The organism is Mesorhizobium sp. P3_A2 (genome assembly GCF_056403115.1).
Genome location: NZ_JBFUGC010000012.1, coordinates 54,769 through 170,111 on the forward strand (window position 1 = coordinate 54,769; position 115,343 = coordinate 170,111).

Sequence of the window (115,343 nt, forward strand, 5' to 3'; positions counted from 1 at the left end):
ATGGCGCCGCTCGGCAATTTCTATTCGGCCGCCTTTCCGGCCGGCACGCGCGCCGGCGTGGTCGAGATCGCGCCGCACCTCATCGGCCAGGATCCACGCGGCCTCGCCGGTATCGGCCGGCTGATGGACACGGTGTTCAAGGGCCATCCCTACATCAAATCGGCGCTCGACATGGCGTGCTGGGACCTGGCAGCGCGCGCCGCCGACGTACCGCTGGTGACCATGCTTGGTGGCCGCGAGAGCGAGATGGCGGAGACCTACCGCGTCGTCACCCATGGCACGCTCGATCGGATGGCGGCACTGGCCAAGAGGATCATTGCCGAGGGCTGTCGCCGCCTCCAGGTCAAAGTAGGCGGCGATGTGCACGACGACATCGAGCGGGTGACGGCCGTCGCTTCGGCCGTGCCGAAAGGCACGGTGATTTTCTGCGACGCCAATGCCGGCTGGACCCCCTACCAGGCGCGGCAGTTCGCCGATGCCACGCGCGGCATCGACTACACGTTCGAGCAGCCCTGCACGACGATCGAGGAGAACATGTCGGTGCGCCGGATGCTCGACAAGCCGATGGTGCTGGATGAATCCGTAGTCTCGCTCGAGGCGATGCTGGAAATTCACCGCCTGGGTGCAGCCGACGGGCTGACGCTGAAGATCTCGCGGCTGGGCGGCGTGACCAGGACCCGCCAGATCCGCGACGTCGCCGTCGATCTCGGATTCATGATCACGGTCGAGGATACGGGCGGCGCCGAGATCGATACCGCGGCCATGGCGCATCTGTCGCTGTCGACGCCGGAAGAACGCCGGCTGCACGCCATTGCCTTCCACGAATGGGTGACGGTGCGCACAGCAAAAAACGCCCCGCCGGTGACCGGCAGTCATATAGGCATTCCCGACGGACCCGGCCTCGGCATCGATGTCGATCCGAGCCTGCTTGGCAAACCCTTCTTCGAGATCGGCTGAGATGAAGATCAAGCGCGTCAAGGCGACGCCGATCAATTACCGGCTCGAAGCCCCTTATGTCTGGGTGTTCGGCGAACTCGACGGTTTCTCGCCGACCATCGTCGAGGTCGAGACCGAGGATGGATTGGTCGGCCTCGGCGAGGCGCCGACGCCGGCCGCCGCGGCCGTCATCAACGATGTGCTGGCGCCACGACTTGTCGGCCGCGACGCCTTCAATATTGCCGGGGCTGAGGAAGTCTGTCTGCCCTTCTGGAGCGGCGTGCAATCGATCAATGACCGCACCCGAATCATGGCCTTCGGCGCCATCGAGGTGGCGCTGTGGGACCTGCGCGGCAAAGCCTGGAAGCAGCCGCTGTACCAGCTGCTCGGCGGCGCCGTGCGCAAGGACATCCCTTTCACCGACTATTTTTCGCTGCGCGGTGATGGCGCTGATGTGAAGGGTGAGAAGACGCCGGAAGAAGTCGCCGACTATTGCGTCGAACTCAACGAGCGCTTCGGCACCACCTTCTTCGAAGGCAAGTTCTCGACGCACGATCCGAAGATATCGCTTCGAATGGTCGAGCTGATCCGCAAAAAGCTCGGCGACGACGTGATGATCCGCATCGATTCCAACCAGGCCTATTCGCTGGCCACCGCCAGACAACTGGCACGGCCGCTGGAAGAGCTTGGCGTGCGCAACTGGGAGGATCCGGTGGCGAGCATCGAAGAGATGCGCGAATTGCGCCGTCACTGCTCCATCCCGTTCTCGACCCACAACATCGACATTGCGCGCGCCATGGAGGTGAAGGTGCCGGACGCCTTTGTCGGCAACCCGACGGCGCATGGCGGCATCGGCCGCATGCAGCGCTTCGTCGGCGCCTGCGAGCACGCCGGCATCGACTACTGGTGCTACAGCGGCGACACCGGCCTCGGCAGCGCCTGCTACCTGCATCTGTGCGCCGCACTCGGCTGGATCCGGGAGCCCAACCAGTCGCTGTTTCGCATGCAGTCGATGGACATAATCGAGGAAGGACCGTTTTCGCCCAGGAACAATGTCGTGCCGGTGCCGGAGGGCCACGGCCTGGGCGTCACGCTGTCTCAGGACAGGCTTGCCGCCTGCCATCGCGACTTCGTCGAAAACGGGCCGTGCAACAAATACCACGACCCGGAAAAGCCCGGCACCTATCGCCGGCTGCCTTTGAACTAGGCGGCTTTCCGCTCGCAATTGCGTCAAAACAACGAGGAGTGATCACACAAGCCGACAAGAGACAAATACAACAAGAGAAGCCTGCAGCTGGGACAAGCGCGCGGGACGAACGGGCGGAAAGCAGATGCCTCGCAAAATCCGGTCCCTCCTCATAACGGACCAGATGGACCGCGGAAAATCGCGTGCTACAGTCCGGTCGAGAGACTTCGTTGACGGCCGGGACAAGGAGAACTCCACGGAATTTCGTCAGCCACAAACACACCAACCAACGACAAAAACACAGGGGAAAGGGTAGAACCCATGATCAAGAATTACCGCCTTCTCGACCTTATCCGGCGCCAGCGCACGCCGCTCGAAAACCACCTGATCGACGGACTGGTTGACGGCCGCGTCAGCCGCCGCGAATTCATTCGCCACGGCAGCCTGCTCGGCCTGTCGCTGCCGCTGCTCGGCGGCATCACCACGGCTGCCGGCTTTGGCGGCATGCCTTCGCTTGCCCGCGCCCAAGGCGCACCGGGCGCCACCATTCGCGTGGCCAGCAGCGTGCCGGCCGCGGCGATCGACCCGGTGACCATTGCAGACGCCGGCGGCCTGCTGGTGATGCAGCAGGTGGCCGAATTCCTCTGCATCGACGGCCCCGATCTGGTGCTGCAGCCCGCACTTGCCGAAAGCTGGAAGCCCAACGCCGACGGCACGGTGTGGACCTTCACGCTGCGCAAGGGCGTAAAATTCCATTCGGGCGGCGAGATGAAGGCCGACGACGTGGTGGCCAGCATCGACCGCCTCGCCGATCCGGCGAATTCCTCCAACGCGCTGTCGGTGTTCAACGGCATCCTGCAGAAGGGCGCCTCGAAGAAGGTCGACGACTACACCGTCGAATTCCATCTCGACGCGCCGAACGGCAACTTCCCCTACATGCTGTCGTCGGACAACTACAACGCCGTCATCGTGCCGGCGAGCTACAAGGGCGACTACGAAAAGAGCTTTGACGGCACCGGGCCGTTCAAGATCGAAAAATACACGCCGAAGGTCGGCGCCTCCTTCGTCCGCAACGAGGATTATTGGGGGCCGAAGGCACTGCCGGAGCGCACCGAGTTCACCTTCTTCACCGATGTGCAGCCGATGATCCTGGCGCTGCAGGGCGGACAGGTCGACATCATCAACCAGATGCCGGTGCTGTCGGGCGTGGCGCTGCTCAACGATCCGAGCGTCGACATCATCAGCCTGAAGTCGTCCGCGCATCAGCAGCTGCATATGCGCTGCGATGACGGCCCGCTGAAGGATGCGCGCGTGCGCCGCGCCATTGCGCTCTGCCTCGATCGCGACAAGCTGGTCGCCGGCCTGATGAAGGGACGCTCGGCGCTCGGCAATGACAGCCCGTTCGCTGCAGTCTACCCATCGACCGACACGACCGTGCCGCAGCGCAAGCAGGACATAGCGCAGGCCAAGCAACTGATGGAAGCTGCCGGCGTCGCCCAGGGCTTCAAGGTGACGCTGACCACCGAGCGCTACCTCGAAATCCCCGAATACGCGCAGCTGATCCAGAACTGGGTCAAGGAGATCGGCGTCGAGCTCGAGCTCAACATCCTCGACCAGGGCGGCTATTACGGCGATGCCGTGTTCGGCAAATCGAACTGGCTGGATTCGGTGATGGGCATCACCGATTACGGCCATCGTGGCGTGCCGAACGTCTACCTCGCGGCGCCGCTGAAGAGCGAAGGCACCTGGAACGCAGCGCACTTCAAGAACAAGGACTACGATGCGCTGGCGACCAGCTACATCGCGGCCCTCGACCTCGAAGCGCAGAAGGCCGACGCCGGCAAGATCCAGAAGCTGCTGCTCGAGGAAACGCCTGTCATTTTCGGCTATTTCTACGACTATCTGACGGCGACGGCGAAGGGCGTGACCGGCGTGCAGCCGACGGCCATGTCGCAGCTGTTCCTCGAAAAGGCATCGAAGGCCTGAGCTGACTCATTGTTGGAGCATGATCTTTTCCGAAAACCGGTTCCCACTTTTCGGGATCATGCTCAGAAGAGAAAGCCAATCCTCTAACAGCCAGCTCCCACGCGGGAGCTGGCTCAGCAAGGAGTCATAGCCATTCTCTCCTTCCTCGTCCGGCGTGTGTCGCTGTCGCTCGTCACGCTGTTCCTGCTGTCGATCATGGTGTTTCTGGGCGGCCAAGTGCTGCCCGGAAATGTCGGACGCGCCATATTGGGGCCGTTCGCCGACCAGCGCGCCGTCGATGCGCTCAACCACACGCTCGGCGTCGACCGCCCGCTGCTCACCCAATATGGCAGCTGGATCTGGAACTTCATCCAGGGCGACATGGGCACGTCCTACATCTTCCGCTCATCGGTGGCGCCCTTCGTGCTGGACGCACTCGTCAACTCGATGAAGCTCGCCGCCGTCGCTTTCGTGCTGGTGGTGCCGATCGGCATTCTCGGCGGCGTGATTGCCGCGCTCAACCTCAACCGGCCGCTCGACCGCATCATCAGCCTTGGCGGCCTGTCGGTGACGGTGCTGCCGGAGTTCGTCACCGGCATCATCCTGATTCTGATCTTCGGCGTCTGGTTGCGCTGGCTGCCGATCTCGGCGGCATGGCCGAAGGATGCCGGCTTCTTCACCCAGCTCTACTATTTGATCCTGCCGTCGCTGCCGCTGTTCCTGGTGCTGTTCGGCTACATCGCCCGCATGGCACGCTCCGGCATGATCGAGGCGCTCGATTCCGATTATACGCGCACCGCCGTGCTCAAGGGTCTGCCGTGGCGCACGGTGATCTGGCGGCATGTGCTGCGCAACGCGCTGCTGCCGACCATCACGGTGATCGCGACGCAGACCGGCTATCTCATCGGCGGCCTCGTCGTCATCGAGACGCTGTTTCGCTACCAGGGCATCGGCTCGCTGATCTTCACCGCCGCGCGCGGCAAGGATTTCCCGATCCTCGAAGCCGGCATCCTGACCATCGGCATCGTCTATGCGGTGGCGACCCTTGCCGCCGACTTTCTCTATTCCGTGCTCAATCCACGCATTCGTCTGGGGCCAGATCAATGAGCGCCACCGAAACCATCCCGGCGCCCGACACTGCCGCCCGGCGCGGCCCCTGGGCAGAAATGTTCTTCTCGCTGCTGCGGTCGCCGACTTTTCTGGTCGGCCTCGCTATCGTCCTGTTCTGGGTCGCCTGCGCCCTGTTCGGCGAGCATTTCGCGCCCTACGACCCGCTTGCCGACGACATCATCAACGCGCTGGCGCCGCCTTCGGGCGAGCACTGGTTCGGCACCGACCAGATCGGCCGTGACGTCTTCTCGCGCGTCATCGTCGGCTCGCGCGATATCCTGACGGTCGCGCCGCTGGCAACGTTGCTGGCGACCGTGGCAGGCACCGCGCTCGGCCTTTTCACCGGCTATTTCCGGGGCATTGTCGACGACATCGTCAGCCGCATTCTCGAAGCCTTCATGGCGATCCCGGTGGTGATCGTGGCCCTGCTCGCTATCGTTGCGCTCGGCACCTCCAAGGCAACGGTGATTGTCGTCATCGGCCTCAGCTTCGCGCCGATCATCGCACGCACCGTGCGTTCGGCGGTGCTTGCCGAGCGCGAACTCGACTATGTCGCCGCCGCCCAACTGAGGCACGAAAGCGCTGTTTATACGATGTTCGTCGAGATCCTGCCCAACGTCATTCCGCCGATCCTGGTCGAGACCACCGTGCGGCTCGGCTATGCGATTTTTGCCGTCGCCACGCTCTCCTTCATGGGCTTCGGCATCCAGCCGCCCTCGCCCGACTGGGGCCTGTCGATCTCCTCGAATTACGGCATGATCGGCGGCGGTTTCTGGTGGACGGTGCTGTTCGACGCGCTCGCCATCGCCTCGCTGGTGATCGGGGTCAATCTGGTGGCTGATGGTGTTCAGGGAGCGCTCAATGACTGAGACCAACGCGCTCGAACTCCACGACCTCTCCGTCGCTTACCGCGTCAACGGCAGCAACCGCGCGGTGCTGCGCAATCTCAGCCTCACAATCGGCCGGGGCGAGGCCTATGGGCTGGTCGGTGAATCCGGCTGCGGCAAGTCCACCGTGGCGCTCACCGTGGTGCGCTATCTCCCGCGCAACGGCTCGATCACCGGTGGCGCAATTTCGCTCGACGGCCAGGATGTGATGAAGCTCGACGCCGAGGCGCTCAGGCGTGCCCGCGCCGACAGCGTGTCGATGGTCTATCAGGACCCCGGCAAGGCGCTGAACCCGTCGCTGCGCATCGGCCGCCAGCTGACCGAGATTTTCGAGCTCGGTGGCGTGACCGGACAAGCGGCAGAAGACCGCGCCATCGCCATGCTGAACCGGGTGCGCATTTCCGATCCGAAGAGTGTCATGCAGCGCTACCCGCACCAGCTTTCGGGCGGCATGCAGCAGCGCGTGGCGATTGCCATGGCGCTGGCCAACGATCCGACGATGCTGATCCTCGACGAGCCGACGACCGGCCTCGATGCGACGGTGGAAGCCGAGGTGCTCGACCTGATCGCGCAGCTTCGCCAGGAACTGTCGGCCTCGATCCTGTTCATCAGCCACAACCTCGCCGTCGTCTCCAACATGTGCGACCGCGTCGGCGTTCTCTATGCCGGCATGCTGGTCGAGGAAGGGCCGACGGATCGCGTGTTCAGCGATCCGCGCCATCCCTATACGGTGGCGTTGCTGCGCTGCCTGCCGCGCGGCGGCCAGCGCAAGGACCATGGCCGGCTCGACACCATTCCGGGCTTCCTGCCCGGCATCGGCGCCACCATCAAAGGCTGCGCCTTCGCCGACCGCTGCGCGCTGGCGACGGACCGCTGCCGCACCGAATTGCCGCCGCTCTACGAGGTTGACGATGGCCATGGGGGTGTCCGGCTGTCGCGCTGCCACTATCACGAGCAGGCGCAGGCGCTGCCGCGGGCTACGCCAAGCGATGTCGCCGCCCCTGCCCGCAGGCAAGCCCCGGCGGTGCTGCGCGTCGATGGATTGAACAAGACTTATGCCAGCCACGGCCATGCGCTGCGGGCAGTAAAGGATGTCTCGGTCAGCCTGCGGCCTGGCGAGACGCTGGGCCTGGTCGGCGAATCCGGCAGCGGCAAGACGACCTTCGCCAGGCTGCTGCTCGGCCTCGTACCGCCGGACGAAGGCGGCACGATCGAGCTCGAAGGCAAGACGCTGGCGCCACGGCTGCAGAACCGTAGCGACGACCAGATCAAGGCGATGCAGATCGTCTTCCAGAATCCGGATTCGGCCCTCAATCGTTCGCATTCGATCCGCCATCTGATCAGCCGCGCGCTGAAGCGGCTGGCCAGCCTGAAGGGCACTGCATTGCAGGCGCGGCTGGAAGAACTCGTGCGTTCGGTGCGGCTGACCGACCGGCACCTCACCGTCAAGCCGCGCCAGCTGTCGGGCGGTCTGAAGCAGCGCGTCGCCATTGCGCGCGCCTTTGCCGGCGAGCCGCGCATCGTTGTCTGCGACGAGCCGACCTCGGCGCTCGACGTCTCGGTGCAGGCGGCGATCCTCAATCTGCTCGCCGACCTGCAGTCGAAGGAAGATGTCAGCTACATCTTCATCTCGCACGACCTTGGCGTGGTGCGCTACCTCTCCGACAACATCGCCGTTCTCTATCTCGGCCGCATCATGGAGCTCGGGCCGTCCGAGAACGTCTTTGCCGGCCCGCATCACCCCTATACGGAAGCGCTGCTGTCGGCGGTGCCCAAGCTCGACCAGACCGAGACGGCGCGCATCCGGCTCGATGGCGAGATTCCCAGCGCCACCAACCCGCCTTCGGGCTGCGTGTTCCACACGCGCTGCCCGCGCAAGATCGGCGTCATCTGCGAAACGCAGGAACCGCCGCTGGCCGAAGCCCAGCCCGGCCACACGATCCGCTGCCACATTCCCTATGCGGAGCTGGCAAGGCTGCAGGCACCGAAGCAGCCAGTGCCTGCCTGAAGTTGGTCAGCCCCGATACGTATCGGCCATGCTGAAGACCCGGTCGCCCTCGGCAAAGCCCTGGCCCGGCGTCCAGTCGCTGGCCAGCGCGTGCAATCCGTCGAGCGCGACATTGAGTGTGTCCGACGAGATCGGGTTGGCGGGATAGGCGAGATAGATCGGCCGCTGGAACACCGGCGCATCCTCGATGCGGCGCATCTCGCCGCGCTCGATATGACCGCTGACGGCGCTGAGCGGCAGATAGGCCGCCGCCTGCTGTGACAGCACATGCAGGAGGCCGATGAACACCAGTCCGGCTGATATGGCCGGCTTGACCATGCCGGCAAAGGCGCGGTCGTGCTCGATGCGGAACTCCAGGCCCCAGTCCATGAAAATGTAATTCTCGGTCCATGGCCCGGTCTGCGCGGCATGCTGGACCAGCACGACCTGATCGACGGCCAGCGTCTCGTAGACGACCCCGGGATGCGGCCGCGGCAGATAGAGGATGCAGATGTCGAGCAGGCCTTCCGCCAGCTGGTCGATCGCCTGGTCCGGGAAACTGCCTTCCAGCCTCAGCGCCACATTCGGCCGCCTTTCGCGCATCCAGGCAATCCAGGACGAGGTGATGCGGTCCCACAGATAGGCGGGCGCGGTGAGCCGCAGCAGCGTCTCATAGCCATCGGGAACTGCGATGTCCTGCCGCGACTGCTCCCAGGTGCGGGTGATCGTGGAGGCGTGCGGCAGGAACTGCCGGCCGGCCGGTGTCAGCGTGACGCCATCGCGGTCACGCACGAAAAGCCGGCGCCCCAGCTGTTCTTCCAGACCGCGTATCCGTGCGCTCACGGTGGACTGGGCGAGGTTCAGCCGGCTGGCGGCGACGGTGAAGCTGCCGTGCGTGGCAACCTCGAGAAAGCTGCGCAGATTCTCAGTGTCCATGGGTCGGCTCCGCCATCGAAAATTTCGATGGCCGCCATCAAAAAATATCGCTTTCCGGCTGGGGTCAACAGTGAACTATTTGGTGCAGCCCCCAGAGAAAACAGGAATGCCGCCCATGCCGAAGCATTTCCAGACCATCGATGCCGCCCGCAAGACCTTAAGCGCCATCGAAAATTCCGCTGTTGACGAATTGCTGGCCGGCCGCATCGGCCGGCGCGACTTCTTGCGCCACGGCAGTATGCTTGGCCTGTCGCTGCCATTCCTAGGCAGCATCGTGGCGGCCGCCGGCTTTGGCACCCAGCCGGCGCGCGCCGAAGGCAAGCCGGGCGGCACGGTGCGCGCCGGCATAGCCACGCCGGGCGGCGCCATCGATCCCGTCACCTATTATGACAGCGGCAGCTACCAGCTGGTGTTCCAGACCGCCGAGTTTCTTTGCGTCACCCAGCCGGACCTCACGTTGAAGCCGGTGCTGGCCGAAAGCTGGGCGCCGAACGAGGACGGTAGCGTCTGGACCTTCAAGCTGCGCAAGGGCGTGAAATTCCACAATGGCGAAGAGTTCAAGGCGGACGACGTCGTCGCCACCTTCGACCGGCTTGCCGATCCCGCCGGCGCCTCCAACGCGCTGTCGGTGTTCAAGGGCTTGCTGTCGAAAGGCGGCACGCAGAAGGTCGACGACCACATCGTCGCCTTCCATCTCGACGCGCCCAACGGCAGCTTTCCCTATTCGGTGTCGATCGACAATTACAACGCCGTCATCCTGCCGGCGAGCTACAAGGGCGATTACGAAAAGACTTTCGAAGGCACCGGCCCGTTCCGGCTAGAGAGCTACACGCCGAAGGTCGGCGCCACCTTCATCCGCAACCCCGACTATTGGGGCGAGAAGGCGCTGCCCGACCGGCTCGAATTCAAGTTCTACGGCGACGTGCAACCGCGCATCCTGGCGCTGCAGGCGGGCGAAGTCGACCTGCTCGATGCCGTGCCGCTCGATGTCAGCCAGGTGGTGCTGAACAGCCCCGACATTACCGTGCTGCGCGTCGCCTCGACCGCGCATCGCCAGCTGCACATGCGCTGCGACATGGCGCCGTTCACCGACAAGCGCGTGCGCCAGGCGCTGGCGCTCAGCATCGACCGCTCCAAGCTGGTCGACGGGCTCTGCCGCGGCATGGCGGCGACCGGCAATGACAGCCCGTTCGCGCCGGCCTTCCCTGCCACCGACAAGTCGATCCCGCAGCGCGCGCAGGACATCGCCAAGGCCAAGCAGCTGATGGAAGCCGCGGGGCTTGGCGGCGGCTTCGACATCACGCTGACGACGCTGCGCTATTCCGACATTCCGGGCTATGCACAATTGTTCCAGAATTTCGCCAAGGAGATCGGCGCCCGCGTCGCGCTCAACATCGAGGACCAGGACAAATATTACGGCAAGGCGGTGTTCGGCCAGTCGGACTGGCTGGACAGCCCGCTCGGCATCACCGACTACGCCCATCGCAGCGTGCCGAATGTCTTCCTGAAGAGCCCGCTGGTCAGCGACGGGCCTTGGAATGCGGCGCACTTCAAGAACCCCGCCTATGACGGCATGGTCACTTCCTACCTGAAGGCGCTCGATATCGGCGCTCAGCGCAGTGCGGCCTCCGACATCCAGAAACTGCTGCTCGACGAGACGCCGGTCATCTTCAGCTATTTTCCCGACCTTCTGGTGCCGGTGCGCAAGAATGTCAGCGGCCTGCCGCCGATTGCCGCCGGGCTGCTGCTCGATCGCGTATCCCTGGGGTAGAGGATCCCGGACCGAAGGCGCGTGGCGAGAAGCAAAACCCGTTGCCGCGTGGACCTTCAGTCCGGAAAGCCCCGATCCAACCTAGGCTCAGGCCATGCGCCAACGTCCTGATACAAAAGACAAGAAACGGGAGACCACCATTCGCAAGCCCCATCTGCGCGGTCGCGGACCGCATTTCCCTGTGCTCGATCAGATCGTCCAGTACGAGTTCGAGCCCGGCTATGTCGCCTTCACCATGCCGTCGCTGAAAAGGATAAGGGTGCAGGTGGGTTCGATGACCGTCGCCGACACCAGCAGGGCGCTGGTGTTCTACGAATCCGACCATCTGCCGGTCTATTATTTTCCGATCGAGGATGTGCGCGAGGAGTTCCTGCTGCCCTCAAAGACCACGACCGAGGACCCCTACAAGGGCACCGCCACCTTCTACTCGCTCAACACCGGCATCACGCTGGTTGAGGATGGCGCATGGCGCTATCTGGATCCGGCCAAGGGCTGCCCGCCGATTGCGGGCTACATGTCGTTCGTGTGGAGCAAGATGGGCCACTGGTTCGAGGAGGATGAGGAGATCTTCGTCCACGCCCGCGATCCGTTCCGCCGGGTCGACTGCCTGCCCTCGTCGCGGCGGGTGCAGGTCATCCTCGACGGCGAACAGGTGGCGGATTCGCGCCGCGGCGTGTTCCTGTTCGAGACCGGCCACCCGGTGCGCCACTATTTGCCGATCTCCGACACCAGGCTCGATATGTTCGCGCCCAGCCGCTACATCTCGCGCTGCCCCTACAAGGGCATCTCCAACTATTACCACGTGACGACCGCCACCAAGCGGCACGAGAACATGGTCTGGTATTATCCCGAACCGGTGCACGAGGCCGAGCGCATCAAGGGTCTGGTCTGCTTCCACCACGAGCTGGTCGACAAGATTTTGGTCGATGGGGTGGAGATTCCCAAGGAGGCCACGGCGGCTTCGGACGGGTATTTCTGATCGGTCCTCCGTCGACGGCTAGCGCCAATCACCGAGATTGGCTGGAGCGAAGCTCCGTCGCGTAGACCCTGGGATCCATTCCGTGACACCCAGCCAAAGAATGCAGCGGTGCATATCTATCTTGCGCCGTCGCGTTCGTCGGCTGATGTCGCGGCATGGATCCTCGGGTCAAGCCCGAGGATGACGATCGCAGGGGTTGAAATATTTTTCAAATGGAAATAGGAATGTTCAAAATGATGATTTGACGCTGCGGCGCGTCATGACTGGAGGAAGCGATATGGCCCATCCGCAATTTGCAGCGGAACTTCTGCAGCGCGCTGAAGCCCAAGGGCCAATCACCATCGGTCTCGCCGGCGCCGGGCAGATGGGCACCGACATCGTCGTCCAGGTGGCATTGATGCCGGGCATGCGGATCGGTGCCATTTCCGAGGTGCGGCCGCAAGCGGCGATCGATGCCGCGCTGCTTGCCGGCCATGACCGTTCCGATATCGTGCAGGCCGCCAATGCCTCGGCCATCGACCGCGCCATCGAGGCCGGCAAGATTGCTGTCACCGAGGATTTGCATTCGCTGGCCGCCGCCGGCCGCATCGACGTCATCATCGACGCCACCGGCAATCCCAACATCGGCACGCTGTTTGCACTCGAAGTGATGAAAAACGGCAAGCACATCGTCATGCTCAATGTCGAGGCCGACATCACCATCGGCCGCTTCCTCAAGGAAGAAGCGCGCAAGGCCGGCGTCGTCTACACGGGCGCGGCCGGCGACGAGCCCGCCTGCACGCTGGAGATCATCGGCTTTGCCCGCAGTCTCGGCTTCAACATCATCGCCGCCGGCAAGGGCAAGAACAACCCGCTGAAGTTCGACGCCATGCCCGCCGACTACGCCAAGGAAGCGGCCGAGCGCAACATGAATGCGCGCATGCTGGTCGAGTTCGTCGACGGCTCCAAGACGGCGATCGAGATGGTGGCGATCGCCAACGCCACTGGGCTGGTGCCCGACGTGCCGGGCATGCACGGCCCGACGGCAACGCTGGAGGAACTCGCCAGCGTGCTTTGCCCGCGCGAGGATGGCGGCGTGCTGCACCGCAAGGGCGTGGTCGACTATTCCATCGGCAAGGGCGTGGCGCCCGGCGTGTTCTGCGTCATCGAGACCAGGCATCCGCGCGTCATGGAGCGGATGATCGACCTCAAGGTCGGCAAGGGCCCCTATTTCACGATCTTCCGCCCCTACCACCTGACCAGCCTGGAAGTGCCGCTGTCGGCGGCACGCGCCGTGGTCTACAAGCGCGCCGACATGGAGCCGCTCGATCATCCGGTGGCCGAGGCGGTGGCGGTGGCCAAGAGCGACCTCGGCGCCGGGCAATCGCTCGGCATGATCGGCGAGACGGACTATCGCGGCTTTGCCATGACCTGGGAGGACGCGCGCGCCAAGGGCGCGCTGCCGCTCGGGCTTGCCGAACGCGCCAAGGTGGTCAAGCCGATCAAGACCGGCGACTTCCTCACCTATGAAAATTGTGTACCCGACGATTCGATGGTGATAACGCAGATCCGCCGTCGTCTCGACCAGTCGGACGGACGGTTCGTGACCAACGCCGCCTGAACCTTCGGGAATAGCTGTGATGGACGATGTCGTTATCGGGATCGATGCCTCGACGACGGCGGTGAAGGCGATCGCTTTCGCGCGCGACGGCACAGAGCTTTACCAGGCGCGCGAAACCTATCCGCTTTCAAACCCGAAGCCCGGCCATTTCGAGCAGGATGCCGAACACTGGTGGGCAGCCCTTGTCGGCGCGCTGAAGCAAGTCACCGAAAAGATAGGAGCGGCGCACGTAGCAGCGATCGCCATCGCCCATCAGCGCGAGAGCTTCACGCTGATCGATCATGCCGGCAAGCCGCTCATTCCGGCGATCCTGTGGCTTGACGAACGCGCCCGGCCGCAAGTCGCCCGGCTGTCGGCCGAACTCGGCCGCGAGGCGATCCGCGACTGGAGCGGCAAGCCGCCGGATCCGACACCGGCGCTTTATGCCATCGCCTGGCTGGCCGAGCACCAGCCGCAGATTCTGGCCAAGGCGGCGGCTTTGGTTGACGTCCACGGCTTCTTCGTCCACCGGCTGACCGGACGCCTTGTCACCAGCACGGCAAGTGCCGACCCGCTCGGGCTGCTCGACGTCGCGACAGGCGAATGGCACGCTAAACTTGTCGCGGCTGCCGGGCTTCAGCCACAGCAGTTGCCGGCGCTGATCGGTCCCGGTCAAATCTGCGGCGGACTTGCCGAAAGCATTGCGCAGTTGACCGGGCTGAAGGCCGGCACGCCAATCGTCGCCGGTGCCGGCGACGGTCAGGCGATGGGCCTCGGCATGGGTGTCTATGGCGCCGGCAGGAGCTACCTCTCGCTCGGCTCCGGCGTCGTCAGCGGCTGCTATTCCGGCACGGTCACCACATCGGACGCGTTTCGCACGCTGGTCTCGCCGACCGGTTCCGGCTTCATGCTGGAGACCGTGCTGCGCTCGGGCATGCAACTGGTCGACTGGATCGTGCGCACCACCGGCGCGACCTCCGCAGCAGAACTGGAGAAGCTCGCGGTCGATGTCGCGGCCGGCAGCGACGGGCTGCTGGTCATGCCCTATTGGGCCGGCGTGATGAGCCCCTATTGGGATGGCGCGGCGCGAGGCGCTGTCGTCGGCCTGTCGCTCAACCATGAACCGAAGCATCTCTTCCGCGCCACGCTGGAAGGCATCGCTTTCGAGCAAGCCATCGCAAGCGAGGCGATGGAAGCCGAGAGCGGCGGCACACCGGCGGAAATGATTGCCGCCGGCGGCGGCACCAATTCGGCGCTGTTGATGCAAATCATGGCCAGCGTGCTCGAGCGGCCGCTTCTCGTGTCGCCGGTCAACGAGGCGGCCGCACTTGGCGCGGCCATGCTGGCGGCTTCGGCGATCGGCTGGTTCGCCTCGCCGGAAGAGGCAGCCAAGGCGATGGCGGCGGCGCCGGCCCGGCGTGTCGATCCTGAAATGGCGCTGGTGCCGGCCTATCGGGCGCGCAAGGCGATCTATCGCGATCTCTATCACGCGACACGCGACATCCATGTGCGGCTGGGTGAGGTTGGGTAGGTTGCTTCAATGGTGAAACGTTAGCGGGACAGCCCCCTCTGTCCTGCCGGACATCTCCCCCTCAAGGGGGGAGATCAGCTGTCCATCCGGTTTCGCCAATCTCCAACGTCGCAGAACTGGCGAGGCCGAGAAATTGCCAATCTTCCCCCTTGAGGGGGAGATGTCCGGCAGGACAGAGGGGGGTCGCGAAGGATCGCGACCTCTGAAATCAACGCCCGAGTAACCCCTTGGCCGCGTCCTCGTCGGTGATCAGCACCGAAATCCTGGTGTTGGCGAGTGCCGCGCGCATAACGGCGATCTTCTCCTGCCCGCCCGAAACCAGGATGATGTTTGGAATGTCGGACAGATCCTGCAGCGGATAGGCGCAGACACGGCGGTTGACCTCATGGTCGACCGGGCGGCCCTCGGCGTCGATGAAATGGCACAAGAGGTCGCCGACCGCGCCGGCGGCCTGCAACTCCTCGAGTTCGCTCGGCTTGATGAAGCCGTAATTGGCGATCGGACTGTCGTTGGAGAACGAGCCGACGCTGAGCACGGCGATGTTGGCCCGGCGCGCCCGGAAGACAACGTCCTGGACGCTGCGCTGGCTCATGAAGGCATCGCGCTGCTCGGGCTTGTCGGCATAGACCGGCACCGGCAGCAGGAAACATTCGGCACCGATCTTCTCGGCGAATTCCCAGGCGCTTTCGGTCGGGTTGAGCGGCTGTGCATGGGTGAGGCCGCCGAGCATCGAGACGACGGTGGTTCTGGCAATCGGTCGCCTCGGCAACTCATTGATGGCGAATTTCAGCGTGCGGCCCCAGCCCAGCGCAATGACATCGCCGGCATTGACGTTGTCGGCGAGATACGCGGCGGCGGCGTGGCCGATCATCAGCGGCGCGTTGCTGCGGTCGGCGGCCGACGGCACCACGACGGCCTGACTGAGTCCAAAACGCTGCTTGAGGCTTTCCTCAAGCTGGACGCATTCGACGACACTGTCGCGAATGCGGAACTGGACGATGCCCTCCTCGCGGGCGGCGGAGAGGATGCGGTGCACCTTGATGCGGCCGACGCCGAGGATCTCGGAAATGCGCTCCTGTGTCAGGCCCTCGACATAGTAATGCCAGGCAGCACGAGCCTTCAGTTCGGCATCGGGGAAGCGCGAGGCCTTCTCGTTTTCGACGGTCGCCATCTCTTGCCCTCCCACGGCCCTTCGGGGACCGCCTTATGCCATTCAGCCGTACAGCGTTGCGGCCGAACGGGCTGTAGCCGCTCGACTCACCTGGCAGCCAAGCTTCGCGACATCGACAAGACATCGTCCGCAACAAGAGATCAAACTCACAATGCTCAATACTTGCTTCGCATTGCTCGCTTGGCGTCACTTGGCCAGGCAAAATTATCTCACAGAGTTCAAAGGGATGAAAACCGTCCCACGGACAGTCACCCCAAGCCTCCCTCTGGAAAAACTGCCTCGCGACGCCAACTGGTGTTGCATGGCGTGACGGCACTTGACAATTTTCTGATGAACGGTTTAGCTGAACAAAATTGCATATCAAAGATAAATTGTTCACAAGGGAGGTGCCTGGTGAACAAGGGCGGACGGTGAGCCATCGCCATCCTGCTTGTGGAGGAGACGAAGTGGCCGTGAGCAACGATACAGGCGAATTGAAAGCCGCTACCGGCGCTCAAGGGGCTGCGGGCACGAAGCTGTCGGCGCTGTTTGCCGGAACGATGGGACCGTTGATCGGCCTAGTCCTGCTTTGCCTGGCGCTGACGCTGACCACCGACACATTCCTGACGATGCGCAACATCCTCAATGTGCTCGACCAGATCACCGTGCTCGGCATCATGGCGATCGGTATGACGCTGGTCATCCTGATCGGCGGCATCGATCTCTCGGTCGGCTCGGTGCTGGCGCTGGCCGCCATGGTGATGGGCTTCGTCGCCCACCCCGATTATCTCAATCTCGGCCTTGCGGCCGGCGTCATCGCCGGACTGGTCGTCGCCGGCCTTTGCGGACTGGTGTCCGGCCTGCTGGTGACCGTCACCCGGCTGCCGCCCTTCATCGCCACGCTGGCGATGATGTCGGTGGCGCGCGGTCTTGCCAACATGATCACCGACGGCTCGCAGATCGTCGGCTTCCCCGACTGGTTCACCAACTTGTCGATCATCCGCCATTTCGGCTTCCTGTCGGTCACCGTCGGGTTGATGATGGTGCTGGCGATCATCTTCGCCATCTTCCTCAACTACCGCGCCACCGGCCGCAGCCTTTACGCCATCGGCGGCAGCGCCGAGGTGGCGCGGCTCTCCGGCATTCCGGTGAAGTCGCTGACCAACTGGGTCTACGCGATCTGCGGCGTGCTTGCGGGTCTTGCCGGCATCGTGCTGGCGGCGCGGCTGGATTCGGTGCAACCGAGCTCCGGCCTCGGCTATGAGCTCGACACCATCGCCGCCGTGGTGATCGGAGGCGCCAGCCTGTCGGGCGGCGTCGGCTCGATCGGCGGCACCGCGGTCGGCGTGCTCATCATCGGCGTGCTGCGCAACGGGCTCAATTTGCTCGGTGTCTCGCCCTTCATCCAGCAGGTGGTGATCGGCGTGGTGATCGCGCTGGCGGTCGCCACCGATACCTGGCGTCGGCGAGCTCAATGAGGAATTCGCCCGGAGCGTCCGGGCGATAGACGGATCGGTCGATCCGAAACTGGGATGTTCCAAGGGGCGCGATGCGCTGGCGGGACAGTTAGACTATCAACGGAGGAAAACATGCTGACCAAACGTTCACTGCTGCTTGCCGCTGCCGCCATCATTCCGCTGCTTGGCCTGACCGACATGGCCTCGGCCAAGGAGGCCAAGAAGCTCGGCCTCGCCGTCGCCAATCTGCAGGCCGATTTCTTCAACCAGATCAAGCAGTCGGTCGAAGCCTACGGCAAGGAGAAGGGTATCGAGATCGTCACTGTCGACGCCAAGGGCGATTCGGCGACGCAGGTCAGCCAGGTACAGGATTTGATCACGCAGAACATCGACGCGCTGATCTATATTCCGGCCGGCGCCACCGCCGCCACCGTGCCGACCAAGACCGCCAAGGCTGCCGGCATTCCGGTGATCAATGTCGACCGCAACGCCGACGGCGCGCCCGGCGACACCTTCATCGCCACCAACAGTGTCGCCTCGGCGCAAGCGGTATGCGACTACATCGCCAAGCAGGCCGGCGGCAAAGGCGAGCTGATCATCATCCACGGCCAGAAGGGCACGACGCCGGAAGTCGACCGCTCGAAGGGATGCGGCGAAGCGCTGAAAGCCTACCCTGATATCAAAGTGGTCGGCGAATTGTGGAGCGAAGGTTGGCATCAGGACGAAGGTTTCAAGCTGACGCAGGATCTGCTGCAGTCGCATCCGGATGTCTCGATCGTCATCGGCCAGGCCGATGCGCTGGCACTGGGCGCGGCACAGGCGGTGAAGGTCGCCAATCCCGGCCACAAGGTCTGGGTTGCCGGCTTCGACGGCGACGTGGCGGCGCTGAAGGCGCTGAAGGACGGTGTGTTCGACGTCACCGCAACACAGCAGACGCAAGGCATGGGCCGGCTCGCCGTCGATGCGGCGATCAAGCTGGTGGCTGGCGAAAGCATTCCGGCCGAGCAGCTGCAGGATGCGACGCTGACCACCAAGGACAATGTCGAGCAGTTCATCGCCAAGCACCCATAACAGCTCCCACCGCGTAAGAGAGCGCCACGATGTCCACAGAGCCTCGCCACAGCGAAAGCCCGCATAACGGGCTCTTCGTCAACGGCCTCTGCAAGAGCTACGGACCGGTCCAGGTCCTGGCCGATGCGAGCTTCGAGGTGCGGCCGGGCGAGGTCGTGGCGCTGCTCGGCGAAAACGGCGCCGGCAAGTCGACGGTGTCGAACATCATCGCCGGCTCGACCAGACCCGACGCCGGCACCATCATCTGGCGGGGGAAGCCCTATTCCCCCGCCTCGCCTGCCGCGGCAATCGATGCCGGCGTCGGCATGATCCACCAGGAACTGAAGCTGCTGCCGGACCTGTCGGTGGCGGAAAACGTCTATGTCGGGCGCCTGCCGATGCGCGGCGGCCGCATCGACCGCACCGAGATGAACGCCAAGGCGTCGGCGCAGTTGAAACGGCTCGGCCTCGACGTCTCGCCCGAACGCAAGGTGCGCACGCTGCGCATCGCCGCCCAGCAGCAGGTCGAGATCGCCAAAGCGCTGACACTGAACGCCGAATTGCTGATCTTCGACGAGCCGACGGCAGCGCTTGGCGGCGAAGAGACGGAACTGTTGTTCCAGCAGATCCGCAAGTTGAAAGCCGAAGGCATGTCCTTCATCTATATCAGCCACCGTCTCGATGAGATCGCGCAGATTGCCGACCGCGTTGTGGTGATGCGCGATGGACGCATCGTCGCCCGCCACGAACGCGCCGACATCCCCGTGCGCACTGTGGTCGAGCAGATGGTCGGCCGCTCGGTCGAGCGGATGTTTCCGCATTTGTCGGCGCCGCGCGAAGAAACACTGCTCGAGGTCGAGAACCTGTCCTCGCCGGAGAAGAGCTTCAGCAATGTCTCCTTCTCGGTCAAAGCGGGCGAGATCCTCGGCATTGCCGGTCTGATCGGCGCCGGCCGCACCGAGCTGGTGCGGGCGATCGCCGGCGCCGATCCAATTTCCTCCGGCGCGGTACACGTTGCCGGGAAGCCGGTGCATCTCAGCGGACCGGCGGCGGCGATCAAAGCCGGCGTCGTGCTGGTGCCGGAAGACCGCAAGGCGCAAGGCGTGGTGCTGGACCAGACCATCGGTGAGAATCTGGCGTTCGGCAATTTCGACCATGTCGCGCCGAAGGGCTGGGTGTTTCCCAAAGCGGTGCAGAAATTCGCCGAGGCCGGCATCTCGCGGCTCGGGGTGAAGGGCAAGCCGAACCAGCCGGTCAGCAAACTGTCTGGCGGAAACCAGCAGAAGGTGATCATCGCCAAATGGGTGTCGCGGCCACCAAAGGTGTTCATCCTCGATGAGCCGACGCGCGGCATCGATGTCGGCGCGCGCGCGGCGATTTACGACGTCATCGCCGGCCTCGCCCGCTCCGGCATGGCGGTGGTGGTGGTGAGCTCCGACCTCGAGGAAGTGCTCGGCCTTTCCCACCGCGTGCTGGTGCTGAGCCGCGGCCGCCAGCGCGGCATTCTCGACCGCAGCGAAGCCAGCAATGTCGCGGTGATGGAACTCGCCACCAGTTGAGGGACAGGAATCGGAACAAAGCGCAGCAGGTGATATCCTCCCAGGCACCGGACCGCGCGGGGCGCTAACTCAAGGGTTGGCGCCCCTTCATTTCAAGGAGAGGGAGAGACATGACATTATTCGATCTCAGCGGCGACGTGGCGCTGGTGACAGGTGCGGGCAGCGGCATCGGGCAAGCCATCGCCATCGGGCTGGCGGAAGCCGGCGCCGACATTGCCTGTTTCGGCCATGCCTCCAAAGGCGGACTGGAAGAGACCGCGCACAAGATCGCCGCGCTCGGCCGCAAAGCGGTGGTGCTAGCCGGCACGGTGACGTCCGAAGACGACCTCGCGTCGGCGGTCGCGCGCACCGAGAAAGAACTCGGCGCGCTGACCATTGCCGTCAACAATGCCGGCATCGCCGGCGCCGAACCGGCGGAGACGATGCCGCTGGAAACCTGGCAGAAAATCTATCACGTCAATGTCAGCGGCGTGTTCCTGTCCTGCCAGGCCGAGGCGCGCGCCATGCTGGCGCGGCGCAAGGGCGCGATCGTCAACATCGCCTCGATGTCCGGCTCGATCGTCAATCGCGGCCTGACCCAGGCGCATTACAATTCGTCGAAGGCCGCCGTCATCCACATGTCGAAGAGCCTCGCCATGGAATGGGCCGATCGCGGCCTGCGCGTCAATGTGGTGAGCCCCGGCTACACGCTGACGCCGATGAACAAGCGGCCGGAAGTCGCCGAACAGATCAAGATCTTCGAGCGCGACACGCCAATGGGGCGCATGGCGACGCCGGAAGAGATGGTCGGCCCAACCGTGTTCCTGGCCAGCCGCGCCGCGAGTTTCGTCACCGGCATCGACCTGATCGTCGATGGCGGCTTTGTCTGCTGGTAGGAGAGAAAATGCAGAAGCAATTTGAAGGCAAGACGGCGGTTATCACCGGCGCCAGCGGCGGAATCGGTGCGGCGATGGCGAAGCGCTTTGCCGAGGAAGGTGCTGCGGTCGTGGTCAGCGCCATCGATGCCCGCGTCGAAGAGGTCGCCTCCAGCCTTAAAGCAGCGGGCGCCAAGGTGGCGTCGATGCGCATGGACGTGACCAAGAAGGATGAGGTCACCGCTCTTTACGACCTCGCCGAGAAGCAATTCGGCCGCGTCGACATTTCGGTGCAGAATGCCGGCGTCATCACCATCGCCCGGATCGAGGCGATGACCGAGGCCGAGTGGGACAAGGTGATGGCGGTCAACACCAAGGGCGTGTTCCTGTGCTGCCAGGAAGCGATCGCCCGCATCCGCAAGCATGGCGATGGCGGCCGGCTGATCAACACGGCATCAGGCCAGGCGCGGCAAGGCTTCATCTACACGCCGCATTACGCGGCGTCGAAGTTCGGCGTCGTCGGCATCACCCAAAGCCTGGCCAAGGAAGTGGCCAAGGAGAAGATCACCGTCAACGCGATCTGCCCCGGCATCATCGACACCGACATGTGGGCCTATAACGATGCCGCATGGGGCAAGCTTATGGGCGATTACAAGCCCGGAGAGTTGATGGCCGAGTGGGTGAAGAATATCCCGATGGGCCGCGCCGGCAGCGGCGAGGATGTTTCGGGCCTAGTCAGCTTCCTCGCCAGCAGCGACGCCACTTACATCACCGGCCAGACGATCAATGTCGATGGCGGCCTCATCATGTCGTAATCGGCAATCGAACAGTCTGAAATTCCGCAGTGCACGAGCCATGAGCCGTTGCGCCGCATGAACGTTGGTATATATAATTTCATCCCATGAAACAGCGATGGCGGGAATGGGGCTCGCCGGCCGAGATCATGGGACCTTGATGGCTCTGAAGTCACAGAGCGCCGCCGGAGCGGCGATCGATCCGTTGACGATTGCTCGCGCAGCAATCCATGCGATGCCATGATGCGGGCCCGTCCAGCATCATACCACCACCAGATTGAGCACCATTTCGCCTGCGCCGGCTGCGGCCGCCGCGATGGCATGGTGCGAACGCGCTTGCGTAACGACCCGCCTTTCCAACACAATCAAGAAAAGACGCAAGAAGGGAACGACTAAGAATTTCCACATGGTTTGACAGGAGAACAAGCATGTCATTTCGCAGTGTGATTTCGAGCCTATCAATGGGAGCCTTGGCACTTGCCTCGGCAAGTGTACTGACATCGGCGGCGCAAGCGGCCGCGCCTGAATCCAACGACCCGATCAAGATCGCGCTGTTCGACTGGACCAGCGTCAATCTCAACGCCAAGATCCTTGGCGGCATTTTGGAAAAGCTCGGCTACACCGTCGAATACCCGACCGCCGACTACCTCTCCAGCCTGACCACCGGCCTGACCAATGGTGACCTCGATGTCGGCCTGGAATTCTGGGACACGACCGCCGGCGAAGCCATGAAGGCGTCCGACGCGACCGGCCAGACCGAACGGCTCGGCAAGCTCGGACCGAAGGCCAAGGAAGAATGGTGGTTTCCCGAATATATGAAGGAGAAATGCCCCGGCCTGCCGAATTGGGAAGCGCTGAAGGACCCGAAATGCGCCGAGGCGTTCTCGACGGCGGAGACGGCGCCGAAGGGCCGCTATCTCGGCGGCCCGGTGACCTGGGAAGGCTTTGATGACGAGCGCGTCGAGGCGCTGAAGCTGCCCTTCACCGTTATCCATGCCGGCACCGACGCGGCGATGTTCGCCGAATTGGACTCGGCCTATCAGCGCAAGGCGCCGATCATGCTGTGGATCTATTCGCCGCACTGGGCGCCGGCCAAGTACAAGGGCGAATGGGTGCAATTCCCCGAATACACGCCGGAGTGCTACACCGACCCGAAATGGGGCACCAATCCCGACGCCAAATATGATTGCGGCAAGCCGCATGGCGAGATCTGGAAATACTCGTGGTCCGGCATGAAGGACAAATGGCCGGTCGCCTACAAGGTCGCCAAGGCCTACACCGTCGACACCGACGAGCTCAACAAGATGAGCGGCGAGATCGACCTCGGCGGCAAGACGCCTGAAGACGTCGCCGCCGCCTGGATCGCCGCCCATGAGGCCGACTGGAAAGCCTGGGCGCAGTGATCGTTCCGACTGGAGGCCAGACCCGGCCGTAGCGGCCGGGTCTATTTCCCTATTTTCCAGAAGGACCATTGGATGACGGAAGCGACTGAACCGCAGGCAGTTGGCACGCCAAAGGAGGCGCGGCCGATAAAGCTTGCCTGCCGCAATGTCTGGAAGCTGTTCGGATCGAACGCCGCGAACTTCATTCGCGAGCGCGACGGCAAGGCCAGCATGGCCGATGTCACTGCCGCCGGACTGGTCGGAGCGGTCCGCGCCGTCGATCTCGAAATACGCCAGGGCGAGATCTTCATCATCATGGGGCTGTCCGGCTCCGGGAAATCGACGCTGGTGCGCTGCATGTCGAGGCTGGTCGAGCCGACGCACGGCAAGGTCGAGTTCGAAGGCAATGATCTGCTCAAGATTTCCGATGCCGCGCTGATCGAACTGCGGCGCCATCGCATGGGCATGGTGTTCCAGAATTTCGCGCTGCTGCCGCATCTCAATGTGCTGGAGAACATCGCCTTCCCGCTCAGCATCCAGGGGCAGGATCGGCCGACACGCGAAGCACGCGCCCGCGAAGTCATCGAGCTCGTTGGCTTGCGCGGTCGCGAGCATTTCTATCCGCGCGAGCTCTCCGGCGGCCAGCAGCAACGTGTCGGCATTGCCCGCAGTCTCGCGACCAAGCCGGAGATCTGGTTCCTCGACGAGCCGTTCTCGGCGCTCGATCCGCTGATCCGCCGCGAGATGCAGGACGAATTGATGCGGCTGCAAACCATGCTGCACAAAACCATCGTCTTCATCACCCATGATTTCGATGAGGCGATCAGGCTCGCCGACCGCATCGCCATCATGAAGGATGGCGAGGTCATCCAGATCGGCACGCCGGAACAGCTGGTGGTCAATCCGGCGACCGACTATGTCGCGGAATTCACCCGCGACGTCGACCGCGCCAAGGTGATTTCCGCGCGCAGCCTGATGCGCGCCTGCGACGGCTCGGAACATGGCGGCACGGTTTCGCCCGATGCCAAGATCGCCAGTTTCTCCGCCAGCATCGTAGCGTCAGGCAAGCCGTTCGCCGTGGTCAACGGCACCGGCAAGCCGATCGGCGAAGTGACGCCGCAAGCGGTGATCGGGCTGCTGGCCGGCCTGGACAAACCGAGAGCCGGCGCATGACGGTAACGGCAAGCGCCAGCGAAACGAGGCCGCCGGTTCAGCGCTGGCTGCTGGTCTGGGCACTGGCACTTGCCGCCGTGCTGGTGGTGTTCCTGCTGCAGGACCGGCTACCCTGGGCCGTCAACTATCCGGCCGAGGCGGTTGTCCCGGTCGCCGACTGGGTCAGCGCGCTGATGCGCTGGATCAAGTCGAACTTTTCGTGGCTGACGCGCTCGATCACCGCGGTGCTCGGCGTTCCCCTCGATTTCGCGCTCAATCTGCTCGCCAAGAGCTTCAAGATCGGCCACGGCGCGGATGCCTATGTTCTGCCTCGCTTGTCCTGGGTCGGCGTCTGCGCCGCCGCGTACCTCGCCGGCCATGCCGCAGGCGGCCGCAAACTCGGCCTGCTGGTCGGCGGCTGTTTCCTCTACATCGCTCTGTTCGGCCAATGGACCAGCGCCATGCTGACGCTGGCGCTGATTTCCATCGCGGTGCCGTTCTGCATCGTCACCGGGCTGTTCGCCGGCATCTGGGCCTGGCGTAAGCCATGGGCCGAGAGGCTGATCATCTCCCCTGCCCTTGACCTGATGCAGACCATCCCGACCTTCGCTTACCTCATCCCGATGCTACTCCTGTTCGGCAACAGTCCGGTGTCGGCGATGATCGCTACCGCCATTTTTGCCACACCGCCAATGGTGCGGGCGACGATGCTGGGTCTCGCGCGCGTGCCGTCCGAGATCGATGATTTCAGCGAGATGGCCGGTTGCACGGCGCGGCAGAAATTGTGGCGAGTGCTGCTGCCCTCGGCGCGGCCGACACTGATGGTCGGCGTCAACCAGGTGATCATGCTGGCGCTGAACATGGTCATCATCGCCTCGATGATCGGCGCCGGCGGCCTCGGCTACGACGTGCTGCTCGCGCTGCGCGCGCTGAAGGTCGGCGAGGCGATGGAAGCCGGCCTTGCCATCGTGGCTTTGGCTATCGCGCTCGACCGGCTGAGCCAGGCCATCGCCCACAAGCAGGCGAAAGGCCAGACGCATCAGGCGGTGAGCCCGGTCTTCTGGCGGCGCTACCCCAACCTGACGCTGGCCGTCGCGATCCTTGCCGCCACCACGCTTCTCAGTCTCTATGTGCCGGCCTTCGCGGCGGTGCCGAAGGCGATCACCTTCACCACCGCGCCTTTGTGGAAGGCGGCGGTGAACTGGGTGACGATCAACTTCTTCGACGTGATCGAGGCGTTTCGCGTGGCACTGATCCTCAACGTGCTCAACCCGCTGCGCGCCTTCTGCGAAGGCTTTCCGTGGCTCGGCGCGGTGGCCCTGCTCGGCCTTGCCGGCTACCACTTAGGCGGCCTCCGCCTCGCCGCTTTGGTCGCGGCGTTGACCGCTTTCTGCGCCATCACCGGTCTCTGGGAAAAGACCATGGCGACGGTTTATCTCTGCGGCATCTCGGCCTTCATCGCTTGCCTGATCGGCATTCCGATTGGCCTGCTGGCCGCGCGCAGCGACCGGTTCGAAAAGATCGTCACGCCCATCATCGACACGCTGCAAGTGCTGCCGTCCTTCTGCTTCATCATTCCGGTGGTGATGCTGTTTCGGGTCGGCGACGTCACCGCCATGATCGCCACGATCGCCTTCGCCGTGGTGCCGGCGATCCGCTACACCAACCACGGCATCCGCCAGGTGCCGCCGGCATTGATCGAGGCGGCCAAGGTGTCGGGCTGCACACCGCGCCAGACTTTCTTCCGCGTGCAACTGCCGCTGGCGCTGCCGGAGATCATGCTGGGGATCAACCAGACCATCCTGATGGCGCTGGCGATGATCATCATCTGTGCCATGGTAGGCACACGCGATCTCGGCCAGGAGGTGTTCATCGCTCTGTCCAAGGCCGATTCCGGGCGCGGCATCGTCGCAGGCCTGGCCATCGCCTTCATCGGCATCGTCGCCGACCGGCTGTTCAACGCCTGGACGGCGAAGGCGCGAGCAAGGCTGGGGTAGTGTGCGGTGCGACGGCTATTCCGCCGCCACTCCTTTGACCTCGAGATAGCTCTCCATCGAATCGTCCAGTGCCTGCAGCCAGGGCGTATGATGCAGCGGCGCCATGGTGCCGGTCATCAGCGAGCGGTAGGCGTGGTCGCGGAAGCTCATAATGTCTTCTGCCTTGTGGTGCTCCCACTCCATGAACGTCTGGTTGACCGCCTCGACGTCGAAGCCGGGATAGTCGGTCTGGTCCATCAGTTCCCTGGTGTAGTCGCCCTGGAACCAGATCATATGTTCGGCGTCTTCGAGCGTCTCCTCGCGGGCGCGCCATTTTGCGCTGTGCTCGGCCATCGCTTGCGACGACGGCAGCTTGATGCGGCCCATGATGACGTCGCGGGCGAACCACGCCTGGGCGTCGAACATATTGAAGGTGTAGAACTGGTCCTGCATGCCGATATAGGAAAGCTTTGTGTTCTTCTCCCAGACGACGCCCTCATAGAGGTCGAGCGGCCACATGCGATTGGCGGTCTTGAGTTTCAGGTCGTCGGTGAGGAAGGGGAAGGAATGGAGATAGCCGGTGCACAGGATGATGGCGTCGACGTCCTTTGTCGTGCCGTCCTTGAAATGCGCCGTCTTGCCGACGACCTTCTGCAACAGCGGCACTTCTTTCCAGTTCTCCGGCCATTTGAAGCCCATCGGCTTGGAGCGGTAGCTGGAGGTGATCGATTTGGCGCCGTACTTGTAGCATTGCGAGCCGATGTCCTCGGCCGAATACGAACGGCCGATGATCAGGATATCCTTGCCCTTGAACTCCATCGCGTCGCGGAAATCATGGCTGTGCAGGATGCGGCCGTTGAAGGTGGAGAAGCCTTCGAAATAGGGAACGTTCGGCACGGAGAAGTGACCGGACGCGACAACGACATAGTCGAACTCCTCGGAATAGGTCACGTCGTTGGTGCGGTCATGCGCGGTGACGGTGAATTTCTTCGTCACGTCCGAGAAGGTCACCATGCGCACCGGGCTGTTGAAGCGCACCCATTTGCGCAGGCCGGATTTCTCGACGCGGCCCTTGATGTAATCCCACAAAACGGCGCGCGGCGGGTAGGAGCCGATCGGCCGGCCGAAATGCTCCTCGAATGTGTAGTCGGCGAACTCCAGGCATTCCTTCGGCCCGTTCGACCAGAGGTAGCGGTACATCGAGCCGTGGACAGGGTCGCCATGCTCGTCGAGGCCGGTGCGCCAGGTGTAGTTCCACAGGCCGCCCCAGTCGGACTGCTTTTCGAAGCAGACGATTTCGGGAATTGCGGCACCCTTGTCTTCAGCCGATTTGAAGGCCCTCAACTGGGCCAGGCCGGATGGCCCGGCTCCAATGACGGCAACGCGAGTGTTCATGGCAGGCCTCCCGGTCTCATTTCAACTTTGACGCAATTCCTGAGGGAAAACCGTTTCACGCTTTCCCAGGATTGCTCTTACGAAACAAATTTCACTCACAGTGACAGTAATTGCCCCTTCGATGCTGTCAACAGGGCTTGTGGCGAAACCGCGTTTCCTCCCGGAGGATTTTCCGCAAAAACCGATGACAGCGCAAATCCGGACCCGACACCATTCGACTTAAGGGGCTTGCTGTCGTGGTTGCGTTTCTGTATCGGCAGCGAATATGTTCACCTTGAGTGAAATAAATCTGCGATTCTTGGGAGCGGCGACATGGCGAAGACAGCATCCGATCTCAAGCCCGGGGCAGCTCCGGCCAAGGCAAAGCCGCTGGCGAAGGTCTCGGCGGACGGGAAGACCATTCGCACGCCGCTGACGCAGAACCCGCACGCCATCCGCGACACGCGCGAAAAGGTGCTGGAGGTGGCGATCGGCCGCGAGGTGCGCGCTTTCCGCAAGAAGCTCGGCATCACCGTCGCCGATCTGGCGGTCGCCACCGACATTTCGCTGGGCATGCTGTCCAAGATCGAGAACGGCATCACCTCGCCATCGCTGACCACGCTGCAGGCGCTGTCGCGAGCGCTCGGCGTTCCCGTCACCGCCTTCTTCCGCCGTTTCGAAGAGGAGCGCAGCGCCGTCTTCGTCAAAGCCGGCGAAGGCCTCGATGTCGAGCGCCGTGGCACGCGCGCCGGCCACCAGTACAATCTGCTCGGCCATATCGGCTCCAACACCAGCGGCGTCGTCGTCGAGCCCTATCTGATCACGCTGACCGAGGATTCGGATGTGTTTCCGACCTTCCAGCATGAGGGTATGGAGTTCCTCTATATGCTCGAGGGCGAGGTGGTTTACCGCCACGGCAGCAACCTCTATCCGATGAAGCCGGGCGACAGCCTGTTCTTCGACGCCGACGCGCCGCATGGGCCCGAGCAGCTGACGAAACTGCCGATGCGGTATTTGTCGATTATCTGTTATCCGCAGAACAGTGCGGGTTAGCCGGACCGCCGCAGCCCCCTCACCCGGATTGCCAAGACCGAATTGTAAAGAGCAATTCGGGGCAATCCGACCTCTCCCCGAGGGGAGAGGAGTCTGGCGTGCTCTAATCCGGCCCAAACCCCGGTGACGTCGCGCTCCCATCATCCAGCTTCGACAGCCATTCGACCAGCGTCGGCCGATACCGCGTCAGCCCCTTGTAAGTCGCCAGTTCCTCCGGCAGGTCGCGGATGACGCGGTGCAGGCGGCGCGCCCATTTCGGCTGCGTCACCAGCTCGTCCATCTTGATCAGATAGCAGCGGATCGGGAAGACGATACCGTTCGAGCGCGGCAGGCGCCAGAAGCTCTGCAGTTCGACGCGCAGATGCACCTTGTCGCCGACATTGTCGGGCGTCACCGTGGTCCGGTCCGGACCCCATTTGTGATAGTTCTCGGGGCTGGTGTCGAGGCGCGGATTGATGGTCATCGTCCAGTTCAGACGCCGCGCCGGCTTGCCTTGCTGGATGTTGGTGAGGAATTTCAGCGCCCGGACAAAAATCCCCTTCTCATGCGCCAACGGCACCGGCGCATGCCATTCGAAGAAGTTCATGCCGATGTCGAAATCGAGCGACCAGTCGGCCTGGGTGGTGACCATGCCGGCATCCATCCACAGATTGCCGTCGCGCTGGTCGAGAATGCAGAAATCGCCCTGGCTCTGGCGGGTGATGTACTCCATCGGCCCGTAAGGCAGCGTCGAGGTGTCGCCGAAGGTGAAGGTGTCGTCGATGCCGAGCGGCCGGTTGATCCAGCGCCAGCGATCACCGTCGCGGGTCAGCGTGAAATGCTCGGGATAGCCAAGCGCCTGCTGCTCCATCAAAAGTTCCAGCAGATCCCAGCCGGCCAGCGTCATATGCGGCAGCGACTGACAGCGCAACGGATCCTCGGCCAGCACCAAAGCGCGGTCCTGCATTTCGGCGACATAGTGCTCGTCGACATCGATCAGGTTTTCCAGAACGCTGCCCTTGGGGCCAACGACATGCGGTTCGATGTTGACCGCATACATGTAGCTGTCTTCGTGGAACGGGAACGGAAACCGCCTGATGTGCTCCGGGCTGTTCCGGAAGGTGAAATCGTCGCGGAACGTTTCCTTGCGAAAGGTGATGCCCATGATTTCCTCCTACCGCTCCAAGACCAGCGACTTACCTTCGAAGCGCGACACGCACGGCATGATCTTGCAGCCGGAACGGTGGTCTTCCTCGCTCAGCCAGTGGTCGTTGTGGATGAACTTGCCATCGTATGAGATGACGTTGGTCTCGCACTGGCCGCAGACACCGCCGCGGCAGAGATAGGGCGGATCGACGCCGGCCGCCTCGATGGCTTCGAGCAGACTCTGCTGCTCGCCGACGCGGATGGTCTTGCCGCTGACGGCAAGTGTGACGTCGAACGGCAGGCCGGGCTGGGGTGCTGCGAAATGTTCGTAGTGCACGGTCTCCGGCGGCCAGCCCAGTTCTGCCGCGCGGGCTCGTACCCAGTTTATCATGCCGGCCGGGCCGCAGACATAGAGATGCGTGCCGAGCGGCTGCGAGGACAAGAGACGGTCGAGTTCGATGCGCTCGTCCAGATCGTCGTGATAGAGCCGGATGCGGCGGCCATAGCGCTCCTGCAGCACATCGGCATAGGTGCCGAGTGAAGCGGTGCGGCAGGTGTAGTGCAGTTCGAAATTGCCGCCTGAGCCGGCAAGCTGCGCGGTCTGCGCCATGAACGGCGTGATGCCGATGCCGCCGGCCAGCATCAGATGTTTCTTTGCCCTGAGGTCGAGCGAGAACAGGTTGACGGGATAGCTGACCACCATCTCCAGGCCGGGCTTGACCGACCGGTGCATGAACAGCGAACCGCCGCGGCCGACATCGTCGCGGCGCACCGAGATGGTGTATTCGCGGGTGTCGAGCGGCGAGCCCATCAGCGAATAGGGGTTGAGCCTTGTGAGGTCGCCATCGCGCATCTCGACCACGACATGGGCGCCGCCGGAAAAGGTCGGCAACAGTTCGCCGTCGCGGCGGCGGAAATGGAAGCGGGTGACGAGGTCGTTGACCGGGACGACATCGCTGACAACGACATCGAGCTTGGTGGTGCCGGTGCTCATGGGAAGGCCTCCTCGACAGGAGGAATTTCACTGCGGTCCTCGGCGTTGATGCAAACGCCCTGGAAGGCGGCGAGACGCCTTGAATAGTGGTCGCGCACCAGAAGCAGCAGGCCGCAATGCGAACAGGTCGCCGGCTGCGTCGTCACGTTTTCCGTGATGCCCTTGCAGTGCACGCACTGCATGCGCCGCGCCAGCGAGCCGCGGTGTTCGGTCTGCATCGAGGTGTGGTCGATGCCGGCTTCGAGCGCCACCTGCATCGCCTGGCCGATCAGCCCTTCGGTGCCGGCGAGATAGAGGCGCAGGCCCATATGGGCGTTGGCCAGCGTCTGCTTCAGCCGCGGCAGCAGGCTGGCGAAGGACGGCGCGACGTGGAACTGCGCCGGCCTCAATGCTTCGAGGGCTGCGACATGCTTGCCGTCGGGACCGGGAATGAAGACGATCTCGGCCCCATCGAAGAAACCAAGCGGGGCCGTCTTTGCCATATCGACGATCGCCAGCGCGCCCTCCGCATCCGCCACGAAAAGATGATGCTTGCCGGGCTGCGGAGACAGGGTTCCGTAAATTGGCCGGCTGATGATCGTCTTGGCTGCCATACTCTCTTTGTGCCCTAAATCCCTCGCTGTCGATTGTGCCTCAACCCTTGGCGGTGCGCTTGGTCTTTTTGGGATCGTCGAAGGGCAGCGGCTGCGCCGTCGCCTTGATCGAACCGCTCTTGTTGCGGATCTCGAGCTTGGTGTCCTTGACCGCGCAGTCGACGTCGAGGCGAGCGATGCCCATCGATTTCTTGACCAGCGGCGAATACATGGCGCAGGTCACTACGCCGACCTTCTTTCCGTCGCGATAGACCGGCGCGCCCTCGTCAGCCGGCTCCTTGCCGTCGAGCAGAACGCCATAGATCTTGAAGCGTTCCTTGCCTTTCAGCCGATAATGCTCCTCCGCGCCGCGGAAGCCGGTTTTCCCTGGACTGACGGTGAAGTCGAGGCCGAGTTCCCACAGCGTGTCGCCGGGGCCTTCATTCTCGAACGGATACTTTTGGGAATTATCGTAGGGATAGAACAAAAGGTAGCTTTCGACGCGCAGCATATCCAGCGTGGTGAAGCGGCAGGGAATGATGCCGGCGCTCTTGCCCTCGTCGAGAATCCCGTCCCAGATCGTGCCGGCATCCTGGCCCCGGCAGAAGATTTCGTAGCCGCGCTCGCCGGTATAGCCGGTGCGCGAGATCATCACCGGGAAACCGAAGAGCTGCGTCTGCATGTGATGGAAGTAGTTGAGATCGCGGATGCCTGGCACGTGCTTTGAGAGATAGTCGACCGCGGTCGGCCCCTGCAGCGACAGATCGTGCAGATTGTCGTCGAAGCGCAGCGAGACGTCGCGGCCGACGGAAGCGCGCTGCAGTTCCTCATGGCCGGTGCCCGAACCGTGCACCACCATCCAGGCATTCGGGCCGGTGCGGTAGAGGATGCAGTCGTCGGTGAATTTTCCGGCCTCGTTCAGCATGCAGGCATAGGCCGACTTGCCAGGATAGATCTTTTCGACGTCGCGCGTGGTGGCGAGGTCGATGAGGTGTGAGGCATGCGGCCCGGTGATGTGAACCTTCTTCAGGCCCGACACATCCATCAGCCCGGCTTTGGTGCGGATGGCAGTGTATTCCTCGTCGGCATCCTTGTCATAGGTCCAGGCGGTACCCATGCCGCTCCAGTCTTCGAGCTTCGAGCCTAGCGCGCGATGGCGATCCGCCAAGGTCGAAAATCTCCAGGATGCCGTCATCCGCTAATCCTCCGTTCGAAAATTCTGTGCTGTTCCCTGCCCCTCGCACTGCTGCGGGCGCTTTGGGTGGAATATTGATCGCAAACGTTCGGGCGCTGCAATACCCGTAAGCAAATAATTTCATTGTCAGGCAAAATTTCCCACGCGAAATGACCAGTTAACCAAACGTAAATTCGTCTTGACAATCCCGCAAATCGGCCTGAATTTATGAAAAAAATTTCACTCTCTTGAAAGAGGGCAGCGATCGGCCGATTCGGAAGCCGGCGTTGGAAAAAGGGGAAAACCGATGTCAGACCTGCAGCAGCGCATCGAAGCGCTGTACCGTTCCGACGTGCGCGGATCCGCGCTCCTGATCATCTGCCTCTGGGCGACGATCCTCTTCGTGCTCATCATGACATGGCCCTACATCCCCGACAGCGGGATCAAGATCGTCGTCGCCATCGCGGCGGCCGCCGTGCTGATCTTCAACACGGCCGCGATCCTGGCGATGGTCAAACACTACAAGGAAGACAAGGACTTCATCTACGGTCTCGATATCAAGAACGCCGACGCGTCCCGCAACCGCAAGTCCTGAGGGGTACACTGCATGTCCCGCTACACGCCACCGGAACAGAGCAAGGCCGGGCAGATTTTCGATATCGTCGTCGTCGTGGTCGCTATTTTCGTGGCGCTGTGGCTGCCGCTGAAACTGGGCCTCGCCGGTGCTGCAAAATCCATCGACGCGCTCGACGCCAAGACCTGGGAGGCGCTCGGGCAGAACCCGACCATGGCCTCGATCTGGGAAAAGCTCGGCTATACGCCCGAGACCGCGCACGACATCATCCAGAACCGCTTCCACTACATCATCGACTGGCCGACGCTGATCATCATGGCGGCGGTGCTGATCGGCTATTTCGTCTTCCTGTTCCGCGCCTCCGACCGCGAATACCGCGACGTCATCAACGAAAAATTCGACGACAAGTAACGCCTGAGATTTTGGGGACGCACCATGTGGATGGCTCTGTCTTATGCATGCTGGGGTATCTCGGTCGTGCTTGCGCTGTGGATGCTCTACGACTGGTTCAAGATCGACACGACCTACTCCGAGGAGGTGCTGACCTCCTCGCGCGAAGGCGAGCTTGAAGCCGTTTCCGAAAAGCACCGGGTCTAGGGGAAAACAATGGCAGTCGCGGCTGAAACGATAATTACGGCAATCCACGGCGACAGGGTTTCGCTGCTCAGGGTGCTCGGCCCGGCTCATGTCTGGGCGCTCGGCGTCGGCATCGTGCTGGTCGGCGAATTCACCGGCTGGAATTTCTCGGCCGACAAGGGCGGCGCGCTGGCAGCACTCATCGTCTGCTGGGTGGTCGGGCTGCTCTACACCTCGGTCGCCATGATCGATTCCGAAGTGACATCGACGGTGGCTGCCGCCGGCGGCCAGTACGCGCAGGCCAAGCACATTGTCGGTCCGCTGATGGCGTTCAACGTCGCGCTGTTCCTGGTCTTTGCCTACACGATGCTTGAGGTCTCGGACGCCATCCTGCTCGGCGATACCATCGTCGCCAAGGCCGGCGTCGAGGGGCTCACCCACAATTCCTTCATTGCCGCCACCATCGTCGTGTTGGCGTGGCTGAACTATCGCGGCGTTCTAATGACGCTCAACGTCAACTTCGTCATCACAGCGATCGCCTATGTCTCGATCGTCATCCTGTTCTTCTCGGTCAGTCCGTGGACGCAAGGCGCGGTGCTGAAGCTCAACGAGCTGGTGACGCCGGGCAATGCGTTGCCCTATGGCTGGATCGGCGTCATCGCCGCCTTCCAGTTCGGCATCTGGTATTATCTCGGCATCGAAGGCACCACGCAGGCAGCCGAGGAAGTGCGTTCGCCCGCCCGCTCGCTGCCCTACGGCACCATGGCCGGCATGATCACGCTTCTGATCGCCGCCGCCATGACCTGGTATGTCTGCGCCTCGCTGATGCCCTGGGAATACCTCGGCATCACCTATTATCCGCTGTGGGATGCCGGCAAGCTGACCGGGAGCGCGCTGCTCGAAAACCTGCTTTTCATCGCCACGCTGCTGGCCGCGCTCGCTTCCGCCAATGGCTGCATCAACGACGCGGCACGCGCATGGTTCTCGCTCGGACGCGACCGGTATCTGCCGACCTGGTTCTCGGCGGTGCATCCGAAATACCGCACGCCTTACCGCTCGATCCTGTTCCTGCTGCCGATCGCGCTCGCCTTCGCCTTCATCGCCGACCTCAACCAGGCGATCACCTTCTCGATCCTGTCGGGCGTGCTGCAATACACCTTCATGAGCATCAACATCATGATGTTCCGGAAGAAGTGGCCTCTGGGCACCATCCGCCGCGGCTACACACACCCATTCCACCCGCTGCCCGCGATCGTGCTGTTTTGCCTGTGTGTGGTGACCTTCTTTGCGATCTTCCTCGGCTTCGGCTCGCAGCTGATCGCGATGACCATCTTCTATTTCCTGATCTCTGTGTGGTTCCACTTCTACCGCTACCGCTATGTGCGCCGCGGCGACCAGTTCACCATGCCGTGGCCGAAGCCACAGGGTTATTGACAGGAGAGGGCCTGCCGGTTTGGGCAGGCATTGCGTGACGAGTGTCTGACGTGACGACAGCATTGCTGGCCGGGGCGATAGCCTTGGCTCTCGTCGTGCACCTCGCCTGGCTTGCGCGCGCCAGCCGCAACAGGGCCATGGCTGCTCATGCCGCCGAGGAGGCCAGCATCCGCACCGTCATCGCAGATGCCGTCGACGTTTCAGATGGCACGGTTGGCGTCGTCACCTGGGTGGGTTCGTGGAACGAACGGCGCGTGCAAGTGCGCACCATCGTCGACACGCTGGCGACGCGAAAACTGCCGGCGCGCTGGCTCAGCGTTTCGGTCACCGAATCGGTTGCGGTACCGGCAACCTTCGACATGATGATGCGGCCGGGATCGCCGACCACCTTCTCCAATTTCGATCACCTTCAGCACACGCTTCCGAAAGCTCCGGGTTTTCCGGCCGAAGCCGTGTTGCGAACAGACTTAAGGGGCGCGCGCTTTCCGCAGAACCTGATCGCCAGTCATCTGGACATCTTTGCCGAAGGCCGCGCCAAGGAACTTTTGATCACGCCGAACGGCGTGCGCATCGTCTGGCTGCTGGCCGAGGCCGAACGCGCCCGCTACGGCGTGTTCCGGCAGGCTGCCTTCGGCGGCGCGAGCCTCGATCCGGCACTGGTCGAGAGGCTGCTCGCCTCGGCATCGACGCTGCGCGATGCCATCAACAGACAGGAAAGGCAGGTGGCATGAGCGCACCCGCACCGACAAATCCTTATCTGGTGCTTGGCGCCGCAATCGTCCTGCCGGCAAGCGGCCATGTCATTCTGGGCGCCCCTGTGCGCGGCCTGCAGTTCCTATTCTTCATGGTCATCCTGGCCTGGGTGACAGCCAAGATCGCGCCGGCCGACGCCAGCTTTGTCGGCCGCCATGCCGGCGGCTTCCTGATCTATGCGCTGTCGATTCTGGATGCCTACAAAATCGCCCGTGTCCGCACCGCCACATGGGTTCACAGTGCCCGCGCGGGCAGCGATAGTGCACAAAGTGGCATTGAGCCGCATACGTAACTAGAGGAAAATTTTTTTCATATGATTGAATTCGGACAGCGCATTCGATACATCATCTCTTAGCTGCAAACGCCGGGAGGCTGACATGTGTGGAATCGTCGGACTTTTTTTGAAGGACAAGTCGCTTGAGCCGCAACTCGGCTCGATGCTGTCGCAGATGCTCATCTCGCTCAGCGATCGCGGCCCCGACAGCGCCGGCATCGCCATCTACGGCGCCACTTCCAAAAACGAAGCCAAGATCACCATCCAGTCGGCCAAGCCCGAGCGCGATTTTCACGGCCTCGACGCCGAACTTGCCAAGGCCATCGGCGCACCGGTGAGCATCGCGGTGAAGTCGACGCACGCCGTCCTCAGGACCAGGCCAGGCAAGGTCGACGCCGCGCGCGAAGCGTTGCAGTCGATCCGGCCCGACGTGCGCATCATGGGCGCCGGCGAAGCTGTGGAGATATACAAGGAAGTCGGCCTGCCGGAGGCGGTGGTCGACCGCTTCGACGTCCGCTCGATGACCGGCACGCATGGCATCGGCCACACCCGCATGGCGACGGAATCGGCCGTCACCACGATGGGTGCGCATCCCTTTTCGACCGGCGCCGACCAGTGCCTGGTGCACAATGGCTCGCTGTCCAACCACAACAATGTGCGGCGCGAATTGCGGCGCGAAGGCATGACCTTCGAGACCGAGAACGACACCGAGGTGGCGGCCGCCTACCTCTCTTCGCAGATGGCGCATGGCAAGAATCTCGGCGAGGCGCTGGAAGGCACGCTGTCCGACCTCGACGGCTTCTTCACCTTCGTCGTCGGCACCAAGAACGGCTTTGGCGTGGTGCGCGACCCGATTGCCTGCAAGCCGGCCGTCATGGCCGAGACCGACCAGTATGTCGCCTTCGGCTCGGAATATCGCGCGCTGACCAAGCTGCCCGGCATAGACAATGCGAGGGTCTGGGAACCGGAACCCGCAACCGTCTATTTCTGGGAGCATTGAGCCCATGCCGGCAACCAAACTTTCGAAGGCGGCGCAAGACCACGCCTCCCGGGTCTTCGATCTCGATGTATCGTCGCTGCGAGAGCTCAACCAGGCGCTTCACAACCTGACGCCCGGTTCCAACGAAACGGCGTGGGAGGTGCTGCACCCCAAGGGCAGCCATTCGGTCGCCGTCGGCGTCGACCAGCCGGTTACTATCGATGTACGCGGCAGCGTCGGCTATTACTGCGCCGGCATGAATGATGGCGCAGCGATCACCGTGCACGGTTCGGCCGGCCCCGGCGTCGGCGAGAACATGATGTCGGGCTCGATCGTCATCAAGGGCGACGCCAGCCAGTATGCCGGCGCCACCGGCAAGGGCGGGCTGCTGGTCATCGAGGGCAATGCGTCATCGCGCTGCGGCATCTCGATGAAGGGCATCGACATCGTCGTGCACGGCAATATCGGCCACATGTCGGCCTTCATGGCGCAGTCGGGCAATCTGGTGGTGCTGGGCGATGCCGGCGATGCGCTGGGCGATTCCATCTACGAGGCGCGGCTGTTCGTGCGCGGCAAGGTCGAAAGCCTCGGCGCCGATTGCATCGCCAAGGAAATGCGGCCCGAGCACATCGAACTCCTGCAGGGCCTGCTCGACCGCGCCGGCGTGACCGGCGTCAAGCCGTCGGAGTTCAAGCGCTACGGCTCGGCGCGCACGCTCTACAATTTCAATATCGACAACGCCGACGCGTATTGAGGCATCATGACCTACAAGAACCCGCCGACGACGCCGCGCAAATCCGCGACCTTCGACGACTACACGCTCTCCGAAATCCGCCGCGCCGCGGCGACCGGCATCTATGATATCAGAGGCGCCGGCGCCAAGCGCAAACTGCCGCATTTCGACGATCTTCTGTTCCTCGGCGCCTCGATCTCGCGCTATCCGCTCGAAGGCTATCGCGAGCGCTGCGACACATCAGTGGTGTTGGGTTCGCGCCATGCCAAGAAGCCGATCGAGCTGAAGATCCCGATCACCATTGCCGGCATGAGCTTTGGCTCGTTGTCCGGCCCGGCGAAAGAAGCGCTCGGCCGTGGCGCGACACTGGCCGGCACCTCGACCACCACGGGCGATGGCGGCATGACCGAGGAAGAGCGCGGCCATTCCAAGACGCTGGTCTATCAATATTTGCCGTCGCGCTACGGCATGAACCCTAGGGATTTGCGCCGCGCCGACGCCATCGAAGTGGTCGTCGGCCAGGGCGCCAAGCCCGGCGGCGGCGGCATGCTGCTCGGCCAGAAGATCTCCGACCGCGTCGCCGAGATGCGCACACTGCCGAAAGGCATCGACCAGCGATCGGCCTCACGCCACCCCGACTGGACCGGCCCCGACGATCTCGAGATCAAGATCCTCGAACTGCGCGAAATCACCGACTGGGAAAAGCCAATCTACGTCAAGGTCGGCGGCGCGCGCCCCTATTACGATACAGCGCTTGCGGTGAAGGCCGGCGCCGATGTCGTCGTCGTCGACGGCATGCAGGGCGGCACGGCCGCCACCCAGGAAGTGTTCATCGAGAATGTCGGCCAGCCGACGCTTGCCTGCATCAGGCCGGCTGTGCAGGCGCTGCAGGACCTCGGCATGCACCGCAAGGTGCAGCTGATCGTCTCCGGCGGCATCCGCAATGGCGCCGATGTCGCCAAGGCGCTGGCGCTCGGCGTCGACGCGGTGTCGATCGGTACGGCAGCGCTTGTCGCACTTGGCGACAACGACCCGCGCTGGGAGGCGGAGTACAACGAGCTCGGCACCACCGCCGGCGCCTATGACGACTGGCACGAGGGCCGCGACCCCGCCGGCATCACCACGCAGGACCCCGAACTGATGAAGCGGGTCGATCCGATCGCCGCTGGGCGGCGTCTCGCCAACTATCTCAAGGTGATGACGCTCGAGGCGCAGACGATTGCGCGTGCCTGCGGCAAGAACAGCCTGCACAATCTCGAGCCCGAGGATCTCGTCGCGCTCACCATCGAAGCCGCCGCCATGGCCGGCGTGCCGCTGGCCGGCACCAACTGGATACCGGGGAAGAACGGCTTCTAAGACAACATCCAAAATACCATAAGCGAGGAACTATAATGGGGAACGATCTCGCCGCATTCGCCAAAGAGAACGGCGTCAAATATTTCATGATTTCCTACACCGACCTGTTCGGTGGCCAGCGCGCCAAGCTGGTGCCGGCGCAGGCGATATCAGACATGCAGAAGGACGGCGCCGGCTTTGCCGGTTTCGCCACCTGGCTCGATCTGACGCCGGCGCATCCCGATATGCTGGCGGTACCCGATCCGGCCTCGGTCATCCAATTGCCGTGGAAGCCAGACGTCGCCTGGGTCGCCGCCAATTGCATCATGGACGACAAGGAGGTCGAGCAGGCACCGCGCAACACGCTGCGGAGGCTGATCGCGGAAGCCGCCGGCGACGGCATGCATGTCAAGACCGGCGTCGAGGCCGAGTTCTTCCTGATCTCGCCGGACGGCAGCGTCATTTCCGACAAATACGATACGGCGTCGAAGCCCTGCTACGACCAGCAGGCGGTGATGCGCCGCTATGATGTGATCGCCGAGATCTGCGACCACATGCTGGCGCTGGGCTGGAGCCCGTACCAGAACGACCATGAGGACGCCAATGGCCAGTTCGAGATGAACTGGGCCTTTGACGATGTGCTGGCCACCGCGGACAAGCACTCCTTCTTCAAATTCATGGTCAGGTCGGTGGCCGAGAAGCACGGCCTGCGCGCCACCTTCATGCCAAAACCGTTCCAGGGCCTGACCGGCAATGGCTGCCACGCGCACATTTCGGTGTGGGACAAGGCCGGCAAGACCAACGTCTTTGCCGACAATGCGATGGAACTCGGTCTGTCGGCCAAGGGCAAGAATTTCCTCGGCGGCATCATGAAGCATGCCTCGGCCTTGGCCGCGATCACCAACCCGACGGTCAATTCCTACAAGCGCATCAACGCGCCGCGCACCATTTCGGGCGCCACCTGGGCGCCGAACACGGTGACCTGGACCGGCAACAACCGCACCCACATGGTGCGCGTGCCCGGCCCCGGCCGCTTCGAATTGCGCCTGCCCGACGGCGCGGCCAACCCCTATCTCTTGCAGGCCGTGATCATCGCCGCCGGCCTCGACGGCATCCGTTCCAAGGCCGATCCCGGCAAGCGCTACGACATCGACATGTACCAGCACGGCCACACGGTAAAGGGCGCGCCGAAGCTGCCGCTCAATCTGCTCGATGCGCTGCGCGAATTCGACAAGGACAAATCGCTGAAGGCGGCGCTGGGTGAGGAATTCTCGTCGGCTTACCTAAAGCTGAAGCACCAGGAATGGAATTCCTATGCGTCGCACTTCACGCAATGGGAGCGCGACCACACGCTGGACATCTAACCGTCCTAGCGGTGCGAGCGACCTCGGAATGAACGTATGAAATACTCGATCCTCTCGCTCGCCCGCGCCGCCCTTTCCGGCCACAAGAACTGGCAGCGCACCTGGCGTGATGCCAGCCCGAAGGACCACTACGACGTGGTGATCATCGGTGGCGGCGGCCACGGTCTCGCCACCGCCTGGTTCCTCGCCAGCGAATTCGGCATCAAAAATGTCGCCGTGCTGGAAAAGGGCTGGATCGGCTCCGGCAATGCCGGCCGCAACACCACGATCATCCGCTCCAATTACGGCCTGCCCGGCAATACCGGCTTCTACGAATTGTCGATGAAGCTGTGGGAGCGGATGGAGCAGGACCTCAACTACAATTCGATGGTCAGCCAGCGCGGCGTCCTCAACCTCTATCATTCCGACGCGCAGCGCGACGCTTATGCACGGCGCGGCAACACCATGCGCATCAACGGCATCGATGCCGAACTGCTCGACCAGGCGGCGCTGAAGAAGATGTTGCCGTTCCTGAATTTCGACCATGCGCGCTTTCCCGTGCAGGGCGGCCTGCTGCAGCGGCGCGGCGGCACGGCGCGCCACGACGCGGTGGTGTGGGGCTATGCCCATGCGGCGAGCGAACTCGGCGTCGACATCATCCAGAATTGCGAAGTGACCGGTTTTGTCCGGGACGGTAACGGCAAGGTGACGGGCGTCGAGACCTCGCGCGGCAAGATCGGCGCCGGCAAAGTCGGCATGGCTGTTGCTGGTTCCTCCTCGCGCGTCGCGGCGATGGCGGGCCTGCGCCTGCCGATCGAAAGCCATGTGCTGCAAGCCTTCGTTTCGGAAGCGATCAAGCCGCTCATTCCCGGCGTCATGACCTTCGGCGCCGGGCATTTCTATGTCAGCCAGTCGGACAAGGGCGGGCTGGTCTTCGGCGGCGATATCGACGGCTACAATTCCTACGCCCAGCGCGGCAATCTGCCTGTGATGGAAGATGTCTGCGAGGGCGGCATGGCGCTGATCCCGATGATCGGCCGCGTGCGGCTTTTACGCCAATGGGGCGGCATCATGGACATGTCGATGGACGGCTCGCCGATCATCGACAAGACGCCGGTCGACGGGCTCTATCTCAATGCCGGCTGGTGCTATGGCGGCTTCAAGGCGACACCCGGCTCCGGCTTCGTCTTTGCCCATCTTCTGGCGCGCGACGAGTCGCACAAGGAGGCGGCTTTGTTCCGCCTCGACCGCTTCCAGCGCGGCGCCATGATCGACGAAAAGGGCCAGGGCGCCCAGCCGAACCTGCACTGAGGACAGTTAGATGCGTATTGTCTGTCCCTTCTGCGGCGAACGTGAACTCGGAGAGTTCACCTATCTCGGCGATGCCAAGCCCGCGCGGCCGGCGGCGGATGCCGGCGAGGATGCCGTCTACGACTATGTCTATCTGCGCGACAATGTCGCCGGCGTGATGGCTGAGAATTGGTATCACGGCGGTGGCTGCCGGAGCTGGCTGAAGGTCACCCGCAACACGCTGACGCATGAGATTTCGGCGGTGGAGCCGGCGGTTGGTGCTGGTGCGAGGCAGGTGGCGAAATGAGCTATTTTGGCCACGTCGGCGCTGCCCCTCACCTGCCTGCCGGCATCCTCTCCCCGTATAGAGACGGGGAGAGGGGCGCTCTCGCCAACGGTTTCGCCAATCATCAGCGTAACAAGAAGAAGGGCGGCGTTGCGGCTAGCCCCCTTCTCCCTGTCACTATACGGGGAGAAGTGCCCGGCAGGGCGATGAGGGGCAGCGCTACCCTTCGCGATGACATCAAATCGAGAGGCTGGACATCGTGACCTCTCAATCCCATCGCCTCACCTCCGGCGGTCTCATCGACCGCTCGAAGCCACTCACCTTCCGCTTCGACGGCAAGAGCTTTTCCGGCTTCCAGGGCGACACGCTGGCGTCGGCGTTGGTCGCCAATAGCGTCAAGCTGGTCGGCCGCTCGTTCAAATACCATCGCCCGCGCGGCATTCTCACTGCCGGTTCGGAAGAACCCAACGCACTGGTGGAGCTGCGCACAGGCGCACGGCGCGAGGCCAACACCAAGGCGACGACCGCCGAGCTCTATGAAGGGCTCGAAGCCGCCAGCCAGAACCGCTGGCCATCGCTGCGCCACGATGTGATGTCGGTCAACCAGCTGTTCGCGCCGATCTTCGTCGCTGGCTTCTACTACAAGACCTTCATGTGGCCGGCGAAGTTCTGGGAGACGATCTACGAGCCGGCGATCCGCCGCGCCGCAGGCCTCGGCCGTGCTGCGGTCACCCCCGATCCCGACCACTACGACAAGGCATGGGCGCATTGCGATGTGGTGATCGCCGGCTCCGGCCCGGCAGGTCTCGCCGCCGCACTCGCAGCAGGCCGCAGTGGAGCGCGCGTCATCTTGTGCGAAGAGGATTTTGTCCCTGGCGGCCGCCTTCTGGCCGATGGCGGCACCATCGACGGCCTGCCGGCAGCGGAGTGGACGCAGCGCACGCTGGCCGAACTGGCGGCGATGCCGGACGTCCGCCTCATGACGCGCACGACATTGTTCGGCGTCTATGATGGCGGCACTTATGGTGCGATCGAGCGCGTCAACGACCACCTGCCGACGCCACCCGAGCACCAGGTGCGCCAGCGCTTGTGGCGGATCGTGGCCAAGCGCTGCGTCGTAGCTGCCGGCGCGATCGAACGGCCGATAGTCTTTGCCGGCAACGACACGCCCGGCGTGATGATGGCGTCCGCCATGCGGATCTATGTCACACGCTATGCCGCCACGCCGGCAAAACGCATCGCACTGTTCACCAACAATGAGGATGGCTGGCGCACGGTCGAGACCGCACTCGGCGCCGGATTGCAGGTCGCGGCGGTGATCGACGCACGCCCCGACGTCTCGCCTGCCCATCGCTCGCTTGCCTCCAAGAACGGCTTTAACGTGCTGCATGGCTCGGTCAGCGGTGTCGACGGCGGCAAGGATGGCGTGCGCAAGATTTCGGTGTCGCTGACCGGTGGCGCGCGCGCCGAGGTCGAGGCCGACGGGCTCGCGGTTTCCGGCGGCTGGAACCCGGCAGTCGGGCTCACGTCCTACCATCGCGGCCGGCCAAAATGGCGTGACGATATCGCCGCCTTCGTGCCGGATGGCGCGCCTCCCGGCATGGTTGCCGCAGGTGCGGCCAATGGCGATTTCGGTCTTGGCGGCTGCCTCAGCCAAGGCTTTGCCGCAGGCGCTGCAGCGGCGCGTGACGCGGGACGCAATGGCAATGCGGGCACGGCACCGGTCGCCGACGACGAGACGTTTTCGCTGACGCCGCTCTGGCATGTCACCGGCAAGGGCAAGGCCTTCGTCGACCAGCAGCATGACGTGACGGCGTCCGACATCGAACTGGCGCAGCGCGAGGGCTTTGAATCGGTCGAGCATCTCAAGCGCTACACCACGCTCGGCATGGCGACCGACCAGGGCAAGACCTCCAACGTCGCCGGCCTCGCCATCATGGCGGCGGTGTCGGGCAAATCCATTCCCGAGACCGGCACGACAATCTACCGGCCGCCTTACGTGCCCGTCGCCATCGGCGCTTTCGCCGGCCATCATCGCGACGAGAATTTTCACGCGACGCGGCTGACGCCCTCGCATCACTGGGCCGCCGAACAGGGCGCGATCTTTGTCGACACCGGCCTGTGGAAGCGCGCGCAGTGGTATCCGCGCGCCGGCGAGAAGGACTGGCTGGAATCGGTCACCCGTGAGGTCAAGGCGGTGCGCGGCGGCGTCGGCTTCTGCGATGTCTCGACGCTCGGCAAGATCGACGTGCATGGCCCGGATGCCGGCGTGTTCCTCGACCGCGTCTACATCAACACCTTTTCCAACCTCGCCGTCGGTAAGGCGCGGTACGGGCTGATGCTGCGCGAGGATGGCCTGGTCTATGATGACGGCACGACGTCGCGACTGGCCGAAGACCATTATTTCCTCACCACCACTACAGCGAAAGCCGGGCTGGTAATGCAGCACCTCGAATTCTGCCGGCAGGTGCTGTTTCCCGAACTCGACGTGCAGCTGACCTCGGTCTCCGACCAGTGGGCACAATTCTCCATCGCGGGGCCGAAGACACGCGATCTGCTGAAGGAAATCGTCGATCCGGCCGAGGATCTGTCCAACGAAGGTTTTCCGTTCATGGGCGCGCGCGAAGTCGCGTTGCGCGGCGGCACCAGGGCGCGGCTGTTTCGCATCTCTTTCTCCGGCGAGATGGCGTTCGAGATTTCGGTGCCGGCCCGCTACGGCGAGGCGATGGCGCGCAATCTGATGATTGCAGGCGCGCCGTTCGGCGTGACGCCCTACGGCACCGAGGCGCTCGGCGTCATGCGGGTCGAAAAGGGCCATGTCGCCGGACCGGAGCTGAGTGGCACGACGACCGCCGCCGATCTCGGCCTCGGCAAGATGATGTCGACCAAGAAGGATTTTATCGGCCGCGTCATGGCCGGCCGTGAGGCGCTGGTGGCGCCGAATCGACAGGTCGTCGTCGGCATCAAGCCGGTAGACAAGGCAAGGCGCCTGCGCTCCGGCGCGCACATCATTCCGAAAGGGCAGACACCCGGCCCCGACAATGATCAGGGCTACGTCACCTCGGTCTGCTTCTCGCCGACGCTCGACCAATGGATCGGCCTCGGCCTGGTCGAGCGTGGCCGCGAGCGGATCGGTGAGATCGTGCACGCGCATGATCCGCTGCGCGGCGAAGACTATGATGTAGAGCTCTGCAATCCCGTCTTCTACGATCCGGATGGAGGGCGCCAGCGTGGCTGATTTTTCCTGGGATGTTCGCAGCCCGCTCGAGCGGGCGCTCGCTCCCGGCGCCTACGGCGCGCAAGGCGATGCCGGCGTGGCGTTGATCGAGATCCGCAATTTCGACCTCGTCCAGGTGATGGCGCGACGTGGCAAAGCGGGCGAGATGACCAAGTCGGCGAAGGCACGCTTCGGTGTGGCGGCTCCGCAAACACCGAGGGCGGTCGGCACGTCGGATGCAACGCTGATCTGGTCGGGACCAGATCAGTTCTTCGTGCTGTCGAAGGGTGGCAAGCATGGGATTGGGGCGCTTGCCCCAGCCTTCGCGCAATCGGCGTCGCTCTCCGATCAATCGCATGCGCGGGTGCTGATCAGCATCTCCGGCGCCAAAGCGCGGACGATGCTGGCGAAACTGTCGTCGATCGATTTGCATCTTGATGCATTTCCGGTTGGCGCGGCGGCGGCCACCTCGATGAACCACACCAGCGTCACGCTCTGGCGCGGGAAGGATCGTGACGGACTGGCGGTGTTCAACGTTCTGGTGTTTGCGACCTTTGCCGAGAGCCTTTGGCACACGATGCTGGATTCGGCTGCGGAGTATGGCGTGGCGATTGGCCATTCCGAGGACTTGGCGTAGCGCTTGTGCGCTTCTCCCTTCTCCCCCTGTGGGAGAAGGTGGATTGCCGCGAAGCGGCAAGACGGATGAGGGGTGTTCCAGGGAACGCCAACGTCTCACTCCGCTGGAGCACCCCTGATCCGTCGCCTTCGGCGACACCTTCTGCCACAGGGGGAGAAGGGGGAGGCTTGCATCACCTTCGCCTTGCCAAACGCAACCGCGCTGCTATTCTTACAGCTAAAATAATTTCACACACAGGCAAACTTGTTTCCGAGATGAGCCAGTCGCCCTACCCCGCAGTCACAGCCGGACCCAGGCCGAGCCTCATTCTGAGGCCCGGCCAGATCGCGCTGCCGCCGGGCATGGAGCGCTACACAATCCAGGGTAATGGCGCGGTGCTGATCGAGGTCGAGGCTGGGGACACGTTCACCGTCCGCAATGTCGAGGGCGGACAGGCTTGCGAGCTTTTGGCCTGGGACAAGTCAGGCGTAATCGACCCTTCCATCTTCGGCGAAAAATCCAACAGCAATGCCGCCGGCATCAAGGCGCTATTGGCCGAGGGCGATGACAGCCTCGCTTCCGTGCGCCGCGGCCTCGAGCGCCGCCAGGTGCAGCTCGATCAACCCAAGGCGGTGCGCGTGTTCGGCGGCGCGACGCCTGCCGGCACCGAGCAAGCGTTCACTATCGCGCGCGACGGTGCGATGCTGATTGCCGCCCCCGGCGGGCCGATGCTGGTTGATGGCCATGACACGGCAACGCCGCTTGCCGTCATCGTTCGCCGCGCCACGGTGCGCCTGAAGTCGAAGTCTGAGCTGGCCGATCCGCTCGCCGATCCGGTGCTCGATCTCAGGGTGCATTCGGCAACCGCCGAATCCTACTTCGTCAAGGCCGGCGACTATCTGCAGATCATCGATGTCGACGGGCGCCAGTGCACCGACTTCCAGTGCTTTTCAGCGCGCAAGCTGGACAAGGGTCGCGACCACCCGCTCGATGTGACGACGACGCGCACGCTGATGGGATCGAGCTACCCGATGCCCGGCCTGCATTCGAAATATTACGACCAGGACATGGAGCCGCTGGTCGAGGTGGTGCAGGACACGTGCGGCCGGCACGACGCCTTCGCGCTCGCCTGCGCGGCGAAATATTACGACGACATCGGCTATCCCGGCCACACCAACTGCTCGGAGAACTTCAATCGCGCGCTGGCCGACAGGGGCGTGACGCCGCGCGCGGGCTGGATGGCGATCAACTTCTTCTTCAACACGGCGATCGACGCGCATGGTGTCATGGTGTCCGATGAGCCGTGGTCGCGTGCCGGCGACTATGTGCTGCTCAGGGCGCTCACCGACATCGTCTGTGTTTCCTCCGCCTGCCCCGACGACACCACGCCGGCCAATGGCTGGGACCTTACCGACATCCATGTGCGGACCTATTCCGGCCAGCACAAATTCTCGCGAGCGATCGCCAGACGCATGACGCCCGATTCGGAACCCAAGATGACCCGCGAGACCGCCTTCCACTCATCCTTCGCCAAGCACACCCGCAACTTCGCCGAATACAGGGGCTATTGGCTGGCCAACGCCTTCGCCAAAGAGGGGCCGATCGCCGAATACTGGGCCTGCCGGCAGGACGCGGTGATCATGGACCTGTCGCCGCTACGCAAGTTCGAGGTCACCGGTCCGGACTCCGAAGCGCTGCTCCAATACACGCTGACCCGCGACGTCAAGAAGCTCGGCGTCGGCCAGGTCGTCTATTCCGCCATGTGCTACGAGCATGGCGGCATGATCGACGACGGCACGCTGCTGCGGCTCGGCAAGGACAATTTCCGCTGGGTCGGCGGCGACGATCTGTCCGGCGAATGGCTGCGCGAGACGGCCAAGAAACTCGGCCTCAACGTGCTGGTGCGCTCCTCCACCGACCAGATGCACAATGTCGCCGTGCAGGGGCCGAAGAGCCGCGACATTTTGCGAGAGGTGATCTGGACCTCGCCGCTGCAGCCATCGATCGACGAGCTCGAATGGTTCCGTTTCGCGGTCGCGCGCATCGGCGGCGGCAACGGCATTCCGGTCGTGGTGTCGCGCACCGGCTATACCGGTGAACTCGGCTACGAAGTCTGGTGCCATCCGCGCGATGCCGAGAAAGTTTTCGACGCCATCTGGGAGGCCGGCCAGCCGCACGGGCTGAAGCCAATGGGCCTGCAGGCGCTCGACATGGTGCGCATCGAGGCCGGGCTGATCTTCGCCGGCTACGAATTTTCCGACCAGACCGACCCGTTCGAGGCCGGCATCGGCTTTACCGTGCCGCTGAAAACCAAGACCGACGACTTCATCGGCCGCGAGGCGCTGATAAGGCGCAAGGAGCACCCGCAGCACAAGCTCGTCGGCCTCGACATCGAGAGCAATGTCGCGGTCGGCCATGGCGATTGCGTGCATGTCGGGCGCGCCCAGATCGGTGTCGTTACCTCAGGCATGCGCTCGCCGGTGCTGAACAAGAACATTGCGCTGGCCAGACTCGACGTCACCCACGCCGCCATCGGCACGGAGGTTGAGATCGGCAAGCTCGACGGCCATGCCAAGCGGCTGCCGGCGCGGGTGGTGGCCTTCGCTCACTACGATCCGCAAAAGACCAAACCGCGTTCCTGACAGTGGACTTCAGGGTCGGACGGAACTGCTTCGTCGGCTGCTGTTGGCAACGGCTGAAGCCGTGTTTCGCAAGCGTGATGTGCACGACATCACAAATCGCTTGACGTGAAAGCGCGTCGGATCAATCTTCACTGTTAAGAAAAAAATACGACTGAGTGGAAACACCGGAGTCGTGAAGGTCATTTGCCGGGGAACAAGCTTCGCGCAGTCGAGGCATCGCCGGCGGGAACAGCGAAAAAGGGGAATTCACAGACATGAGCTCCATTAGCACGGCCCTCGAGCAGCCTGCCGAAAGCAAGCTGCTCAGGCATATCGACTGGCGCGGCGCCTTCTGGGTGGCGAGCGGCGTTCCGGCGCTGGTCCTGTTTTCGATCGGCGGTATTGCCGGCACGACCGGGACGCTGGCCTTCCTGATCTGGACGGTGTCCATGATCATGGGCTTCCTGCAATCCTTCACCTATGCCGAGATCGCCGGCCTGTTCCCGAACAAGTCGGGCGGCGCCTCGATCTACGGCGCCACCGCCTGGCTGCGCTACTCCAAGTTCATCGCGCCGCTGTCGGTGTGGTGCAACTGGTTCGCATGGTCGCCGGTGCTGTCGCTCGGCTGCTCGATCGCCGCCGCCTACATCCTTAACGCGCTGGCGCCGGTGCCGATCGTCACCGAGGCGTCGCCCGATGTCGTCGCCTATATCGCCGCGCATGCCGGCACCGTACCCGCCGACGCCATCGCCGCAGTGACAGCCGCCGCGACGCCGGCGATCCGCACCTGGTCGCTGTGGAGCCACACGCTCGGCCCGGTGTCCTTCACCTTCAACGCCACCTTCTTCATCGGCGCGGTGCTGATGCTGATCATCTTCTCGATCCAGCATCGCGGCATCCTCGGCACAGCCAATGTGCAGAAATATATCGGCCTGCTGGTCATCATCCCGATGCTTATCGTCGGCGTCGTGCCGATCGTCACCGGCCAGATCAACTGGGCGAATTTTTCGCCGCTGGTGCCGCTCGCCGCCGCCTACGCGCCGGAGCCCGGCTCATGGAACATCCCGGGCTGGACGTTGGTGCTGGGCGGCATGTTCATCGCCGCATGGTCGACCTACGGCTTTGAGACCGCAGTCTGCTACACCTCCGAGTTCAAGAACCCGGGCACCGACACGTTCAAGGCGATCTTCTATTCCGGCCTGCTCTGCATGCTCTTGTTCATCCTGGTGCCCTTCACCTTCCAGGGTGTGCTGGGTCTCAACGGTATGCTGGCGACACCGATCGTCGACGGCTCCGGCGTTGCGGACGCACTGGCCGGCATGGTCGGCGGCGGCGCGCTGATCCACAGCCTGCTGGTGATGCTGATGATCCTGGCGCTGGTGCTGTGCATCATGACGGCGATGGCCGGCTCCTCGCGCACGCTCTACCAGGGCTCGGTCGATGGCTGGCTGCCGCGCTACCTCAGCCACGTCAACGAGCATGGCGCGCCGACGCGGGCGATGTGGACCGACCTCGTCTTCAACCTGATCGTGCTGGCCATCGCCTCGGCCGACGCGACGAGCTTCTTCTTCATCCTTGCCGTGTCGAATTGCGGCTACATCATCTTCAACTTCCTCAACCTCAATGCCGGCTGGATCCATCGCATCGACAACGGCCACATCAACCGGCCATGGAAAGCGCCAAGCTGGCTGCTCGGCGTCGGCGCCATCTTCGCCTATGTCAATGCCATCTTCATGGGCGCCGGCGCCAAGGTGTGGAACCCGATGGCGCTGTGGGCCGGCTTGATCACCGCTGCCTTGATTATCCCGGTGTTCTGCTACCGGCACTATGTCCAGGACAAGGGCAAGTTCCCCGACCACATGCTGGCCGATCTCGGCATGGCGGGAGCCGACCTCTCGGTCAAAAAGGCCGGCATGCTGCCCTATCTGACGCTGGTCGCCGGCGTGGTGGTGATGCTGCTCGCCAACTGGTACTTCGTCATCTGAAAATGACGGTTTGAAAAGGAATGGGCGCGCTTCGGCGCGCCCATTCCTTTTTTGCACAAATGCATCGCATCCGAGAGTGTCTCGGCCAGCCTTGTCAGCCAGCCTTGCGGATGGCCGCTTCGGAGCCTTCGAAGAACCGGTTCGGCGGCCGCTTCAGACCGAGATTCTCGCGCAACGTCGTTCCCTCATATTCGCGCCGGAAGAGCCTTCGACGCTGCAGTTCCGGCACCACCTTCTCGGCGAAGTCGTCGAGCCCGGCGGGAAGGTAGGGGAACATGATGTTGAAGCCGTCGGATCCCTCGGCAAGCAGCCATTCCTCCATCGCGTCGGCGATGGTCTTCGGCGTACCGACAAAGGCAAGACCGGAGTAACCGCCGAGCCGCTGCGCCAGCTGGCGGACGGTCAGGTTCTCCCGGCGCGCCAATTCGATGACGCGCTCGCGGCTGCTCTTCGAGGCGTTGGTCTCGGGAATTTCAGGCAAGGGCGCATCGGGATCGAAGTGGGCCGCGTCATGGCCGAGCGCGATCGACAGCGAGGCGATGCCGCTCTCGTAATAAACCAGGCTGTCGAGCTTGGCGCGCTTGGCCTGCGCTTCCTCGACACTGTCGCCAACGATGACGAAAGCGCCGGGCAGGATTTTGATGTCGTCACGCGAACGGCCGAGTTTTTGCGCCCGCCCCTTCACGTCGGCAAAGAAGCGTTGCCCGGCCGCGAGATCGCTATGGGCAGCAAAAATAACCTCCGCCGTTTCGGCCGCCAATTGCCGCCCGGCCTCCGACGCGCCGGCCTGAACGATGACCGGCCAGCCCTGCACCGGGCGGGCAATGTTCAGCGGGCCGCGCACCGAGAGGTTTTCGCCCTTGTGGTCCAGCACGTGCAGCTTCGCCGGATCGAAATAGAGCCCGCTCTCGGCGTCGCGGATGAAGGCGTCGTCGGCAAAGCTGTCCCACAGGCCGGTCACGACATCGTAGAATTCCCGCGCCTTGTGGTAGCGCTCGTCATGCTCGACATGCTCGTCGAGGCCGAAGTTCAGCGCCGCATCGGGGTTGGACGTGGTGACGATGTTCCAGCCGGCGCGGCCGCCGCTGATATGGTCGAGCGAGGCGAAGCGCCGGGCGATGTGATAAGGCGCATCGAAGGTCGTCGACGCGGTGGCGACCAGGCCGATATGGTCGGTGACGGCGGCGAGCGCCGACAGCAGCGTGAACGGCTCGAACGAGGTCACCGTATGGCTGCGGCGCAGCGCCTCGATCGGCATGTTGAGCACGGCCAGGTGGTCGGCCATGAAGAAGGCGTCGAATTTCGCCGCCTCCAGCGTCTGCGCGAAGCGCTTCAGATGGGCGAAGTTGAAATTGGCGTCGGGATAAGAACCAGGATAGCGCCAGGCGCCGGTGTGAAGACTGACGGGACGCATGAAGGCGCCGAGCCGCAATTGCTTGTTGTCTGCCATGGGATGATCACCTGACGTGGACGAGCGCGATCCTTTGTTGGAGCATGATCTTTTCCAAAAACCGGTACCCACTTTTTGGGATCATGCCCGCGCTCCGATATATCGCCAAGATCTGACGGCTTTGCCGTCCTGGAAAGGAATCCTGTTTTGCAAAACCCTTGTTGCGGAGCATTTTCTAACCGGCGGCCGTTCAATCTATTTTGATGAACACGCCCTTGGTGTTGAGATACTCGCCGAGGTGCTCGGCGCCGCCCTCGCGGCCATAACCGCTCATCTTGTAGCCGCCGAAGGGCACTGCCGGGTCGATGGCGTGATAGGTGTTGACCCAGACCGAGCCGGCGCGGATTTTTCGCGACAGCTGGTGCGCGGTGGCGACGTTTTGCGTGAACACGCCGGCGGCAAGACCGTAGGGCGTGTTGTTGGCGCGCTCGACGGCTTCGCCCAGCGTTTCGAAGGGCAGCGCCGAAATGACAGGACCGAAGATTTCCTCACGCGCAATCTTCATGTCGTCGGAGACACCGGCAAAGACGGTGGGCGCGACGAAATTGCCGGCGGCGAGCGCGCCCTCCGTGCGGCGGGTACCACCTGTGACCAGCCTCGCGCCCTCAGCCGTGCCGGCTTCAAGGTAACCCGTCACCCGTTCGAGCTGTCGCAGTGAGACCAGTGGGCCGATCTCGGTTGCCGGGTCTATACCGTCGCCGATCTTCAACCCCTCCGCGTAAGCAGCGAGCCGCGCGACGAACTCGTCATGGATGGAGCGCTCGACGAACAGGCGCGAACCGGCAATGCAGATCTGGCCGGAATTGGCGAATACCGACATCGCCGCCACCGGCACGGCCTTGTCGAGATCGGCATCGGCGCAGACGATGACCGGCGACTTGCCGCCGAGCTCCAATGAGACGCGCTTCAGATTGCCGGCCGAGGCGCGGATGATAGACTGGCCGGTGACGGTCGAGCCGGTGAAGACGATCTTGTCGACGCCCATATGCTCGGCAAGCGGCGCACCCGCCTCGGCGCCGGTGCCGGTGACGATGTTGACGACACCTGCCGGCACGCCGGCCTCGTTCATTATGTCGGCGATCAGAAGCGGCGTCAGCGGCGCCTCTTCCGAGGGTTTCAAAACGATGGTGCAGCCGGTGGCGAGCGCCGGGCCGATCTTCCAGATCGAGGCCGCAGTCGGCGCGTTCCACGGGATGATGGCGCCGACGACGCCGATCGGCTCCTTAAGGGTGAAGGAGACGATCTCGCCCGGCAGCGAATTGTCGATGGTCTCGCCATGCAGCGCCGTCGCCATGCCTGCGTAGTAGCGCAGCATGCCGATAACGCGATTGCGGTTGGCGCGGGTGCGTACGATCGGCATGCCCATATCTGTGGTGTCGGAGCGGCTGATCTCTTCCCAATGCTTTTCGAAAAGATCGGCTATTTTCAGCAGCAGCACCTGCCGCTCATAGGGCTTGAAGCGACTCCACGGCCCGTCGAAGGCTTTTCGGGCCGCGGTGACGGCGAGTTCGATGTCCTGACGGTCGCCGCGCGGCACCGTGGCGATGACCGCGCCGGTCGCCGGATTGCGGGTCTCCATGGTGCGGCCCGAGGCGGCATCGACCCAGGCGCCGTCGATGAACATCTGCCGATGGCGTCCGTCGATCGGCAGGCGCAGGGCGATCGAGGTCTGGGCCAGGGTCATGATCATCCTCCACGCAACAGACGGAGCATCACGGCCGCCGGAACGCCACAACGCCGCACGTCAAACGTACGGCGTTGTAGCATTTTTCCAAGAGCGCATCCTATGCGCCAGCGGTGGTTACTCGGCGGCCAGGGCCAGTTGCGGCCTGTCATTGTCCTGCACCGCCTCGCCCGCCGGCTCCTTGGCCTTCTTCGGCTCACGGCCGAAGAACAGGGCGTAGCCTGCCGGCAGCACCAGGATGGTGAGTACGGTGGCGACGAGGATGCCACCCATCATGGCGTAGGCGAGCGGGCCCCAGAACACGGCGCGCGAGATCGGGATCAGCGCCAGCACCGCCGTCATTGCGGTCAGCACGATCGGCCGGAAACGGCGCACGGCCGAGCCGATGATGGCTTCCGATCGATCCATGCCCCTGGCGATGTCCTGGTCGATTTGGTCGACCAGGATGATCGAGTTGCGCATGATGATGCCGAGCAGCGCGATGACGCCCAAGATAGCGACGAAGCCGAAGGGCGCACCGCTGATCAGCAATGCTGCCGCCGCACCGATGATGCCGAGCGGGCCGGTGGCCAGCACCAGCATCGCCTTGCCGAAATGCTGTAGCTGGATCATCAAGAGCACGACGATGACGGCCAGCATGACCGGCGCCTTGGCGGCGATCGAAGCCTGGCTCTCGGCAGAATCCTCCGCACCGCCCTGGATCTCGATCTTGTAGCCAGGCGCCAGGCCGGCGCGCATGCCTTGCATGTCGTTGTACATCTTGGTGACGACGTCGTTCGACTGCACGCCGTCCGGCAGCGTGGCGCGCACCGAGATGGTCGGCAGGCGGTCACGCCGCCATTCGACGCCCTGCTCGAGCACCGGCACCACCTTGGCGACCTGCGACAGCGGCACGAAGCCACCGAAATCGGTCGGGATATAGACCGAGTCGACCGACGACAGCAGATTGCGGCTGGCATCCGGTTCGCGGGCGACGATGGACACCGTCTCCTCGCCGTCGCGGAAGTCATCCAGTGGCGCGCCGGACATCGACGCCTGCAGCATCTGGCGGATGCGCTGCGAGGTGACGCCGAGCGCACGGGCGCGGTCCTGGTCGATGACCAGCTTCATCGCCGGCACCGGCTCCAGCCAGTCGTCATGGACTGCGGCGAGCAGCGGATTTTCAGCGAACTTGGCCTTCACCTGGTCGGCGATGCGGCGCACTTCCTGCCGATCCGGACCCATGACGCGCATCTGCACCGGCCAGCCGGTCGGCGGACCGAGGAATAGGCGATCGACCTTGGAGCGGATCGAGGGGAAATCCTGCGCCAGGATTGAGCGCAGCTTGAGGATCAGCCGCTCGCGCGCCGGCTCGTCATTGGCCATCACCAGGAGCTGGGCAAAGTTCGGGTTGCGCAATTGCTGGTCGAGCGGCAGGAAGAAGCGCGGCGCGCCTTCGCCGATATAGGTGGCGATGAAGCGCTTGTCCTTGTCGTCCATCATCCGGGCTTCGAGCGCCTTGGCCTGCGTCTCGACCTCCTTGATCGAGGTTCCCTCGGGCAGCCAGAGATCGACCAGGATTTCGGGACGCGACGACTGCGGGAAGAAGTTCTGCGGGATGAACTGGAACGCCCACAGGCTGGTGGCGAAGGTGACCAGCGTCATCACCAGAACGATGATGCGATGGCGCACCGCCCAGCCGACCGTGGCGCGCAGCCGCCGGTAGAAGCCGGTGTCGAAGGCATCGTGGTGATTGCCGGCATGCTTGCGCTGCTTGAGGATCATGTAGCCGAGCCACGGCGTGAAATAGACCGCAACGAACCACGACACGACCAGCGCGATGCCGACGACGTAAAACAGCGTGCGGACATATTCGCCGGCCGTAGAGGCGGCGAAGCCGACGGGGATGAAGCCGGCGGTGGTGATCAGCGTGCCGGTCAGCATCGGAAAGGCGGTCGAGGAATAGGCGAAGCTCGCCGCTTCGATCTTGACCAGCCCCTCCTCCAGCTTGCGCTCCATCATCTCGACGACGATCATGGCGTCGTCGACGAGCAGGCCGAGCGCAATGATCAGCGCGCCCAGCGAAATGCGCTGCAGGTCGATGCCGAGCTCGTACATGATGGCGAAGGTGGCGGCGAGCACCAGCGGAATGGCGATGGCGATGACCAGGCCGGAGCGCCAGCCGATCGACAGCAGCGAGACGGCAAGCACAATCAGCAGCGCTTCGCCCAGTGCCTCCATGAACTCCTTCACCGCATCGCGCACAACTTCCGGCTGGTCGGAGATCTGGTCGACCGAAACGCCGTAGGGCAGCGCCTCTTCGAAGCGCTTGTAGGTTGCTTCGACGTCCTTGCCGACATCGGTGACGTTGAAGCCCTTGGCCATGACGACGCCGACCTGGACGCTTTCGTGGCCGTTGAAGCGGTATTTGCGCTGATAGGGATCCTCGAGGCCGGAGGACACGGTGGCGATGTCGCCCAGACGCGTCACCTGGCCGCCGGCGCGCAGGCGCAACTCCCTGATGTCGGCAGCCTTGGTGACGTCGCCTTCGACCGAGATGCGCACCGAGCGCAGGCCGGTGTCGACCGAGCCTGCCGGATCGACATTGTTCTGGCCCTTGATGGCGTTCTGCAAATCGGTCAGCGTCAGGCCGCGTTCGGCCAGCGCCTTGGACGAAATGTCGATATAGATCTTCTCCGGCTGGTCGCCGATGATCACAGCCTTCTCGACGCCCGGTGTCGTCAACAGCATGTCGCGCGCCTGGATGGCGAACTTCTTCAGCTCGGGATAGGAGTAGCCATCGCCGCTGATCGAATGCAGCGTGATGAAGGTGTCGCCGAACTCGTCGTTGAAATATGGGCCGAGCAGGCCTTGCGGCAGGTCGCCTGAGATGTCGCCGACCTTCTTGCGCACCTGGTAGAAGGCGTCCTTCACCTCCTCGCCATTGGTGTCGCCCTTGATCTGGACGGTGATGATGGCGCTGCCGGCGCGCGTGTAGGAGCGGACGAAATCGAGATGCGGCGTTTCCTGCAGCTTGCGCTCGATCTTGTTGACGACCTGATCCTCCATCTCCTGGATCGAGGAGCCCGGCCAGATCGCCTGGACGACCATGACGCGGAAGGTGAAATCGGGGTCTTCCTTCTGGCCCATACGCATCAGGCCGAGCCCGCCGGCAATGATGATCAGACCGAACAGGAAGCGCGCGATGGAGGGATGGCCGATGGCCCAGCGCGAAAGATTGAAAGGCCGCTTTTCACTGCTGTCGTTGGTGGTGGTCATCGGCGTCAGTCCAATTCGTTGATCGTGAGCGCATACCCTTGGCATGCGGCTTCAGGGAATTCCGATGCTGGCTTCCGGGCGGCGAGGCTTTCCGAGCGGGAGAGACTCTCATCGCGGTGGGACGCGTGGATCGATGCGGGGGAACTCGACCTTGGCGTCTTGACCATCGGGCACTCGCCGCCCGGAAACCTTGAATGCTTCGCCAGCCTTTTCGCCGAAGCGACGATCAAGCCGGCTTCATGCGCCTGCCTTCAGCGCAGCGCCTTTGCGGCGTCGCCATCCGCAGAGGCGGCCTGCACCGCATCGCCGGTCAGCTTGACCTTGAGATTCTCGGCCATGAACTGCGTGCCGGCGGCAACGACGACATCACCGGGCTTGAGCCCGTCGGCGACACTGACGCCGTCGGCGGTAAACTCCGCAACCTTGACCGGACGCTCGTGCACCGTCTCGCCGGCGCGGTCGACGGTCCAGACAATCTTGCGGCCATCCTTTTCCGCCAGCGCGCTGAGCGGGATCGACACCATCTCCTGCTTCTTGGCCACCGAAGCCTCGATGTTGGCGGTCATGCCGAGCAGCACGCGCGGATCGTCGGGCAGCGAGACACGGACGGCAAAGGTGCGCGACTGCTGGTCGGCGCTGCCGGCCACTTCGCGAACCTTGCCGGAGAGCTTCAGCGCATCGTCGGACCAGAAGCTGGCCGTGACATCCTTGCCTGGTTTGAAGGCGGCGATGTCCATTTCGGGAACCGCAATCAAGACTTCCTTTTCGCCATCGACGGCAACGGTCATCACCGGCGTCCCGGCGCCGACCACCTGGCCGACATCGGCGCTGACAGCGGTGACGATGCCGTTCTCGCTCGCCTTGAGATCGGTGTAGACGACCTGGTTCTGCGCCTGTGAAAGGGTCGAACGGGCGGCATCGCGGCTCGCCACCGCCTGGTTGTAGCTCAGCGTCGCCTGCTCGAGCTGCGACTTCGAGGTGAAATTCTTGGCATAGAGCTGCTCGGCGCGCTTGCGGGTCAGGTCGACCGTCTCGACCTGCCGCTCGGCGGCATCGAGACTGGCCTTGGCGCTCTTGACCGAAAGCTCGTAATCGGTGGAATCGATGCGGGCGAGCACGTCGCCCGTGGTCACATGCTGACCGATGTCGACAAGGCGCTGGGTGACCTTGCCCGAGATGCGAAAGCCGAGATTCATTTCGGTGCGGGCGCGCACCGAGCCGGAATAGGCGAGTTCGCGGCTGTTTTGCGCCTGGCCGATCTCGACCACCTTGACCGGGCGGATGACGTCCTGGACTTCGGCCTTTTCCTGGCTGCAGGCGGCGAGCCCGAGCGTGGCGACGATCAGGCCGGCGGCAGGCAAATTGCGGAGGATGGAACTGGACAAAGACACTTTCGTACTCCCGACTGGAGATTAAACGGTCGACACCGGCGCCCGGCGGGCGGCGGTTATTTCAGGGCTTTGATTGCGTAATCGATGAGGTCGTCGGGCATCGCCCGGTTGGTCTTGGCAAGGCACTGCGCCACCATTTGCGGGTGGCACAGAATGACGGTGGCGGCGCCGAAGCAGCGCGATGCGATGACCGGATCCTGGTCGGCAAACTCGCCGGCCTCGATGCCTTCGCGGATCACCTCGGCAAACAGGTCGTGAATGCTGTCGATATGCTTGTCGATCACACCCCAGTCGCGCTCGAGGGCGACGATGACCATCTCGTGCACCTTCTGGTCGTCGAGCATGACTTCCAGTGTCATCTTGTACTGCGCACGCACGTAGCGGCGCAGCCGTTCCTCGGCACTGATCGGCAGGTGGCAGATCGCGTAGGCCATATTGTAGCTGGCGAGGAGCATGCGGCCGCAGACGGCTTGGTGGATTTCGACTTTGGAGGCGAAGAAGCGGTAGATGTTGGCCGGCGACATGCCGAGTTCGCGGGCGATGTCGGCAACGTTGGTTTTGCCGTACCCATAGTGGCGGAACAGGCGCTCGGCGCAGTCGAGAATGCGCGTGACATTCTCCTGGCGGGCGGCGTCGACCGTTATGCTGGCGGCTTCGGACATTAGCTCTCTGTTAATTAACGAGTGACGAATTTCAATTTTCGTCAGTCGTAAATCCAAAAGAGCGAGGTGTCAATGCGGAATCGACGTACGCGTACGAATGGTGACAGATGGTGACAGTCGGCTGACGGCAGTCGCCTCGCGCCTCGTCATCCTAGGGCGGAGCAAGGAGCGAAGCGACGCGGCGTAGACCCTAGGATCCATGCCGCGACGCCTGCAAAAGAGCAAGGCAGATCAATAGGTTACGCCGACCAGCGATCTGTCATCCGACGCAGCCATTCTCGCTTCTGGCGCACGGCAAGGTGACGGCATGGATCCTAGGGTTTCCGCGACGTCGCTTCGCGACTGCTCCACCCTAGGATGACGAAGTCGCGGAGGCCCGCGACAAATTGTCGAGGTCGCAGCAAGAGTACCAATGCCGCGCCTAAGCCCCCTTCGCCATTTCCCGCAGCCGGAACTTCTGGATCTTCCCTGTCGACGTCTTCGGGATCTCGGCAAAGATCACCGCCTTTGGCACCTTGAAGCGGGCGAGCAAGGCGCGGCAGTGGTCGATGATCTCGGCCTCGCTCGCCGCCTTGCCAGGCTTCAGCTCGACATAGGCGACCGGTACCTCGCCCCATTTGTCGTCAGCCCTGGCAACGACACCGCAGGACGCTACGGAAGGGTGCTTGTAGAGCGCGTCCTCGACCTCGATCGACGATATGTTCTCGCCACCGGAGATGATGATGTCCTTGGAGCGGTCCTTGAGCTGGATGTAGCCGTCAGGGTGCATGACACCGAGGTCGCCGGAATGGAACCAGCCGCCGGCAAAGGCCTCGTCGGTTGCCTTCCTGTTTTTTAGATAGCCCTTCATGACGATGTTGCCGCGGAACATGACCTCGCCGATGGTCTCGCCGTCGGCCGGCGTCTCCTGCATTGTTTCCGGATCCATCACCGTCAGGCCTTCTAGTGCGGCATAGCGCACGCCTTGCCTGGCCTTCTTCTGCGCTTTCGACCCCTTGTCGAGATCGTCCCACGCGCCATGCCATTCGTTGACCACTGCCGGACCATAGGTCTCGGTCAGGCCATAGAGATGGGTGACGGCAAAGCCGGCATCGGCCATGCCCGACAGCACGGCTTCCGGCGGTGGCGCGGCCGCGGTGTTGAAGGTGACGGTCTGCGGGAAGTGGCGCTTGTCCTCGTCCCTGGCGTTGATCAACACCGACATGACGACCGGCGCGCCACAAAGGTGGGTGACGCCATGGTCGGCGATGGCATCGTAGATCGGCTTCGGCCGCACCCAGCGCAGGCAGACATGGGTGCCGGCCTGGACGGCCAGCGTCCACGGAAAACACCAGCCATTGCAGTGGAACATCGGCAGCGTCCAGAGATAAACGGCGTGCTTGGCCATGCCGGCATGGATTGTGTTGGTGTAGGCCATCAGGGCAGCACCGCGATGGTGGTAGACGACGCCCTTCGGATTGCCCGTCGTGCCCGACGTGTAGTTGAGCGAGATGGCGTCCCATTCGTCGTCGGGCATCGACCAGGCAAAGTCCGCATCGCCGCCGGCGACGAATTCCTCATAGTCGACCGAGCCGATGCGCTCGCCCTTCGGATACGGCGCATCGGCGGCATAATCGGGATCATCATAGTTGATGACCAGCGGCTTGACCTTTGCCAGCGCCAGCGCCTGTTTGACGACGGCGGCAAATTCGCGGTCGACGATCAGCACCTTGGTCTCGGCATGGTCGAGCTGGAAGGCGATGACGGCGGCGTCGAGGCGGGTGTTGAGCGAATGCAGCACCGCCTTGGTCATCGGCACGCTGAAATGCGCCTCCAGCATTGGCGGCGTGTTGGACAGCATGACGGTCACCGTATCGCCCTTGCCGATGCCGTGCTTCGACAGCGCCGAGGCGAGTTTGAGCGAGCGCCGCCAGAAGTCGCGATAGGTGATGCGCTGGCTGCCATGGATGATGGCGACATGGTCGGGATAGGTGCTTGCCGCCCGCTCCAGATAGGTGAGCGGCGTCAGCGGCTGGTGGTTGGCGGCGTTCTTGCCGAGATCCTGATCGTAGGGATTGCCCATCCCGTTCTCCCCGAATTTTCTTTTATTGAGAACTTCTAAACACAGGTTCCGGCCACGTCACCATCAGCGAATCCCGACCGGGCACATTTGGTGCAATGATTATCCAGATTCGGCAGGCAAAAAGGCATCGTGTACCCGTGCCAGTTTGACTTTTGTCGAGAGCCGTGAATAATGTCAGCCGAGGAGACGGCATGGCGATCCGACCGGCAGAACAGCTTATCCACAAGGCCGCATGGCTCTATTATGCCCATGGCCTGCGCCAGGACCAGGTCGCAAGCCAGCTTAACATTTCCCGCGCCTCGGTCGCCATGTATCTGCGCAAGGCGCGCGAGACCGGCATCGTCAACATCTCGACCTCGACGCAGCTGTTCACCGACGACGTACTCGCCCGCCAGCTCGAGGACGCACTCGAACTCGACGCCGTCTGGATCGCGCCGGAAAACGACTACGTCCTAGATCCGTCGACTGATATTGCGGTGCTGGCGGCGAGCGTCTTTCTCGAACTGGTCAAGAAGGGCGACCGCATCGGCGTCGCCTGGGGCCGCACCGTCTACACCATCGCCGACGTCATGTCCTATGCCGATCTGCAGGACGTCACCGTGGTGCAGCTTTGCGGCAATCTCGGCGCGCCCTACTCCTACCGCCCCGATCAGTGCACGATGGAAATCGCGCGGCGGCTCAACGCCAAGGGCCTGAATTTCTACGCGCCGCTGGTGCTGACGACGGAATTGCTGGCGCATGGGCTGCGCGCCGAGCCGGTGATCCGCGAGCAATTGGCCGATATAAGCAATTGCGATCTGGCGCTCTATTCGGTCGGCACCGTCGACGCCGACAGCCATGTCGTCAAATGCGGCGCGCTGAGCCCCGGCGAGATGGGGGTGTTGCGCGAGGCGGGTGCGGCCGGCGTCATCGCCGGCCAGATCATCGACGCCGCCGGCAAGGCGCTCGACTGCAGCTATAACAGGCGCGTCATCTCGGCCTCACTTTCTTCGCTGCGCCAAATCGAAAAGCGCCTGATGGTGGTGCAGGAAGACAGCAAGTTCGAACCGCTGCTGGCCGCGCTGGCCGGCGGGCTCTGCACGCATCTGGTGGTCGGCGCGCGCATGGCGCGGCGGCTGCTCGACCATGCCGGAGCCAGTGCGGGGGCAAAAAAGGCTTCCTGACAAACGAAATCCCTGCAGCCGGCGCATTGTCATCAAGGCGTCGCGGCATTCCTGTTCACAGCAACATCAAAGACAGCAAAGCGGACATAGCGACATGAAGAACCTTTGGAATGATGGCGAGGCGGAAAAGCTCGTTGCCGACTATGCGAAAAAGGGCGTTGCCCGCGACCTCGCGCTGCGCGTCTACACGACCCGGCTGCTCGGCGGCGAGCCGCGGCTGGTGCTACATGGTGGCGGCAACACCTCCTGCAAGACCAAGGCGACCGACCTTGTCGGCGACGAATGGGATGTGCTGTGCGTCAAGGGCAGCGGCTGGGACATGGGCGTGATCGAGCCGCAAGGACTGCCGGCGGTGAAGATGGGCGCGCTGCTGAAAGCGCGCGCGCTGGACAGCCTCGCCGACGAGGACATGGTGGCGCTGCAGCGGGCGAACCTGATCGATCCCGCCTCTCCCAATCCATCGGTCGAAACGCTGCTGCACGCCTTCCTGCCACACAAATTCGTCGACCACACCCATTCGACCGCGATCCTCGCCATCGTCGACCAGGAAGACAGCAAGGCGCTGATCAAGACGGTGTTCGGCGACAGAATGGGTTACGTGCCCTACATCAAGCCGGGCTTCGATCTCGCCAAGGTGGCGGCCGATGTCTACGACGCCGACCCGAGCGTCGAGGGCCTGATCCTCGACAAGCATGGCATCTTCACCTTCGGCGACGACGCCAGGCAGGCCTATGACCGGATGATCCACTATGTGAACGTGGCGGAAGACTACGTCACCAAGCATGGCAAACCGCAGCCGGCCAAGGCGGCGCTGCCGGCAAAGCTCGCAACGCCCGCCTCCATCGCACCGACGCTGCGCGGCGCCGTGGCGGTATCGCGCGGCGAAGGCCGCTTCGATCGCATGATCAGCGATTTCCGAACTTCGGACGCCATCGTCGATTTCATCAACTCGGCCGGCATTGCAGACTACGCCGCGCGCGGTGTGTCGACCCCCGATCTGTCGATCCGCATCAAGACCGGGCCAATGGCGGTGCCGGCGCCGGACGCCGACAAGGTTGGCGACTACAAGGCCGTCATCAAGAGCCATGTCGATGCCTTCGCCAGGGACTACCGCGCCTATTTCGAAACCAATGATGCGCTGGACGACGTCAAGCGCACCATGCTCGACCCGATGCCGCGGCTGACGTTGGTGCCGGGCCTAGGCATGTTCGGCCATGGCCGCACGCTGAAGGATGCGAAGATCGCTTCGGATGTCGGCGAGATGTGGATCGAGGCGGTGCGCGGCGCCGAGGCCGTAGGCAGCTTCCATCCGCTGTCCAAGGCCGATCTGTTCCCGCTGGAATACTGGTCGCTGGAACAAGCCAAGCTTGCCTCCAACAAGCCGAAGCCGCTGACCGGCCAGGTGGTGTTGATCACCGGCGGCGCCGGCGCGATCGGCGCCGCGACGGCCAAGCTTTTCGCCGCCAACGGCGCGCATGCGGTCGTCGTCGATCTCGACGCGGCAAAGGCTGCAGAAGCTGCCAAGGCGGCCGGCAACAATTCGATCGGCGTCGGCGCCGACATCACCGACCCAGCCCAGATGCGCGCGGCCTTCGACAAAGCGGTCGCCGTCTATGGCGGCGTCGACATTCTGGTCTCCAATGCCGGCGCCGCCTGGGAAGGCCGCATCGGTGAACTCGACGATGCCCTGCTGCGCAAGAGCTTTGAGCTCAACTTCTTTGCCCACCAGTCGGCGGCGCAGAACGCGGTGCGCATCATGCTGGAACAGGGGACAGGCGGCGTATTGCTGTTCAACACCTCCAAGCAGGCGGTCAATCCCGGCCCGAAATTCGGTGCCTACGGCGTGCCGAAGGCGGCTACGCTGTTCCTGTCCCGGCAATATGCGCTCGACTACGGCGCGCACGGCATCCGCTCCAATGCCGTCAACGCCGACCGCATCCGCTCCGGCCTGTTGACCGACGCCATGATCGCCAGCCGCTCGGGCGCGCGCGGCGTGTCGGAGAAGGAATACATGTCCGGTAATCTGCTCGGACAGGAAGTGACAGCCGACGACGTGGCGCAAGCCTTCCTGCATCACGCGCTGGCCGAGCGCACCACCGCAGATGTGACGACGGTGGACGGCGGCAACATCGCGGCGGCGCTGCGTTGAACATAGAACCGGTTCATCGTTTCACCAAAACGGCGAACCGCTCCACCTCCTGTCTTGACGGACTCCAGGCGGAAAACCGTTTTCGCACGTCGTGCTGAAAAACTGCTCGAACCGGTCAAAATCCCACTCCAATCCTTCGCTTATTGCTTGACCAGTTTCTGGGGCGCCTGGCGTTTCGCATGCAAGCCCCAACTGATCCTTGGTGGAGTAATCGATGGCAGCGAAAAGACTTCGTATCGGCGTGCTCTTCGGCGGGCGCTCCGCCGAGCATGAGGTTTCGCTGCTTTCAGCAAACAATGTCATGGCCGCGCTGGATCCGGCGAAATACGATGCCATCCCGATCTTCGTCACACGCGAAGGACAGTGGCTGCTGAGCCGCTTCAAGGACGGCGTGCTGGCGACGCCGTCCGACGGCACGCAGCTCTGTCTGGTGCCCGGCGGACATGGACGGATGCTGGCGATCCCCGCCAAGGGCGCGCCTCACGACCTGCCGGCCATCGATATATTGTTTCCGGTGCTGCATGGGCTGCATGGCGAGGACGGCGCGGTGCAAGGGCTGGCCGCGGTGGCGCGCGTGCCGCTCGCCGGCTGCGGCATCCTCGGATCCGCCGCCGCGCTCGACAAGGACGTCGCCAAGCGGTTGCTGAAAGCAGCCGGCGTGCCTGTCGCACGCTCGGTGACGATCGAGGAGGGTGCAGCGCCTTCGCTCGCCGTGCTGGAAGACCAGCTCGGCCTGCCGATTTTCATCAAGCCGGCGCGGCAGGGTTCGTCCGTCGGCGTGGCAAAGGTCAATGGCAGCCAGGAATTCGAGCGGGCGCTTTGCGAAGCCTTCCAGCACGATCGTAAGCTGCTGGCGGAGGAATTCATTCGCGGCCGCGAGATCGAATACAGCGTGCTGGAAGACGCCGCAGGCGAACTCTTCGTCTCGCGGGCGGGCGAGATCGTACCGGCAGAAAGCCACGGCTTCTACAATTACGACGCCAAATACATTGACGAGGATGGCGCGGCATTGATGGTGCCGGCCGAGTTGCCGTCGGAGGTCGAGGCCGCCATGCGCGCCATGGCGGCAAAGGCTTTCCGAGCCCTCGGTTGCGACGCGATGGCGCGCGTGGACTTTTTCCTGATGCCGGACATGACATTTGTGATCAACGAGCTCAACACCATCCCCGGCTTCACCGACATCAGCATGTACGCCAAGGCGATGGCTGCAAGCGGCGTCAGCTATCCGGAGGTGATCGACCGGCTGGTGACGCATGGGTTGGCGCGTGCCCGGCGGACATGATGAAGTTATAAGCACCTCGCCAACTCGATAGCGTGGCCAAGAACGCGCGCTAGTCTCTCAAACGTCGGCGCTGCCCCTCACCTGCCTGCCGGCATCCTCTCCCCGTATAGTGACGGGGAGAGGGGCGCTGTCATCGCGGGTTTCGCCAATCACCGGCGTTGCAAGAAAGGCGCCGGCGTCGCGGCCAGTTCCCTTCTCCCCGTCGCTATACGGGGAGAAGGTGCCGGCAGGCGGATGAGGGGCGGCGCCGACTTCGATAGTCAACAGCCTTGCTTTGCGATCCGAAAGCTTTCGCTGACCCGAACGCTACTTTGCGTTCGGGTTGGGCATCCAGGCCGGCATGGCGACATCGGCATGGGCGAATTGCGGCAGCTTGGCCGACAGGTCTTCCATGTTCTTGATGTCCTTGTCGATCAGGTCCTTCTGGGTGATCAGCGTCGGCGGCACGATGACGTTGTGGCCGGGGTCCTCACCGGCGAGCAGCTGTGCCAGCGCGCGCACCGAGACCTGGCCTACGACGGCCGGGTTGGTAGCGGCGGTGGCTGCCCAAGCACTGTCGGTTTCGCGCATGGCGGCGATATCCGTGGTCGAAATGTCGGCCGAATAGATCTTGATCTTCTTGTTCAGCCCCGCCTCGTCGACGGCGATCTTCACACCCTTGGCGAACTCGTCATAGGGCGCGAACATCACGTTGATATCGGGATGCGCCTGCAGCACCGAGCGCGCCTGGTTGGCGACCGAGTTGGCGATCGGGTTGTCGAGCGTGCCGAACATCGCGACTTCCTTGATGCCGGCATATTTCTTCTTCACGTCGACCCAGGTCTCGTTGCGGCGGTCGAGCGGCGCGATGCCGGCGACATAGACATAGCCGGCGTCCCAGCTCTCGCCATTGTCCTTGACCGCCTGCTCGAGCGCGAGGCGCGCAAGGTCTTTGTCGGACTGTTCGATCTGCGGGATCTTGGGGTTTTCGACATTCACGTCGAAGGCCACTACCTTGATACCGGCGTCGACAGCGCGCTGGGCGGCGTCCTTCATCGATTCCGTCAGGCCGTGCTGGATGATGATGCCCTGCACGCCGAGCGCGATGGCCTGGTCGACCATGTCGGATTGAAGGGCCGCGTCCTGGCGGCTGTCGAGCACGCGCAAATCGATGCCGAGCGCCTTCGACTGCGACTCGACGCCCGAGAGATAGGCCTGGAAGAAATCGCCGGTCGAGAGATAGCGCACCAGCGCGATCTTGACGCCCGGCTTGTCGAACGGCGCCGGCTTGTCTCCGGCAAGGGCCGGGACCTGCATCAGCATTGTTGCGCCGGCCAGTCCGAGCGCGACCTTCCCCAGAAGTCGTCTTGTGATGTTCACGTTTTTTCCTCCGTTTGTTGAACTCGAAATCCTGTTCCGGCCAGAACTATCTCCGACCCCTGCCCGAAAGGGCGAAGGTGAAGACAAGGGCGACGACCAGAACCACGCCCTTGACGAAATCCTGCGTGTAGTAAGGCGCGTTCATCATCGTCAGGCCTTGCAGCAAGATGCCGACGAACAGCGCGCCGACGGCGGTGCCGAAGGCGTTCGGCTTGGCGGCGCCGAGCACCGCGTAGCCGATCAGCGCCGCGGCAACCGCATCGAGCAGCAGATTATTACCCGAGGCGATGTCGCCGCGTCCAAGCCGTGCGGCGAGCAAAATACCGCCGATCGAGGCAAAAACTCCTGAAATGACGTAGGCCCAGATTTTGTATGCCTTGACAGGCGCGCCGGCGAGTTCGGCGGCACGTTCATTGGAGCCGACGGCATACATCATGCGGCCGAAACGCGTGTATTCGAGGAAGAACCAGATCATCACGGCAAGCACGATGAGCACGACCACCGAGACCGGGATGAGGTTCGGAATGAAGAAGTCGAAGCGGTGGCGGCCAAGCGCCAGGAAGGCGTCGGCAAATTTGCCGTTGGCGACGGAGCCGTCGGGCATGGTCATGCCGGTGGCGATGGAGCGGCCTTCGGTCGGGATGCGCTGCAGGCCGACGAGCAGGAACATCATGCCGAGCGTCGCCAGCAGGTCGGGCACGCGCATATAGACGATCAGCCAGCCATTGATCAGGCCGACAATGGCGCCAATGAGCAGGCAGACGACGACGGCGACGACAACGTTCTGCTCCAGCACGACCATGACATAGGCCGCCGCCATCATGGCCGATGTGGCGACCGACCCGATCGACAGGTCGAAGCCGCCGACGACAAGCGTGGCGGTAACGCCGAGCGCCAGCACGCCGGTGATGGCAACCGACTGGAAAATGAACACAGCACTTTGCGGCGAAACGAACCCGTCAGCGGCAATGGCGAAATACGCTATCAGGCCGAACAGAAGCACGATGAACCCATAGCGGATGGCGTAGTCGCGCAGCGTCATTCAGCGCCCGCCGTCAATACCCAACTCAAACCCATGCGCTTCATTCCAATTCCCGTCGTCAGTTCTTCAATCATCTTGGCTCAGGCCGCGCTGTGCAGCGGTCCGCCCGCTACTTCGGCGAGCAGGCGGTCGAGGTCGACATCGGCGTTGCGGTGTTCGCCGACGATGGTCTGCTCCGACATCACCAGGATACGGTCGGCGGTCTCCAATGCCTCGTCGAGCTCGGTGACAAACAACAGCGTGGCGCGGCCATTGGCGCTTGCCCGCAGCTTGGCAGCAATGTCGCGCCTGGCCGAGATATCGACACCCTGGAACGGCTCGTCGAGGATGAACAGTCTCGCGTCCTGCGCCATCCAGCGCGCCACCATCACCTTCTGCTGGTTGCCGCCCGACAGCGTGGTCATTTCATCCTTCTCGGAACGGCAGACGATGCCGAGGTCCTCGATCTGGCGGCGGGCCGTGGCACGCTCGAGGCCGCGCTTGAGAACGGCAAAGCGCGACATGCGCTTATGGAAGGGAAGGCTGATGTTTTCCTGGATATTGAAGCCACCGACAATGCCGTTTTCGCCGCGGTCCTTGGCGACCAGGAACACGCCCGCCGCGATGGCCTCGCCCGTTGTGTCAGGCGCGTAGGGCTTGCCGTTCAAATTCATAGTGCCGGCGAGCGGCTTGCGCAGGCCAAACAGCGTCTCGGCCAGTGCGGTCTTGCCGACGCCGACGAGGCCGGTGACGGCAACGACCTCGCCATCGCCAAGCGTCAGCGAGATCGGCCGGGCGCCCGGCGCGATGCGCAGGCCCTCGATGGTCAGGATCGGCTTGGCCGAATTCCTCGCTTCGATCCGGTCGAGATGGATTTTGCGGCCGAGCATGGCGTTGACCGCGCCTTCATAGTCGAGCGGCTTGGTATCGAAGACGCCGGAGATGACGCCATCGCGCATCGAGACGATGCGGTCGGCCAGCCGCCTGATATCCGACATGCGGTGCGAGATGTAGAGGATGGCGACGCCCTGCTCGCGCAGCCGATCGAGCAGCGAAAACAGCCTGTCGGCCTCGGCGCTGGACAGCGACGAGGTCGGCTCGTCGAGGATCAGCACTTTCGGCTGATGCGCCATGGCGCGCGCGATCGCTACCATTTGGCGGTCGGCCAGCGACAGATCGCTGACGCGGGCCCTGAGGTCGATGGCGAGCCCCATGCGGTCAGCGACCGCCCTCGCCTCCCGGCGCACGCGGCCAGGTTTGAACAGCAGCGACGCGCCTTTGCCACTCAACCGGTCGAGCGTCAGATTGGTGGCGACATCGAGATCGGCGACAACGCCGTCATTGATATTCTGGTGCACGGTGACGACACCGGCGCGGATCGCTTCGGCCGGCGTGTTCGGCGCGAAGTTATCGCCGGCAAGGCGCATGGTGCCGCCGGCATGGTCGTAGACGCCGCTGATGATTTTCACGAGGGTGGATTTGCCGGCGCCATTGGCGCCCATCAGCACGGTGATCTCACCGGCATGCAATTCGAGCGAGACGCCGCCAAGCACCTCGATATGGCCAAAGGACTTCCTCAGCCCGTCCACGCGGAACACGGCATCATTGCCCATTCGTTCCTCCCTGACGATGACGCTATGGGCTATGTCATCAATTGTCAACTCGATTGACAATTGCCAGACAGGTTCCTAGCTTGGCCCCGCCGCCATCGCTCCTCTATGATCGGAGCGACCAAGCGCGAGGGTGAGGAATGACTGGAAAATTGCCGTTCGAAGCACTGTCGGTGGAGACGCTTGCAACGCGCCTCGGCGCCAACGAAGCGCTGTGCGCCAGGATCGGCAAGGACATGAGCGCCTGGAAGGTGCGCGAGGTCGGCGACGGCAATCTGAACCTCGTCTTCATCGTCGAGGGAGCCTCGGGCGCGACCGTCGTCAAGCAGGCCCTGCCCTATGTCCGCCTGGTCGGCGACAGCTGGCCGCTGCCGCTGAAACGCTCCTTCTTCGAGTACCACGCGCTGACAAGGCAGGAAGCCCGTGCGCCGGGCTCGGTGCCGGCGATCTACCATTTCGACGAGGCCCAGGCGCTGATCATCATGGAATATCTGGCGCCGCCGCACATCATCCTGCGCCGCGCCCTGATCGACGGCCGCCAGCTGCCGAACATCGCCAGGGATATCGGCCTGTTCATGGCCCGCACCTTGTTCCGCGGCTCCGATCTCTCCATGCCGACCAAGGACCGCAAGGCCGATCTGGCGTTGTTCGCCGACAATGTCGAGCTCTGCGGCATCACCGAGGATCTGGTGTTTTCCGACCCCTATTTCGACGCCAAGCTGAACCGGCATACCTCGCCGCAGCTTGACGGCCTGGTGGCCGAACTGCGCGCCGACCGCGACCTCAAGGTCGAGGCGCAGCGGCTGAAGCATATCTTCGCCGCCAATGCGGAGACGCTGCTGCATGGCGATTTGCATTCCGGCTCGATCATGGTCACCGATACCGAGACAAGGATGATCGATCCCGAGTTCGCCTTCTACGGTCCGATGGCTTTTGACGTCGGCATGCTGCTGGCCAATTTCTGGATGTCCTTCTTCTCGCAGCGCGGCCATGAGCAGAACGGCAAGCGTGACACCATGCGCGCCTATCTGCTCGGGGTGACGGCGGAGACCTGGGCGGTGTTCCGCGCCGAGTTCTCGCATCTATGGCGCACCGAGCGCACCGGCATGCTCTATCAGAAGAGCCTGTTCGAGGATCAGGGCGACATCCTTGCCTCGGAGCAGGCGCTCGACCATGTGCTGCACCAGATCTGGACCGACCTCTTGGGCTTTGCCGGCATCGAAGTGCATCGCCGCATTCTCGGCCTCGCCCACAATGCCGACTTCGAGACCATTGAATACGAAGATTTGCGCGCCTCCTGCGAGGCCAAGGCGCTGAAGTTCGGACGCCACATTGCCGTCAATCGGCGGCAAATCTACAGCATTGACGAGGTCAACAATCTCGCCGCGCTGATCGAACGGGAGAGCAGCATTTGAACGTTGGCGAGCGCCATTACCGCACCATCTGGCTGAGCGACGACAAGCGGTCGGTCGAGATCATCGACCAGCGCTGGCTGCCGCATGAGTTCCGGGTGGAAAAGATCGGCTCGGTAGACGGCATCGCCACCGCCATTCGCGACATGTGGGTGCGCGGCGCGCCGCTGATCGGCGTCACCGCCGCCTATGGCGTCGCTATCCAGATGGCGGAGGATCCGTCGGACACAGCGCTCGACGCGGTGTGGGAGACGCTGAACAAGACGCGGCCGACGGCGATCAATCTGCGCTGGGCGCTGGACGAGATGCGGCGCTCCTTGAAGCCGCTCGCACCGGGACAGCGGGCCGAAGCCGCCTACCGGCGCGCCGCCGAGATCGCCGACGAGGATGTGGACTTAAACCGCGCCATCGGCGAGAACGGCCTGAAGATCATCAAGGAGATCGCGGCGCGCAAGAAGCCGGGCGAGCCGGTCAACATCCTCACCCATTGCAATGCCGGCTGGCTGGCGACGGTCGATTACGGCACCGCGACGTCGCCGATCTATCTGGCCGTCGAGGCCGGCATTCCGGTTCATGTCTATGTCGACGAAACCAGGCCACGCAATCAGGGCGCCCAGCTCACCGCTTGGGAGATGGCCGGCCACGGCGTGCCGCACACGCTGATCGTCGACAATGCCGGCGGCCACCTGATGCAGCATGGTGAAGTCGACATGGTGATCGTCGGCACCGACCGCACGACGGCCAATGGCGATGTCTGCAACAAGATCGGCACCTACCTCAAGGCGCTCGCTGCGGCCGACAATGACGTCCCCTTCTATGTCGCCCTGCCCTCGCCCACCATCGACTGGACGGTGGGGGACGGGCTGGCCGAAATCCCGATCGAGGAGCGCTCCGGCGACGAGGTGTCGCTGGTATGGGGCAAGACGGCGGACGGCAGAATAGCGCAGGTGCGCGTGTCGCCGGAAGCGACGCAGGCAGCCAACCCGGCGTTCGATGTGACCCCGGCGCGGCTGGTGACAGGGTTGATCACCGAGCGCGGTGTGGCCAAGGCTTCGCGCGAGGGGTTGAAGGCGATGTTCCCCGAGCGGGGATAATCTCCCCCTTGAGGGGGAGATGTCGCCGAAGGCGACAGAGGGGGTCGGTGCGTCCTGGCGCGACCTCCCAGCATCGACAGATGACGCTAGCACTCCGCGCGAGACGACCCCCTCTGGCCTGCCGGCCATCTCCCCCTCAAGGGGGGAGATCAGCGCTCCCAATTGACAGCCCCTTCCCACCCCTCCATATCTCCCCCGTTAATGTTCTCAGGACGGGGTGAAAGTCCCCACCGGCGGTGAGGGTTTCGGCCCAAGCCCGCGAGCGCCTTCCGGCAACGGGAGGGTCAGCAGATCCGGTGCGATTCCGGAGCCGACGGTTACAGTCCGGATGAAAGAGAACGATCGCAAGGGACGGCTCGCTCGCGGGCCGGTTTTTGCGTCGTGCGTCCTGATTCTGGTTCGAAACGGAAGGATGGACCCATGAATCAGCATACCCCGAAAGACTACGAAACCTACCGCGTCGCCGTCATTCGCGCGCGCTGGCACGCCGATATTGTCGACCAGTGCGTACAGGCCTTCGAGGCGGAGCTTGCCGCGCTCGGCGGTGGGCGCTTTGCCGTCGATGTCTTCGACGTGCCCGGCGCCTACGAGATCCCGCTGCATGCCAAGACACTCGCAGAGACCGGCCGCTACGCCGCGATCCTCGGCGCCGCTTTCGTCGTCAACGGCGGTATTTATCGCCACGATTTCGTGGCCGGCGCCGTGCTGGACGGCATGATGAATGTGCAGCTGTCGACCGGCGTGCCGGTGCTGTCGGCGGTGCTCACGCCGCACAATTATCACGACAGCGCCGAGCATCACCGCTTCTTCTTCGAGCACTTCACGGTCAAGGGCAAGGAAGCTGCCAATGCCTGCGTCGAGATCCTGGCGGCGCGGGCGTCGATCGCCGCCTGACCCATCAAAAATGCCCGGATTTCAGCCCTGCAACAAGAATTGCGGCCCAAGCGGCCACTGACGGTTGCGGTTCTGGCGAAATCCGGCCAGAAGCATCGGGGGCCGGCCGGCAACCGGCCGGCCCCGCGACGTTGCGCTTGAAACCAGATACGGGAGACTATTGGGTGGCTCGCATAACACTGAGACAATTGCTCGATCACGCCGCCGAATATGGCTACGGCGTACCTGCCTTCAACATGAACAATATGGAACAGGGTCTCGCCATCATGGAGGCGGCCGAGGAGACAAAGTCGCCCGTCATCCTGCAGGCAAGCCGCGGCGCCCGCGCCTATGCCAATGACGTGGTGCTGGCCAAGCTGATCGACGCGCTGGTCGAAATCCATCCCGACATTCCGGTCTGCATGCATCTCGACCACGGCAACAACGAAGCCACCTGCGTCACCGCCATTCAGTACGGCTTCACCTCGGTGATGATGGACGGTTCGCTGAAAGAGGACGGCAAGACGCCGGCCGACTACGCCTACAACTCCGGCATCACCAAGCGCGTCGTCGACATGGCGCATTGGGGCGGTGTCTCGGTCGAAGGCGAGATCGGCGTGCTCGGCTCGCTGGAAAGCGGCGGCGGCGAACAGGAGGACGGCCACGGCGTCGAAGGCGCGATCAGCCACGACCAGTTGCTGACCGATCCGGAACAGGCGGTGGAGTTCGTCAAGGACACCCATGTCGATGCGTTGGCGGTGGCCATGGGCACCAGCCACGGCGCCTACAAATTTTCGCGCAAGCCGGACGGCGCGGTGCTGGCGATGAACGTGATCGAGGAGATCCATCGCCGCCTGCCAAACATGCATCTGGTCATGCACGGCTCGTCCTCGGTGCCGGAGGATTTGCAGGAGATCATCAACAAATATGGCGGCCAGATGAAGCCGACTTGGGGCGTGCCGGTGGAAGAGATCCAGCGCGGCATCAAGCATGGTGTGCGCAAGATCAACATCGACACCGACAACCGCATGGCGCTGACCGGCGCCATCCGCAAGGTGCTGACCGAAAATCCAAGCGAGTTTGATCCGCGCAAATATCTGACACCGGCCATGGCCGCCATGCGCAAGCTCTGCAAGGAGCGCTTCGAGCAGTTCGGTACTGCCGGCAATGCGCAGAAGATCAAGCCGCTGCCGGTTGCTGAGATGGCCAAGCGGTATAAGTCGGGCAGCCTTGATCCGAAGTTTGGGTGATTGGCTAATCTCCCCCCTCGTGGGGGAGATGCCCGGCAGGGCAGAGGGGGGCGCGAAGGAACGCCAACCGTGCTCGCCCAGCACCACGCGGGAACAGCCCGAGGTTACATTTGCTCCATTGAGAAGCCGGCGGGACAGCGCCCCCCTCTGTCCTGCCGGACATCTCCCCCACAAGGGGGGAGATCAAGCTCACGCCCCTCTCAAAAACTCGATCACCATTGCCGCCGTCCAGGTGAAGCGGCCGCCACCTAATGGTTCGCCGGTGAGCGGGTCGTAATATTCGGCAAAGCCGCTCTCCCGTATCAGCTCGAGGCTGGACTGGGTGATGCTCCGGGCGACGTCGTCATGGCCGGCGGCAGCGAGGCCGTCGGCGATCATGTAATTGACGACCAGCCAGACCGGGCCGCGCCAGTAGCGCTTGGCGTCGAGGCGCGGATCGTCGGGATCGTGCGAGGGCACGACATAGCGCGCTCTGCCGGCAAGGCGCTCAACGCGCGCCGCGAGCGCAGCCACGCGACGTTCCGGAATGCCTGCGAAGGCCGGCAGGATACCGCCGACGGAGGCGCTGTCGATCAGCGTGCCGGTGGTGCGGTCGAGACAGAGATACTGGCCGTGCGCCTCGCTCCACAGCCGCTCCATCGCCGCCAGACCCTTTTGGGCACAAGCGCGGTTGGCTTCGGCGATCTCGGTTTCGCCCAGCGCCTCGGCGAGATCGGCAAGGTCGGCGCAGGCGCGGATCAGGATGGCGTTAAAGCCGGGATCGACGACCTGAAATGGCGAGGCGTCGTGCAGCCTGGCATTGTCCCAGCCGAGTGCACGAAAATGCTGCAGCAGCCAGAGATAGCGGTCGTATTGCGCCTTGGTCGGCCGATGCGCCGGATCGGCATGCAGAATGTCGCGGCGGGTGTAGGGCTCGACGCCTTCGGTCGGCACGCGCTCGAAGGCGTCGTCCCAGTCGATGGAATTGTCGCGGCCGGATTCCCAGGGATGGATGATGGCGACCAGCCCCTCGCCTTTGGGGTCGCGGTTCTCATAGAACCAGCGATGCCAGGCGTCGATCTTCGGCAGCAGCGCATGCGCCCGCTCGGCCGCCAGTTTCCTGTCCCTGGCGCGGTCGAACAGGCGGCGCACGGCAAAGCCGGCGACCGCCGGCTGGGTGATGCCGGATGTGGCGGTCGGGCGATTGGTTCGCCAGACATCGGGTCCGGGAAAATAGCCGTCGCTCCAGACATGGAAGACAATGTGCGGCACCATGCCGTCCGGCCATTGATGCGCGAACAAAGTGTCGATCTCGGTCCAGGCGCGCGCCTCGTCGTAATGGGCGAGGCCAAGTGCTGTCAGGCAGGAATCCCAGTTCCACTGGAAGGGGTAAAGGCCTTTGGTCGGTATGGTGTAGGCGCCTTGGTCGTTTTCCCTCAGCACCTCGACGGCGCGGGCGATGGTTTCGTCGACGGCTGGAGAAGTCATGGAAGGCATTCGTTCCTTAAAGGGCGTTGGTGGTTTCGGGATCGAACCAGCGGATGCGGTCGGCTTTGGGCGCCAGCCGCAGCTGCTCGCCAACCTTGACGCCGACATTCGATTCCAGGATGGCGCGGAACAGGCCGCCCTCGACATCGCAGGTGACCAGCGTGTGCGGCCCGAGCGGCTCGATGACCCGCACGGTGGCGTGCAACCCTTCGCTGCCGGCGTCGACATCCTCGGGGCGAATGGCGAATTCTATTGTCGGCCGGTCCGATTTCGGGCCAGGCAGCGTCAGCCCGGCGACGCTCCAGCTGCCGTTGCCGGCCTTGGTCGCCGGGATGAAATTCATCGGCGGGTTGCCGATGAAGGAGCCGACGAAACGGGCGGCCGGGTTGCGGTAAACCTCGACCGGCGACGCAGCCTGGACGATGCGGCCCTGATGCATCACGGCGATGCGGTCGGCGAGGCTCATCGCCTCGACCTGGTCGTGGGTGACATAGATGGTGGTGGTCTTCGACGCCGCCAGCACGCCCTTGAGCTCGGCGCGCATTTCGAGCCTGAGCAGCGCGTCGAGATTGGACAGCGGCTCGTCCATCAGGATGACATCGGGCTCCATTGCAAGCGCGCGGGCAACCGCGACGCGCTGGCGCTGGCCGCCGGACAGCTGGCCGGAATAGCGCTTCAATAGCTGCTCTATATGCATGAGCTCGGCGGTGCGGTTGACGCGGCGCTCGACGTCGGCCTGCGGCAGCTTCTTCATGCGCAGGCCGAAGGCGATGTTCTCGAACACGGTCAGATGCGGAAAGACGGCGTAGTTCTGGAACACCATGGCGATGCCGCGCTCGCGCGGCGGCAGATGGTCGACGCGGCGGCCACCGATCCAGACCTCGCCCTGGCTCGGTGTCTCCAGCCCGGCCACGATCCTGAGCAGCGTGGTCTTGCCGCAGCCGGAGGCACCGAGCAGCACCATGAATTCCTGGTCAGCGATGGCGAGATCGACCTGATGCAGCGCGGTAAAGCCGCCGAAGCGCTTGGCGACGCCCTTGATCGCGATTTCAGCCATGAGCCCTCTCCGTGTCGCGTGTCATCGGTTGGCAATCCCCCACATGGCGAACAGATATTTGCGGACGGCGAAGATGAAGATCAGAGCCGGCACGACCAGAGCCGCGCCGCCGGCGAATTTGAGATAAAGCGGCGACTCGCCGAGGCTTTGCAGAAGAAAGGCGGTCAGCGTGCGGTTCTCGATGGTGAGCACGGCTGCAGCAAACACCTCGTTCCAGGAGATGGTGAAGGCGAACACCGCCGACGCCGCGATACCAGGCAGCGCCAGCGGCAGGATTACCTTGCGAAACGCCTGCAGCCTGGTGCAGCCAAGCGTCCAGGCGGCCTCCTCCAGTTCGACCGGAATGCCTGAGAACAGTGAGAAGGTGATCAGCACCGCGAAGGGCAGCGCCAGCGTGGTGTGGACCAGCGCCAGGCCGATCGCGGTGTCGTCGAGGCCGGTGCGGATGAACATCACCGCCAGCGGCAGCGCCAAGAGCGGAAGCGGGAAAGCCCGCGTCATCAGCACCAGGAAACGGAACGTGGCCTTGCCAGGGAAATCGAAGCGCGACAGCGCGTAGCCGGCCGGAGCGCCGAAGCCGATCGACAGGATCATCGTCAGCGTGGCGACCAGAACCGAGTTCCACAGCGCCCTGGCGACGCCGGCGAAATTGATGAAGAACGACAGGCTGCCGGTATCGAAGGACGGGAAGAAGCGCTTGGGAAAGGCGGTCACTTGTTCGGGCGACGACAGCGCGTTGACGATCAGGAGATAGATCGGCAGCAGCACCCAGACGCCAAGCAGGATGACGGTGGCGACGAGCAGCCAGTCGCCGGCCTTACGGGCATCGACGCTTGCGGCGGCTGGGGTTTGCGTGACCGCACTCATATGCGCGCCTCCTTGGGCACACGCAGCACCCTGAGGAAGAACAGCGTGAAGCCGATCGAGATGGCGAGGATGAGCAGCGCCGAGGCGGCGGCGACATTGCGGTCCTGCAGCGTGAATTGCCAATTGTAGGTCTCGCCCATCAGCACTGGCAGATTGGTGCCGCCAAGGGCGGCGACCACGGCGAAGACCTCGAAGGCGAGGATGACGCGCAGGATGATCGCCGTCTGCAGGCTGGGGCGCAGCAGCGGCAGCGTGATGCGCACGAACCGCTTCCACGGCCCGGCGCCGAATACTTCCGCGGCTTCGTAATATTCCTTGGGGATCAGTCCCATGCCGGCGACGAGGATGACCATCATGATGGCGGTGGCGCGCCAGATCTCGGCCAGCGCCACGGCAATGAAGATGGTGAGCTTGCTCTGGTAGCCAAGGAACATGATCGGCCTGTCGACGACGCCAAGGCTGGAGAGCAGCGTGTTGAGGAAGCCCGACTGGTCGAAGATGGCGAGCCAGATCAGGCCGGCGGCGAGATCGGAAATGCCGAGCGGAATGGCAAAGATGTAGAGTGCTATACTGCGCCCGGTCTCCAGCCGCGACACCACCGAGGCCATCAGCAGCGCCATGGCGAGCTGGATAGGCACGACGATGGCCGCCAGCAGCAGCGTATTGCGCACCGTGACCGGAAACTTCCAGCTGCCGGCCATGGTGCGGAAATTGTCGAGGGTGAAGACGCCGTCACGGGTCACTGCCTCGAAGGCGACCAGCACGAACGGGTAGAGGAAGAAGACGCACAGGAACAAGGTCGCCGGCATCAGCAGCAGATAGGGCAGAGCCTTGCCATGCATGGTGGTGTCCTTCGACGATGCTGCGGTCAAGGGGTGCGGTTTGGGCGCCCGGAGTGCAACAAACTCCGGGCGCCCCCTCGGGAGGATCTGGTTGGTTGCTACTCCACCGGGCAAGCGCCCGTGGATGGCTTGTCCGGCGTCCAGCATGGCGCCTTTGCCTGGTCGATGAGGGCCTTGAGTGCTGCCGCCTGCTCTTCGAGCACGCCGTGCACGTCCTCGCCGCCGAGCACGATGCGCTCGAAGGAGTCGGTGTAGACCTGGTTGAACTTGCCGCCGAGGTCGCCAAGCCCCATCGGCAGCAGCGCCGGCAGCGCATCGGGCGCGCCGGTCATGGTGGCGATCGCCGGGCCGAAGGCCTTGACCGAGGCCGGCATGTCGTCGGGCAGCTTGACGTCGACGACCGGGAAGAAGTTGGTCGCCTTCAGCGTGGCGATCTGCGTCTCGGGCTTGATCATATAGGCGACCAGGGCCTTGGCCTTGTCGACATCCGGCGATGTCTTGGGGATGGCGACACCGGCAACCACCGGCATGAAGCCGCGGCCGGCCGGGCCTGCAGGTGCGGGAAAGGCGACGAACTCGTCGGGCTTCTGGTTGAAAGCATCGGCAAGCCGCGCGACATGGTCGAACGCCACCCAGACTTCACCCGACAGCAGCGGCTCCTGCATGAAGGCGTAGCTGGTCGAATTCGGGTTGGTGTACTGCCACAACTCCTTGAACTTGTTCCAGGCGGTCTCGGCCTCGGGCGAGCGGAACTTGGTCACCATCGAGCCGGTGTAGGACGGATAGAGAAAGCCCTCGAAGAAGCGGTGCTTCAACCCCTTCGGGCCAGCCGGAAAACCGAATTTCGGCGAGCCTGTTTTTTCGGCGATGTTCTTCGACCATTCGATCAGCTGGTCGTAGGTGATGGTGTTGAGGTCGGTGCCGGCCGGCAGATATTGCAGCGCCTGCTTGTTGGCGGCCATCAGATAGGTGGCCTGCATCCACGGCATGTATTTCTGCTCGCCGGTGCCGAGCATGCCGAGCTTCTTGTAGGCCTCGTTGACCTTGACGCCGCCGACATCGACCGCCGAGAGATCGATGAGGTTGGCACCGACGGTGGAGAAGTCGCCATGCAGGCCGCCAAGCAGGCCGATCGTGCCGGTGCCGGCCTGCAGTTCGGCCTGCAGGCGGGTGAGCCAGGGACCGTCCTCGGCGACCTGATAGTCGACGGCGCCGTCAAAGCCTTTCAGCACCGCATCGCGCATCTTCTGGGTTTCCTCGACCGGGCGCGCCTGCGTCGACCAGAACAGCACCTGCTGCGCCTGCGCGCCGCCAACGGCAAACGACAGTGCCAGCGCGGCGCCCGCCAGTGTCCTCAATATCTTCATCATCGTCTTCCTCCCTGGATGTGTGCGCCGTCGTTGCGGCGTCAGCTTCTTGTCTGCGGTGCAGGTCCGTGGCTCGCTCGCGGCACCAGCGTCGGCCGGATCAACCGCGTCAGCGGCGCGGCAGGCCGCTCGGCTATGACCGTGAGCAGCATGTCGGCGATCTCGCGCGCGCATTGGCGGATCGAGGCGTCGAAGGTGGTGAGGCCGGGCGGCGCATAGGCCGAGGCAACGACATTGTCGAAGCCGATGACCGAGAGATCGCGCGGCACGCTGAGGCCGGCGCGGGCCGCCTCCTCCATCACCGTCAGTGCCAGTTCGTCGAACAGAGCGATGATAGCGGTCGGCCGCTCCGGGCCTTGCAGCATGCGGCTGATCGCCTGGATGCGGGCGCCGCGATCGAAGCGCGGCGCTGTCGCCACGTCGAGGCGCACCGACGGGTCGCCGCGGCGGCCGATGGCGGCGGCAAGGCCATCTTGCCGCAGATGCCGGAAGGTCATCGGCTCGGAAATCGTCACTAGGCCGAAATGACGATGGCCGAGATCGTAGAGCATGTCGAAGGCCTCGCCGAAGGCGTGCGCGCCATCTGTGTCGAGCCAGTTGTAGGCAAAGTCGCCATCAAGCAGCCGGCCGTGGGCGACGAAGGGAAAGCCGCGCTCGCGCAGATAGGCGAGGCGTTCGTCGACCTCGGCGATGCGGGTGACGACGACGCCGTCGGCGCGTCCGGATTCGACGACATGGCGCAGCACCGACAGTTCGGACTGGCCAAGGGCTGCGGTGGCGAGGATGAGGTCGGCGCCATGCGACACCAGCCCTTCGCCAAGCCCGGTGACGAACTCGCCGAGGAAGGAATCGACCAGATTCGGGCCTCTGACCGGCAGCACCAGGCCTACGAAGCCGCTGCGGCCGGAGACAAGCGTGCGCGCCGCGGTGTTGGGGACGTAGCCAGCCTGTCGCGCTGCTTGCGCGACACGCTCGCGAGTCTTCAGCGCGATCTGCTCATGCCCGGCAAGAGCTCGCGACACCGTCGTGATCGACAGGTCGAGGCTCGCCGCTAGCTCCTTCAGCGTGGTGACGCGGGGTGGCAAACGTTCCTCCCGAACGAACTGTTTGAAACGTTTGTAATTAGCTTTGGGCAAAATGCAAACGTTTTAAATTTCTGATGAAGGGATTACCGAGTCGTTCTCGAACCGATGATGCGCGTCGAGTCGGGGTGCTGGATGGCTGGACAAGGAAAAATGGCCGGGCTCGAAAACGGCCCGGCCAAAAGAAGGTCAAAACCTTCAGAGGGGAACACCGTTCGGTGGAATGGGAGGAAACCGCCGAACGATTTTTCCTATATGGGCTTATTTGCGGCCGGTTGCGACGAATGGCTTTCTAAAAGCCGACAACAACGGGAATTTTCATCCTAGGGCGTTTCACCATTTCACGGAAACGGCGAACCGCTCACACTTTTCCTGGAATTGCTCTGGTTGCGGTCATCAGGCCGGCGAGGCGCCGGTCTCCAGGAGATCGGCATAGTGCCGGCGCGCCACGTCGGGATGCGAGCGCAGGCGGCTTTTCAGCACATTGGTGCCGACATCGCGAAACAGCGGATTGTCGGGATCGCTAGCCGGCCCGCGTGCCTCGGCCGCCAGGTCCTCGGACAGGTCGAGCAGCGGGATGGTAGCGTCGAGCCGGGCGCTGAAGAAGAAGGGAACCGAGATCCGCTCGACGCCGGCCGGCGGCGTCACCACGCGATGCACGGTCGCGCGGAGATAGCCGTTGGAGGCCAGTTCGAGCAGTTCGCCGATGTTGACCACCAGCGTATGGGGGAGCGGATCGACGTTGACCCAGCTGCCGTCATATTCGACCTGCAGCCCCTTGTTCTCGTCCTGCAGCAAAAGCGTCAGGAAACCGCCATCCTTGTGCGCGCCGACGCCCTGGTCGTCGCCGGTGGCATCGCGGCCGGGGTAGCGCACGATCTTCATGCGGTGGTTGGGCTCGGCCCGATAGATTGGATCGAAGGCGTCCTCGGCCTGGTCAAGCGACAAAGCGAAAGCCCTGAGCAGCCGGATCGCCACGGCGGTGGCCCTGGCCTGCCACGCCAGCAGCGCCGGCTTCAGCTCGGGCAATGCCGCCGGCCACTGGTTCGGCCCTTGCAACCGCGTCCAGGCGGGCACGCCGGGGCCTTGCGGGATGGCCGGGCGTTCGACGCCGATGTCGAGCTGTTCGCGCCAGTCGGCCTTGCCTTTGGTGAGCTCTCCGCCGGCGCGGGTATAGCCGCGGAACTGCGAGGACTTGACCATTTCGATCGCCAGCTTGTCGGCTTCCGGCAGAGCGAAGAACCGGCGCGCGGCGTCGAGCACCTCGGCGGTATCAGCAGCCGATATGCCGTGGCCGGTCAAGTAGAAGAAGCCGACGTCGCGCGCGGCCGTGCGCAGGTCGAACAGAAACGTTCGGTGCTCCGAGGCGCCCTGTTCGAGGCGGCTGAGATCGAGCACGGGTACGATCCTGGGCATGGTCAAGCTCCTTGTTTCCGCTTTCACGGTGGCACGCAGGCTGGTCCAATCAAAGCAATGCGCAATCCAATCTCGAGGCGAATGAAGAAAGCCGGCGCTGCCTTTTGCAGCCGACGGGCAAAGAATGTTCGCGGCCGCTCATCCGCGTCGATCCAGCTTTGCGACCAGCCGGTCACCGACCCACTGGATGCCGCAGACGAGGATGATCAGCACGATGACCACGGCGACCATGACGCTGGTCTCGAAACGCTGGTAGCCGTAGCGGATGGCGAGATCGCCAAGGCCGCCGGCGCCGATGGCGCCGGCCATGGCCGAGGCGCCGATCAGCGTCACCAGCGTCACCGTGAAACCGGCGACGATACCGGGCAGCGCCTCCGGCACCAGCACCTCGCGGATAATCGTCCAGCGATTGCCGCCCATGGCGCGCGCCGCCTCGATCAGGCCGCGATCGACCTCGCGCAGCGACACTTCGGCGATGCGGGCATAGTAGGGCGTCGCGGCGATCGACAGCGGCACGATGGCCGCCCAGGTGCCGATCGAGGTGCCGACGATCAGCCGCGTCACCGGGATCAGCGCCACCAGAAGGATGATGAAGGGCACCGAGCGGAAGCCGTTGATGACGGCGCCGAGCGCGCGGTTCACCCATATGTTTTCAGCGATGCCGCCGCGCTCGGTGGCAATCAATGCCAGGCCGAGCGGCAGGCCGAAGACCAGCGAGATGAGACCGGACGCCGCGGTCATCAGGACCGTCTCCCAGATCGAACGCAGCAGAAGCTCAAACAGAACCGGCGACATGGCCAAGCACCTCCACCCGCGCGTCGCGGGCCTTCAGGAATGCGATTACGTCAGCGAGATGGCGTGCATCGTTGCCCGCCACCGCCAGGAACAGCGTGCCGATTGGCTGCTGCTGGACATGGTCGATGCCGCCATGAACGAGACGGAACGGACCCGGCACAGCCACCGCAAGATCGGACAGCAGCGGACCGCGCGCGGCTTCGCCAGCGACATCGATCCGGAGGATAAGCTCGGCACCCTCGCCCGGCACAAGCCGGCCGGCAATCTCGGCCGGCAGCTGCGGGCGGATGCCGCCAAGCAGGCTCCTGGTGATTTCGGAATGCGGCTCGGCGAAGACCGACCACACCGGACCCTGTTCGACAATGCGCCCGGCATCGATCACCGCGACGCGGTCGGCAATCGACCGGATCACTTCCATCTCGTGGGTGATGAGCAGGATGGTCAGGCCGAGCTGCCGGTTGATGTCTTTCAGCAACGCCAGGATGGAGCGCGTTGTCTCCGGATCTAGCGCAGATGTCGCTTCATCGGATAGCAAGAGCGCCGGTCGCGCGGCCAACGCCCTGGCAATGCCGACACGCTGCTTCTGGCCACCCGACAGCGAGGACGGGTAGGCTTTCGCTTTCTCCGACAGGCCGACGAGGTCGAGCAGTTCGGCCGCGCGCGCTAGGCGCTCTGCTTTGGGGCGGCCTTCGATCTTCAGCGGCAGCGCGACATTGTCCTCGACGGTCTTGGCCGACAGCAGATTGAAATGCTGGAAGATCATGCCGATGCGCCGCCGCAGCGGCTGCAACTCACGCTCGCCAAGCCGGCCGATCTCACGGCCCTCGATGAAGACGTCGCCGGAATCCGGCCGTTCCAGCCCGTTGAGGCAGCGGATCAGCGTCGACTTGCCGGCGCCGCTGCGGCCGATAATGCCGAGAATCTCGCCCTTGCGCACCGTCAGCGAAACGCCGTCGAGCGCCGGCGTCGCGCCAAAGCGCCGCTTGAGATCGACAAGGCGAACGACATCCTCCTGCCCGACGGCAGATACGTGGACCGGATCGGCCGTTGCGGCCGCGACGTGCTGGTTCATCTCACTGTCCGTTTCAACGGTGCGCAAATGCAACGGCGGTCCGCTCAAAAGCGGACCGCCTGCTCCTGAAAGCCATGCGCCGATCAATAGGCGCTGATCCCGGTGCCCTTGTAGACCTTGTCGAACTCGGCCTTGACCGCCTCGTTCTGGTAGGACGCGACCAGCGTCTTCACCCAGGCCTCGTTTTCATTGCCGGATTTGACGGCGATGAAGTTGCGGTAGGGATTGTCGGCCACCGGCTCCTGGGCAATGCGGTTGTCCGGACCGAGGCCGCTCTTCAGCGCCCAGTCGGTGTTGACGACGGCCGCGTCGAGATCCTCGAGCGAGCGCCCGACAATGCCGGCGTCGAGCTCCTTGATGACGACCTTCTTCGGGTTCTCGGCAATGTCGGCGGTGGTGGCCAGAATGCCGGTGCCGTCCTTCAGCTTGATCACGCCTTCGTTCTGCAGAACGCGCAGCGCGCGGCCTTCATTGGACGGGTCGTTGGGCAGGCCGATGACGGCGCCTTCCGGCAGGTCGGCGACCTTGGTGTATTTCTTGGAATAGAGGCCAATCGGCCAGACGCCGGTGTAGCCGACGCGCACGATGTGATAGCCTTGAGTCTTGATCTGGTTGTCAAGATAGGGCTGGTGCTGGAAGGCGTTGGCGTCGATCTCGCCGCGCTCGAGCGCCTCATTGGGCTGGGTGTAGTCATTGAACACCACGGTCTCGACTGTCAGACCCTTTTCGGCGGCCTGGGCGACGACGACGCGCCAGACATCCTCATCTTCGCCGCTGATGATGCCGACCTTGATCGCCTTCTTGTCCTCGGCAAAGGACGGCGTCGGCTGGGCGAGGCCGACAAGTGTGACGGCCGAGGCAAAAAGTGCCGCAAGGGCAGCTCGCCGGCTGATGGCTGATAAAAGAAGAGAATTGGAAGCGTTTCCGCGTTCGGACATTGTCGATCCCTCGTAATCCTGAAGTCATATCGGTTTGGTGGAATACCAAGCCTTGATGACATCATCGGCAATGCTGTGTGCCGGATCAAAGAACCGCATTTCTTCTCAAACACGAAGCCGGGAATATTCTCTCAAAGATTTCACGTTCGCGAGAACGGCCACGCCCAATCGATCAGAATGTCTCGACCCAGGGCCGCAGTTCGACCTCGAAGCTCCAGGCGCTGCGATGCTGGCGGTGGGTCGCGAGATAGGTCTCGGCGATCGCATCGGGCGACAGGTGGCTATCCGGCCGCTCGGCCGTCCGCCCCGCTGCCGCGATCTGGCCGTCGATGATGAAATGCGCGACATGGATGTTTTTCGGACCGAGTTCGCGCGCCATGGACTGGGCCAGGCCGCGCAGGCCGAATTTCGGCATGGCAAAGCCGGCCGAGTTGGGAAACCCTTTGATGCTGGCGGATGCGCCGGTGAACAGGATCGAGCCGGAGCCGCGCACCAGCAGCCGCCGCGCCGCCTGCTGGCCGACCAGGAAGCCGCCATAGGCGCCAACCAGCAGCGCCTGCTTGACCGCATCGGCATCGACCTCGGCGATCGGACCGCGCGTGCGGCCGCTGGCATTGAAGACAGCAAGCGCCAGCGGGCCCTGCTTGTCGGCGGCCTCGAACAGGCTGGCAACGGAGGCCGCATCGGCGACGTCGGTCTCGACCGCCAGCGCGCCGGTCTCCTCGACCAGCGCCGCGAGTTTGGCCGTATTGCGGGCGGCGAGCACCACTCGATAGCCTTCCCGGGTCAGAAGGCGGGCCAGCGAGGCGCTCAGACCCGCGCCCGCGCCGGCGATCACTGCGACTTCGGATGGCATGTGGTTTCTCCCTGATGATTGATGTGTTCGTCCCATAGCTGGCGTCTTGAGCGGCGAGAGACAAGAACGGCGTTGCTCGATTTTCGCTGTTCAAAGCAAAAGCATTCGTCAGCTCCATAGGGATCTCAAGCAATCGCCCCGGATAGCCGGTCGATGTCAGCGCCGCCCCTCATTGCCCTGCCGGGCATTTCTCCCCGTATAGTGACGGGGAGCTGGCCGCAACGCCGGCGCCCTTCTTGCAGCGCCGGTGATTGGCGAAAGTCGCGACGAAAGCGCCCCTCTCCCCGTCACTATACGGGGAGAGGATGCCGGCAGGCAGGTGAGGGGCAGCGCAAACGTCGCGGGAATTCAAAATCGTGAAACGCTTGCCTTGATCACTAACGGCAAAAGACTTGCCTGCCCGACCGATCCATCCGACACCTTGATAGAACAGCGATTCGAGAAAGCGACCATGGAACCAATCTGGGCCGTCGGCCTGATGACCGGCACCGTGCTTGACGGGAATATCGACGTCGCGCTGATCAAGACAGATGGCGAGCGGATCGCCGATTTCGGCACTTATACGCTTGCCCCCTACCCGCAATCCATTCGCACCTTGCTGGAAGAGACGCTGCGCCAGGCCAGGGCGTGGAATTTCGACGGGCCGGAGCCGGCGATCTTCGGCGAGGCCGAAGAGGCGCTGACGCGGGCGCAGTCGGCGGCAGTGAAAGATCTCGTCGAGAGCTATGGCCTGACCATGGCCGATATCGGCGTGGTCGGTTTCCACGGCCAGACCGTGCTGCATCGCGCCCCACAGCCGGGACGGCGCGGCGACACGCGCCAGCTCGGCGACGGCGAGCTGATGCATTCCATTTTGGGCGCCAAGGTCGCCTATGATTTCCGCTCGGACGATGTGCGCGCCGGCGGCCAGGGTGCGCCGCTGGCGGCCGCCTATCACGCCGCGTTGCTCAGGGAAGCGGACCCCAGCGGCGACACGGCGGTGCTCAATCTCGGCGGCGTCGGCAACATCACCTGGTGGGACGGCAAGGACAACGTCGTCGCCTTCGATACCGGCCCGGCCAATGCGCCGCTCAACGATTTCATCAAGGCGAAAGGCCTCGGCGAGATGGACCGCAATGGCGCATTAGGTGCGGCCGGCACCGTCGATGAAGCGCGGCTCGCCAGATTGCTGCAGCATCCGTATCTGACCAAGCCCTACCCGAAATCGCTCGACCGCTTCGACTTCACTGCGGCGATGGCTGATGGGCTCGGCGTCGAGGACGGCGCGGCGACGCTGACGGCCTTCACCGTCTCGGCCGTCGGCAAGGCGCTCGACCTGTTGCCGCGCCGGCCGAAGCGGCTGGCAGTCAGCGGCGGCGGCCGCCACAACCCGACGATGATGGCGATGCTGGCGAACCGCGCCCGCGTCGAGGTGGTACAAGCTGAGACGCTGGGATGGAAAGGCGACGCGGTGGAGGCCGAGTGCTTTGCTTTCCTGGCGGTGCGCGTTTTGCGCGGCCTGCCGATCTCGTTCCCGAGCACCACCGGCGTACCGCGGCCGATGCAAGGCGGTAAACTCGCCGGTTAGAGTTTCTTCTGCAGAAAGATGCGGCTGCGGCCTGCGGGAAAATCTGGCAGCGTGCCGAAAGGACGGTAGCCCTGCCGCTCATAGACCTTGGCCGCAATGGGATTGAACGTGTCGATCCAGGCATTTCGGCAGCCACGCGCCAACGCTTCGCGCTCGGCGGCGTCCAGCATCTCGCCAGCCATATGCCGGCCGCGCAAGCGTTCATCGACCCAGAGCCATTGCACATAGAGCCAGCCCCAGGCGGTATAGCCCGAAATGCCGGCGACGACGGCGCGGTCGTCGTCGCGCACGAAGACGGCGAGCGCTTTGCGGCCGGAGGCGCCGACATCGCCGTCATTGAACGCCGTCAGCCGCTCGGCCAGAAAGGTGAGGTCCTGGGCCAAGGGTTCGGCGGTGGTCTCAAGTGTCGTCTTCATCTGGCTTGGCTCGCACGGTGAGCCGAACCTCTAGCGAAGGACAGGACAGGGACGCAAGCTTTGCCGCAGCCGCTTACGGCCTGATGGGCGAACGCCAAGTCCCCGCCGCGGCCGCAACCAGCATCAGCACAGCGGCGACGATGGCGCAGGCGGCGAAGCCGAATGTTGAATAAAGCGGCCCGAAGCTGGTGGTGCCGATAAAAACGGCGAGATAGGTCACCGAGCTGTTCAGGCCCATGATGGTGCCGCGGCGCGACGGATCGAGCGCGGTGAGACGCATCACCAGCACGTTCAGGCCGAAATGATTGGCAAGGCCCCATATGGCGATCATGGCCAGGATCAGCGCGAAATTGCTGCTTGCGAGCGCAATCGCGACATACACGGCGGCGACCAGCAGATAGGCGAAAGGCATGACGCGTCGCGCGCCGATGCGGTCGATGACGCCGTCGAGAAAGGCCGCCGAGCCGAAGCCGGCGCCGTAGGCGAGTGCGGCGAGCGCGTTGGCGCTGACGGGCTTGCCGAGATCCTGGTGCAGATGATCGCCGAGATAGCCGTAGACGCCGTAAAAGGCGGTCATGAAGGCGGTGCAGGCGATGAGCAGCGACACAATGCCGGGAACGGCAAGCGCCTCGAACGGGGTGGGCGCCGGGCCGCTCTTCCTGACGTCGCTGAGCGAGGTCATCGACAGAGCGGCGAGCGCAAGCCCTGAGAGCACCGCCACCGCGGCGAAGACGGCGCGCCAATGGACGAGATCGGCAAGCACGGCCGACAGCGACACGCCGGCCACCATGGAAACCGTCCAGCCGGTCAGCACGACGCCGATGGTGCCGCTTTCGCGGCCGGACGGCGCGATCGCCGCCGCACTGGAATAGATTCCCGGCATGGCGACGCCGGCGGCGATGCCGGCGACGGCCTGGGCCGCGACCAGCGCGATTACCGTCGGCGCCATCGCACTGGCGAGAAGTGCTGCCGCCAGCAACAGCAGCGCACCCTGCAGCATGCGACGGGCGCCGACGCCGTCGATATAGCGGGCGAGGAACAAAGCGCTTGCCGAGGTGCCGAGGCCGAAGGCGGCCGACGCGGCCATCACAGCCGGCACGCTGGTGCCGAAGGATGCCGCGACCGCCGGGGCGATCGGCCCCAGGACCAGCGAGTTGGAGCCGATAACGGCGATGCAGCCGGTCAGGAGATAGGCCAAGGCCGGGATCGGCGCTGTTGTTGGGAGCGTTGCGGCTTGATGTGTGTTCGTCATATCGGCATAGTGGCCGAATTAAATTCTGCGACAATAAGGAATTTCGTTATGGATGAAGAAACAGATGGTGTTCTGCAGAACAAGGCAGCCGCCCGCGAGCTCGACGCGATCGACCGAAAAATATTAGGCGTGTTGGTCGAGGATGCAACGATCAGTTACGCCGAACTTGGCGAACGCGTCTGCCTGTCGCCGCCGGCGGCGCATGAGCGGGTGAAGCGCCTGCGGCGCAGCGGCGCCATCCGTGGCACAGCCGTGATCATCGACCCCAAGGCGGTGAAGAAGCCGCTGCTTACCTTCGTGCATATCGACACCAAGGGTTGGGGCAAGACGCCGGAACTGATGGCCGTTTCTCAATATCCTGAGGTCGAGGAGATCCATTCGGTGGCCGGCGATACCTGCATGTTGCTCAAGGTCCGCACCGAGGACACCAGGGCGCTCGAAGGCTTGTTGGCGCGTCTCTACGAAACGCCCGGCGTCACCTCGACGCGAAGCTATGTCGTGCTGTCGACCTATCTCGAACGGCCGGTGCAGCCGGGCGTCACGACGGAATGGCCAACGCCCCGGCACATGGCAACGCCGCTCTATTGATCTGCGCCATCTTCGTCTTGCCGGAGCCACAACAATCCTTCACAAACGGCACCCTATACTGATTTCAGGCATGATTTGGGGTGACGAGAGGCGCGGCTTGGAATTCGACCTGAAAACCATCGAGGCGCTGGCCCCCGATCAGGCGTCGCTGAGCGCCGCCTGGAAGCTGACCAAACGCTCGAACTGGCCACGGCTGGAAAAGAACGAGCAGCAGGCCTTGATCTGGGGGGAATGCCAGGGCTCCGGCTCCAATCCCTACCGCACCGTGGTCGACACCGGCGACCACGGCTACAAATGCACCTGCCCGTCACGAAAGTTTCCGTGCAAGCATACGCTGGCGCTGATGTGGATCGCCGCCACCGCGCCGGCCAGCTTCACTGCAGCCGAATCGACGCCGGAATGGGTGAATGACTGGCTTGGCCGGCGCAAGAAGACGACAGCCCAGCCGGCGGCTGCGAAGCCGGGCGCCGGGGCCTCCGGCAAGAGCATCGGCGAGGCCTCGCAACCCGACGAAGACACCGCAATCGAGGACGCTGCCGCGGCGGAGCGCCGTGAGGCGGCGCAGCGCAAGCGTGCGGAAGACACGCGGTCTTCAGTGGCGGGAGCACTGGACGAACTCGACCAATGGATTGCCGACCAGCTGCGGCTCGGCCTCTCCGCCTTTGCCGATGCCAGCAGCGAGCGCTGCCGCCGGATTGCCGCGCGGCTGGTCGACATGAAGGCGACCGCGCTTGCCGGGCGCATCGACGAGATCCCAGCCCGGTTGATGGCGCTGCGCAGCGAGGAACGTTCGGATGCGGCGATCCGCGAACTCGGCAAGCTGGTGTTGCTGGCCAAGGCCTGGCGCTCGGCGCCCGACGATCCCGAACTGAAACGGCTGGTGTCGGCATCCGAAACCCGCGACCAGGTGCTGGCCAATCCCGAGGCCAAACAGGTCGACAGCCAGTGGGAAGTCATCGGCGAGAAAATCGAAACCCGCCGCGACGGCCTCGTCAGCCATTCGACCTGGCTGCTCGATCTCAAAAGCCCGACGCCGCAATTTGCGCTGCTGCTTGATTTCTTTCCGGCCTCGGCCGGCCGCCGCTCGGCGGCGTTCACGCCCGGCGACCGGTTCGACGCAAGGCTGGTGTTTTACCCGTCGCGCCAGCCGCTGCGGGCGCTGGTGGCGGAGCGCAAAGGCGATGTGGTGTCCGGGGCATGGCCGGATTTCGGCTTCGGCGCAATCAAGGATCCGCTCGCGGCGCATGCATCGCATCAGGACGCAACACCCTGGTCGACCGACTGTCCGCTGATGCTGCCGGCCGGCGCGATCCTGCTCGACGAGCGCGGCGCCGCCTGGTGGCAAGCTGCGCACGACCCGCAAGGGATTGCCTTGCCTGTCGCTGGAACCGTCGATCAGACCGTGCTTGGCCTCGATCTCGCGGCGACAGCAGCACTGTGGAACGGCGCGCGGCTCGATCTGCTCGCCGCGCAAAGCGGCTTCGGGAGGCTCGATTTGTCATGAACGAGCTCGAACTGACCGGCCTGGCGACGATGCGCGACTGCTGGATCACCGGCGGAACCACATTCGATCTGGCCCCCGCCGCGTGGAAGGAAATCGCCGCCGGTGCACCCCCGGACGAGCGGGAACGGCTGTTGCTGGCGATCGCCGCGCAGGCGCTCGATGTCGGCTTGCGGCCGGCAGCGCCAAAGACGCTGAAGCGGCGCCCGCCGCTGCCAAGGCTTGGGCTGCCGCTGCTGCCGGAACGGTTGCGGCCACTGTTGCGGGCGGCCCTGAAGAACGCCGCCGATGCGCGTCGCAAGGCGCGCGTGGCGACGCTTGTCGCCAGCCGCGGCTATGTGCTGCATCCGATGGACTGGATGCCGCCGGCATCGGATCACAACAGCCCTGACATCTATGCCCCCTGGATCGACTGGCAGGCCAGCTTGGAGGGGCTGAAGATTGCCCCGCAGGAACAGCTGACGGCACAGAATTGGGACGACTTCTATCCCGCCGCGCGTCGCATCGCGCTGGGCGAGATGCGCCGCCGCGACCCGGCCACGGCCCGCAGCCTGATCGAAGCCAAAGCGCCGGGCGAGCCGGCTGAAGTCCGGCTGGCACTGATCGAACTCATGCATTTCGGCCTGACGCCCGCGGACGCGCCGTTCCTGAAGAGCCTCGCCACCGACCGCTCCGGCAAGGTGCAGGAACTGGCGGGACGGCTGCTGGCAAGGCTGGGCGAGCACGGCCGCACCGGCGATGGCGGCGCCGACGATCCCGTTGCCGAACTCGCCGCTTTCATTGCCGAAGGCAAATCCGGCTTCATCCGCCGCCGCACCACCTACACGCCGGTAAAGCTGAAATCGCCGGCGCAGGAAAAGCGCCGCGCTGAATTGTTCGAGACCTGCAACCTGGTCGACCTCGCGACACGCTTCGGCGTCAGCGAGGCCGATTTCATCGCAGCCTGGCAGTTCGGCAGCGACAGCACCGCGGACATCTACATCGCACGAATGGTCGCCGCTTCCGGGAGTGATGCAGCGGTGGCGCAGATGGCCGATACGCTGGTCGCCGAGGGCGGCAAGACGGCGCCTTTCGTCCTTCATCTCATGCCGCGCCTGGACAGAAGCAGGAAGCGTGCCTTGGTCAGGCTGATCCTGAAAGACACGAAATATCTTGGCGCGCTCAACCTTGCGGAAGGCGTCGAGGCGAGCTGGCTGGAATGGCCCGATTTGGCGAACAGCCAGACCTTGCCGGCATTGCGCTCCGCTGTCGCCGGCAATGACGACGCCATGAAGCGGACCATCGACGACATGTTGGAAACGATGGGCTTTCTCGGCACCGCGGCGACGGCCGAAAAATTGATCGGCGACATTGTCGCGGCCGGCATGCCGCCGGCGGCAGCTTCGCTCGCTTTTCTGCGGCTCAATGCAGCCCTGACCGGGCCAGGACCCAACACATGAGCAATCGGAGAACAGCACCATGAACGCAGCCATTCGTCTTCCGGTCGAGCAGGCCTATGCATCCGAACTGCAGGCGCTGGCACGCGGCGACGACCGCCAGAAGCCGGCGGGATGGAGCCTCTCGCCGAAGGCCGTGCTGACCTATCTGCTCGGCGGCAAGGCCAGCGACGGCACGGTGATTTCGCCGAAATATGTCGGCCGCCGCCGGCTGATGGAAACCGCGGTGGCGACGCTCGCCACCGACCGCGCGCTGCTGTTGCTCGGCGTTCCCGGCACCGCGAAATCCTGGGTGTCGGAACATCTCGCCGCCGCCATCATGGGCGACTCGACATTGATCGTGCAGTGCACGGCCGGCACCGACGAGAACCAGATCCGCTATGGCTGGAACTATGCGCAGCTCTTGGCCAAGGGACCGAGCCAGGAAGCGCTGGTGCCGACGCCGCTCTACCGCGCCATGGAGAGCGGCAAGCTCTGCCGGCTGGAGGAACTGACGCGCATGGGGTCGGACGTGCAGGACACGCTGATCACCGTGCTGTCGGAAAAGATGATGCCGATCCCGGAGCTCAACACCTCGATCTACGCCCAGCGCGGCTTCAACATCATCGCCACCGCCAACAACCGCGACAAGGGCGTCAACGAACTGTCCTCGGCGCTCAAGCGCCGCTTCAACGTGGTCGTGCTGCCGCTGCCCGAAGACATGGCCGAAGAGGTGGCGATCGTTTCCAAGCGGGTCGACGAGATGGCCGGCGGGCTCGACCTGCCGGTGCCAAAAAATGTCGGCGAGGAGATCGCCCGCGTGCTGACCATCTTCCGCGAGCTGCGCTCGGGCGCGACCGCTGACGGCAAGGTGACGCTGAAGACGCCCTCGGGTTCCCTGTCGACCGCCGAGGCGATCGCCACCATGGTCGGCGGCCTCAGCCAGGCGGCATGGTTCGACAGCGGCAAGCTCGGCGCCGAAGGCCTGGCCGCCAGCCTTGTCGGCGCCATCATCAAGGACCCGGTGCAGGACAAGGTGGTGCTGGAGGAATATCTGGAAACGGTGCTCAAGAAGCGGCCCGATTATGCCGGCTACTACGCGGCGCTGAACGCAGCGATCTGAGGTCATGAACGACGTCGCCTATTTCGGCATCCGCCATCACGGGCCTGGCTCCGCCGCCAGCCTGGTGCAGGCGCTGCGCGACCTGCGGCCGGTCGCCGTGCTGATCGAAGGACCGAGCGATGCGTCCGCCCTGCTGCCGCTGCTGGCGCGTCCGGAAATGCAGCCGCCGGTGGCGCTGCTTTGCTATCCCGAGGACGATCCGGCCGCGACCAGCTTCTGGCCATTCGCCGAGTTTTCGCCGGAATACCAGGCGGCGGTGTGGGCGGTGGAGAACAAGGCGGCGTTGCGGTTCATCGACCTGCCGTCGTCGGCGCGGTTCGCCGAACGAACAACCGACGACGACAAAACTGAAAAGGGCGACGAGACCAAGCCCAACGACGAAGCCGCCGAGGATGGCGAGGCGGCTTCGCATCGCGATCCGATCGGCACGCTGGCTGCGGCCGCCGGCTATGAGGACGGCGAGAGCTGGTGGGCCGACATCATCGAGCAGAACCCGCAGCCGGGTCCGATCTTCGCGGCCATCGCCGATGCGATGACGACGCTGCGCGACGGCGAAGGCACGATCGCGCCGTTCGAGGCCAAACGTGAAGCGCATATGCGGCAGGAAATCGCCGCCGCGCGCAAGGAGTTCGACGGACCGATCGCCGTCGTCTGCGGCGCGTGGCACGTGCCGGCCCTGCAGGCCGCGCACACGCAGAAGAACGACCAGGCGCTGATCAAGGGAATTGCCCGGCGCAAAAGCATCATGACATGGGCGCCGTGGACGGGACCGCGCCTGGCGCTGGGCTATGGCTATGGCGCCGGCGTTGTTGCGCCCGGCTGGTGCAAACATCTTTGGCGCACGCGTGACCGGCGCGATGCCGCGACTTTGTGGCTGGCGATGATCGCGGCGGTGCTGCGGGCGAAGGGCCACCTGGTCTCGACGGCATCGCTGATCGAAGCCGAACGGCTTGCGCGCACGCTGGCCGCCATTCGCGACCGGCCGAAACCCGGTTTCGAGGAATTGCGCGACGCCGCGATCGCAGCGCTGTTCAACGGCGAGGCACTGCTGTGGTCCCTCGTTGAAGCCGAGCTGCTTTTGGGCGCGGATGTCGGCGAGATCCCACCCGACACGCCGCTGGCACCGTTGATCGAGGACCTGCAGCGCAACCAGAAAGCGGCACGGTTGAAGCCGGAGGCGCTGGAGCGCGAACTGTCCGTCGATTTGCGCAGCGAAAGCGGGTTGTTTCGCTCGACATTGCTGCACCGGCTGAACGTGCTCGGTGTGCAATGGGGCAGGCTGGCCGACGCCGGCCGCAGCCGCGGCACGTTTCGCGAAAAGTGGACGCTGGCCTGGGAGCCGGAATATGCCGTGCGCCTGGTCGAGAACCTGATCTATGGCCCGACCATCGAAAAGGCGGCCAATGGCCGCCTAATCCAGATGCTCGGCGCCGCGGTCAGCCTCGACACGCTTGCAGCCCTTGTCCAGAGCGCCATCACGGCTGACCTGTCCGAGGCCTCGAGCGCCGGCCTTGCGGCGCTGGAAGCGCGCGCGGCGCACAGCAGCGAATGCCTGGAAATCCTGGCCTCGGTGCCGCCGCTTGCCGACATCATCCGCTACGGCGAGGCGCGCAGGACCGAAACCAACCGGTTGTCCGGTTTGTTGGAACGGCTGATCGTTGAAGGCGCAATCGCCTTGCCTTATGCGGTGCGCGATCTGGACGAACAGGCCGCCGCGACGCTGGTCGGCGCGGTGCGCAAGGCCGACGCGGCGATCCGCCTGGTCGAGCCCGGCGAAGGCGTTCTCGATGCCTGGCGCAATGGGCTGACCGGCGTACTGGAAGGTCCGCGCTCGACGGCGCTGCTCGCCGGCTGCGCCGCGCATCTGCTCTACGAAGCCGGACAACTGTCGGCCGAGGACGCCGCCGGACTGCTCGGGCGCAGGCTGTCGCCGGGAACGCCGGTTGCACAGGCGGCGGGTTTCTTTGAAGGTTTCTTCAGCACCGCCGGTCAGCGGCTGATCTATGACGAGGGCCTGCGCGGCGCGGTCGATGCGTGGCTGAAATCGCTCGACGAGGACGCCTTCGTCGCGCATCTGCCGCTGCTGCGCCGTGTCTTCTCCAATCTGGACAGCATGGAGCGCCGCCGGCTGATCGAGGCCGTGCTCGGGCGCACCGCGCGGCTGCCGGCCGGACTGACGCCGGCGCCGGATGGCGGCGAGGGCTGGCGCCGGCACCTGGAGAAGCTTGGGCCCCTGCTGGCGGGCGGAGCGTGACGATGGAAGACGAAACAAACATGGATACCTCCGCCGCGCCTTCTGGCGACGGCGGGCGCGAGCGCCGCTGGCGGCTGGCGATCGGCGCCGACGATGAGGCTTCTTCAGCCCTATCCAGCGACGACAAGAAACTGTCGTCGGCGCTCGATGCGCTTTACGGCGACGGCGCCAATGCCGATGCCGACCCACGCAAGCGGCGCGGCGGGCTCGGCCGCTCGGCGCCGCGCGTGGCGCAATGGATGGGCGATATCCGCTCGTTCTTTCCGGCGCAGGTGGTCCAGATCGTGCAGAAGGATGCCTTCGAGCGGCTGAACCTGAAGCAGATGCTGATGGAGCCGGAATTCCTCAAGGCGATCGAGGCCGACGTCAACCTCGTCGCCGACCTGATTTCGCTGCGCTCGGTGATGCCGGCCAAGACCAAGGACATCGCCCGCACCATCATCGCCGACATCGTCGCCAAGCTGATGCAACGGCTGGAGCAGAAGACCGCCGAGGCGATCCGCGGCGCGCTCGACAAATCGCGACGCACCAACCGCCCGCGCCAGCGCGACATAGACTGGCCGCGCACCATCTCGGCCAATCTTCGCCATTACCAGCCCGAGCACAAAACCATCGTACCGGAAAAACTGGTCGGCTTCATGCGCAAGCAGCGCCGGCTGGTCGATCTCGACGAGGTGGTGCTGTGCGTCGACCAGTCCGGCTCGATGGCGAGCTCGGTGATCTATGCCTCGATCTTCGCTGCTGTCATGGCCTCGCTGCCGGTGGTGCGCACCAAGCTGGTCTGTTTCGACACGGCAATCGTCGATCTGACCGAAGAGCTCAGCGACCCGGTCGAAGTGCTGTTCGGCGTGCAACTCGGCGGCGGCACCGACATCAACCAGGCGGTCGCCTACTGCGCCGACCGCATCGAGCGGCCGACCAAATCCCACTTCGTGCTGATCACCGACCTCTATGAGGGCGGCAACGGTCAGGACTTGCTGCGGCGGCTGGCGGCGCTGGTGCGGTCCGGCGTCAATGTCGTGGTGCTTCTGGCGCTGACCGATCAGGGCCGGCCGGGCTACGATCCGGCGATGTCGGCCTCGGTCGCTGCGCTTGGCATTCCGGTCTTTGCCTGCACGCCGGACCTGTTTCCCGACATGATGGCGGCGGCGTTGCGGCGCGAGGATATCGGCGCCTGGGCGGCGGGCGCAGACATCAAGCTGATCCGCGCCGAGACGGAGGCGAGCAGTCACGTCTGACTATTCGAACGAATAGGCAAACCCGTCAGCGGAAGCGCTGACGGTGACCTTGGTCATCTTCTCGCCGTCAAGCGACCGGTTGAGCACGCCGCGGCTGAGTTCCGGCAGCAGCGTGTTGGTCAGGATGGCGTCGATCATGCGGCCGCCGGACTCGATCTCCGTGCAGCGCGCCTTGACCAGCGCCATGACGCCGTCGCCGATGACCAGTTCGGCGTCGTGGCTGGCGCGCAGACGCTTTGCGATCTTGGAGAACTGGTGGCGGGTGATGGCCTCGATCATCGAATCCGACAGCGGATAGTAGGGTATGGTCACCACGCGGCCGAGGAAGGCCGCCGGAAACACTTTCAGCAGCGGGGCTCGCAAGGCAGCATCCAAACCGTCGAGCCCTGCCCTCACCGTGCCGTTCTGGGTCCGCTCCATGATGACTTCGGAGCCGACATTGGACGTCAGCAGGATCAGCGTGTTCTTGAAGTCTATGCGCCTTCCCTCGCTGTCATCCATCATGCCCTTGTCGAAGACCTGGAAGAAGATTTCGTGCACGTCGGGATGCGCCTTCTCGACCTCGTCGAGCAGGATCACCGAATAGGGTTTTCTGCGCACGGCCTCGGTCAGGATACCGCCCTTGCCGTAGCCGACATAGCCGGGCGGTGCGCCCTTGAGAGTCGAGACGGTGTGCGCCTCCTGGAATTCGGACATGTTGATCGAGATCAGGTTCTGCTCGCCACCGTAAAGCGTTTCGGCCAGCGCCAATGCCGTCTCGGTCTTGCCGACACCTGACGGGCCGCAGAGCAGGAACACGCCGACCGGCTTTTCCGGCGCGCCGAGCCCGGCGCGGCTGGTCTGCACCCGCTTGGCGATCATCTCCATCGCATGGTCCTGGCCGACGACACGCTCGGACAAAGTCTCTGCGAGCTTGAGCGCCTTCTCGGTCTGGCTGGACAGCATTCTGCCCGTCGGAATGCCGGTCCAGTCCTGGACCACGGCAGCGACCGCATTGCGGTCGACGGAGGGCAGGATCAGCGGCGTCTCGCCTTGCGCCGTGGCAAGCTCGGCCATGAGTTCACGCAGCCGCGCAAGATCGGCGGCCGGGTCGGCTGGAGGCGTGTCGGCATCCGCCGCAGCCGTTCCAGCCTTGGCCTTGGATTTTTTGCTCTTGGCCGTTTCAGCCTTTGCCGTTTCAGCCTTGGGCGGCTCGGCCCTCGGCACCTTGGTCTTTTCCGCGTCGGGCGCTGCCGTTTCGGCGTCAGCCTCGGCGGTTGCTACCTCATCGAGCGGCACGCCCTCGCCGCGCAGCCGCGCGCGCAATTCGAGGATCTCGGCTACCAGCGCCTTTTCGCGCTCCCAGCGCTCCTGCGCAGTAGCGAGCGTGGTCTCAGTCTCGGCGAGCCCGGCTTCGACCCGCGCCTGCCGGTCGGCCACTTCGATGCCGATCGCGGCTTCGCGGCCGATGATGCCGCTTTCAACCTCCAACGCCTGGCGGCGGCGCAAAATGTCCTCGACCTCGGCCGGCGTCGCATGCTGCGAGACCGCGACCCTGGCGCAAGCGGTGTCGAGCAGGCTCACCGCCTTGTCGGGCAATTGGCGCGCCGGGATGTAGCGATGCGACAGGCTGACCGCCGCCTCGATCGCCTCGTCGAGGATCTGCACCTCGTGGTGCTGTTCGAGCACGCCGGCGACGCCGCGCAGCATGAGCACAGCCACCGCTTCCGACGGCTCGTCGATCTTGACCACCTGGAAGCGGCGGGTGAGCGCCGGGTCCTTTTCGATGTGCTGCTTGTATTCGGCCCAGGTGGTTGCCGCGATGGTGCGCAGCTCGCCGCGCGCCAGCGCCGGCTTCAGCAGATTGGCGGCGTCGCCGGTTCCGGCGGCACCGCCGGCGCCGATCAGCGTGTGCGCCTCGTCGATGAACAGGATGACCGGCGTCTCCGAAGACTGGACCTCGTCGATCACTGCCTTCAAGCGCTTTTCGAACTCGCCCTTGACGCTGGCGCCGGCCTGCATCAGGCCGACATCGAGCATGCGCACGCTGATGCCTTGCAGCGGCGGCGGTACGTCGCCCTGGGCGATGCGCAAGGCAAAGCCCTCGACCACCGCGGTCTTGCCGACGCCGGCCTCGCCGGTCAGGATGGGGTTGTTCTGCCGGCGCCGCATCAGGATATCGATGATCTGCCGGATTTCCGGATCGCGGCCGACGACCGGATCGATCTTGCCGTCATGGGCGCGCTGGGTGAGGTCGGTGGCGTATTTCGCCAGTGCAGAGTCTCCACCCGGAGCGCGCCGAGGCGCTTCAGCGGTGGGAGGAGCCGCAGCCGCAGCGCCGGCTTCGAGTGAACCCTCCACCACCTCGGCGAAGCGGGCGATGACCGCGTCGGCGTCGATCTTGTCGAACTCGGCGCTGATCTTCGACACCAGGCCTTCCAGCACCGGCGTCTTCAGGCAGGCGAGGACGATATGGGCGCTGCGCACCTCCTCCATGCCGAATTCCAGCGTCGCCAGGTTCCAGGCTTCCTGGATGGCGTGGAAGATGTGGTCGGAAAATTCCTCGATCGAGGTGGCGCCGTAAGGCAGTTTGTCAACCGCGCGCGTCATGTCGCTGGTCAGCCGGCTGGCATCGATGCCGGCATCGGCAATGATCATCTGCACATCCGATCGCTCGGACAGCACCAGTTGCTCGATGAAATGGACAAGCTCGACGTAAGGATTGCCGCGCAGCTTGGCGCTGTCGGCGGCCGCCTTGAAGGCGCGCAGGCAGACCGGATTGAGCTTGCCCACCAGTTCCTTGCGTTTGAAACCCTGCGATGACCGGCGCTGTTCCATCGAACGTGCTCCTGCAATCTGCCCGTCGACAGCCTGCCACATAAGCAGCCGCTTGACAAAGCGCGTCATTCAGCCGGCCGCTTCCCTTTGTGGAAAGTCCCGCGCCACCAAATGCAGACAACCACGATTTTTTCCAATTCTATGCGATGCGCTTCACATACGGGGGCTGGGCAAGCAGGCCATAGATTGCGCCATTCGAGATGCAGTTGCACTGGCTCGCATTAGCGCCCGTTAACTTTTGAGCGGTTTGCCGAATTGTGGTAGGGTGCAACCGTGTGCTAACGTTGGGTCACGTACGGTTTTAGAGCCGGTCGCTGGGGGTAGCTGTGATCGATCTCGCACTCTGGCTTGCTCCGTTGGACGGTGAAAATCCGTCAGGCGGAGACTTGCGCAACGATCCGGTCTTTCACGAGCTCGAGCGCCTCACCGAGCCGCAGGTCAAGGTCGTCCATGACGGGCGCAACAAGCCTGCCGCGCAATCGACGATTCCCGTCGATTGGCCTGCCGTTCTCAGCAAGGCCGAGGAATTGCGTTCGCATGGCCGCGACCTGCGCCTGCTTGTCATCGTCGCCCGGGCACTCGCCAATGAAGAAGGGCTCGCCGGGCTGGCACAAGGCCTGACGCTGATCGCGCGGACTTTCGAGGCGCATTGGGAGACGATGCACCCCGCGCTGCGGCCCGGCGGCCAGCCGCGCGACGCCGCCTTGCGCCGCCTCAACGCGCTGGCCGACCTGCAGAATAACCAGGACGGGCTACTGGCGAACCTCAGGCAAATGGTTTTCTTCGCCCCACGACCCATGGGGCCGATCACTGGACGCGATCTGGAACAGGGCGCGCTCGACGACCGCGTCATGCTTCAGGAAGCGGCGTCGGGATTGAATGCCGCCGAAAAGGCAGCGCTGGTCAGCGCGCATGGGCAGCTTCTGAACCGGGTGGGCAGCGGATGCGCCGCGCATCTGGATCAGGCCGGCGAACAGATGACGGCACTGATAGCCGATACTCACGCCGCGATCGGAGCGCTCGACGCGGTCGACACGGCGCTGAACGCCCGGCTTGAGGGCAGCGGCGCGGCGGTTCCGGACCTGAAGCGGTTTTTGCAGCGCATGCTGACGACGCTGGAACGCAACACCGCGGTGGAAACGACGGCCTCGGCGGCGACGAATGGCGCAGCCAGCCCGGCGCCCGCCACGGCAAGCCCGGCAATGCCGGCCAGAAACGGTCATGGAGCCGAGACGATGGCAAGCTACGCAGAGCCAAGTGCGGGGCTCCCCGACAGGATTTCCTCGCGCGACGATGTGGTGAAGTGCCTCGACCTTGTGGTGGCCTTCTACGACCGCACCGAGCCGTCGAGCCCGATCCCGCATCTCGCCCGCCGGGTGCGCCGCATGGTGCACATGGATTTCGTTGAACTGATGGAAGATCTCGCCCCGTCGGGGCTGAAGGAATTCCGGCTGCTCGCCGGCGTTCCTGACGCCAAGAAGACTGCCCAGAAGGATGAAAGGTAGCAACACATGCCAGCCGAAAGCAAAGCGAAGGTCATCGAGCGAAATCGCGCCCCGCGCGTGCAGATCGCCTACGATGTCGAAACCTACGGCAGCCCGACGACGATCGAACTGCCGTTCGTCATGGGCGTGATGGCCGACCTGTCGGGCGCATCGCAGACCAGGGAAGCGGCAAAGACGGTGCTTGAGCGTTCCTTTGTCGAGACCGATGCCAACCGCTTCCCCAAATTCATGGAAGCGCTGGGACCCAGGGTCAAGGCGCGGGTGAAGAACACCCTGCCGCAGGCCGAAGGCCAGGAGCGCGACGAAGAGCTCGCGCTCGACCTGACCTTCACCAAGATGGGCGATTTCGCCCCAGACAAAATCGCCGAACAGGTTCCGCAACTGGCCGAGATCCTCAAGATGCGGCGCCAGCTCGAGGAACTGCTCGGCTTCATGGACGGTCGCGTCGATGCCGAAAAGCGCATCGCCCAGCTGCTGAACAATCAGCCGCTGCTGGCACAGATCGCCAGCCAGGCGATGTCCGACGACGACAAGGGCGAGGAATAAATCATGGCCGAACAGCAAAAGACCGCAGCATCCGTCGCCGAAGCCGAGGCCGTCGATCTCGGCGAATTCAGCCAGCTGCTGGAGAAGGACTTCAAGGTCAAGAAGGACGACAGCGAGAAGCTGCAGCAACTGGTGCGCAACCTGGCGCTGGCGGCGCAGTCGCGCTCCGAGACGACGACGATTTCGTCGAACTCGATCAAGTCGATCAAGTCGCTGATCGCCGGCATCGACAAGATGCTGACGACGCAGGTCAACGAAATCCTTCACGCCCCGGAAGTGCGGGAGATGGAAGGCACATGGCGCGGCCTTTGGTATCTCATCAACAACACCGAGACGGATGCGAAGCATCTCAAGATCCGGGTGATGAACATCTCCAAGGAGCAACTGGCGGACACGCTTGAAGACTATGAAGGCCAGATGTGGGACCAGAGCCCGATCTTCAAGAAAGTCTATACGGACGAGTATTCGATGCTCGGCGGCGAGCCGATCGGCTGCATCGTTGGCGCCTACGAGTTTTCGAACCATCCGCGCGACGTCGGCCTGCTGCGCAACATATCCGGCATCTGCGCCTCGGCGCACACGCCGTTCATCGCCGCCGCTTCACCGCGGCTGTTCCGTATGGACAGCTGGCAGGAACTGCCCAACCCGCAGGACCTGCAGATGATCGTGAACAATCCGGCCTATGCCTCGTGGCAGTCGCTGCGCGAAAGCGAGGACGCCCGCTATATTGGGCTGACCATGCCGCGTGTGCTGGCGCGGCTGCCCTACGGCTCCGAGACCGTTCCGGTCAAGGGCTTCTCCTTCGAGGAGGAGGTGCATGGCGACCACAACAAATATGTCTGGATGAACGCCGCCTTCCCGATGGGCGTCAACATCAACCGCAGCCACAAATTGTTCGGCTGGGGCACGCAGATCCGCGGCGTCGAGAACGGCGGCACGGTGCTCAACCTGCCGGTGCACGCTTTCCCGACGGATGACGGCTCGATCGCGATGAAATGCCCGACGGAAGTCGCCATCGATGACCGGCGTGAGGCGGAACTGGCCAAGCTCGGCCTGATGCCGATCCTGCACCGCAAGAACACCGATCTGGCCGCCTTCATCGGCGCCCACTCGCTGCAGGATGACGAGACGCGTGCCGGACGCCTTGTCGATCCCGACGCCCAGTCCAATGAACGGCTCTCCGCCAACCTGCCGTATCTGTTCCCGGTTTCCCGTTTCGCGCACTACCTCAAGGCCATTGCGCGCGACAAGATCGGCTCGTTCAAGGAACGCTCCGACATGCAGATCTGGTTGACCGAATGGATCAACCGGTACGTGCTGGCCAACCCGGCCTTCGCCGACGACAAGGCGCGCGCCAAGCGTCCGCTTGCCGCCGCCGAGGTGCAGGTCGACAGCGTGGAGGGCCGGCCGGGCTACTACAACGCCCGCTTCTATCTGCGCCCGCACTACCAGCTGGAAGGCATCAACGCCTCGCTCAGGCTGGTGTCGGAACTGCCGTCTGTGAAGACTTGATTGCAGCAACCAAACCTTTTCGTTTGAAAGCGGTGGAGAAAGAAAATGCCGACCATGAAAATCGATGGTTTTTTGAAAGTTCCGGACATTAAAGGCCCCAGCACCCGCGACGGCCACGACGACGAGATCGAGATCCATGGCGTCGACTACAAGATGGTGGCGCCCTATGACCCGAATTCGCTCTCGCGCCGCGGCCGTGTGTCGATGGGCATGATCAAGTTCACCAAGCACTATGACAAATCTTCGCCCTATCTCGCGAAGGCCCTGTTCGAGAACAAGGCGCTGGACGAGGTCAAGTTCTCCGCACGGCGGACCATCGACGGCGAGAGCAAGGACTATCTGGTCGTCACCCTGACCGATGCCTCGATCATGGAATACGACATGTCGCAGGCCGACGATGAAGCCGACCTGATCCAGGAGGAGGTCTCCTTCGCCTACAAGAAGATCAAGTTCGTCTATGACGACAATGACGAAGCCGAAATGGATGTCTATGTCGGCAAGTGAGGGGCGTGCAAAGCGCCCTGCCGCGGACAAGGCACAGGCGGGCGGTTCACGGGCCAAGCGCGAGGCAGTACAGCCTTCGCTCTGGGACCGCCTCGTCAACGATTTGCCCGGCCTGAGTTCCGAAATAGACGGGCTCAGGCAGGCTCTACACGACGAACTCGGCGAGGAGCGCCTCGACGAGCTGCTGGCGGATGGACCGAGGCGCATCGACGCCGATGAGGCGCTGAACCCCGATCAAAAACGCCGGCTGCACAGGCTGGCGTTTCAGAACCGGCACCGCGGCGAGCTCGAAAGCCGCGGCATCGTGGTGTCGCCCGACGTGCTGCGCGAGGCAGTGCGGCGCGACATCGAGGCGTTGTTCAACACCGAACGCTTCGAGTCGACGCCCATGCTTTCCGATCTCGAAGCGGAGCAGATGACCGACAGTCCGACGGCGCTGGACGACTTTCCGGAGGTGCGCCGCAGCGTGGTCAATTATGGCGTGCCGTCCTTCTCCGGCCGTTCGTCGCGCGACTTCGACCGCGATGTGCTGGCGCGCGAGATCCGCGCGGTGCTCGCCACCTTCGAGCCGCGGCTCAAGGAGAGCGCGACGAAGGTCTCGGTCAATCTTGGCGACAAGACCGGCCTGAAAATAGAGATCGATGCGGTGCTGATCATGACGCCGACGCCGGAGCGCATGCGCCTGCGCACGACGATCAATCTCGACAACGGCCTGGCGCGCACCGAGTTCAGGGAAGCCTGAGATGGACCGGGTCTTCGTAGAATATTACGAGGAAGAACTGTCCCACATACGCGGGCTGGCGGCGGAGTTCGCCGACATGCATCCAGCCGTCGCCCGCAATCTGTCGCTGGATACAGTGCCGTGTCCCGATCCCTATGTCGAGCGGCTGCTCGACGGCGTCGCCTTCCTCGCCGCACGCACGCGGTTGAAGGTGGACGCCGAACGCTCGCGGTTTTCGCGCGCCATCCTCGACGTGCTTTATCCCGATCTCGTCACGCCGGCGCCGGCAACCGCCATGGTGGTGCTGAAGCCCGGCCAGCAGGTGCAGACCATGCTTGCCGGCCATGTCGTCAAGCGCGGCACGCGGCTGGTCTCCAGCCTGCAGGCCGGCCTGTCGACACGCTGCACTTTCACCACCGCGCAGGACATGACGCTGTTTCCGATAGCGATCAGTTCGGTCGGCTATTTCCAGGACCGCAGTGCGCTTGCCGCCGCCGGTATTGGCCCGATCGGCGGCCAGGGCGGCGAAGCCGCGCTGCGCATCACGCTTGCCCCGATTGGAAAGGTCAAACTGGGCGAACTGGCGCTCGACCGGCTTGACCTCTACTTCGCCAACCGCACCAAGGCGCCGCTGACGTTCGACGCGATCTTCGGCGTCTGCGCGAGCGTCGGTGCAAGACCTGAAGGCAAGACCAATCCGCTGTCGCCTCTGCCGGCGCCGGAGATGGTGGGCATCGCCGATGCCGAGGCGATGATGCCGCGCACGCGGCCGACCTTCGAAGGCTACCGCTTGCTGCGCGAATATTTCATGATGCCCGAGCGCTTCCACTATGCGCGCGTAACCGGCTTGCAGCCGGTGGTGCGCAAATGCCAGGCGGGGCTTGAGATCGTCTTTTTGTTCAGGCGTCCGGTGCCCGAACTCGCCGATCTGACGCCGGCGGATTTCGAACTTTTCGCGACGCCGATCATCAATCTCTTCGAGCGCGAGTGCAACGTCATCGAGCTTGATCACCGCAAGACGCGCCAGGTGCTGCACGCCGACCGCACGCGCGCGCGGGATTTTGAGATCTACCGCGTGATCCGCGTCGAAGATGCCGACGCCGAAGGTCCCGATGCGGAAATACCGGAGCTCTTCAGCCTCGGACAAAACCGTGGCAGCGGCTGGGTCTATTCGACCGAGCGGCGGCCGCGTCGGCCAACCGAGGACGAGCGCAGCCAGGGCGTGACGCGCACCTCCTATGCCGGCGACGACGTCTTCCTGGCGATCTCGCGCCCGGTCCACAGTCAGGCCAACCGGCCGCTCAAGCGCGTCGACATCGTGGCGCTTTGTACCAACCGCGACCTCCCCATCCTCGACGACACGCCGACCCTGACGCTGGAAGCCGGCGACCCGGTGGAGACGGTCCGGCTGCTCGGCGCGCTGCGTTCGCCGCAGCCGGCCATCCCCGCGGCGCTGCCGGCCGGCGCCGACGGCGAGTCGCGCGCCGACGATCTGGCCTGGCGGCTGGTGTCGCAGCTGGCGCTCAACTTCCTCAGCCTGGCCAAGGAAGGCCGCGGCGTCGATCCGCTGCACGCGCTGCTCGATCTCTATGCCGAACGTGGCGATCCCGGGCTTGCCCGCAATGTGCGCTCGATCGTGCGCATCGACTCGCGCGCGGTGATCGAAAGGCTGGCGATCGAAGGTCCGATGTGTTTCGGCCGCGGCACTGAGGTGACGCTGCATGTCGACCAGTCAGTGCTGGCAGGACAAAGCACCTTGCTGCTGTCAGGTCTGCTGTCGCGGCTGTTTGCCCGTCATGCCGGCATTAATGGGTTCGTGCGCACCCGCACGCGATTGCTCCAGAAACAGGAGGATGTGCCATGGCCGATGACGCCCGGCAATCGCTACCTGATCTAGAGCGAGCCGCAACCCTGTCCGAGAGTTTCGACTTCTTCGAACTGCTGCGCCGGCTGGAACGGCAAGGCGGCCTGTTCGGTCATTCCGGCCGGCCGGACCGGGAGCCGGCTAGGCTCGGCCAGAATGTGCGGCTGTCCTTCGCGGTGCAGGACGTGGTGGATTTCCGCGAGCCGACGGACACGTTGCCGGCGCGCGTCACGGTCAACAATCTCGGCCTGCTCGGGCCTGAAGGGCCGATGCCGCTGCATCTGACGCGCTGGGTGCTCGATCGCCTGTCGCAACGCTGGTACGCGGGTGCGGAGGCACGGCAGACCAGCGACACCACCTTCGTCGATTTCGTCAACATCCTGCAGCACCGGATGATCGCGCTCTACTACCGCGCCTGGGCGGATGCCCATCCGGCGGTGCAGGTCGAACGCGGGGTCGGCGGCCGCGTCCGTTCCATGCTCGAAGCAATGGCCGGCATCGGGCTGCCGGGCACGCAGGATGCCGAACTCGATGCCGTAAAACTGCGCCAGGCCGCCTCGCTCGCTTCCCAGGTCGACGGCCCCGAGCGGCTGACCCTGTTCATTGCCGAAGCCTTCAAGGTGCCGGTGGTGCTGAAGGAGTTCGTCGCCGCCTGGCTGACCATCCCCAAGGGGCTGCAGAGCCGGCTTGGCGGCAGCTATGCCACGCTCGGGCGCAGCGCCACCATCGGCCCGCGCTCGTTCAGCCGGCAGAGCCGCATCGAGCTGCGCATCGGCGCACTGAGCTACAAGGATTACAAGGCCTTCCTGCCGGGCGGCGAGCGGCTGAAGCTGTTGAAGCAGGCGGTGCGCGACCTGATTGGCGAAACCATCGATGTCGATCTGAGGATCGTGCTTGCGGCAAAGGCAGTGCCGCCGGCGAAGCTCGGAACCGTCCAGCTTGCCCGCACCACCTGGTTGAAACGGCCCGTCGAAAAGGGAGATGCCGACGACATGCGGCTGCGCACCATTGTCGGCTGGCGGGAAGAGGTGGCGGCATGAGCCTGCTGCTGACGCTCGAACAGGGACCACGCGCACAGGTCACGCGGCAGGCGCGGCTGGACGAGGGTGAGCTGGTGATCGGCCGCAGCGCCGATGCCGACTGGCAGATCAACGATCCCGACATGTTCGTCTCGCGCGCCCACTGCAAGATCACCAGCCAGCAGGGCGGCTATTTCGTCACCGACACCTCCAGCAGCGGGTTGTTCATCGACGATGCCGCCAGCCCACTCGGCGCGGGAAACACGGCGCGCCTGCAAAGCGGCATGCGGCTGCGGCTGGGCGACTATGTGGTGTGGGTCGATCTGCAGACGGCGAAGACCGAAGCGCCGGCCTCCAGACCCTCAGCGCCCGCCAGTAAGCCGGCGGCGTCGCGGGCACCGGTCAGTCTCGGCGGCGACGATTTCTTTTCGTCCACGACGGAAGAAGAGCCGAGACGGCCGCGACCCGCCGACCTGCCCGATCCGTTCGAGAAGCCGGTGCCCGGCGCATTCGCGCGCGCGCTCTCCGACGAACGCAGCTCGCAGGCGTTCGACGATCCATTCAGCCTCGACCCGGTGGCGACGCCAGCGCCGGAGGCCGCCACCGACAAAGGCGGCGGCAAGCCGCTGTTCGATGACCCCTTCGGCCTCGACTCCGCGCCGCTGTCAAGAGAGCCGATCAGATCCAGTTCCGAGAAGCCGCCGGCCTTCGATGACGGGTTTGGTTTTGGCCCTGCCGAGTCCACCAGCCTCGACGCAGGGGTGACGGATGGCGGCGGAACCGATGCGCCCTCGCCTGCCCCTTCTCCTGCGCCTTGGGACCTGCCAGTCCGCGCGGCCGAGCCCCCGCTACGGCAGCCACCACCAGCCCCGTCTCCACCGCCGCCGCGCACTCCTGTCCGGCAAGCTGCGGCGCGGCCGTCGGCCGGACAGTCGGACGCGGAATTGCGCGCCGCTTTCCTGCGCGGCATGGGAATGGACGAGGCCGATTTTCCCGGCCGCGACCCGGTGGCCGATATGGAGAAGTTCGGCCGCGAATACCGGCTGATGATGGAAGGGCTGATGCAGCTTTTGCGCAAGCGCGCCGAAGAGAAGGGCAATGCCCGCGTCGCCCAGACCGTGGTCGGTGCGTCCGAAGTCAATCCGCTCAAATTCCTGCCCTCGGTCGACGATGCGCTGGTGACCATCCTGGCCGAGCGCAGCCCCGGTTTCCTCGGCGCCGAGGCGGCGATCAAGGATGCAGTACGCGACCTCGCGCAGCACCACGTTCGCGCCTGGCGCGGCGTGCAAGGCGCGCTCAAGCGCATGATCGATCGCTTCGATCCAGCGGCGATCGAGCAGGAACTGAAGTCGAGTTCGGCGATCGGCAATCTGCTGACCGGCGGGCGCGGCGCCAAGCTCTGGGAATTGTACCAGAAACGCCACCGTGAAATCGCTCACAGCGCCGAGACGCGCTTTCTGGGCGAAATCGGCGCTGATTTTCGAGACGCTTATGAGGAGGACTAGGACATGATCGACAGACGCGAATTCATTCTTGCCTTGGGCGCGACAGGATTGCTGACGGCTTGCCAGAGCGGCCCGCCGAAACCCTCCGTCATAACGGTCAACCTCGCCGGCGGCGCCGGCATGAACCCAGGACCGGGCGGCGGCGACAGGCCGGTGACCGTCATGATCCTGCGCCTGAAGAGCACTGGCGCCTTCAATTCGGCCGACTACTTCGCCCTGCAGGGCGGTGCCGGCGCGGCACTTGGCGGCGATCTGATCGGCTCCGACACGATTTCGGTTGGGCCGGGCAAGACCGCGTCGAAGACGATCACGGTCGAACCCGAGGTGGCGGCCCTGGGCTTCGTCGCGCTGATCAGGGACCCCACCGGACGCAACTGGCGCACGACCAAGTCGGTGTCGCCGGGATCGAAGTTCACCGTCAATGTGACGCTCGGCAGCGGCGGCATTTCCGCCTAGCGGGGGCAATTCCGCAAAGCCGCGACAGGTGATGGGCAGGAAGCAGAGAGTGCCGGCATGAGCGATGCAAACAGGGTGTTGTGGTCCGAGGGGCTTTTCCTTCGCACCCAGCATTTCCAGCAACAGGACCGCTTCTTCGAGGCGACGGTGCGCGGCGCCTTGCAGGCCGGACATCTGCATACGTTCGGCTTTCGAACGCTGACGCTCGATCAGGCACAGCTCGATGCCGGCCAGATCTCGGTGCTTTCGGCGCGCGGCATCTTTCCCGACGGGACGCCGTTTGCGATTCCCGAGACGATGGATGCGCCGCGGCCGCTGGCGGTGACGCCGGAGATGGGCGCGGGACCGGTGCTGATCGCGCTGCCGCTCGAACCGCCCGGCGGCGTCGGTTTCGACCCGGCGCACGCCGAGCCGTCCGGCGCGCGCTATCGTGGCCGGATCGTGTCGGTGCGCGACGCCGTGCATGGCGGCTCCGATCCCGAGGAAATCGAGATCGCGCGACCGCAGGCGCTGTTGCTGGCGCCGGGCACGGCGGTGGGCGGCTACACGGCCCTGCCGGTGGCCGAGCTCAAGGGGGTGCGCGCCGATGGCGGCGTGGCGCTCGACGACACATTCCTGCCGCCGACCTTGGTCATCGGCGCGGCGTCCTGGTACAGCCGCCTGCTGCAGGAAGTGGTCACCGGCCTCGACCAGATCGCCGAGGCGCATGGCAAGATGGTGCTGGGCGGACCGGGGCGCAGCGTCGAGGATCTGTTGATCCTCAACCTGGTCAACGCTGCGCGGCCGCGGCTGGCGCACATGCTGGCGCAGGACGTGTTCCATCCGGCCGAGGTCTATATGGAGTTGGCCGGCCTCGCCGGCTCGATGGCCACCTACGGCTCGAGCGCGCGGCGGTTGGGTGAACTGCCTGTCTACGACCACATGGCGCCAGGCCCGGCCTATTCGGCACTGGCCGACGCGTTGCGCTCGCTGATCCTCAGCCTGCGCTACATCGAGCCGAAGTCGCGCGCGCTGCCGGTCATGCGGCATGCCACCAATGTGTGGAAGATCCGCATCGACAACCCGAAACTTCTGGTGGCGAGCCGGATCGTTGTGCGGATCGGCTCCGAACTGTCGGAGGATGCCTTGCGCAAGATTTTCGTCAATCAGGCGACGGTCGGCTCGGCCAGCGAATTCGAAGGGCTGTGGAAGTCACGCCTGCCCGGCATTCCGCTGAAGCCGCTGCATTCGCAGCCGCGCGAAATTCCCTATGACGGCGACCGACTGTGCCTCGAACTCGACCAGAAAAGCGAGCACTGGGCCTCGCTTCTCGAAGCACCAGGCTTTGTGATCGGCGTTTCGGGCGTATTGCCCAGCGAACCGCAGGTCGACTGCTACTCGGTCAACAGGTGAGATGATGAGCAGGGACGATCCATTCGGACTGTCCGAGGATCGGGAGCGCACGCGCATCCGTCTGAGTGGAGCGCCGACGCCGCGCGCCATGCCCCTGCCGGCGTCGGGCGTGACAGCGAAGCGCTCATCGCGTGCGCATCCGAACGTTCTTGTCAACGCGTTCTCACCCTTGCTGGAATTTGCGCCCGAACTGGAAAACGCGCTGCCGCCGGAAAATCCGGAAGCGCTGCGCACGAGGCTGCTCGACGAACTCGTGCGCTGCCGCGACGCCACCATGGCGCAAGGCTCGTCGCTTGAGCGCGCCGACCAGGCGGCGTGGCTGGTGGCGGCGCTGCTCGACGATCTGGCGCTGAACACGCCGTGGGGCGGCGCCAGCGCATGGCCGCGCCAACCGCTGGTGGTGATGCTGCGCGGCGACGTCGATGCCGGCGCGCAATTCTTCGCTCGTCTCGAAGACCTCGAGCGCCATCCCAACCGCGACCGCGAAATGCTGGAGCTGCAATATCACTGCATGGCGCTGGGCTTTCGCGGCAAATACCGCGTGCCCGGCCGCTCCGGCGACCGTTCGCTCAATGCCGTGCGCGTGGCGGCGGCGCGTTTCCTGCGCGACAACGACGCCGAAGGCGCACCGTTGTCGCCCAACTGGAGGGGCGTGATTGCCTCCGACGAACCGCAGCGCTTCATCGTGCCGATCTGGGTGATGGCGGTGGCCGCCGCGGTGATCGCGACAGCCATCCATGTCGGCCTGTCGATGGGCCTGAGCAGCCAGGCGGTCGAGCTTTCGGCGCTGGTGCGCGCTTTGCCGCCGCCGACGCGGGCTGACGTCACTCGCGCGGCACCCAAGGCTGACGCTCCGCCACCTCTGCCGGTTGCCGTCGACTACGCGCTGCTACCGGAATTCCAGAAGGCAGCGCCGGCGGAAACGAGCAGGGCGCTGAGCGGCACGGAGAGCGTCTCGCTGGCCAAGCTGGTTATCCAGGCTTCCAGCCCCGAACTTTTCCAATCGTCGCGTCCGACACTCACCCAGGGCTATGAGCCTTTGATTGAGTCCATCGCCAAGGTGATCCTGGACAATAAGGACCTGATCGGAAAGATCACCGTGGTTGGTCATACCGACAATGTGCGCCTGCAAAGATCCAACCCGCTTGCCAGCAACCAACGCCTGTCGGAAGCCCGCGCCGAAACCATAGCGGAGCTTCTGGTGCAGGCCGGCGTGCCGAAGGAAATCATATCGTCCGAAGGCCGCGCCGAAAGCGATCCGGTGGCCGACAACTCCACGCGGGAAGGCCGTGCGCTCAACCGCCGCGTCGAAGTGCTGGTCGAGAAGAGGCTGTGACATGTTCATCCTGCGCTTCCTCTGGGCGGTCCTGACCTCGCGTTTCCTGTGGACGCTGATCGGGCTGGCGCTGCTGTCGCTGATCATCTGGGTGTTCGGCCCGATCGTGCGGGTCGGCGACTATGTGCCGATGGCGTCGGAGACGGTGCGCATCGTCATCATCGCGCTTCTGGTGATCTTCTGGCTGATCTGGCTGATCGTCGCGCAGCGCCGGGCGATCCGCGCCAACCGCATGTTCGTCGCCGAGATTTCTGCACCCGTCGAGGAAAAGCGGCTCAGCCCCGGCGAGGAAAATGTTGCCGCGGTCGGCGCCAAATTCCAGGACGTGATGGTCGAGCTGAAGCGGCGCAAGCTCGGCAACCGCAAGTTCCTGCGCGAGATGCCATGGTATGTGATCGTCGGCCCGCCGGCGACCGGCAAGACGACGGCCTTGCGCCAGTCCGGCCTCAACTTTCCGATCGACCTGACCGATGATCTGCAAGGGATTGGCGGCACCCGCAACTGCGACTGGTTCTTCTCCGAAAACGCGGTGATGATCGACACCGCCGGCCGCTACGTCCAGCAGGAAAGCCAGCCCGATGTCGACGCTGCCGAATGGCTGGGCTTCCTCGACCTGTTGAAGAAGCATCGCGGCCGGCGTGCGCTGAACGGCGTCATCGTCGCGCTCGGGATCGATGCGCTGTCGGAAGGCGACGAAGCCGTCAAGGCGCATGGCCGCAAGATCCGCAGGCGACTGGCCGAGCTTGAGGAACGCCTGGAAATCCGCTTGCCGGTCTATCTGATGCTGACCAAGGCCGATCTGATCAGAGGCTTCGAGCCCTTCTTCGGCGGCCTGTCGACGCAGGCGCGCGAACAGGTTTGGGGCACGACCTTCCCGCTCAACGCGCGCGTCGACGCCAAGACGATCGCGGGCGAAATCTCGACGCTGTCGAGGGAGTTGGAAAAGCGGCTGGTGCCGCGGCTGGAAGACGAAGACAAGCTCGCCGAACGCGCCGAGATATTCCGCTTCCCGGCGCAGCTGCAAAGCCTGTCCGAGCCGATCCAGGTGCTGGTCGAAGCGATGTTCGGCGAAAGCCGCTACGAGGAGGCGGCGTGGCTGCGCGGCGTCTATCTCACCTCGGCCACCCAGGAAGGCGCGCCGATCGACCGGCTCACCGCTGCACTCGCCTCTTCCTTCGGCCTGCCGGCGCGACGCTCGATGCCGACGCAGCGCTTTGAAAAGCGCAGCTTCTTCCTCAAGAACCTTTTGACCGAAGTGATCTTCAAGGAGGCCGGGCTCGGCACGTTCGATCCGCTGGCACAGCGCCGTCGCAGCTGGATCTGGCGCGGTGCCGCAGCAGCCTGCGCGGCTGCCGCCATCCTGGCCGGCTCGCTGTTCACCTGGTCCTACTACGACAACCGCAATGCGATCGCCGCGCAGGCCGGCCAGTTCGAGGCATTGCAGGCGCCGCTGACCTCGGCCGCCGCGACGCCCGCCTCGGTGCAGCAGCCGGCGATGGACGTTGCCCTCAACGCCATGGATGAGGTCGCCAGTGCCAGGACTGCGCCGCCCGACAAGGCGCAGGATCTGCTCGGGCCATCAGCTTCCGCCGAACTGATGCGGGCGCAGACCGACACCTACGACCATGCTTTGCGCAACGTGCTCGAGCCGCGCATGGTGGCGCTGCTGGAGGCAACGATGTGGCGGCAGATCCGCGATCCGGATTTCATGCTGGGCGCGCTCAAGACCTACCGCATGATGACCGGCCTGTCGCAGATGGATTCGGATTTCGTTGAGAATTGGTGGGTGAACGACCTGCCCGAATTCGCACCGGCCGCACCCTTCCCGACCGCCGATGCGGAAGAACACCAGCTGGCCGCGATCCGCCGCATGGCGGTCGACGACAGCTACATCGCACCCGACCAGGCGCTGGTCGCCGAAGCGTTGAAGACGGTGTGCACGATCTCGCTGCCGGCGCGCGCCTACAAGCAGTTGCTGGCCGACCCGGCGGTGGCCGGATTGAAGGAATGGATCCCCGCCAATTTCGCCGGCCCGAACGGCGCCAAGGTGTTTTCGCGACGCTCCGACAAGACGCTCCGGGTCGGCATATCAGGCGCCTTCACCTATGACGGTTTCCACGATGCGATCCTCGACCGGGTCGAGGATGTCGCCGCCCAGGCGGCGCTCGACCGCGCGGTGTTTGCCGGTGGCTGCTCGGAGAATTCCGAAACGTCCGTGTCGGCGCTGTCGGAAGACATTCTGAAGCTCTACTATGACGACTACATCGCGCAGTGGGACAGCTTCCTGCGTGACATGCGGCTGGCGCCGCTCAGCGACCTCAACATTGCCAGCGAGAATCTGAAGGACCTTTCCAGCGCCGATTCCGCGCTTAAGCGGCTGTTGACGGCGGTGGTCCAGGAGGTCGACCTTACCCGCTCCGACGAGGCGCCGGCGACCGACGACAAGGCGGCGGCGAAGGGCGGCTCCAAACTGCTGGGCAAACTCGGCAAGCTGGGCAAGATCGTCAAGACCGGCGCCAAGCTGTTGCCGCGCGCCGGCTCGGCCAGCGAAGTCGACCTGACCGGCACGCTGGTGGCCGAGCACTTCAAGCCGCTCAAGAGCACGATTGCCGAGGTCGATGGCCAGCCGCCGGCGCTCGATGCCGCGGTGGTGGCGCTGACGGCGCTGTCCAATGTGCTGCAGACGGTCACCGCCAATCCCGACCCGCAGGACGCGATCAAGAAACAGGGCGGCCTGGCCGAGCTGACCGGCGCAGTGGCCCGGCAGGCGCAGATCCTGCCCGA

Annotated in this window: 91 protein-coding genes and 1 riboswitch (2 of these 92 only partly in view); of the genes, 61 read left to right on the forward strand and 30 right to left on the reverse strand. The window is 64.2% G+C overall.

All coding sequences use genetic code 11. The features are described 5' to 3' along the window. The 6 genes from AC1DXM_RS24965 to AC1DXM_RS24990 form a co-directional block, all read left to right on the forward strand. Positions 1 to 957, forward strand: partial view of a mandelate racemase/muconate lactonizing enzyme family protein gene (locus tag AC1DXM_RS24965; protein WP_477237161.1) — the 3' portion only. The gene continues 147 nt to the left of window position 1, outside the view; 957 of the gene's 1,104 nt are visible here — the last part of the coding sequence; its start codon lies off the left edge, out of view; it ends in the stop codon at positions 955 to 957. A gap of 1 nt (position 958) precedes the next feature. After that, positions 959 to 2,143, forward strand: a complete 1,185-nt coding sequence (locus AC1DXM_RS24970; protein ID WP_477237163.1) for a mandelate racemase/muconate lactonizing enzyme family protein — start codon at positions 959 to 961, stop codon at positions 2,141 to 2,143. Between the two features lie 300 nt (positions 2,144 to 2,443). Continuing rightward, positions 2,444 to 4,108 (forward strand): ABC transporter substrate-binding protein, encoded by a 1,665-nt coding sequence (locus AC1DXM_RS24975; protein WP_477237165.1) that lies wholly within the window; start codon positions 2,444 to 2,446, stop codon positions 4,106 to 4,108. Between the two features lie 132 nt (positions 4,109 to 4,240). Next, complete coding sequence (locus AC1DXM_RS24980) at positions 4,241 to 5,194, forward strand: ABC transporter permease (protein ID WP_477237369.1); 954 nt, start codon at positions 4,241 to 4,243, stop codon at positions 5,192 to 5,194. Continuing rightward, complete coding sequence (locus tag AC1DXM_RS24985) at positions 5,191 to 6,066, forward strand: ABC transporter permease (protein ID WP_477237167.1); 876 nt, start codon at positions 5,191 to 5,193, stop codon at positions 6,064 to 6,066. The genes AC1DXM_RS24980 and AC1DXM_RS24985 overlap by 4 nt, the downstream gene beginning before the upstream one ends. Then, positions 6,059 to 8,092 carry a dipeptide ABC transporter ATP-binding protein gene (locus AC1DXM_RS24990; protein ID WP_477237169.1) on the forward strand — a complete coding sequence of 678 codons (2,034 nt, stop codon included), beginning with the start codon at positions 6,059 to 6,061 and terminating at the stop codon, positions 8,090 to 8,092. Before AC1DXM_RS24985 ends, AC1DXM_RS24990 begins: the two co-directional genes overlap by 8 nt. A 6-nt stretch (positions 8,093 to 8,098) precedes the next feature. On the opposite strand, the gene AC1DXM_RS24995 is transcribed toward AC1DXM_RS24990, so the two are convergent. After that, entirely contained in the window at positions 8,099 to 9,007 is a 909-nt protein-coding gene (locus AC1DXM_RS24995) for a LysR family transcriptional regulator (RefSeq protein ID WP_477237171.1), read from the reverse strand. Between the two features lie 115 nt (positions 9,008 to 9,122). Here AC1DXM_RS24995 and AC1DXM_RS25000 point away from each other — a divergent pair, with 115 nt between their 5' ends. The 4 genes from AC1DXM_RS25000 to AC1DXM_RS25015 all read left to right on the forward strand — a co-directional run bounded on the left by AC1DXM_RS25000 (position 9,123) and on the right by AC1DXM_RS25015 (position 14,867). Beyond that, entirely contained in the window at positions 9,123 to 10,778 is a 1,656-nt protein-coding gene (locus AC1DXM_RS25000; protein ID WP_477237173.1) for an ABC transporter substrate-binding protein, read from the forward strand. Between the two features lie 94 nt (positions 10,779 to 10,872). Then, positions 10,873 to 11,757 carry a DUF427 domain-containing protein gene (locus AC1DXM_RS25005; RefSeq protein ID WP_477237175.1) on the forward strand — a complete coding sequence of 295 codons (885 nt, stop codon included), beginning with the start codon at positions 10,873 to 10,875 and terminating at the stop codon, positions 11,755 to 11,757. Positions 11,758 to 12,034: 277 nt separating this feature from the next. Next, positions 12,035 to 13,357: an NAD(P)H-dependent oxidoreductase gene (locus AC1DXM_RS25010; RefSeq protein WP_477237177.1), complete on the forward strand. Its 1,323-nt coding sequence runs from the start codon at positions 12,035 to 12,037 to the stop codon at positions 13,355 to 13,357. 19 nt (positions 13,358 to 13,376) lie between these two features. Continuing rightward, positions 13,377 to 14,867, forward strand: a complete 1,491-nt coding sequence (locus AC1DXM_RS25015; RefSeq protein WP_477237179.1) for a xylulokinase — start codon at positions 13,377 to 13,379, stop codon at positions 14,865 to 14,867. A 208-nt stretch (positions 14,868 to 15,075) separates the two neighbouring features. On the opposite strand, the gene AC1DXM_RS25020 is transcribed toward AC1DXM_RS25015, so the two are convergent. After that, the gene (locus AC1DXM_RS25020; RefSeq protein ID WP_477237181.1) at positions 15,076 to 16,038 is read right to left on the reverse strand and encodes a sugar-binding transcriptional regulator; all 963 of its coding nucleotides are present in this window, start codon (positions 16,036 to 16,038) and stop codon (positions 15,076 to 15,078) included. Positions 16,039 to 16,511: 473 nt separating this feature from the next. On the opposite strand from AC1DXM_RS25020, the gene AC1DXM_RS25025 reads away from it, so the two are divergent. From AC1DXM_RS25025 to AC1DXM_RS25060, 8 genes are all read left to right on the forward strand, one after another. Continuing rightward, the gene (locus AC1DXM_RS25025; protein ID WP_477237371.1) at positions 16,512 to 17,495 is read left to right on the forward strand and encodes an ABC transporter permease; all 984 of its coding nucleotides are present in this window, start codon (positions 16,512 to 16,514) and stop codon (positions 17,493 to 17,495) included. A gap of 111 nt (positions 17,496 to 17,606) precedes the next feature. After that, on the forward strand, positions 17,607 to 18,545 hold the full coding sequence (locus AC1DXM_RS25030; RefSeq protein ID WP_352584436.1) for a sugar ABC transporter substrate-binding protein: 939 nt from the start codon (positions 17,607 to 17,609) through the stop codon (positions 18,543 to 18,545). A gap of 29 nt (positions 18,546 to 18,574) precedes the next feature. Beyond that, positions 18,575 to 20,083: a sugar ABC transporter ATP-binding protein gene (locus AC1DXM_RS25035; protein ID WP_477237183.1), complete on the forward strand. Its 1,509-nt coding sequence runs from the start codon at positions 18,575 to 18,577 to the stop codon at positions 20,081 to 20,083. 110 nt (positions 20,084 to 20,193) lie between these two features. Then, complete coding sequence (locus tag AC1DXM_RS25040; RefSeq protein WP_477237185.1) at positions 20,194 to 20,958, forward strand: SDR family oxidoreductase; 765 nt, start codon at positions 20,194 to 20,196, stop codon at positions 20,956 to 20,958. An 8-nt stretch (positions 20,959 to 20,966) separates the two neighbouring features. Next, a complete protein-coding gene (locus AC1DXM_RS25045) occupies positions 20,967 to 21,752 on the forward strand; it encodes an SDR family oxidoreductase (RefSeq protein WP_477237187.1) in 786 nt (261 codons plus the stop codon). A gap of 407 nt (positions 21,753 to 22,159) precedes the next feature. After that, positions 22,160 to 23,134, forward strand: coding sequence for an ABC transporter substrate-binding protein (locus AC1DXM_RS25050; protein ID WP_477237189.1), 975 nt, complete (start codon positions 22,160 to 22,162; stop codon positions 23,132 to 23,134). Between the two features lie 72 nt (positions 23,135 to 23,206). Further along, positions 23,207 to 24,286: a quaternary amine ABC transporter ATP-binding protein gene (locus AC1DXM_RS25055; protein ID WP_477237191.1), complete on the forward strand. Its 1,080-nt coding sequence runs from the start codon at positions 23,207 to 23,209 to the stop codon at positions 24,284 to 24,286. Next, entirely contained in the window at positions 24,283 to 26,262 is a 1,980-nt protein-coding gene (locus AC1DXM_RS25060; RefSeq protein ID WP_477237194.1) for an ABC transporter permease, read from the forward strand. Before AC1DXM_RS25055 ends, AC1DXM_RS25060 begins: the two co-directional genes overlap by 4 nt. 15 nt (positions 26,263 to 26,277) lie before the next feature. Here AC1DXM_RS25060 and AC1DXM_RS25065 read toward each other — a convergent pair whose 3' ends face one another. Then, the gene (locus AC1DXM_RS25065; RefSeq protein WP_477237196.1) at positions 26,278 to 27,636 is read right to left on the reverse strand and encodes an NAD(P)-binding domain-containing protein; all 1,359 of its coding nucleotides are present in this window, start codon (positions 27,634 to 27,636) and stop codon (positions 26,278 to 26,280) included. Positions 27,637 to 27,948: 312 nt separating this feature from the next. Here AC1DXM_RS25065 and AC1DXM_RS25070 point away from each other — a divergent pair, with 312 nt between their 5' ends. Continuing rightward, positions 27,949 to 28,668 carry a helix-turn-helix domain-containing protein gene (locus AC1DXM_RS25070; RefSeq protein WP_477237198.1) on the forward strand — a complete coding sequence of 240 codons (720 nt, stop codon included), beginning with the start codon at positions 27,949 to 27,951 and terminating at the stop codon, positions 28,666 to 28,668. Positions 28,669 to 28,771: 103 nt separating this feature from the next. Here AC1DXM_RS25070 and AC1DXM_RS25075 read toward each other — a convergent pair whose 3' ends face one another. From AC1DXM_RS25075 to AC1DXM_RS25090, 4 genes are read right to left on the reverse strand one after another with little or no spacing between them, the layout of a single operon-like run. Continuing rightward, a complete protein-coding gene (locus AC1DXM_RS25075; protein WP_477237200.1) occupies positions 28,772 to 29,812 on the reverse strand; it encodes a heme-dependent oxidative N-demethylase family protein in 1,041 nt (346 codons plus the stop codon). A 9-nt stretch (positions 29,813 to 29,821) separates the two neighbouring features. Then, positions 29,822 to 30,787 carry a PDR/VanB family oxidoreductase gene (locus tag AC1DXM_RS25080; protein ID WP_477237202.1) on the reverse strand — a complete coding sequence of 322 codons (966 nt, stop codon included), beginning with the start codon at positions 30,785 to 30,787 and terminating at the stop codon, positions 29,822 to 29,824. Continuing rightward, complete coding sequence (locus AC1DXM_RS25085; RefSeq protein WP_477237204.1) at positions 30,784 to 31,380, reverse strand: dimethylamine monooxygenase subunit DmmA family protein; 597 nt, start codon at positions 31,378 to 31,380, stop codon at positions 30,784 to 30,786. The genes AC1DXM_RS25080 and AC1DXM_RS25085 overlap by 4 nt, the downstream gene beginning before the upstream one ends. Before the next feature lie 40 nt (positions 31,381 to 31,420). Beyond that, positions 31,421 to 32,554: an aminomethyl transferase family protein gene (locus tag AC1DXM_RS25090; protein ID WP_477237206.1), complete on the reverse strand. Its 1,134-nt coding sequence runs from the start codon at positions 32,552 to 32,554 to the stop codon at positions 31,421 to 31,423. A gap of 286 nt (positions 32,555 to 32,840) precedes the next feature. On the opposite strand from AC1DXM_RS25090, the gene AC1DXM_RS25095 reads away from it, so the two are divergent. From AC1DXM_RS25095 to AC1DXM_RS25170, 16 genes are all read left to right on the forward strand, one after another. Continuing rightward, positions 32,841 to 33,128, forward strand: a complete 288-nt coding sequence (locus AC1DXM_RS25095; protein ID WP_477237208.1) for a hypothetical protein — start codon at positions 32,841 to 32,843, stop codon at positions 33,126 to 33,128. Positions 33,129 to 33,140: 12 nt separating this feature from the next. Next, positions 33,141 to 33,518 carry a hypothetical protein gene (locus AC1DXM_RS25100; RefSeq protein ID WP_477237210.1) on the forward strand — a complete coding sequence of 126 codons (378 nt, stop codon included), beginning with the start codon at positions 33,141 to 33,143 and terminating at the stop codon, positions 33,516 to 33,518. A 24-nt stretch (positions 33,519 to 33,542) separates the two neighbouring features. Next, the gene (locus AC1DXM_RS25105) at positions 33,543 to 33,704 is read left to right on the forward strand and encodes a hypothetical protein (RefSeq protein WP_112565760.1); all 162 of its coding nucleotides are present in this window, start codon (positions 33,543 to 33,545) and stop codon (positions 33,702 to 33,704) included. Positions 33,705 to 33,713: 9 nt separating this feature from the next. Further along, positions 33,714 to 35,117, forward strand: a complete 1,404-nt coding sequence (locus AC1DXM_RS25110) for an APC family permease (protein WP_477237212.1) — start codon at positions 33,714 to 33,716, stop codon at positions 35,115 to 35,117. A 41-nt stretch (positions 35,118 to 35,158) separates the two neighbouring features. Continuing rightward, positions 35,159 to 35,848 (forward strand): hypothetical protein, encoded by a 690-nt coding sequence (locus tag AC1DXM_RS25115; protein ID WP_477237214.1) that lies wholly within the window; start codon positions 35,159 to 35,161, stop codon positions 35,846 to 35,848. Continuing rightward, on the forward strand, positions 35,845 to 36,162 hold the full coding sequence (locus AC1DXM_RS25120) for a hypothetical protein (protein WP_477237216.1): 318 nt from the start codon (positions 35,845 to 35,847) through the stop codon (positions 36,160 to 36,162). The genes AC1DXM_RS25115 and AC1DXM_RS25120 overlap by 4 nt, the downstream gene beginning before the upstream one ends. 85 nt (positions 36,163 to 36,247) lie before the next feature. Beyond that, a complete protein-coding gene (locus AC1DXM_RS25125; RefSeq protein WP_477237218.1) occupies positions 36,248 to 37,144 on the forward strand; it encodes a class II glutamine amidotransferase in 897 nt (298 codons plus the stop codon). Positions 37,145 to 37,148: 4 nt separating this feature from the next. After that, positions 37,149 to 37,877, forward strand: a complete 729-nt coding sequence (locus tag AC1DXM_RS25130; protein WP_477237220.1) for a GltB/FmdC/FwdC-like GXGXG domain-containing protein — start codon at positions 37,149 to 37,151, stop codon at positions 37,875 to 37,877. A gap of 6 nt (positions 37,878 to 37,883) precedes the next feature. Continuing rightward, the gene (locus tag AC1DXM_RS25135) at positions 37,884 to 39,212 is read left to right on the forward strand and encodes an FMN-binding glutamate synthase family protein (protein ID WP_477237222.1); all 1,329 of its coding nucleotides are present in this window, start codon (positions 37,884 to 37,886) and stop codon (positions 39,210 to 39,212) included. Between the two features lie 35 nt (positions 39,213 to 39,247). Then, positions 39,248 to 40,555: a type III glutamate--ammonia ligase gene (gene glnT / locus AC1DXM_RS25140; protein WP_477237224.1), complete on the forward strand. Its 1,308-nt coding sequence runs from the start codon at positions 39,248 to 39,250 to the stop codon at positions 40,553 to 40,555. 36 nt (positions 40,556 to 40,591) lie between these two features. Then, positions 40,592 to 41,845: a sarcosine oxidase subunit beta family protein gene (locus AC1DXM_RS25145; RefSeq protein ID WP_477237226.1), complete on the forward strand. Its 1,254-nt coding sequence runs from the start codon at positions 40,592 to 40,594 to the stop codon at positions 41,843 to 41,845. A gap of 10 nt (positions 41,846 to 41,855) precedes the next feature. After that, entirely contained in the window at positions 41,856 to 42,131 is a 276-nt protein-coding gene (locus AC1DXM_RS25150; protein ID WP_477237228.1) for a sarcosine oxidase subunit delta, read from the forward strand. 238 nt (positions 42,132 to 42,369) lie between these two features. Beyond that, positions 42,370 to 45,348, forward strand: coding sequence for a sarcosine oxidase subunit alpha (locus tag AC1DXM_RS25155; RefSeq protein WP_477237230.1), 2,979 nt, complete (start codon positions 42,370 to 42,372; stop codon positions 45,346 to 45,348). After that, positions 45,341 to 45,964 (forward strand): sarcosine oxidase subunit gamma, encoded by a 624-nt coding sequence (locus tag AC1DXM_RS25160; protein WP_477237232.1) that lies wholly within the window; start codon positions 45,341 to 45,343, stop codon positions 45,962 to 45,964. Before AC1DXM_RS25155 ends, AC1DXM_RS25160 begins: the two co-directional genes overlap by 8 nt. A 254-nt stretch (positions 45,965 to 46,218) precedes the next feature. Further along, positions 46,219 to 48,585 carry a DUF1989 domain-containing protein gene (locus AC1DXM_RS25165; protein WP_477237234.1) on the forward strand — a complete coding sequence of 789 codons (2,367 nt, stop codon included), beginning with the start codon at positions 46,219 to 46,221 and terminating at the stop codon, positions 48,583 to 48,585. Between the two features lie 254 nt (positions 48,586 to 48,839). Next, on the forward strand, positions 48,840 to 50,549 hold the full coding sequence (locus tag AC1DXM_RS25170; RefSeq protein WP_477237236.1) for an APC family permease: 1,710 nt from the start codon (positions 48,840 to 48,842) through the stop codon (positions 50,547 to 50,549). 94 nt (positions 50,550 to 50,643) lie between these two features. Here AC1DXM_RS25170 and AC1DXM_RS25175 read toward each other — a convergent pair whose 3' ends face one another. From AC1DXM_RS25175 to AC1DXM_RS25200, 6 genes are all read right to left on the reverse strand, one after another. Then, positions 50,644 to 51,999, reverse strand: coding sequence for an LLM class flavin-dependent oxidoreductase (locus tag AC1DXM_RS25175; protein WP_477237238.1), 1,356 nt, complete (start codon positions 51,997 to 51,999; stop codon positions 50,644 to 50,646). Positions 52,000 to 52,189: 190 nt separating this feature from the next. Beyond that, positions 52,190 to 53,683 carry an aldehyde dehydrogenase family protein gene (locus tag AC1DXM_RS25180; RefSeq protein WP_477237240.1) on the reverse strand — a complete coding sequence of 498 codons (1,494 nt, stop codon included), beginning with the start codon at positions 53,681 to 53,683 and terminating at the stop codon, positions 52,190 to 52,192. A gap of 117 nt (positions 53,684 to 53,800) precedes the next feature. Beyond that, a complete protein-coding gene (locus AC1DXM_RS25185; protein ID WP_477237242.1) occupies positions 53,801 to 56,941 on the reverse strand; it encodes an efflux RND transporter permease subunit in 3,141 nt (1,046 codons plus the stop codon). A gap of 251 nt (positions 56,942 to 57,192) precedes the next feature. After that, positions 57,193 to 58,332 carry an efflux RND transporter periplasmic adaptor subunit gene (locus AC1DXM_RS25190; protein ID WP_477237244.1) on the reverse strand — a complete coding sequence of 380 codons (1,140 nt, stop codon included), beginning with the start codon at positions 58,330 to 58,332 and terminating at the stop codon, positions 57,193 to 57,195. A gap of 56 nt (positions 58,333 to 58,388) precedes the next feature. Beyond that, a complete protein-coding gene (locus AC1DXM_RS25195) occupies positions 58,389 to 58,994 on the reverse strand; it encodes a TetR/AcrR family transcriptional regulator (protein WP_477237246.1) in 606 nt (201 codons plus the stop codon). Positions 58,995 to 59,415: 421 nt separating this feature from the next. Then, positions 59,416 to 61,056, reverse strand: a complete 1,641-nt coding sequence (locus AC1DXM_RS25200) for an acyl-CoA synthetase (RefSeq protein ID WP_477237248.1) — start codon at positions 61,054 to 61,056, stop codon at positions 59,416 to 59,418. Positions 61,057 to 61,247: 191 nt separating this feature from the next. Here AC1DXM_RS25200 and AC1DXM_RS25205 point away from each other — a divergent pair, with 191 nt between their 5' ends. The 3 genes from AC1DXM_RS25205 to AC1DXM_RS25215 all read left to right on the forward strand — a co-directional run bounded on the left by AC1DXM_RS25205 (position 61,248) and on the right by AC1DXM_RS25215 (position 65,650). Further along, entirely contained in the window at positions 61,248 to 62,219 is a 972-nt protein-coding gene (locus AC1DXM_RS25205; protein WP_477237250.1) for a sugar-binding transcriptional regulator, read from the forward strand. A 94-nt stretch (positions 62,220 to 62,313) separates the two neighbouring features. Further along, positions 62,314 to 64,368: a bifunctional aldolase/short-chain dehydrogenase gene (locus AC1DXM_RS25210; protein ID WP_477237252.1), complete on the forward strand. Its 2,055-nt coding sequence runs from the start codon at positions 62,314 to 62,316 to the stop codon at positions 64,366 to 64,368. Between the two features lie 214 nt (positions 64,369 to 64,582). After that, positions 64,583 to 65,650, forward strand: a complete 1,068-nt coding sequence (locus AC1DXM_RS25215) for a D-alanine--D-alanine ligase family protein (RefSeq protein ID WP_477237254.1) — start codon at positions 64,583 to 64,585, stop codon at positions 65,648 to 65,650. 306 nt (positions 65,651 to 65,956) lie between these two features. Here AC1DXM_RS25215 and AC1DXM_RS25220 read toward each other — a convergent pair whose 3' ends face one another. The 3 genes from AC1DXM_RS25220 to AC1DXM_RS25230 form a co-directional block, all read right to left on the reverse strand. Further along, positions 65,957 to 67,009, reverse strand: a complete 1,053-nt coding sequence (locus AC1DXM_RS25220) for a substrate-binding domain-containing protein (protein WP_477237256.1) — start codon at positions 67,007 to 67,009, stop codon at positions 65,957 to 65,959. Positions 67,010 to 67,055: 46 nt separating this feature from the next. Further along, complete coding sequence (locus AC1DXM_RS25225; protein ID WP_477237258.1) at positions 67,056 to 68,051, reverse strand: ABC transporter permease; 996 nt, start codon at positions 68,049 to 68,051, stop codon at positions 67,056 to 67,058. A gap of 80 nt (positions 68,052 to 68,131) precedes the next feature. After that, the gene (locus AC1DXM_RS25230) at positions 68,132 to 69,643 is read right to left on the reverse strand and encodes a sugar ABC transporter ATP-binding protein (protein WP_477237260.1); all 1,512 of its coding nucleotides are present in this window, start codon (positions 69,641 to 69,643) and stop codon (positions 68,132 to 68,134) included. 137 nt (positions 69,644 to 69,780) lie between these two features. On the opposite strand from AC1DXM_RS25230, the gene mtnK reads away from it, so the two are divergent. The 4 genes from mtnK to fba all read left to right on the forward strand — a co-directional run bounded on the left by mtnK (position 69,781) and on the right by fba (position 74,269). Next, positions 69,781 to 71,055 carry an S-methyl-5-thioribose kinase gene (gene mtnK / locus AC1DXM_RS25235; protein WP_477237262.1) on the forward strand — a complete coding sequence of 425 codons (1,275 nt, stop codon included), beginning with the start codon at positions 69,781 to 69,783 and terminating at the stop codon, positions 71,053 to 71,055. Further along, complete coding sequence (gene mtnA, locus AC1DXM_RS25240) at positions 71,052 to 72,146, forward strand: S-methyl-5-thioribose-1-phosphate isomerase (protein ID WP_477237264.1); 1,095 nt, start codon at positions 71,052 to 71,054, stop codon at positions 72,144 to 72,146. Before mtnK ends, mtnA begins: the two co-directional genes overlap by 4 nt. A gap of 199 nt (positions 72,147 to 72,345) precedes the next feature. Then, a riboswitch (FMN riboswitch) is annotated at positions 72,346 to 72,490 on the forward strand. Positions 72,491 to 72,566: 76 nt separating this feature from the next. Beyond that, the gene (locus AC1DXM_RS25245) at positions 72,567 to 73,040 is read left to right on the forward strand and encodes a 6,7-dimethyl-8-ribityllumazine synthase (RefSeq protein WP_477237266.1); all 474 of its coding nucleotides are present in this window, start codon (positions 72,567 to 72,569) and stop codon (positions 73,038 to 73,040) included. A 164-nt stretch (positions 73,041 to 73,204) separates the two neighbouring features. Then, positions 73,205 to 74,269 (forward strand): class II fructose-bisphosphate aldolase, encoded by a 1,065-nt coding sequence (gene fba / locus AC1DXM_RS25250; protein WP_013532928.1) that lies wholly within the window; start codon positions 73,205 to 73,207, stop codon positions 74,267 to 74,269. 189 nt (positions 74,270 to 74,458) lie between these two features. On the opposite strand, the gene AC1DXM_RS25255 is transcribed toward fba, so the two are convergent. From AC1DXM_RS25255 to AC1DXM_RS25305, 11 genes are all read right to left on the reverse strand, one after another. Beyond that, a complete protein-coding gene (locus tag AC1DXM_RS25255) occupies positions 74,459 to 75,736 on the reverse strand; it encodes an amylo-alpha-1,6-glucosidase (protein ID WP_477237270.1) in 1,278 nt (425 codons plus the stop codon). A 16-nt stretch (positions 75,737 to 75,752) separates the two neighbouring features. Then, the gene (locus AC1DXM_RS25260; protein WP_477237272.1) at positions 75,753 to 76,793 is read right to left on the reverse strand and encodes an ABC transporter ATP-binding protein; all 1,041 of its coding nucleotides are present in this window, start codon (positions 76,791 to 76,793) and stop codon (positions 75,753 to 75,755) included. 21 nt (positions 76,794 to 76,814) lie between these two features. Continuing rightward, positions 76,815 to 77,660 (reverse strand): carbohydrate ABC transporter permease, encoded by an 846-nt coding sequence (locus tag AC1DXM_RS25265; RefSeq protein ID WP_477237274.1) that lies wholly within the window; start codon positions 77,658 to 77,660, stop codon positions 76,815 to 76,817. Then, positions 77,657 to 78,502, reverse strand: a complete 846-nt coding sequence (locus AC1DXM_RS25270; RefSeq protein ID WP_477237276.1) for a carbohydrate ABC transporter permease — start codon at positions 78,500 to 78,502, stop codon at positions 77,657 to 77,659. The genes AC1DXM_RS25265 and AC1DXM_RS25270 overlap by 4 nt, the downstream gene beginning before the upstream one ends. A gap of 98 nt (positions 78,503 to 78,600) precedes the next feature. Next, a complete protein-coding gene (locus AC1DXM_RS25275; RefSeq protein ID WP_477237278.1) occupies positions 78,601 to 79,872 on the reverse strand; it encodes an ABC transporter substrate-binding protein in 1,272 nt (423 codons plus the stop codon). A gap of 38 nt (positions 79,873 to 79,910) precedes the next feature. Further along, positions 79,911 to 80,954 carry a substrate-binding domain-containing protein gene (locus AC1DXM_RS25280; RefSeq protein WP_477237280.1) on the reverse strand — a complete coding sequence of 348 codons (1,044 nt, stop codon included), beginning with the start codon at positions 80,952 to 80,954 and terminating at the stop codon, positions 79,911 to 79,913. Positions 80,955 to 81,347: 393 nt separating this feature from the next. After that, entirely contained in the window at positions 81,348 to 82,367 is a 1,020-nt protein-coding gene (locus AC1DXM_RS25285; protein ID WP_477237282.1) for an isopenicillin N synthase family dioxygenase, read from the reverse strand. Positions 82,368 to 82,505: 138 nt separating this feature from the next. Next, complete coding sequence (locus tag AC1DXM_RS25290) at positions 82,506 to 83,162, reverse strand: methionine ABC transporter permease (RefSeq protein WP_477237284.1); 657 nt, start codon at positions 83,160 to 83,162, stop codon at positions 82,506 to 82,508. Continuing rightward, positions 83,143 to 84,234 (reverse strand): methionine ABC transporter ATP-binding protein, encoded by a 1,092-nt coding sequence (locus AC1DXM_RS25295; protein WP_477237286.1) that lies wholly within the window; start codon positions 84,232 to 84,234, stop codon positions 83,143 to 83,145. The genes AC1DXM_RS25290 and AC1DXM_RS25295 overlap by 20 nt, the downstream gene beginning before the upstream one ends. 83 nt (positions 84,235 to 84,317) lie before the next feature. After that, positions 84,318 to 85,172 (reverse strand): MetQ/NlpA family lipoprotein, encoded by an 855-nt coding sequence (locus AC1DXM_RS25300; protein WP_477237288.1) that lies wholly within the window; start codon positions 85,170 to 85,172, stop codon positions 84,318 to 84,320. A gap of 172 nt (positions 85,173 to 85,344) precedes the next feature. Continuing rightward, entirely contained in the window at positions 85,345 to 86,028 is a 684-nt protein-coding gene (locus tag AC1DXM_RS25305; RefSeq protein WP_477237290.1) for an SDR family NAD(P)-dependent oxidoreductase, read from the reverse strand. Between the two features lie 451 nt (positions 86,029 to 86,479). On the opposite strand from AC1DXM_RS25305, the gene AC1DXM_RS25310 reads away from it, so the two are divergent. Next, a complete protein-coding gene (locus AC1DXM_RS25310) occupies positions 86,480 to 87,595 on the forward strand; it encodes an anhydro-N-acetylmuramic acid kinase (RefSeq protein ID WP_477237292.1) in 1,116 nt (371 codons plus the stop codon). On the opposite strand, the gene AC1DXM_RS25315 is transcribed toward AC1DXM_RS25310, so the two are convergent. Further along, on the reverse strand, positions 87,592 to 88,011 hold the full coding sequence (locus tag AC1DXM_RS25315; RefSeq protein ID WP_477237294.1) for a GNAT family N-acetyltransferase: 420 nt from the start codon (positions 88,009 to 88,011) through the stop codon (positions 87,592 to 87,594). The two genes, AC1DXM_RS25310 and AC1DXM_RS25315, sit on opposite strands and share 4 nt — an antisense overlap. 73 nt (positions 88,012 to 88,084) lie before the next feature. Beyond that, on the reverse strand, positions 88,085 to 89,263 hold the full coding sequence (locus tag AC1DXM_RS25320; RefSeq protein ID WP_477237296.1) for an MFS transporter: 1,179 nt from the start codon (positions 89,261 to 89,263) through the stop codon (positions 88,085 to 88,087). A gap of 48 nt (positions 89,264 to 89,311) precedes the next feature. Here AC1DXM_RS25320 and AC1DXM_RS25325 point away from each other — a divergent pair, with 48 nt between their 5' ends. From AC1DXM_RS25325 to AC1DXM_RS25350, 6 genes are all read left to right on the forward strand, one after another. Then, complete coding sequence (locus tag AC1DXM_RS25325) at positions 89,312 to 89,851, forward strand: Lrp/AsnC family transcriptional regulator (protein WP_477237297.1); 540 nt, start codon at positions 89,312 to 89,314, stop codon at positions 89,849 to 89,851. 97 nt (positions 89,852 to 89,948) lie between these two features. Beyond that, on the forward strand, positions 89,949 to 91,355 hold the full coding sequence (locus AC1DXM_RS25330; RefSeq protein WP_477237299.1) for an SWIM zinc finger family protein: 1,407 nt from the start codon (positions 89,949 to 89,951) through the stop codon (positions 91,353 to 91,355). Then, positions 91,352 to 92,791, forward strand: a complete 1,440-nt coding sequence (locus AC1DXM_RS25335) for a DUF5691 domain-containing protein (RefSeq protein ID WP_477237301.1) — start codon at positions 91,352 to 91,354, stop codon at positions 92,789 to 92,791. The genes AC1DXM_RS25330 and AC1DXM_RS25335 overlap by 4 nt, the downstream gene beginning before the upstream one ends. A 19-nt stretch (positions 92,792 to 92,810) precedes the next feature. After that, on the forward strand, positions 92,811 to 93,890 hold the full coding sequence (locus tag AC1DXM_RS25340; protein ID WP_477237303.1) for an ATP-binding protein: 1,080 nt from the start codon (positions 92,811 to 92,813) through the stop codon (positions 93,888 to 93,890). Between the two features lie 4 nt (positions 93,891 to 93,894). Then, the gene (locus AC1DXM_RS25345; RefSeq protein WP_477237305.1) at positions 93,895 to 96,144 is read left to right on the forward strand and encodes a DUF5682 family protein; all 2,250 of its coding nucleotides are present in this window, start codon (positions 93,895 to 93,897) and stop codon (positions 96,142 to 96,144) included. A gap of 2 nt (positions 96,145 to 96,146) precedes the next feature. Further along, a complete protein-coding gene (locus AC1DXM_RS25350; protein ID WP_477237307.1) occupies positions 96,147 to 97,382 on the forward strand; it encodes a VWA domain-containing protein in 1,236 nt (411 codons plus the stop codon). Here the strand turns inward: AC1DXM_RS25350 and tssH are convergent, their stop codons facing one another. Next, positions 97,383 to 100,199 carry a type VI secretion system ATPase TssH gene (tssH, locus tag AC1DXM_RS25355; RefSeq protein WP_477237373.1) on the reverse strand — a complete coding sequence of 939 codons (2,817 nt, stop codon included), beginning with the start codon at positions 100,197 to 100,199 and terminating at the stop codon, positions 97,383 to 97,385. A gap of 326 nt (positions 100,200 to 100,525) precedes the next feature. On the opposite strand from tssH, the gene tssA reads away from it, so the two are divergent. The 12 genes in view from tssA to tssM are tightly spaced (at most 57 nt apart) and all read left to right on the forward strand, a layout consistent with a single transcriptional unit that may run on beyond the window. After that, positions 100,526 to 101,704: a type VI secretion system protein TssA gene (gene tssA / locus AC1DXM_RS25360; RefSeq protein WP_477237309.1), complete on the forward strand. Its 1,179-nt coding sequence runs from the start codon at positions 100,526 to 100,528 to the stop codon at positions 101,702 to 101,704. Positions 101,705 to 101,710: 6 nt separating this feature from the next. Beyond that, positions 101,711 to 102,250, forward strand: coding sequence for a type VI secretion system contractile sheath small subunit (gene tssB / locus AC1DXM_RS25365; RefSeq protein ID WP_477237311.1), 540 nt, complete (start codon positions 101,711 to 101,713; stop codon positions 102,248 to 102,250). A 3-nt stretch (positions 102,251 to 102,253) separates the two neighbouring features. Beyond that, positions 102,254 to 103,762 carry a type VI secretion system contractile sheath large subunit gene (tssC, locus tag AC1DXM_RS25370; RefSeq protein ID WP_112565910.1) on the forward strand — a complete coding sequence of 503 codons (1,509 nt, stop codon included), beginning with the start codon at positions 102,254 to 102,256 and terminating at the stop codon, positions 103,760 to 103,762. A 54-nt stretch (positions 103,763 to 103,816) separates the two neighbouring features. Next, positions 103,817 to 104,266, forward strand: coding sequence for an Hcp family type VI secretion system effector (locus AC1DXM_RS25375; protein WP_192256823.1), 450 nt, complete (start codon positions 103,817 to 103,819; stop codon positions 104,264 to 104,266). Further along, complete coding sequence (tssE, locus tag AC1DXM_RS25380; protein WP_477237376.1) at positions 104,253 to 105,008, forward strand: type VI secretion system baseplate subunit TssE; 756 nt, start codon at positions 104,253 to 104,255, stop codon at positions 105,006 to 105,008. The genes AC1DXM_RS25375 and tssE overlap by 14 nt, the downstream gene beginning before the upstream one ends. Before the next feature lies 1 nt (position 105,009). Then, positions 105,010 to 106,884, forward strand: coding sequence for a type VI secretion system baseplate subunit TssF (tssF, locus tag AC1DXM_RS25385; protein ID WP_477237314.1), 1,875 nt, complete (start codon positions 105,010 to 105,012; stop codon positions 106,882 to 106,884). Continuing rightward, positions 106,848 to 107,891: a type VI secretion system baseplate subunit TssG gene (gene tssG / locus AC1DXM_RS25390; protein ID WP_477237316.1), complete on the forward strand. Its 1,044-nt coding sequence runs from the start codon at positions 106,848 to 106,850 to the stop codon at positions 107,889 to 107,891. The genes tssF and tssG overlap by 37 nt, the downstream gene beginning before the upstream one ends. Continuing rightward, complete coding sequence (tagH, locus tag AC1DXM_RS25395; protein WP_477237318.1) at positions 107,888 to 109,375, forward strand: type VI secretion system-associated FHA domain protein TagH; 1,488 nt, start codon at positions 107,888 to 107,890, stop codon at positions 109,373 to 109,375. Before tssG ends, tagH begins: the two co-directional genes overlap by 4 nt. A gap of 3 nt (positions 109,376 to 109,378) precedes the next feature. Then, positions 109,379 to 109,831, forward strand: a complete 453-nt coding sequence (gene tssJ, locus AC1DXM_RS25400; RefSeq protein WP_352557200.1) for a type VI secretion system lipoprotein TssJ — start codon at positions 109,379 to 109,381, stop codon at positions 109,829 to 109,831. 57 nt (positions 109,832 to 109,888) lie between these two features. After that, positions 109,889 to 111,223: a type VI secretion system baseplate subunit TssK gene (tssK, locus tag AC1DXM_RS25405; protein WP_023709959.1), complete on the forward strand. Its 1,335-nt coding sequence runs from the start codon at positions 109,889 to 109,891 to the stop codon at positions 111,221 to 111,223. A 4-nt stretch (positions 111,224 to 111,227) separates the two neighbouring features. Continuing rightward, positions 111,228 to 112,559, forward strand: coding sequence for a type VI secretion system protein TssL, long form (tssL, locus tag AC1DXM_RS25410; protein WP_477237321.1), 1,332 nt, complete (start codon positions 111,228 to 111,230; stop codon positions 112,557 to 112,559). Position 112,560: 1 nt separating this feature from the next. Beyond that, positions 112,561 to 115,343, forward strand: the 5' portion of a protein-coding gene (gene tssM, locus AC1DXM_RS25415) for a type VI secretion system membrane subunit TssM (protein WP_477237323.1). It continues 757 nt past the right edge of the window; the window shows 2,783 of its 3,540 coding nt (coding positions 1–2,783); it begins with the start codon at positions 112,561 to 112,563; its stop codon lies beyond the right edge, outside the window.

Excerpts from the sequence above, each read along its gene's own strand:
- AC1DXM_RS25055 (WP_477237191.1), top strand. The coding sequence starts at position 23,207 with ATGACGGAAGCGACTGAACCGCAGGCAGTTGGCACGCCAAAGGAGGCG.
- AC1DXM_RS25175 (WP_477237238.1), bottom strand. The coding sequence starts at position 51,999 with ATGGCAGACAACAAGCAATTGCGGCTCGGCGCCTTCATGCGTCCCGTC.
- AC1DXM_RS25375 (WP_192256823.1), top strand. The coding sequence starts at position 103,817 with ATGAAAATCGATGGTTTTTTGAAAGTTCCGGACATTAAAGGCCCCAGC.
- tssK (WP_023709959.1), top strand. The coding sequence starts at position 109,889 with ATGAGCGATGCAAACAGGGTGTTGTGGTCCGAGGGGCTTTTCCTTCGC.
- AC1DXM_RS25210 (WP_477237252.1), top strand. The coding sequence starts at position 62,314 with ATGAAGAACCTTTGGAATGATGGCGAGGCGGAAAAGCTCGTTGCCGAC.
- AC1DXM_RS25305 (WP_477237290.1), bottom strand. The coding sequence starts at position 86,028 with ATGCCATCCGAAGTCGCAGTGATCGCCGGCGCGGGCGCGGGTCTGAGC.
- tssL (WP_477237321.1), top strand. The coding sequence starts at position 111,228 with ATGAGCAGGGACGATCCATTCGGACTGTCCGAGGATCGGGAGCGCACG.
- AC1DXM_RS25150 (WP_477237228.1), top strand. The coding sequence starts at position 41,856 with ATGCGTATTGTCTGTCCCTTCTGCGGCGAACGTGAACTCGGAGAGTTC.
- AC1DXM_RS25105 (WP_112565760.1), top strand. The coding sequence starts at position 33,543 with ATGTGGATGGCTCTGTCTTATGCATGCTGGGGTATCTCGGTCGTGCTT.
- AC1DXM_RS25085 (WP_477237204.1), bottom strand. The coding sequence starts at position 31,380 with ATGGCAGCCAAGACGATCATCAGCCGGCCAATTTACGGAACCCTGTCT.
- AC1DXM_RS25340 (WP_477237303.1), top strand. The coding sequence starts at position 92,811 with ATGAACGCAGCCATTCGTCTTCCGGTCGAGCAGGCCTATGCATCCGAA.
- AC1DXM_RS24995 (WP_477237171.1), bottom strand. The coding sequence starts at position 9,007 with ATGGACACTGAGAATCTGCGCAGCTTTCTCGAGGTTGCCACGCACGGC.
- AC1DXM_RS25125 (WP_477237218.1), top strand. The coding sequence starts at position 36,248 with ATGTGTGGAATCGTCGGACTTTTTTTGAAGGACAAGTCGCTTGAGCCG.
- AC1DXM_RS25070 (WP_477237198.1), top strand. The coding sequence starts at position 27,949 with ATGGCGAAGACAGCATCCGATCTCAAGCCCGGGGCAGCTCCGGCCAAG.
- AC1DXM_RS25320 (WP_477237296.1), bottom strand. The coding sequence starts at position 89,263 with ATGACGAACACACATCAAGCCGCAACGCTCCCAACAACAGCGCCGATC.
- AC1DXM_RS25285 (WP_477237282.1), bottom strand. The coding sequence starts at position 82,367 with ATGCCCAGGATCGTACCCGTGCTCGATCTCAGCCGCCTCGAACAGGGC.
- tssG (WP_477237316.1), top strand. The coding sequence starts at position 106,848 with ATGGCCGATGACGCCCGGCAATCGCTACCTGATCTAGAGCGAGCCGCA.
- AC1DXM_RS25335 (WP_477237301.1), top strand. The coding sequence starts at position 91,352 with ATGAACGAGCTCGAACTGACCGGCCTGGCGACGATGCGCGACTGCTGG.
- AC1DXM_RS25180 (WP_477237240.1), bottom strand. The coding sequence starts at position 53,683 with ATGACCCTGGCCCAGACCTCGATCGCCCTGCGCCTGCCGATCGACGGA.
- AC1DXM_RS25260 (WP_477237272.1), bottom strand. The coding sequence starts at position 76,793 with ATGGCTGAAATCGCGATCAAGGGCGTCGCCAAGCGCTTCGGCGGCTTT.
- tagH (WP_477237318.1), top strand. The coding sequence starts at position 107,888 with ATGAGCCTGCTGCTGACGCTCGAACAGGGACCACGCGCACAGGTCACG.
- AC1DXM_RS25095 (WP_477237208.1), top strand. The coding sequence starts at position 32,841 with ATGTCAGACCTGCAGCAGCGCATCGAAGCGCTGTACCGTTCCGACGTG.
- AC1DXM_RS25205 (WP_477237250.1), top strand. The coding sequence starts at position 61,248 with ATGGCGATCCGACCGGCAGAACAGCTTATCCACAAGGCCGCATGGCTC.
- AC1DXM_RS25050 (WP_477237189.1), top strand. The coding sequence starts at position 22,160 with ATGTCATTTCGCAGTGTGATTTCGAGCCTATCAATGGGAGCCTTGGCA.
- AC1DXM_RS25270 (WP_477237276.1), bottom strand. The coding sequence starts at position 78,502 with ATGCATGGCAAGGCTCTGCCCTATCTGCTGCTGATGCCGGCGACCTTG.
- tssE (WP_477237376.1), top strand. The coding sequence starts at position 104,253 with ATGTCGGCAAGTGAGGGGCGTGCAAAGCGCCCTGCCGCGGACAAGGCA.
- AC1DXM_RS25000 (WP_477237173.1), top strand. The coding sequence starts at position 9,123 with ATGCCGAAGCATTTCCAGACCATCGATGCCGCCCGCAAGACCTTAAGC.
- AC1DXM_RS25010 (WP_477237177.1), top strand. The coding sequence starts at position 12,035 with ATGGCCCATCCGCAATTTGCAGCGGAACTTCTGCAGCGCGCTGAAGCC.
- tssH (WP_477237373.1), bottom strand. The coding sequence starts at position 100,199 with ATGGAACAGCGCCGGTCATCGCAGGGTTTCAAACGCAAGGAACTGGTG.
- AC1DXM_RS25075 (WP_477237200.1), bottom strand. The coding sequence starts at position 29,812 with ATGGGCATCACCTTTCGCAAGGAAACGTTCCGCGACGATTTCACCTTC.
- AC1DXM_RS25165 (WP_477237234.1), top strand. The coding sequence starts at position 46,219 with ATGAGCCAGTCGCCCTACCCCGCAGTCACAGCCGGACCCAGGCCGAGC.
- AC1DXM_RS25045 (WP_477237187.1), top strand. The coding sequence starts at position 20,967 with ATGCAGAAGCAATTTGAAGGCAAGACGGCGGTTATCACCGGCGCCAGC.
- AC1DXM_RS25265 (WP_477237274.1), bottom strand. The coding sequence starts at position 77,660 with ATGAGTGCGGTCACGCAAACCCCAGCCGCCGCAAGCGTCGATGCCCGT.
- AC1DXM_RS24990 (WP_477237169.1), top strand. The coding sequence starts at position 6,059 with ATGACTGAGACCAACGCGCTCGAACTCCACGACCTCTCCGTCGCTTAC.
- AC1DXM_RS25325 (WP_477237297.1), top strand. The coding sequence starts at position 89,312 with ATGGATGAAGAAACAGATGGTGTTCTGCAGAACAAGGCAGCCGCCCGC.
- AC1DXM_RS25080 (WP_477237202.1), bottom strand. The coding sequence starts at position 30,787 with ATGAGCACCGGCACCACCAAGCTCGATGTCGTTGTCAGCGATGTCGTC.
- AC1DXM_RS24975 (WP_477237165.1), top strand. The coding sequence starts at position 2,444 with ATGATCAAGAATTACCGCCTTCTCGACCTTATCCGGCGCCAGCGCACG.
- AC1DXM_RS25230 (WP_477237260.1), bottom strand. The coding sequence starts at position 69,643 with ATGGGCAATGATGCCGTGTTCCGCGTGGACGGGCTGAGGAAGTCCTTT.
- AC1DXM_RS25350 (WP_477237307.1), top strand. The coding sequence starts at position 96,147 with ATGGAAGACGAAACAAACATGGATACCTCCGCCGCGCCTTCTGGCGAC.
- AC1DXM_RS25005 (WP_477237175.1), top strand. The coding sequence starts at position 10,873 with ATGCGCCAACGTCCTGATACAAAAGACAAGAAACGGGAGACCACCATT.
- AC1DXM_RS25030 (WP_352584436.1), top strand. The coding sequence starts at position 17,607 with ATGCTGACCAAACGTTCACTGCTGCTTGCCGCTGCCGCCATCATTCCG.
- AC1DXM_RS25035 (WP_477237183.1), top strand. The coding sequence starts at position 18,575 with ATGTCCACAGAGCCTCGCCACAGCGAAAGCCCGCATAACGGGCTCTTC.
- AC1DXM_RS25120 (WP_477237216.1), top strand. The coding sequence starts at position 35,845 with ATGAGCGCACCCGCACCGACAAATCCTTATCTGGTGCTTGGCGCCGCA.
- AC1DXM_RS25100 (WP_477237210.1), top strand. The coding sequence starts at position 33,141 with ATGTCCCGCTACACGCCACCGGAACAGAGCAAGGCCGGGCAGATTTTC.
- AC1DXM_RS25040 (WP_477237185.1), top strand. The coding sequence starts at position 20,194 with ATGACATTATTCGATCTCAGCGGCGACGTGGCGCTGGTGACAGGTGCG.
- AC1DXM_RS25255 (WP_477237270.1), bottom strand. The coding sequence starts at position 75,736 with ATGACTTCTCCAGCCGTCGACGAAACCATCGCCCGCGCCGTCGAGGTG.
- AC1DXM_RS25195 (WP_477237246.1), bottom strand. The coding sequence starts at position 58,994 with ATGTCCGAAGCCGCCAGCATAACGGTCGACGCCGCCCGCCAGGAGAAT.
- AC1DXM_RS25300 (WP_477237288.1), bottom strand. The coding sequence starts at position 85,172 with ATGTCCGAACGCGGAAACGCTTCCAATTCTCTTCTTTTATCAGCCATC.
- AC1DXM_RS25245 (WP_477237266.1), top strand. The coding sequence starts at position 72,567 with ATGAATCAGCATACCCCGAAAGACTACGAAACCTACCGCGTCGCCGTC.
- AC1DXM_RS25185 (WP_477237242.1), bottom strand. The coding sequence starts at position 56,941 with ATGACCACCACCAACGACAGCAGTGAAAAGCGGCCTTTCAATCTTTCG.
- AC1DXM_RS24970 (WP_477237163.1), top strand. The coding sequence starts at position 959 with ATGAAGATCAAGCGCGTCAAGGCGACGCCGATCAATTACCGGCTCGAA.
- tssB (WP_477237311.1), top strand. The coding sequence starts at position 101,711 with ATGCCAGCCGAAAGCAAAGCGAAGGTCATCGAGCGAAATCGCGCCCCG.
- AC1DXM_RS25090 (WP_477237206.1), bottom strand. The coding sequence starts at position 32,554 with ATGACGGCATCCTGGAGATTTTCGACCTTGGCGGATCGCCATCGCGCG.
- tssJ (WP_352557200.1), top strand. The coding sequence starts at position 109,379 with ATGATCGACAGACGCGAATTCATTCTTGCCTTGGGCGCGACAGGATTG.
- AC1DXM_RS25065 (WP_477237196.1), bottom strand. The coding sequence starts at position 27,636 with ATGAACACTCGCGTTGCCGTCATTGGAGCCGGGCCATCCGGCCTGGCC.
- AC1DXM_RS25275 (WP_477237278.1), bottom strand. The coding sequence starts at position 79,872 with ATGATGAAGATATTGAGGACACTGGCGGGCGCCGCGCTGGCACTGTCG.
- tssC (WP_112565910.1), top strand. The coding sequence starts at position 102,254 with ATGGCCGAACAGCAAAAGACCGCAGCATCCGTCGCCGAAGCCGAGGCC.
- AC1DXM_RS25200 (WP_477237248.1), bottom strand. The coding sequence starts at position 61,056 with ATGGGCAATCCCTACGATCAGGATCTCGGCAAGAACGCCGCCAACCAC.
- AC1DXM_RS25130 (WP_477237220.1), top strand. The coding sequence starts at position 37,149 with ATGCCGGCAACCAAACTTTCGAAGGCGGCGCAAGACCACGCCTCCCGG.
- AC1DXM_RS25295 (WP_477237286.1), bottom strand. The coding sequence starts at position 84,234 with ATGAACCAGCACGTCGCGGCCGCAACGGCCGATCCGGTCCACGTATCT.
- tssF (WP_477237314.1), top strand. The coding sequence starts at position 105,010 with ATGGACCGGGTCTTCGTAGAATATTACGAGGAAGAACTGTCCCACATA.
- AC1DXM_RS25110 (WP_477237212.1), top strand. The coding sequence starts at position 33,714 with ATGGCAGTCGCGGCTGAAACGATAATTACGGCAATCCACGGCGACAGG.
- mtnK (WP_477237262.1), top strand. The coding sequence starts at position 69,781 with ATGACTGGAAAATTGCCGTTCGAAGCACTGTCGGTGGAGACGCTTGCA.
- AC1DXM_RS25020 (WP_477237181.1), bottom strand. The coding sequence starts at position 16,038 with ATGGCGACCGTCGAAAACGAGAAGGCCTCGCGCTTCCCCGATGCCGAA.
- AC1DXM_RS25215 (WP_477237254.1), top strand. The coding sequence starts at position 64,583 with ATGGCAGCGAAAAGACTTCGTATCGGCGTGCTCTTCGGCGGGCGCTCC.
- AC1DXM_RS25135 (WP_477237222.1), top strand. The coding sequence starts at position 37,884 with ATGACCTACAAGAACCCGCCGACGACGCCGCGCAAATCCGCGACCTTC.
- AC1DXM_RS25015 (WP_477237179.1), top strand. The coding sequence starts at position 13,377 with ATGGACGATGTCGTTATCGGGATCGATGCCTCGACGACGGCGGTGAAG.
- AC1DXM_RS25145 (WP_477237226.1), top strand. The coding sequence starts at position 40,592 with ATGAAATACTCGATCCTCTCGCTCGCCCGCGCCGCCCTTTCCGGCCAC.
- glnT (WP_477237224.1), top strand. The coding sequence starts at position 39,248 with ATGGGGAACGATCTCGCCGCATTCGCCAAAGAGAACGGCGTCAAATAT.
- AC1DXM_RS25290 (WP_477237284.1), bottom strand. The coding sequence starts at position 83,162 with ATGTCGCCGGTTCTGTTTGAGCTTCTGCTGCGTTCGATCTGGGAGACG.
- AC1DXM_RS25060 (WP_477237194.1), top strand. The coding sequence starts at position 24,283 with ATGACGGTAACGGCAAGCGCCAGCGAAACGAGGCCGCCGGTTCAGCGC.
- AC1DXM_RS24985 (WP_477237167.1), top strand. The coding sequence starts at position 5,191 with ATGAGCGCCACCGAAACCATCCCGGCGCCCGACACTGCCGCCCGGCGC.
- AC1DXM_RS25310 (WP_477237292.1), top strand. The coding sequence starts at position 86,480 with ATGGAACCAATCTGGGCCGTCGGCCTGATGACCGGCACCGTGCTTGAC.
- AC1DXM_RS25225 (WP_477237258.1), bottom strand. The coding sequence starts at position 68,051 with ATGACGCTGCGCGACTACGCCATCCGCTATGGGTTCATCGTGCTTCTG.
- AC1DXM_RS25315 (WP_477237294.1), bottom strand. The coding sequence starts at position 88,011 with ATGAAGACGACACTTGAGACCACCGCCGAACCCTTGGCCCAGGACCTC.
- AC1DXM_RS25345 (WP_477237305.1), top strand. The coding sequence starts at position 93,895 with ATGAACGACGTCGCCTATTTCGGCATCCGCCATCACGGGCCTGGCTCC.
- AC1DXM_RS25170 (WP_477237236.1), top strand. The coding sequence starts at position 48,840 with ATGAGCTCCATTAGCACGGCCCTCGAGCAGCCTGCCGAAAGCAAGCTG.